Below are 112545 nucleotides of genomic sequence, written 5' to 3'. Positions count from 1 at the left end.
TCGTCGTGGGCACGTTGCTGCCCATCAACATGGGGGCGCTGGCCTACGTCGCCGCGTGGTTCGTCGGCATGTACGCCCTCGGCATGGACGAGAAGGAGATCCTCGCCGGCGTCAGCGGCGACCTGATCCTCACGCTCGTCGGGGTGACGTACCTGTTCGCGATCGCGCGCAACAACGGCACCGTCGACCTCATCGTCAGGTCGGCCGTCAAGGCGGTGGGCGGCCGGGTCGCGCTGATCCCCTGGGTGATGTTCGCGGTCACCGCGGTGCTGACCGCGATCGGCGCCGCAAGTCCCGCGGCCTGCGCGATCATCGGCCCGATCGCGCTGGGCTTCGCCGGGCGCTACAAGATCAACCCACTGATGATGGGCATGTTCGTGGTGCACGGCGCCCAGGGCGGCGGGTTCTCGCCGATCAGCATCTACGGCGTCATCACCAACTCGGTGATGGAGGACGCCGGCCTCCCGGTCGGCGAGGTGACGCTCTTCGTCTCGAGCCTCGTGGTGAACATCGTCATGGCCGGCATCCTGTTCGTCCTGTTCGGCGGCCGCGAGCTGATGAAGCAGCGGCTCGACCCCGACGACGACCCGTTCGGCCACGACGTCGACCACGCCGGCGGCGTCAGCGTCGGTGCCCGCGGCACCGGCGAGAGCACCACGGGCACCACCCAGGCGGTCGGCGTCAAGCGCGACCAGGTGCTGACCCTGGTGGCTTTCGTCGCCGTCGCCGTCGTCGCGCTCGCCTTCGAGAAGAACATCGGCTTCACCGCGATCACCGCCGCGGTCATCCTGGCCATGCTCAAGCCGAACGAGCACCGCGACGCCATCAAGCAGGTCGCCTGGCCGACCGTGCTCCTGGTCGCCGGCGTCTCGACGTACGCCGCGATCCTCATCAAGGCCGGCAGCGACGTCTACGTCGGCGACTGGGCCGCGGGGCTCGGCGTGGCCGTCATCGGCGCGCTGGTGCTCTGCTACGTCGGCGGCGTGGTCTCGGCGTTCGCGTCCTCGACCGCGCTGCTGCCGGTGATCATCCCGATCGCGGTGCCGCTGGTGGCCGAGGGCGGCGTCAACGCGGTGCTCTTCGTCGCCGCGCTGGCGATCTCGTCGACCATCGTCGACGTCAGCCCGTTCAGCACCAACGGTGCGCTGATGCTGGCCAACCGCCCGCCCAGCATCGACGAGCGCGTCTACTACAAGCAGATCCTCACCTACAGCGTGGTCGTCGTCCTGGTCGGACCGCTGCTCGTGTGGGCCGCCCTCGTGCTACCGGGCTGGTGAGGGACGTGAAGGATGCCCCTGTGACCGGACCGCTGGACGGCGTGCTCGTCGTCGACCTCTCCCGCGCGCTCGCCGGCCCCCACGCCACCCAGATGCTGGGCGACCAGGGCGCCCGCGTCATCAAGGTGGAGGCGCCGGGCCACGGCGACGACACCCGCGGGTGGGGGCCGCCGTTCGTGGGTCCCGAGGGCGACGTGTCGACGTACTTCCTGTCGACCAACCGCAACAAGGAGTCGATCACCCTCGACCTGAAGGACGACGCCGACAAGGACGTCCTGCTGCGCCTCGTCGACCGGGCCGACGTGCTGGTGGAGAACTTCCGCACCGGCGTGCTCGAGCGGCTGGGCCTGGGCATCGCGTCGCTGACCGAGCGCAACCCGCGCCTGGTGGTGCTGTCGATCACCGGCTTCGGCCACGACGGCCCCGAGGGCGGCCGGGCCGGCTACGACCAGATCGCCCAGGGCGAGGCGGGCCTGATGTCGCTCACCGGCTCGGGGCCCGACGACCCGCAGCGGGTGGGCGTGCCCATCGCCGACCTGCTCTCCGGCATGTACGGCGCCTACGGCGTCCTCGCCGCGCTGCACGAGCGCGAGCGCACCGGCGTCGGCCGGGTCGTCCGCACGTCGCTCCTCGCCGCCACCGTCGGGGTCCACGCCTTCCAGGGCACCCGCTGGACGGTGGCCGGCCAGGTCGGCCGGGCGCAGGGCAACCACCATCCGTCGATCGCGCCGTACGGCCTGTTCCGCTGCCGCGACGGCGCCGTGCAGATCGCGCTCGGCAGCGAGGGCCTGTGGAAGCGGTTCTGCGCCGGCTTCGGGCTCGACCCCGACGCCGAGGGCCTCGCCACCAACCCCGAGCGGGTGGCCGCGCGAGAGCGGGTCATCGAGCTGGTCGAGGGCGTCTTCGCCGACCAGGACGCCGAGCCGCTGCTGGCCCGGTTGGCCGAGGTCGGCGTGCCGGCGGGCAAGGTGCGCACCCTCGACGAGGTCTACGAGTGGGACCAGACGCGGAGCCAGGGCCTGCTCGTCGACGTCGAGCACCCGGTGCTCGGGCCCGTGACGCTGCCCGGCCCGCCGCTGCGGTTCTTCGACGGCGACGGCACCGAGGTCACCCGCCGCGACCACCTCGCGCCGCCCGCCCTCGACCAGCACGGCGCGTCCGTGCGTGCGTGGCTCGACTCGTGACGGCCCGTCGCTGGTCGGCCGCCGAGCTGGTCGAGCTGGTGCTCGACGAGGGCACCTTCGAGTCGTGGGACGTCCCCCTCGATCTGTCGGGGCACCCCGAGGCCTACCAGGCCGAGCTCCGCGGCGCCGCCGAGAAGGCCGGCACCGACGAGTCGGTCGTCACCGGCTTCGGCGTGGTGCGCGGGCGGCCGGTGGCGTTCGTGATCAACGAGTTCCGCTTCCTCGGCGGCACCATCGGCCGGGCCGCCGCCGACCGCATCGTGGCCGCCGTACGACGTGCCACGGCCGAGGGCCTGCCGCTGCTCGCCACGACCGCGTCGGGCGGCACCCGGATGCAGGAGGGCACGCCCGCCTTCTGGCAGATGGCCGAGATCTCGCGGGCCGTGATGGCCCACCGCGCGGCCGGGCTGCCGTACCTCGTGCACCTGCGCCACCCCACCACCGGCGGCGTCTTCGCCTCGTGGGGCTCCCTCGGCCACGTCACCGTCGCCGAGCCGGGCGCGCTGGTCGGGTTCCTCGGTCCGAAGGTCTTCGAGGCGCTCAACGGCGAGCCCTTCCCCGAGGGCGTGCAGCGGGCGGAGAACCTCCGCGACCACGGGGTCATCGACGCCGTCGTCTCGACCGAGCAGCTGCCCGACCTCATCGACCAGGCGCTCTCGGTGCTCGTCGACCCCGCGACGCCCGGCACGATCGCGGTGCGCGACGTCGACGTGCCCGCCCGCGGCACCTGGGAGTCGGTCGGGCTGACGCGCGAGGACACCCGCGCCGGGGTCCGCGACCTCACCAGGTACGCCGCCTCCACCACGCTCGCGCTCAACGGCACCGAGCACGGCGAGCGCGACAGCTCGGTCATCGTCGCGCTGGCCCGGCTCGACGGCCAGCCGTGCGTGCTGGTCGGTCAGGACCGGCTGCGCCAGACCCCCGACACCCCGCTCGGCCCGGCCGCGCTGCGGCAGGCCCAGCGCGGCATGGCCCTGGCCGAGGAGCTCGGCCTGCCGCTCGTGACCGTCGTCGACACCCCCGGCGCCGAGCTCTCGCAGGCCGCCGAGGAGGGCGCCGTCGCCGGCGAGATCGCCCGCTGCATCGCCACCCTGACCACGCTCACCGTGCCGACGGTGTCGGTGATCCTCGGGCAGGGCTGCGGCGGAGGCGCGCTCGCGCTGCTGCCCGCCCGCCACGTCGTCGCCACCAGCAACGCCTGGCTCAGCCCGCTGCCGCCCGAGGGCGCCTCGGTCATCGTGCACGGCGACGTCACCCACGCCGCCGAGATCGCCGAGGCCCAGGGCGTCGCCGCCCCCGCCCTGCACGCGGCCGGCATCGTCGACACCATCGTCCCCGAGCTCGCCTCCGACGGGCCCGAGGAGCTAGCCCTCGCCGTCGCCGCCGTCGTACGACGCGCCCTCGCCGACCAGGGCGCGTGAGGGCCCGGGCCTGCCGACCCGCGGCGCTGGCCTGACCCGACGAGCGCTTCGTCACGTCGCGACGATGCGGGGTGGTGGGCCCGAGTGGTCTAGGGTGGTGACCACGAGGACCGCCCCGCCGGTCCTGATGCGTGTTGCAGAACGGCACTGCGCCGGTCTCCACGCCGACCGAGACGACTCGGTCTCGCGGGACGTCCCATCCCACCTCCTCGAGAGAACCCCTTTTGTCTTCCTCCTTCGCAGGCCTCGGCCTGCCCACCGACCTGTGCGACCAGCTCGCGCAGGGCGGCATCACCACGCCCACCCCGATCCAGGCCGCGACCATGCCCGACGCGCTGCGCGGCCGTGACGTGCTCGGCCGGGGCCGCACCGGCTCCGGCAAGACGCTGGCCTTCTGCCTGCCCCTCGTGGCCCGGCTGTCGGCGTCGACCACGCGTCGTACGCCGAAGCGGCCGCGCGCCCTGATCCTGGCGCCGACCCGCGAGCTGGTCGCCCAGATCGAGGCGGCCATCGCACCGCTGGCCGAGGCCCGCCACCTCACCACCACGACCGTCTTCGGCGGCGTCGGCCAGGGCCGTCAGGTCGAGGCGCTGCGGCGCGGCGTCGACGTCCTGCTGGCCTGCCCCGGCCGGCTGGAGGACCTCATCGGCCAGGGGCACGTCTCGCTCGCCTCGGTCGAGGTCACCGTGCTCGACGAGGCCGACCACATGGCCGACCTGGGCTTCCTGCCCGCGGTCAAGCGGCTGCTCGACACCACCCCGCGCGGCGGCCAGCGGATGCTGTTCTCCGCCACCCTCGACGCGGGTGTCGACGTGCTGGTCAAGCGCTACCTCGACAAGCCGGCCGTCCACCAGGCCGACTCGGCGCAGTCGCCGGTCGCGTCGATGGACCACCACGTGCTCCACGTGCCGCACGAGCAGCGTCTCGCCGTGCTCACCGACCTCGCCAGCGCCCCCGGTCGCACCGTGGTCTTCACCCGCACCAAGCACGGCGCCAAGAACCTCGCCAAGAAGCTCAACTCCGCCGGCGTGCCCACCGTCGACCTGCACGGCAACCTCGCCCAGAACGCCCGCACCCGCAACATGGCGGCGTTCCACTCCGGCGAGGCCACCACGCTGGTCGCGACCGACATCGCGGCCCGCGGCATCCACGTCGACGACGTGTCGCTCGTGGTGCACGCCGACCCGCCGGCCGAGCACAAGGCCTACCTCCACCGCTCCGGCCGTACGGCGCGCGCCGGCGCCGCCGGCACGGTGGTCACGCTGATGACCGACAGCCAGGTCGGCGACGTGCGCCAGCTGACCCGCGCCGCGGGCATCAGGCCCACCACCACGCGCATCCCCGGCCCCGGCCACGCCGTGCTGCAGCAGCTCGCCCCCGGCGAGCGCGTGCTCTCCGGCGGGCTCGTCGTCGAGAAGCCGGCCCAGCCGACCGGTCGCTCCGGCGGCGCCGGCTCGGCCGGTGGCTCCGGTGGCGGCTCGCGTCGTCGCCGGCGTCCCGCGGGCGGTGGCGGCCAGGGTGGCGGCCAGGGTGGCGGCCAGGCGCGCTCGGGGCAGTCGCGCTCCGGCGGCCAGTCGTCGCGCTCGGGCGGTCAGGGTGGCGGCCAGAAGTCCGGCGGCTCGCGTCGTCGCGCGGGTGGCGGCCAGGGCTCCGGTGCCGGCTCGCACAGCGCCGCGTCGTTCAGCAGCGGCGGCCGTCGCCGCGGCTGACGCACCTCTTCCCCTCGGGGCGGTCGGGAGTGGTCCCGGCCGCCTCGTCGCGCTGTCCGGGGCTTTTCGAACGAAAAGCCCCTCGGGCCCGACGTTTCCGACCGATTCGCTCCTCGGTGCCCGGCGTGTCGGGGGCTTTTCGTTCGAAAAGCCCCCTAGCGCCGCCGGCGGGTCACCACCCGCACCACGAGGGCGGCGGCGACGACGCCGACGACGAGCGACAGCAGGATCCGCAGCCAGGGGCTGACGTCGGTGACCAGTCGCAGGCCGACGTTGACGACGACCGTGGCGCCGACGAGGACGAGCAGGGCGCCGCGCTCGGCGTCGCCGAGGCCGGAGCGGCGCTCAGGCACCGGACCCCTCCCCGAGGTCGGCCGTGAAGCCCCACAGCCGGCCGAGGAAGGCGAGCTCGGCTCGGGTCGCGGCGACGATGTTGGCCGGGTCGCGGAAGCCGTGCCCCTCGCCCGCGAACTCGACCACCTCCACGTCACCGCCGCGCGAGCGGAGCGCCTCGGCGATGGCCGTCGTCTGCGACGGGGGCACGACCCGGTCGTCGAGCCCCTGGAGCAGCAGCAGCGGGGTCGAGATCCGGTCGACGTGCACCAGCGGCGAGCGGGCGTCGTACGTCGCCCGGGCCGCCGGCCACGGCCCGATCAGGCCGTCGAGGTAGCGCGACTCCATCTTGTGGGTCTCCTGCGCGAGCAGCGAGGGGTCGGCGACGCCGAAGTAGCTGATCCCGGCGGTGAAGACGTCGTGGAAGGCGACCGCGGCGTAGACGACGTAGCCCCCGGCCGACCCGCCGAGCACCCCGAGCCGGGCGCCGTCGACCAGGCCCTCGTCGGCCAGGTGCTGCGCCCCGAGCACGACGTCCTCGACGTCGACGACGCCCCACTGGCCGTGCAGCCGCTCGCGGTAGGCGCGGCCGTAGCCCGTCGACCCGCCGTAGTCGACGTCGAGCACGGCGAAGCCGCGCGAGGTCAGCAGTGCGACGCGGGGGCTCGGGACGGAGGTGGTGGCCGACGTGGGGCCGCCGTGCGCGACCACGACGAGCGGTGGGAGCTCACCGTCGGGACCGCTGACCTCGGGGTGCGCGGGGAGGTGCAGGAAGCCGTGGGCCTGCTCGCCGCCGCTGCCCGTCCAGCTGACCGACTGCGCCGGCGCCAGGTACGCCGCGTCGGGCACGACGCCGCGGCGGGCGACCACCTCGGTGGTGCCGTCGGGGCCGACGACGGTGGTCTGCCAGCCGTCGGTGCGGTGGCCGAGCTCGGCGACCAGCCCCTCGCCGTGGGCGTCGAGCCCGGAGGCCGCGACGGCGTCGGGCACGGGCTCGGAGACGGACCCGTCCGCGGGGTCGACGAGCACCACGCCGGCGACGCCGTCGACGGTGCGCACCACGGCGAGCCGGCCGTCGGCGAGGGCGGTCATCGACCGGGTGCGCAGCTGCCACCCGGGCAGGCCGTGCTCCAGCCCGGGGCCGACGACGGCCTCGGGCGTGGCGTCGGACCGGGCCTCGACGACGTGCGGCACCGCCCAGCCCTCGGGGTCGGCGAGGAAGGCGAGCCGGCCGTCGGGCAGCCAGACCGGCTCGCTGGCCGACCCGGCGGGGAGCGTGACCGCCCAGCGCTCGACCAGGTCGCCCGCGGCGTCCAGGCGTCCGAGGTGGACCTGTGCTGCGTCCCACGGCATGCCGGGGTGCGACCACTGCAGCCAGGCGAGGTGGTCGCCGGCGGGGGAGAGCACGGGGTCGGTGACGAAGTCGGGGAGCGTCGGGTCGCCCGCGTCGTCGGCGTCGGGCCGGGGCAGGTCACGCCGGCGCCCCGCCACCACGACCTCGCCCCACGACGGCCACGGCGACGGCTCGAGGGGCAGGCGCACCAGCTCGTTGACCGCCTCGACCGCCAGGTCGCGGTGGTCCTCGCGCACCGCGAAGCACACGCCGCGTCGGGTGTCGACGGCCATCGACGACCACCGCACCGCCGCGTCGTCGACCTCCGGCGTCAGGGCCACCGGCTCGTCGCCGTCGAGGCGCCACAGCCGCTGCGTGACGAAGTCGACGGCGAGAACCACGCCGTCGCGCAGGGCGTGGGCGCCGCCGCCGTACTCGTGGACGCGCGAGCGCACCGACATCCACCCCGGCGACAGGTCGGTGACGCTGCCGTCGGCCTCGCGCCGGCACAGCAGCACGCGGGCGCCGGACTCGGGCCGGGTGGTCAGCCAGTGCACCCGCCCGCCGTCGGACAGCGGTGCCGACGGCGTGCCGGCGCCGGCGACGAGGTCCTCGGGGCCGATCGGGGACGGCCAGGAGCCGTGGGGGAGCGAGCGCATGCGCCCATCCAACCAAGTGGCACCGACGACTACCCTCGGGTCATGGAGGTGCTCACTCCCCGGGAGGTCCCGCTCGGCGGGCTCCGCGCCATGACCGTGCGCCGGACGCTGCCGCAGCGCCAGCGCTCGCTGATCGGCGCCTGGTGCTTCGTCGACCACTACGGCCCCGACGACGTGGCCGACCGCGGCGGCATGGACGTGCCGCCCCACCCGCACACCGGTCTCGCGACGGTCAGCTGGCTGTTCTCCGGCGAGATCGAGCACCGCGACTCCGCGGGCCACCACGCCGTCGTGCGCCCGGGCGAGATGAACCTCATGACCGCCGGCCGCGGCATCTCCCACAGCGAGTACTCCACCGACGCCACCACCACGCTCCACGGCGCCCAGCTCTGGCTGGCGCTTCCCGACGAGGCGCGCCAGGTCGCGCCGGCGTTCGAGCACCACGCCCCCGAGCCCGTCGGCGGGGACGGCTGGGTCGCGCGCGTCTTCCTGGGCTCGCTGCTGGGCTCCGAGTCTCCCGTCCTCACGCACTCGCCGCTGCTCGGCGCCGAGCTGGTGCTCCGGGCCGGCACGACGCTGCGCGTGCCGGTCGAGGCGGCGTACGAGCACGGCGTGCTGCTCGACACGGGCGCGGTGCGCGTCGACGGCAAGCCGCTGGCCGCCGACGAGCTCGGCTTCCTCGAGCCCGGCGCGCGCGAGCTGGAGCTGACGGCCGAGACCGACGCGCGGCTGCTGCTCCTCGGTGGCCCACCCTTCGGCGAGCAGATCGTGATGTGGTGGAACTTCGTCGGCCGCAGCCACGACGAGGTCGTGCGCTACCGCGCCCAGTGGGAGGCCCGGCTCGACGAGGGTGACCGCACCCGCTTCGAGCTGCCCGCCGACGACCCGGGCGAGGCGCTGCACGCGCCGCCGCTGCCGACGACCCGGATGGTCCCACGCGGGCCGTAGGCCCCGGTCTGGGACGGCCCCCGCTCTGTCGGCACGAGGTCCTACGCTCGCCCCGTGACGACTCGCCTCGCTGACCTCGCCCGTGACGGCGTCCTGCTCCTCGACGGCGGCATGGGCACGCTGCTGCAGGAGCGCGGTCTCGAGGACGGCGCCCCGGGCGAGCAGTGGAACCTCGAGCGCCCCGACGCCGTGCGCGACGCCCACACGGCGTACGCCGAGGCCGGGTCGCGGGTGCTGACCACCAACACCTTCGGCGGCACCCGGCCGCGCCTGGAGCTGCACGGGCTCGGCGACCGCGTGGAGGAGGTCAACGAGGCCGCCGCCCGCATCGCGCGCGAGGTGGCCGACGCCCACGACGCCCTCGTCGCGGGCGACCTCGGCCCGACCGGCGAGCTGCTCGAGCCGCTCGGGGCGATGACGCCCGCCGAGGCGCAGGCGCACTTCGCCGAGCAGCTGCGCGGCCTGGTGGCCGGCGGCGTCGACCTGGTGCTGGTCGAGACCATGAGCGACCTCGCGGAGGTCGGGGCCGCGGTCGCCGCGGCGGGCGAGGTGGCGCCCGACCTGCCGGTCGTCGTGACGCTCAGCTTCGACACCAACCTCCGCACGATGATGGGGGTGACCCCCGCGGCCGCCGTCGCCAAGGCGGCCGAGCTCGGGGTCGACGCGGTCGGCGCCAACTGCGGGCGTGGTCCCGCCGAGATGGAGCAGATCGCGGCCGGCCTCGCCGAGGCCCGCCCCGAGGGCCTGCTGCTCGTCGCGCAGTCCAACGCCGGCCTGCCGCAGCTCGTGGGCGACCGCTTCGAGTACGACGCCTCGCCCGCCGACCTCGCCCGTCACGCCGTGGCGCTGCGGGACCTCGGCGTCGACCTTGTCGGTGGCTGCTGCGGCTCGACCCCCGCCCACCTCGCCGCCATGCGCGAGGCGCTCGCCGGATGAGCGACGGCACCCACGTCGGTGACGACGGCGTGCGTCGCTGCCCGTGGGCCGCGGCCCCCGGGATGATGCGCGACTACCACGACACCGAGTGGGGGGTGCCGGTCCGCGACGAGCGGGGCCTGTTCGAGCGGCTGTGCCTCGAGGGGTTCCAGGCCGGCCTGTCGTGGTCGACGGTGCTGACCAAGCGGCCGCGCTTCCGCGAGGTCTTCGCCGACTTCGACGTCGACGCCGTGGCGGCCTACGACGAGAGCGACGTCGAGCGGCTGCTCACCGACCGCGGCATCATCCGCCACCGCGGCAAGATCGAGGCCACCGTCACCAATGCCCGCGCGACCGTCGACCTACGCGCGGCCGAGGGCCTGGTCGACCTGATCGGGTCGTTCGCTCCCGACGACGACCCGGCGCCCGCGACGCCCGCCGAGGTGCCGACGGTGTCGCCCGGCTCGACGGCGTTGTCCGGGGAGCTGCGCCGGCGCGGCTTCCGCTTCGTCGGCCCCACCACGATGCACGCGCTGATGGAGGCCACCGGTCTCGTCGACACCCACCTGGTGGGCTGCTTCCGACGTGGTGTCGCGCGCTAGTCCTCGCGGTCGGTGGGTTCCCAACGTGCGGTGAACTCCGCGAGCGGGAGCGTGTCGAGGTCCTGGCGCACCTCGACCACGAGGCCTGCGGCCTCCTCCTCGTCGAAGTCCTCGAGCCGGAAGAGCTCGACGGAGTGGTCGTCCCTGCGCCGCACGACGACGTCGGCGGCACCCGCGGTCGGGTCGCCCAGCACCGCGCTGACGACGCCGAGCGCGAAGTCACCGGCCCGCCGCAGGGGCCCGCCCTCCCGCACGTCGACGACGGCTTCCCACTCGGCACCCGCGACCTCGCTCATGGGTCGAGGCTAGCGAGGCGGACCGCACCGGGCTCAGTCGCCCAGCGCAGCCTGCTCCTCCCGCGCGGCGGCGGAGGCCGACGAGGTGCGCAGCGTGACGGGCGGCAGCAGGCAGAGCACGAAGAAGGCCAGCAGGAGCACGGCCGACCCGCCGAGCAGCACGGCGCTCATCGAGTCGGAGAAGCCGACCTGGAAGGGGTGGGCGAGGGTGTCGCTCATCCGGCCGATGACCGACGAGTCGTCCTGCACCGAGGCGAAGATGCCGCCGCCGCCGTTGCGCATCGCCTCGAGCACCTGGGCGTCGGTGGCGTTGGCGGGCAGAGCACCCGACCGCACGGCGGCCTGGATGGTGCCGGCGTCGGTGCGGAACGCCTGCTGGATGTTCTCGCCGAGCGTGCCGAACAGCAGCGAGAGGAAGACCGCGACGCCGAGGGTGCCGCCGAGCTGGCGGAAGAAGGTCGCCGAGCTGGTGGCGACCCCGATCTCGGACGGGGGCACGGCGTTCTGGGCGATGATCGTCAGCGGTTGCATGCACTGGCCGAGCCCGAGGCCGAGGAAGACCATCCCGACCGACATCAGCACCAGGCTGGTGTCGGCGCCCACGAAGCTCAGCGCGAACATCGCGACCGCGCCCAGGCCGGATCCCAGGATCGGGAACACCCGGATCCGTCCGGTGCGCGAGGTGACCTGGCCGGTGATGATGCCGGCGAACATCATGCCGCCGACCATCGGCACCATGAGCAGACCCGCCTCGGTGGGGGAGGCGCCGTGCACGATCTGCATGTACTGCGGCAGCACGGTGATGGCCCCGAACATCGCTGCCCCGATCACGAAGCCGCCCGCGATGACGACGACGGCGGCCCGCAGCCGGAAGATGCGCAGCGGGATCAGGGCGTCGTCACCCATGCGTCGCTCGGTCAGCACGAACCCGACGGCGCCGAGCGCGCCCAGGGCGTACGACGACAGCGACTGCGGCGAGCCCCAGCCCCACTCGCGGCCCTGCTCGGCCACGAGCAGCAGCGGGACCACGGCGACGGCAAGGAGCGCCGCGCCCCACCAGTCGATGCGGGCCTCGCGGCGCACGTGGTGCAGGTGCAGGTTGCGCATCACCACGAGCAGCGCGGCGATGCCGATCGGCACGTTGACCAGGAACACCCAGCGCCACCCGGCGATGCCGAGGATGCTGTCGGCGCCCGCGAAGACGCCGCCCGCCACCGGGCCGAGCACGCTGGAGGTGGCGAAGACGGCCATGAAGTAGCCCGTGTACTTGGCGCGCTCCCGCGGGCTGACGATGTCGCCGATGATCGCGAGCACCAGCGTGAACAGGCCGCCGGCGCCGAGGCCCTGCAGCGCGCGCAGCGCGGCCAGGCTGTACATCGAGGTCGCGAAGGAGCAGGCCGCCGAGCCGATGACGAAGATGGTGATGGCGACCATGAACAGCCACTTGCGGCCGTAGAGGTCGCCGAGCTTGCCGTAGATGGGCGTCGTGATCGTCGAGGTGATGAGGTACGCCGTCGTCACCCACGCCTGCGCCGACAACCCGTCGAGGTCGTCGGCGATGGTGCGGATCGAGGTGCCGACGATCGACTGGTCGAGCGCGGCCAGGAACATGCCGAGCAGCAGGCCCGAGAGGATCGTCAGGACCTGCGCGTGCGTGTACTCCCAGGTGGCGGCCGCCCCGGTCGAGCTGTCCGACCGGTGCTCTGGCTGCGTCACGTCACGACGGTAACGGTTGCTGTCGACCACCGATGGGTGATCGACCTCACGTGGACCGGTGCCGACGTGGCCCCGCTACGGTGCGGCACATGCCGCACCACCCGACCCGCGTGCACGCCTTCGGCGACGACGCCCTCGGCCACGACGACGCCGTCGGGCTGGTGGCCCGGCTCCGCGCCGGCACGGTCTCGCGCCGCGAGCTGGTCGAGGCCGCCGTGGCGCGCGTGCAGCGCGTCGACCCCGACCTGCACGCGGTCGCGTGCGAGCGGTACGCCGACGCGGTCGCCGAGGCGCGCAGCGACCACCCCGGCTTCTTCGCCGGGCTGCCCAGCTTCGTCAAGGACAACTCCGACGTCGCCGGGCTGCCCACCCAGCAGGGCTCCCGGGCGTACGCCGCCCGCCCGGCGCGCGCGAACGGCGACGTGGGGCGGGCCTTCGCGACGCTGGGCCTGACGGTGCTCGGCAAGACCCGGCTCTCCGAGTACGGCTTCAGCGCGAGCGCCGAGCAGGCGGGCGAGCCCGCGGTGCGCAGCCCGTGGGACCTGACGCGCACGGCCGGTGCCTCCTCGTCCGGTGCCGCCGCGCTCGTCGCTGCGGGTGCGGTGCCGCTCGCCCACGCCAACGACGGCGGCGGCTCGATCCGGATCCCGGCGGCCGTCAACGGCCTGGTCGGCCTCAAGGCCAGCCGCGGCCGGCTGCCCAGCGACCGCGCCAACCGCGAGATGCCGGTCCGGATCGTGCACGACGGGGTGGTCACGCGCAGCGTGCGCGACACCGCGGCGTACGTCCGGGAGTCCGAGCGCGCCTACCGCGACCTCACCCTGCCGCCGGTCGGGGACGTGACCCGCCCCGGGCGCAAGCGCCAGCGGGTGGCGCTCGCGACCGAGTCGCTCGGCGGGCGCACCGTCGCCCCGGCCGTGCTGGCAGTCGTCCACGACACCGCCCGGCTGCTCGAGGAGCTGGGCCACCGCGTCGAGCCCGTCGCGGCCCCGGCTCCGGAGTCCTTCGTCGACGACTTCCTCGACTACTGGGCCTTCCTCGCTCTCGCCATCACCACCACGGGCCGGCGCCGCTTCGGACCCGACTTCGACCCCTCGCGGCACGACGAGCTCACCCGCGGTCTCGCCGACCGCGCCCGCACCCGGCTGTGGCGGCTGCCGTCGGCCGTCCGGCGGTTGCGGCGGGCACCGCGCCTGAGCGCGGCGTTCTTCGCCGACCACGACCTCGTGCTGTGCCCGACGGTCGCGCTGCCGACCCCCCGGGTCGGGTGGCTCGACCCGACCCAGCCCTACGAGACGGTGGTCGAGCGGCTGCAGGACTGGGTCGCCTTCACCCCGCTGCAGAACGTCACCGGCGACCCGGCGGTCTCGCTGCCGCTCGGCGTCGACGGCGCCGGCCGACCCGTCGGGGTGCAGCTCGCCGGGCCGATGGGCCACGACCGTCGGGTGCTCGAGGTCGCCCTCGAGCTCGAGCAGGCGCGCCCCTTCGCCCGGATCGACGCCTGAGCCGACGCCGCGGCGGGCCTCAGCGGGCCACGAACCCCTCGCCGCGCAGCACCGGCACGACGGTGCTCGCGTCGAGCTCCAGCGCCACCTCGACGTCGGCGCCGTAGCCGCCGTCGGCGAGCTCGCGCGCGCTCGGCGTCCGGTGCAGCCGCGAGCGCAGCTGCGGCACCGCCTCGTGGTACGCCGCCACGGCCGCCAGGGCGTCGGCGTCGGGCCGTCGCCAGGGACCCGAGGTCACGGTGGCGGCGAGGACGGCGTCGGCGCCGAGCAGGTCCTCGAGGGCCGGGCGCAGCGACCCGTCGGGCCACTGCTCGCCGGCCGCGACCACGACGGCCGTGCCGTGCTGCTCGCTGAGCCAGCGGCCGACGGCCGCGGCGTTGCGCAGGCACCCGGCCGCGACCTCGGCGTCCTCGGCGAGCGCCCGGCAGATGGTGGAGCCGTTGGGGGAGGGCAGCACGAGCCGCCGGAGGCCGGACCCGCCCGCGTGGTCGCGCACGGAGACCGGCGACAACGAGGTCTCGCCCGGCTGGGCCTGGCGCCGGGAGCGGGCCAGCGTGGCGCCCTGGCGCAGCGCATAGGCGGCCGAGCCGTCGTACCCGTGGGGGAGCACGGTGACCCCCAGGTCGATGGCCACCGAGAGGGTGGTGCTGAAGCTGAGCACGTCGACGACGACCGCCGAGCGGACGCCGTCGGACACCGCGGCGCGGGCGCCGGAGAGCCCCCAGGCGAGCCTGAGGTCGCTGTCGTCGGTGCTCCTCGGGGCGTCGACCATGTCCCGATCATGGCGGAACGACGGGGGGCCGACCCCGGATTTCAGGGTGGAGGACTGCCGTGTGTATTCTTCTCGACGGCCTTCGGGTCGCGCCCCTTTAGCTCAGTCGGCAGAGCGTCTCCATGGTAAGGAGAAGGTCTACGGTTCGATTCCGTAAAGGGGCTCTGGGCAGGTCGCACGTCGCGACGTCAGCCCGAGGCGGGGTAGCTCAGCTGGTTAGAGCGCACGACTCATAATCGTGAGGTCGCGGGATCGAGCCCCGCCCCCGCTACTGCATTTGTCGAGACCGTCGTACCAAGCAGGGAAGAAGGCACGCACGTGGCCAGCAAGAGCTCAGACGTCCGCCCCAAGATCACCTTGGCGTGCGTGGACTGCAAGGAGCGCAACTACATCACCAAGAAGAACCGGCGCAACAACCCGGACCGCATGGAGATGAAGAAGTTCTGCCCGCGCTGCCGCACCCACACAGCGCACCGCGAGACCCGCTGACACGCTGCTGCTCGACCACGAGCGGTTCCGGCGCCTGCGCTGGGACCGCTCTCGTGCTTCCCGACCCCCCGCGGCATCCTGAGGACCACGATGAGCGTCACCCCGACCCTGGCCGACCTGACCACGCTGCGGCTCGGCGGTCCGGCCGACGAGCTGGTCGTCGCCGAGACCGAGGAGCAGCTCCTCGACGCCGTGAGCGACGCCGACGAGGCCGGCACCCCGGTGCTGGTGGTGGGCGGCGGCAGCAACCTCGTCGTCGGCGACGCCGGGTTCGCCGGCCGCGTGGTCGTGGTGCGCACGCGCGGCCTGCACGTCGAGTCCGACCTGTGCGGCGGGGCGTACGTCGAGGTCGCCGCGGGCGAGCCGTGGGACGACCTCGTCGCCACCGCCGTCGAGCGGGGCTGGATCGGCATCGAGGCCCTCGCCGGCATCCCCGGCACGACCGGTGCCACCCCGATCCAGAACGTCGGCGCCTACGGCCAGGAGGTCAGCCAGACCCTCGCGCGGGTGCGCACCTGGGACCGCGAGCGCCGCACCGTGCGCACCTTCGCCGCCGCCGACTGCGGCTTCGGCTACCGCACCTCGCGGTTCAAGGCCGAGCCCGGCCGCTTCGTGGTGCTGGCCGTGACCTTCCAGCTCGGCGTCGGCGACCTCGGCACGCCCGTCCGGTACGCCGAGCTCGCCCGCACCCTCGGCGTCGAGGTCGGCGGTCGCGCACCGTCCGCGCAGGTGCGCGAGGCCGTGCTGGGGCTGCGCCGGGCCAAGGGCATGGTGCTCGACGCCGACGACCACGACACGTGGAGCACCGGCTCGTTCTTCACCAACCCGATCGTGCCGGTGTCGGCCGTCCCCGACGACGCGCCCGCCTGGCCCGCCGGGGAGGGCGTCGCCAAGACGAGCGCGGCCTGGCTCATCGAGCACGCGGGCTTCGCCAAGGGCCACGGCGAGGACCCCGTCCGCGTCTCCGGTCGCCACACCCTCGCGCTCACCAACCGCGGTGGCGCCACGACTGCCCAGCTGCTCGATCTCGCCCGCGAGGTCCGCGACGGCGTCCACGCCCGCTTCGGCATCACCCTCGAGCCCGAGCCCGTCCTGGTCGGCTGCTCCCTAGCCCCGCCCTTCGTGGCTCGCTCCGCTCGCACCTCAGGGAGCGGGACGCGGCCTGACCCCGGTCCCTGAGGAGCCCGCGAGGGACGAGCGGGCGTCACGAAGGGGCGGACCTGCGCCCGAGGGTCACCCCGCCCCTTCGCGGCTCGCTGTGCTCGCACCTCAGGGAGCTGACCCCGGTCCCTGAGGAGCCCGCGAGGGACGAGCGGGCGTCACGAAGGGGCGGACCTGCGCCCGAGGGTCACCCCGCCCCTTCGTGGCTCGCTGTGCTCGCACCTCAGCGAGCTGACCCCGGTCCCTGAGGAGCCCGCGAGGGACGAGCGGGCGTCACGAAGGGGCGGACCTGCGCCCGAGGGTCACCCCGCCCCTTCGTGGCTCGCCGCGCTCGCACCTCAGGGAGCTGACCCCGGTCCCTGAGGAGCCCGCGAGGGACGAGCGGGCGTCACGAAGGGCGACCCGCACCCGAGGTCGGCGCGCACCTCGCCGGGGCTCGTGCCTCGCTCCGTCAGCGCTCAGACGTTGCCGTAGCCGGAGGTGCCGGCCTCGAAGGTGGCGAAGAAGAGGACGACGAGCACCACCAGCAGGGCGACGAGCAGCGCGAGCAGGATGGTGCCGACGATGCCGAGCACCTGCCCGGCGCGGGCCTGGCTGCGGCCGCCGTAGTGGCCGCCCGAGGCGGCGATCTCGCGCACCGCGCTGCGGCCGACCACCCAGGCGACGGGGGAGAGCAGCAGACCCACGCCGGTGCTCAGCCCCAGCACGATGCCGAGCAGGCCGAGCACCAACGCCAGCGTGGCGCGGGGGTGGTCGACGACCGGTGCGCCGTACGGCACCCACGCCCCGGGGTGCGGCGGGGGCGCCCACGGTGGCGGCTGCTGCGCGTAAGGCTGCGGGCCCCAGCCCTGCGCGGCGTATGGCGCCGGAGGGTAGGCCGGCGGCGGCTGCGGCACGGCCTGGGTGGGGTACGGCGGCGGCTCGGCCGGCTGCGGGGCGGCGGGCCGGGAGTCACCCGGCGCGTCCCACGACTGCGGGCGGGAGCCGGCGGCGTCCCAGCCGCGCGGGGTCTCGGGCTGGTCCCACCCCAGCGGGCGGGTCTCCTCGTCCCCACGGTCGGGCCAGCCGTCGTCACGGCGGTCGCGGTCGTCGCTCATGACGGCATTGTCCCCGGGTCCTGGGCGAGCCACGCGTCGATCTCGGCGAGCCAGGTGCGCTGGTCGGACTCCGGCGCCGCGCTGGCCAGCACCGACGACCGCGCCAGCCCGGCCAGGGCCGCGTCGTCGAGGTCGTGGGCGGCGCGCATCGTGGCGTACTGCGCGGCCAGGCGCGATCCGAAGAGCAGGGGGTCGTCGGCTCCGAGGGCGACGGTGGCCCCGGCCTCGAGCAGCTGCGGCAGCGGCACGGAGTGCAGGTCGGTGTGGACCCCGAGGGCGACGTTGGAGACGGGGCAGACCTCGAGGGCGACGCCGCGCTCGACGACGAGCTCGAGCACCCGGGGGTCCTCGACGCTGCGCACGCCGTGACCGAGCCGCTGGGCGCCCAGCGACTCGACGCAGGCGCGCACCGACTCGGGGCCCAGCAGCTCCCCGCCGTGGGGCACGAGCCGCAGGCCGGCCCGGCCGGCGATGGCGAAGGCTCGCGCGAAGTCCTCGGTCACGCCTCGGCGCTCGTCGTTGGACAGCCCGAAGCCGACGACGCCCTGGTCGGCGTACTGGGTGGCGAGGCGCGCGAGGGTGCGGGCGTCGAGCGGGTGGCGGGTGCGGTTGGCGGCGACGACGACGGCCATGCCGATCCCGACCTCGCGGGAGGCGTCGCGCACCGCGTCGAGCACGAGCTCCAGGAAGGCGCTGATCCCGCCGAACAGCGCCGCGTAGCCGCTCGGGTCGACCTGGATCTCCAGCCAGCGGCCGCCGTCGCGGGCGTCGTCCTCGGCGGCCTCGCGCACCAGGCGGCGTACGTCGTCGGGCGTGCGGAGGACCGCGCGCGCGAGGTCGTAGAGCCGCTGGAACCGGAACCAGCCCTTCTCGTCGGCCGCCGAGAGCCGCGGTGGCCAGTCCTCGACGAGGGCGTCGGGCAGGCGGTGCCCGTCACGCTCGGCGAGCTCGAGCAGCGTGGCGTGCCGCATCGACCCGGTGAAGTGCAGGTGCAGGTGCGCCTTTGGCAGCGTCTCGATCGACCGTCTCGGCACGGGCGCCACGGTGCGGGGGGCCGTCGCGTCCGGGCTCAGGCGGCCTGGTCGAGCAGGCGCTCGGCGGCCGCGAGCAGCAGGCACGTGGCGACGGCGTCGACGGCCGCGGTGACGTCCTCCAGCGGGGGGAAGGTCGGCGCGATCCGGATGTTGCGGTCGCGCGGGTCGTCGGCGTGCGGGAACGCGCAGCCGGCCTGCGTCAGCGCCACCCCGGCCCGCTTGGCGAGGTCGATGACCCGCGTCGCCGTGCCGTCGGGTCCGTCGAGGCTGACGAAGTAGCCGCCCCTCGGCGTGGTCCACTCGGCGACGCCGAGGCCGTCGAGACGCTCGCGCAGCACCCGCTCCACCTCGGCGAACTTCGGCGCGATGACCCGGCGCTGCTCGACCATGTGGGCGCGCACGCCGTCGGCGTCGCCGAACAGCTGCACGTGGCGCAGGTGGTTGAGCTTGTCGGGGCCGATGGCGCCCTGGCCGAGGTGGTGCAGGTACCAGGCGACGGTCTTCTCGGAGCCCGCCAGGAAGCCGACGCCGGCGCCGGCGTAGCTGATCTTGGAGGTCGAGGCGAACAGCACGCCGCGCTCCGGGTTGCCCGCCCGCTCGCACGCGCCGAGGAAGTCGGCGCTCGGGGTCTCCTCGTGGGTCAGGTGGTGCAGCGCGTAGGCGTTGTCCCACAGCACCGTGAAGTCGGGCGCCGCGGTCGGCAGCGCCGCGAGGCGGTCGGCGACGGCCTGGCTCGTGGTCACGCCGGTCGGGTTGGAGTACGTCGGCACCAGCCACATGCCCTTGACGGTCGGGTCGTCGGCGACCAGGGCCTCGACGGCGTCGAGGTCGGGGCCGTCGTCGAGCATCGGCACGGTGACGGCCTCGATGCCGAACCAGTCGAGCAGCGTGAAGTGACGGTCGTAGCCGGGCACGGGGCACACGAAGCGCACCCGCTCCTCCTGGCCCCACGGACGCTCGCTGGTGGGGCCGCCGTGCAGCCACAGGTCGACGAGGACCTCGCGCATCAGCGTCAGGCTGGAGTTGCCCTGGGCGACCAGGCGGGACGGTGCGACGCCCAGCAGCTCGCCGAAGATCGCACGCAGGTCGGCGAGGCCCTGCAGGCCGCCGTAGTTGCGGGTGTCGGTGCCGGCCGAGTCGCGCGCGCCGTCGGGCAGCGACAGCAGCCGGTCGGCGAGGTCGAGCTGGGCGGTCGCCGGCTTGCCACGGGTGAGGTCGAGCGACAGGCCGCGCTGCGTGAGGGCGTCGTACGCCGCCTGCATCTCGTCGCGGAAGGCGGCGAGCCGGTCGGCGGGCAGCTCGGCGAGCGGGGTGGCGGAGGGGGCGCTGTCGTGGGTGTCCTGCGTGGTCACGGCCCCATCGTCGCAAACGCCGGGCCCGTCGCCCCACCGGGCGACCAGGCTGGGACGCACGAGGCGGCTGGTTCGACTTGCACCTGGCGCCCCCGTACACTTCCCGGGTGGTCTCGCGAGGCATGGTTCCGCCATGCCCGCGCAAGACCTGAAGGGCACTAGCTCAACTGGCAGAGCATCGGTCTCCAAAACCGAAGGTTGGGGGTTCAAGTCCCTCGTGCCCTGCGAACCACACCGCGAGCACCACCCAGACGACGAGACGACCGGAGGCGAGCACACGTGACGGAGAAGGCCGTCAGCCCCGACAAGGGGTCTCGGGAGCGCACGAGCCCGATCACGTTCCTGCGCCAGGTGGTCGCCGAGCTCCGCAAGGTCGTGTGGCCCACGCAGCAGCAGCTCGTGACCTACTTCCTGGTCGTCCTGGTCTTCGTGCTGGTGATGATCGCCTACGTGTCCCTGCTCGACGTCGCCTTCGGACGCGCGGTCTTCGCGCTGTTCGACGTCTGACGCACGTCCCGCACCTGGCACCCACGGCCGCAGCGCCGTACACCCCGATCCGAAGGAAGCACCTGATCCCGTGACGCAGCAGTCCGACGAGCAGCCCACCGAGGGCGCCGAGACCGAGCTCGACCGGCCCGAGGCGTTCAGCGACCCCGAGTCCGCGATCACCGACCCCGAGCCCGGCGAGACCATCGAGGCCCCGCCGACCACCGAGGAGCTGACCGCCGTCGAGGAGCTCGGCGAGCTGGGCGACGGCGTCGACGACGCCTCGGACGAGGAGCCCGCCGGCGAGACCCTTGAGGAGTCGGCGGTCGCCGTCGACGCCGGCCCGGTCGACCCGCTCGAGGAGTTCCGCGAGTCGCTGCGCACCAAGGAGGGCGACTGGTTCGTGGTCCACACCTACTCCGGCATGGAGAACCGGGTGAAGGCCAACCTCGAGAACCGCATCACCTCGCTCAACATGGAGCCCTACATCCACGAGGTGATCGTCCCGACCGAGGAGGTCGCGGAGATCAAGAACGGCCAGCGCAAGATGGTCAAGCGCACCGTCCTGCCCGGCTACGTCCTCGTCCGCATGGACCTCACCGACGAGTCGTGGGCCGCCGTGCGCCACACCCCGTCGGTGACCGGCTTCGTCGGCCACAGCCACCAGCCGGTGCCGCTGTCGCTGCAGGAGGTCGAGAACATGCTCGCCCCCGCCATCGCCGCCCAGGCGCAGGCCGCCGCGCCCTCCGAGACCGGCTCCACCTCCGGTGGCGCCGCCCCGGCCACGAGCCGGCCGCAGACCGAGGTCGCCGACTTCGACGTGTCCGACTCCGTCATGGTGGTCGACGGCCCGTTCGCGACCCTCCACGCGACCATCACCGAGATCAACGCCGAGGCGCAGCGCGTCAAGGCCCTGGTCGAGATCTTCGGCCGCGAGACCCCCGTCGAGCTCAGCTTCACGCAGATCCAGCGCGTCTGAGCCCTCACGACTCGACCCGGCACCGCCCGGGGCCCCGAGGAAACACCCATGTGGCAGGGGAGCGATCCCCGTCATGACCACGAGAGAGAGATAGAGAGATGCCTCCCAAGAAGAAGATCGCCGCACTGGTCAAGGTGCAGCTGCAGGCCGGTGCCGCGACGCCGGCCCCGCCGGTCGGTACCGCCCTCGGTCCGCACGGCGTCAACATCATGGACTTCTGCAAGGCCTACAACGCCGAGACCGAGGCCATGCGCGGCAACGTGATTCCCGTCGAGATCACCATCTACGAGGACCGCAGCTTCACCTTCGTCACCAAGACCCCGCCGGCCGCCGAGCTGATCAAGAAGGCCGCCGGCGTGGCCAAGGGTTCCGGCGTGCCGCAGCGCGACAAGGTCGGCAAGCTGACGAGGGACCAGGTGCGCGAGATCGCCACCACCAAGCTGCCCGACCTCAACGCCAACGACATCGAGCAGGCCATGAAGATCGTCGAGGGCACCGCCCGGTCGATGGGCATCACCACCGACTGACCCCCGCGGCCGGTCCCCGGTCGCACCCGTTCCCGTGGCAGAGCCGCGCTGGCTCGACAGACCACATCCCTTCCCAGAGAACCTGAAGGACAGACACATGCAGCGCAGCAAGAGTTACCGCAAGGTGGCCGACACCTTCGACCAGGACGAGCTCCACGCCCCCCTCGCGGCGATCAAGATCGCCAAGGGCGGTACGAGCGCCAAGTTCGACGAGACCGTCGACGTGGCGATGCGTCTGGGCGTCGACCCCCGCAAGGCCGACCAGATGGTCCGCGGCACCGTCAACCTGCCCCACGGCACCGGCAAGACCGCCCGCGTCCTAGTCTTCGCCAACGGCGACAAGGCCGAGGCCGCCCGCGAGGCCGGCGCCGACGAGGTCGGTGGCGACGAGCTGATCGAGAAGGTCAGCGGCGGCTACCTCGACTTCGACGCCGTGGTCGCGACCCCCGACATGATGGGCAAGGTCGGCCGCCTCGGCCGCGTGCTCGGCCCCCGCGGCCTCATGCCGAACCCCAAGACCGGCACCGTCACGCCCGACCCGGGCAAGGCCGTGACCGACATCAAGGGCGGCAAGATCGAGTTCCGCGTCGACCGCCACGCCAACCTGCACTTCATCATCGGCAAGGCGTCGTTCTCCGAGGTCCAGCTCGCCGAGAACTACGCCGCCGCCCTCGAGGAGGTGCTGCGGCTCAAGCCGGCCAGCTCCAAGGGCCGCTACATCAAGAAGGTGACGGTCTCGACCACCATGGGCCCCGGTGTCCAGGTCGACCCCAACCGCACCCGCAACGTCGCGGCCGACGACGAGGCCTGAGCCTCCGAGCCCCACACCGACGGCGGTCGTCCCTCCGGGGAACGGCCGCCGTTCGGCTTTCCCGGCGCCGTGCGTTCGTTTCCTGCCAGGATGTCCCCATGCGTCCACGTCGCCGCCCGTTGCTGCCCGCCCTCGCCGTCGTGGCGAGCCTGACCCTCGTCGCCGGCTGCGGCGGGGGAGGGGGCGACGACGCGTCGGGCTCCGACGCGTCCGGCTCCTCGTCGGAGTCCTCCGAGCCGTCGGGGCCGGAGGAGGCCCCCGCCGAGGAGCTCACCGTCGACGACCTCGGCGAGCGGGTCGCCGCGGCCTTCTCCGACGCAGGCTCCGTCGCCTTCGAGCTCGAGCAGTCGACGCAGGGGCAGGAGTCCAGCGGCACCGGCGAGGCCGACCTCAGCGGTGACGAGCTGTCGTCCACCGTCGACCTCGACACCCCGCAGGGCACCGTGAGCGTCATCGCCACCGACGGCCTGTTCTACCTCAAGATCCCGCAGCTCACCCCCGACGGGAAGTGGCTGGAGGTCGACCCCGAGGCCGACTCCGGGCTCGGTGCTCTCATCGGGCAGCTCGGCGGCAGCGCCGACCCCGCCGCGTCGATCGAGGTGCTCGGGGAAGCGACGAAGGTGACGCCCACCGGCGAGGAGGAGATCGCGGGGGTCGCCACCACCGGCTACCGCGTCACGCTCCCGCGCGAGGCGATCGCCGAGTCGATCGGCGCCGACCCACGCATCACGCAGCTGCTGCCCGAGGAGCTCGACTACGACGTCTGGGTCGACGCCGACGACCTCGTACGACGGGTCGCCTCCACCGTCGAGGTCCAGGGCACCTCGTCGACCACCACGGTCACCTACACCGACTACGGCCAGCCCGTCGACATCGAGGCCCCGCCCGCCGGCCAGGTCACCGACCAGGCCCCCGGCCTCCCGGGCTGACCTCCTGTCGGTCGAGCCCCATCGCCGGTCGAGCCCCCTCGCCGGTCGAGCCCTCTCGCTGGTCGAGCCTGTCGAGACCATTCCGTCGGTCGAGCCTGTCGAGACCATCCCTCGCGCCTCACCGGGTCTCGAGACGGTCGTGGTCAGCCCCTCCTCCGTCGGGTCTGACCTCGACCTCCTCGACCTCCCGCCGCGAACGCGGGTTCGTGCCTCACCCGCTGCGGCGTGAATTTGGCCGTGGGCGGACCAGCCCGTAGCCTTGCTCGCTGTAGCCGAAGACCGCCGGTCGGTCGTGCCCCGCACGATCCGAAGGCCCGCTGACGTGGGCGACCTGCGCAGGTGACACCGAGCCGGACGTCCACGACGTCCCACGCCCTGTGCACCTGCACGGGGCGTTCTGCTTTTCCGGGTCGTGCCGTCGGTCGAGGCTCGGGGCCCGAGCACCCGCTCGGACCCCGCGCACACCTTCGTGCACCGACGTGGAAGGAGACCCATGGCGCGGCCGGACAAGGTAGCCGCCGTCACGGAGATCGTCGACCAGTTCAACGACTCCGCCGGCGCCGTGCTCACCGAGTACCGCGGTCTCACCGTGAAGCAGCTGCAGGACCTGCGGCGCGCCCTCGGGGAGAACGCCAACTACGCCGTGGTCAAGAACACGCTGACCAAGATCGCCGCCGAGCAGGCGGGCGTCGAAGGCTTCGACGACCTCCTCAACGGCCCGACCGCCATCGCCTTCATCTCGGGCGACGTGGTCGAGGCGGCCAAGGGTCTGCGTGACTTTGCCAAGGCCAACCCCGCCCTGATCATCAAGGGCGGCTACATCGACGGCGCCGCGATGGACGCGGCCGAGATCGCCAAGCTGGCCGACCTGGAGTCCCGCGAGGTGCTCCTGGGCAAGCTGGCCGGCGCGATGCTCGCCTCGCTGAGCAACGCCGTCTACCTCCTCAACGCCCCGCTGCAGCAGGTCGCCCGCATGGCGGGCGCCCTCGAGTCGAAGGCGATCGAGGACCCCTCGATCCTCGCGGGTGGGGCCGGCACGCCGGCCGCTCAGGCCGAGACGGACCAGATCGAGACCAGCGCGTCGGACGAGGCCCCCGCGGCCGAGACCGACGCAGCCGACGACGCGCCCGCGTCGGAGGAGCCCGAGGCCGACACCGAGAGCACCCAGGCCTGACATCCCGTACGCCGCCACGCGTGCGGCGTAGCAACTGAAAGGAACGCCACCATGGCGAAGCTCAGCACCGACGAGCTCCTCGACGCCTTCAAGGAGATGACCCTCCTGGAGCTCAGCGAGTTCGTGAAGCAGTTCGAGGACACCTTCGGCGTCACCGCGGCCGCCCCGGTCGCCGTGGCTGCGGCCGCCCCCGCGGGCGGCGGCGGCGCCGCCGAGGAGGCCGCGGAGCAGGACGAGTTCGACGTCGTCCTCACCGCTGCCGGCGACAAGAAGATCAACGTCATCAAGGAGGTGCGCGCGCTCACCAGTCTCGGTCTCAAGGAGGCTAAGGACCTGGTCGAGTCCGCCCCCAAGGCCGTCCTCGTGAAGGTCAACAAGGAGACCGCCGAGAAGGCGAAGGAGTCCCTCGAGGGCGCCGGCGCCTCCGTCGAGCTCAAGTGATCCGGGGGTCGGCGCAGGTCGGCCCCAGCATCACCACCAGCACCGCCCCGGACCGATCCGTCGGTCCGGGGCGGTGCTGCGTCCAGACGCGTGACGCTCGTCACGAGACAGGCTCGCGCCACTGGCCAGGCACGGTGTACAACTGTGCAGCGGTGATCTGTCCGGCTTCGTGAGACGTGTCCGAGATCGTCTGACGTGGCCGTTCATGCTGCCGTAACTTGGTCCCGGCCTACTCGTTGGTAAGCGCAGCCGGGGGGGAGACCGGGTGGCACCACCGTGCGCGAGCAGCGCGCGTGACAACGGGTCGAGACGAGTGACCGAGGGAGGCACGGAGCATGGGCGTCGAGATCGACATCAGGAATCTCACCAAGAGCTTCGGCAAGCAGCTCATCTGGGGCGACGTGACGCTGACGGTTCCCGCCGGCGAGATCTGCGTCATGCTCGGCCCGTCCGGCACCGGCAAGTCGGTGCTGCTCAAGACCATCATCGGGCTGCTCAAGCCCGACCGGGGCGAGGTCATCATCGAGGGCGTCGACATCGCCTCGTGCCCCGAGCGCGAGCTCTACGAGATCCGCAAGCTGTTCGGCGTGCTGTTCCAGGACGGCGCCATGTTCGGGTCGATGAACCTCTACGACAACATCGCCTTCCCGTTGCGCGAGCACACCAAGAAGTCCGAGTCCGAGATCCGCGACATCGTCATGGAGAAGCTCGACCTCACGGGTCTGCTGGGCACCGAGGACAAGCTGCCCGGTGAGATCTCCGGCGGCATGCGCAAGCGCGCCGGTCTCGCCCGCGCGCTGGTCCTCGATCCCGAGATCGTGCTCTTCGACGAGCCCGACTCCGGCCTCGACCCGGTCCGCACGTCGTTCCTCAACCAGCTCATCGTCGACCTCAACGCGCAGATCGACGCGACCTTCCTCATCGTCACCCACGACATCAACACCGCCCGCACGGTGCCCGACAACATCGGCCTGCTCTACCACAAGCACCTGGCGATGTTCGGTCCGCGCGAGATGCTGCTGTCGTCGGAGGAGCCGGTCGTGCGCCAGTTCCTCAACGCCCAGGTCGTCGGCCCCATCGGCATGTCCGAGGAGAAGGACGCCGACGAGCTCGAGGCGGAGAAGGACATGGAGCTGCCCCCGCTGCCACCGATCCCGCTGCAGCTCGAGCCCTCGAACGGTCAGCCCCGCCGCAGCCAGCGGGCACCGGGTGCCTGGTGCGAGGAGAACGGCGTCACGCCGCCCCCGGGCTCCTTCGAGGAGAACATGACCATGACGACGGGGTCCTGATCTCGTGGCCACCCTCACCGCCAGCCGCCTGGTGCAGCCCGTCGGCACCGCAGGCAAGCTGTTCGCCTTCTTCCTCGACGTGGGGCGACAGCTGTTCCGGCGTCCCTTCCAGCTGCGGGAGTTCATCCAGCAGGCGTGGTTCATCGCCTCGGTCACCATCGTGCCGACCGCCCTCGTCGCGATCCCGTTCGGAGCGGTCATCGCGCTCCAGGTCGGCGGTCTGATCAAGCAGTTCGGCGCCCAGTCCTTCACCGGCTCCGCCTCGGTGCTCGCCGTGGTCCAGCAGGCGGCGCCCATCGGCACGGCGCTCCTCATCGCCGGCGCGGGCGGCTCGGCCATCGCGGCCGACCTCGGCGCGCGCAAGATCCGCGAGGAGCTCGACGCGATGATGGTGCTCGGCATCGACCCGATCCAGCGCCTGGTGGTGCCCCGGGTGCTCGCGACGATGCTCGTCGCGGTCTTCCTCAACGGCATGGTCAGCGTCGTCGGGGTGGCCGGCGGCTACGTCTTCAACGTCGGGCTCCAGGGCGGCACGCCGGGTGCCTACCTCGCGAGCTTCACCGCGCTGGCCCAGCTCCCCGACCTGTGGGTCGGCATGATCAAGGCCCTCATCTTCGGCCTGCTCGCCGCGATCGTGGCCTCCTACATGGGCATGAACGCCGGCGGCGGTCCCAAGGGCGTGGGCGACGCGGTCAACCAGTCGGTCGTCATCACCTTCGTCCTGCTGTTCATCGTCAACTTCGTGGTGAGTGCCATCTACCTCCAAGTCGTCCCACCGAAGACAGGGTGAGGTCGATGGCCGACGTCAAGCAGGTCTACCAGCGGCCGATGAAGTCGCTGGACACGATGGGCGAGCAGCTCGCCTTCTACATCCGCGCGCTGATCGCGACGCCGCGCTCGGTCACGCGCTACCCCAAGGAGATCCTGCGGCTGCTCGCCGAGGTCACCCTCGGCACCGGGGCGCTCGCCGTCATCGGCGGAACCGTCGGCGTCATCCTGGCGATGACGTTCTTCACCGGCGCCCAGGTCGGCCTGTCCGGCTACGCCGCGCTCGACCAGATCGGCACCGCACCGTTCGCGGGCTTCGTCTCGGCCTACTTCAACACCCGCGAGATCGCCCCGCTGGTCGCCGGCATCGCACTGGCGGCGACGGTGGGCTGCGGCTTCACCGCCCAGCTCGGCGCCATGCGCATCTCCGAGGAGGTCGACGCCCTCGAGGTCATGGCGATCCCGTCGATGCCGTTCCTGGTGACCACGCGCATCGTGGCCGGTCTCGTCGCGATCGTCCCGCTCTACGTCGTCGGCCTGATGTCGTCGTACGTCGCGACGCGGGTGACGGTGACGACCTTCTACGGCCAGAGTGCCGGCACCTACGACCACTACTTCGACCTGTTCCTGCCACCCGGTGACGTGCTGTGGTCGTTCGGCAAGGTGCTGGTCTTCAGCGTCGTGGTCATCCTCATCCACTGCTACCACGGCTACACCGCCTCGGGAGGTCCCGCCGGCGTCGGCGTGGCCGTGGGCCGCGCGGTGCGCACCTCGATCGTCGCCGTCAACGTCATCGACCTGCTGCTGTCGATGGCCATCTGGGGCTCCGCGACCACGGTCAGGCTGGCGGGATAGCTGATGAACGCACTGCTGAAGCGCCACCGACTCCTCGGTGCCCTCTTCGTGGGGTCACTGGCCCTGGCCGTCTGGCTGGTGGCAGCGATCTTCAACCAGACCTTCTCGAAGTTCGACGACGTCACCCTCGAGGCCGGCACCGCCGGCCTGCAGCTGCCCGAGCGCGCCGACGTCAAGATCCGTGGCGTCATCGTCGGGCAGGTGCAGGACATGCGCGCCGGCGGCTCGGAGGGCGCGATCATCGACCTCGGCATCAGGCCGGACGAGATCGACCAGATCCCCGACAACGTCACCGCGCAGATCGTGCCGAAGACGCTGTTCGGCGAGAAGTTCGTCGACCTCGTCGTCCCGAGCGACCCGAGCCCGAAGCCGCTCGCGGCGGGCCAGACGATCAAGCAGACCGAGATGCCGGTCGAGGTCGAGCGGGTGCTCAACGACCTCTACCCGCTGCTGCGCAGCATCCAGCCCGCCGAGCTCAACTACACGCTGAACGCGCTCGCCACGGCCCTGGAGGGACGCGGCGAGAAGATCGGCGAGAGCATCGAGACCCTCGACGGCTACCTCAGGCGCTTCAACCCCGAGCTGCCCGCACTGATCGACGACCTCGAGCTGCTCGTGACCGTCACCGACACCTACGCCGACGTCTTCCCCGACCTCGCGAGGGTGCTGCGCAACGTCACCCTCACCGGCAACACGCTGGTCGAGAAGGAGCAGACGCTCAACGCCTTCCTGCGCGACCTGACGTCGTTCTCCGACACCACGACCGGGTTCCTGAACGACAACGGCAACAACATCATCCGGCTGGCCAAGCTGAGCGAGCCGACGCTGGCGCTGCTGGCGCAGTACTCCTCGACCTACCCGTGCCTGCTCCGCGGCATCGTCAAGCAGGCGCCGCGGCTGGCCTCGACGTTCCGCGACTTCATCTTCCACATCGACCTCAACGTCATCACCAACAACCTGCAGCCGTACGACGGTGGCGACCGGCAGGTCTTCGGGGCGGCGAACTCCCCGAACTGCGCCGGGCTGCCCAACCCGCCGATCCCCTACCCGCGGTTCCCCAACATCGACGACGGCGTCAACGGGATCGGCAAGGGCGGTCAGCGCACCGCGCCCGGCTTCGGCCGGCCGGTCGCGTCGCCGGCGTCGGCGGCGGCCGACGAGCCCGTCACGGTGGGCGGCGTCTCGCGCTCGAAGATCAGCGTCGGTCCCTCCGGCACCCCCTCGCAGAAGGCCATGTTCAACTCGATCCTCAGCCCGCTGCTCGGCACCCCGGTCGAGGAGATGTCCGACGTCTCCACGCTGCTGTTCGCCCCGGCCTTCGCCGGCACGGAGGTGAGCATGCGATGAACCACCCCACGCTGCTGCTCGCCTCGCCCACACCAGAGCGGGGGCCCCGATGAGCGTCCTCGACAAGAAGACCAGTGCCGACCTGGTCCGCCTCATGGTGTTCATCCTGGTCACCTCGCTCGCCACGGGCGTGCTCGTGATCCTCATCGGCAACTTCACCTTCGCCTCCGCGCGCGACTACAAGGCGGTCTTCAGCGACGCCACCGGCGTCGTGAAGGGCGACGACATCCGCATCGCGGGCGTCAAGGTGGGGTCGGTCAAGGGCGTCGAGATCGTCGACCGCGACCGGGCGCTGATCACCTTCAGCGTCGCCAACTCCTCGGTCGTCACCGAGAGCTCGACGGCCAACATCCGCTACCGCAACCTGGTCGGCCAGCGCTACATCTCGTTGACGCAGGGCGTGGGCAGCCTCGAGCGCCTGCCGCAGGACAGCACCATCCCGCTCGAGCGCACCGAGCCGGCGCTCGACCTGACCGTGCTCTTCAACGGCTTCAAGCCGCTGTTCACGGCGCTGTCGCCGGCCGACATCAACAAGCTGTCGGCCGAGGTCGTCGCGACCTTCCAGGGCGAGGGCGGCACCCTCAACGGCCTGCTGCAGAGCACCGCGTCGCTGACCAACGAGCTCGCCGACCGCGACCGCATCATCGGCGAGGTCATCACCAACCTGAACTCCGTGCTCGGCACGCTCTCGGAGCGCGACGCCCAGCTCAACGGGTTGATCACCGACTTCCGTGACCTGATGAAGGGCCTGGCCGACGACCGGGAGGCGATCCTGGGGTCGCTCGACTCGATCTCCGCGCTGGCCAACGAGACCGCCGACCTCGCCGTCGGCATCCGCGAGCCCCTCGTGGAGGACGTCAAGCAGCTGCGACGCCTCAGCGGCAACCTCGTGGAGGGCCGTGGCGAGATCGACCGCTCGCTGCAGATCCTCCCGATCAAGCTGGAGAAGATCGGCCGCACGGCCGTCAACGGCTCGTTCTTCAACTTCTACCTCTGCCAGTTCAACGCCAACGTGCAGCTCAACGGCAGGAAGCTGACGACGGTGACCTACTCCACGAGCCTGCTCGACGAGGACAGGAGGTGCAACCTGTCATGAGCACCCCGTTCCGCGAGCGCAACCCGGTGGTGATCGGCGCCATCAGCATCGCCGTCATCGCCGCCCTGCTGCTCGCCGCCTTCAACGCGGCCGCGCTGCCGCTCATCGGCGGCGGCGACACCTACAAGGCGGCCTTCTCCGACGCCAGCGGGCTCAAGGCCGGCGACGAGGTCCGCATCGCCGGCGTCCGCGTCGGCCAGGTCGAGAGCATGGAGCTCGACGGCAACCAGGTCGTCGCCGAGCTCCGCGTCGACACCCCGTCGAAGTTCGGCACCGAGACCGAGGCCGACATCCGGGTCAAGACCCTGCTGGGCGACGTCTTCGTCGCGCTCGTGCCGGCGGGGGAGGGCCAGCTCGAGGCCGGCTCCACCATCCCGCGCAGCCGCACCACCTCGGCCTTCGACGTCGTCTCCGCCTTCGAGGGCCTGGCCTCGCGTGCCGAGGCCATCGACACCGACCAGCTGGCCGAGGCCGTCGACACCCTGGCCGAGCTCACCGACGACACGCCGGCGGCGTTCCAGGGCACCCTGCGTGGGCTCTCGCGCCTCTCGCGCACCGTGGCCAGCCGCAACGACGAGATCGGCGAGCTGCTCCGCAACCTCGACACCGTCTCCGGCACCCTGGCCGCCCGCGACGACGACCTCGTCGAGCTGATGCGCAACAGCGACCTCGTGCTGCGGGCCCTGGTGGCGCGCCGCGAGGCCGTCAACACCCTGCTCGTCTCCACCAGCCGGCTCTCGCGCGAGCTGACCGCGCTGGTGCGCGAGTCGCGCGCCGACCTCAAGCCGGCGCTGCGCAACCTCGAGGGCGTCGTCGACGTCCTGCTGAAGAACCAGAACAACCTCGACGAGGCGCTGCGCCTGATGGCGCCGTTCTACCGCGTCTTCACCAACGTCCTTGGCAACGGCCCGTGGTTCGAGGTGGCGATCGAGAACTTCCCCTTCACCACCCCCAAGCTCCCGCTGCCCACGGGAGGGTCGAACTGATGCGCGCGCTGTCCAAGATCAATCCGCTCATCGGCGTGGTCCTCGTGGTCGCGCTGGTCGTCGGTGCCCTCGTGCTGTTCTGGCCGGGGGGCGAGAAGCGCTACCTGACCGCCGACTTCCCCCGCACCGTCTCGCTCTACGAGGGCTCCGACGTGCGCATCCTCGGCGTCGCGGTCGGCACCGTGGAGACCGTGGTGCCGCGCGGCACCGTCGTCCGGGTCGAGATGAGCTACGACGCGAAGTACGACGTCCCGGCCGACGCCAAGGCCGCCATCATCGCGCCGACCATCGTCGGCGACCGCTTCGTGCAGCTGACCCCGGCGTACGACGGCGGCGAGAAGCTGCCCGACGGCGCCACCCTCGGCGTCGAGCAGACCGCGACCCCGCTCGAGCTCGACGAGATCTTCGGCTCGATCAACCAGCTGACGGTCGCGCTCGGCCCCGAGCAGACCAACCGGCCGGTCGAGGGCGGCGTCGGCCCGCTCACCCGGCTGCTCGACTCCACCGCCCGCAACCTCGGCGGCCAGGGGGCCCAGCTCAACCAGACCCTGGAGGACGTCGGCGCGCTCACCAAGACGCTGGCCGACAACAAGGACGAGCTCTTCGGCTCCCTCGAGCAGGTGCAGCAGTTCACGACCACGCTGGCCGAGAACGACGACACCGTGCGTGCCTTCAACGACTCGCTGCAGAGCGGCGCCGCGGTACTCGCCGACGAGCGTCAGGAGCTCGCGCAGGCGCTGCGCGACCTCGGCGTCGCGATGCGTGAGATCCGCACCTTCGTCCAGGAGAACAAGGGCGCCCTGTCGCGCAACATCAAGGGCCTCAACCGGCTCGCCACGACCCTGGTCGACCGCCGAGACGAGCTCGACCAGATCCTGCGCACGGCCCCGGCCGCCCTCAACAACCTGTTCCTCGCCGGCAACACCGACGCCGGCACGCTCGACGTCCGCAACGACTTCGGCCAGCTCGAGACACGACTGCTCGAGAACCCACTTCGCTTTGTCTGCGGCCTCCTCGGCTCAAATGTGCCAGCCGGCACCTGCGACAGGCTCGGCGGTGTGATTGAAACTCTGCAGCAGCAGGGCGGCACCGGTGCGCCGAGCCTCGAGGGCTTGCAGGGCCTGACCGGCCGTGCGGCCGCGCTGCCGGGCAGCAAGCCCGGCACCGTCACCCGGACCCCCGTCGACCGCTCGCTCGGCGGGCTGCTGGAGGTGGCGCCGTGAACGCCCTCGCCCGTGCCCGCAGGGGCGGCGTCAAGGCCGTGGTCGGTGCCGTGGTCGGCGCGCTCGCCCTCACCGGTTGCTCGGTCTACGACGCCCCGCTGCCCGGTGGCCCCGACGCCGGCGACGACCCGATCACCGTGACCGCGCGCTTCCGCGACGTGCTCGACCTGGTGCCGAACTCCACGGTCAAGCTCGACGACGTCAACGTCGGCAAGGTGACCGCGGTGTCGCTCGACGGCTACGTCGCCGAGGTCGAGATGTCGATCCGGCGCGACGCCAAGATCCCGGCGAACACCGCCGCCCAGCTGCGCCAGACCAGTCTCCTGGGCGAGAAGTTCGTCTCGCTCGAGGAGCCGAGCGACCCCAGCAGCGACCTGCTCGCCGACGACGCCGTGATCGGCCTCGACCGCACCGGCCGCAACCCGGAGATCGAGGAGGTCTTCGGTGCGCTCGCCCTGCTGCTCAACGGCGGCGGGGTCGGCCAGCTCAAGAGCATCACCGAGGAGCTCAACCTCGCCCTCGACGGCCGGTCCGGCGACGTCCGCTCGGTGCTGCGGCAGATCAGCACCTTCGTCGGCACCCTCGACGACAACCGCGCCACCATCGTCGCGGCCCTCGAGAACACCAACCGGCTCGCCCGCGAGGCCCGCGCCCAGCAGGGCACCATCGAGAACGCCCTCGACGACGTGCCGGCGGCGCTGCGCTCGCTGAACCGCCAGCGCGACGACCTGGTCCGGCTGCTGCGCTCGCTCGACCGGCTCTCCGGCATCGGCACCCGCGTCATCCGTGAGTCCAAGCAGGCGACCATCAACAGCCTGCGCGACCTCGGTCCGGTGCTGCGCAACCTTGCCGACGCCGGGCAGGACGTGCCCGACTCCATCAACGTGATCCTGACCTACCCCTTCATCGACGAGGCGGTCGGTCGCGACCCGCAGGTCGCGCGCCAGTTCCGCCAAGGCGACTACACCAACCTCTCGGTCGACCTCGACCTCGACCTCGCCGACCTGCCGATCGGACCCATCGAGATCGACAACCCCTTGGCACCGCTGTGCCCGACCGTGGATCAGCTTCTCGACACCACGCGCGCAAACGTGACGCGAGGCGTGGACCGCGCCGTGGCTGCCTTGCCAGACACTCCTCTGATCTCGAAGCGCGAGCAGCAGAGGCTGGCGACTGTGCTAACGCGGCGCATCCTGCGCGACGTTGTCCAGGCTGTGAAAGACAACTGCGAGGTCATTGACGTGACCGACGTGATAGAGCGGGCGGGGGCACTCCTGCCCGATGTCCTGGACCTCCTAGGCATTCTGACACCGCCACAGGTACAAGACCTGCTCGATGGCACCCTCGGTGCCGTCGGCGGCGCCCTGGGCGGCTCCGGCGGCGGCAGCCTCCTCGGCGGCGACGGAGGCGGTGGCCTGCTCGGCGGGCTCACCGGCCGGGCCGCGCCGGCGTACGACGACCCGTTCCAGATCGATCCCTTCGACCTGGGCCGCCGCGGCCTGGACCCGGGGATCGGCACGCTGCTGATGCAAGGGGTGGCGACGACCCGATGATCACCGCGACCACGAAGCGACAGCTGCTGATCTTCCTGATCATCACGCTCGTCGGCGTCACCTACGTCGGGGCGCGCTACGCCCGCCTCGACCGGCTGTTCTACGACTCCACCTACACCGTGACGGCGGCGTTCGCGCAGTCCGGCGGCATCTTCACCGACGCCGAGGTCACCTACCGCGGCGTCCAGGTGGGCCGGGTCGCCGACCTGAAGCTCACCCGCGACGGGGTCGACGTCGAGCTGTCGATCGAGAAGGACCACGACGACATCCCGGCCGACACCCTGGCACTGGTCGGCAACAAGTCGGCGGTCGGCGAGCAGTACGTCGAGCTGCAGCCGCAGCAGGACTCCGGGCCCTACCTCGAGCAGGGCTCGACCATCGACACCGCCGACACCGAGACCCCCATCCAGACGACCAAGCTGCTCACCGACCTGACCAACTTCGTCGGGTCCGTACCGCAGGGCGACCTGCGCACCGTGATCGCCGAGGCGGGTGCGGCCTTCGAGGGCGCCGGTCCCGACATCGGCCAGATCATCGACACCTCGACGGAGTTCATCGACACCGCCGACGCCAACTTCGCCAGCACCGTGCGGCTGATCCGCGACGGCCGCACCGTGCTGCAGACGCAGGTCGACAAGGGCTCGGCGATCCGCAGCTTCTCGCGCGACCTGCGGCTGTTCACCGACACGCTGGCGTCGAGCGACGCCGACCTGCGCCGCGTCATCGACGAGGGCTCGGCGACCGCCGACGAGCTGCGCGTCTTCCTCGAGCGCAACCGGGTCGACCTCGGCCAGCTGATCAACAAGCTGGTCACGACCGGCGAGGTCGTGCGGCAGTACCTGCCGGGCATCCGCCAGCTGATGGTCATCTACCCCTACGTCGTCGCGGGCGGCTACACCGTCGCCAACCCCCAGGGCGGCGGCGTCTACAACGCCAACTTCGGCCTCGTGCTGAGCTCGCTGCAGTCCCCGGTCTGCGAGGCCGGCTACGTGCGTCCGCCGCGCGACCCCCAGGACCGCTCCGAGAAGCCGCTGCCCGAGGACGTCGGCTGCCGCGACGGCTCGAAGAACCCCCGCGGCGCCGAGAAGACGCCGGCCAACCGGGCCGGCACGGCCTTCCGCTCACCGGTGGCGACGTACGATCCCACCAGCGGCGACGTCGTCTGGGCCGACGGCACCGAGCCGCGCATCGCCTACGACGGCGGCGCGGACGCGGTCTTCGGGACCGACGCCTGGAAGTGGTCGCTGCTGCAGCCGGCGTTGCCCAGCAACCAGTAGCCAGGAGTCTCCCCATGCCTGACGTCCACGGCGAGGACCCCCGTCCCGCCGCCGACCGTCCTGCCCGTGCTATCGCGACCGGGTCGGTCGCCCGCGCGGCGACCGCCCTGGTGCTGGCGCTGCTGCTCGTCGTCGGCCTCGTCTCTACCGGCTACCTCGCCTACCGCAAGGCCAACCCGACCGCCGACCCGTTCGACCCGTCGGCGGGGCCCGTGCTGCCCTCCGCCCGCGAGCGGGCCGAGGCCACGACGGTGGCCGAGCAGTTCACGCTGCGCATGGACAACGTCGACGGCAGCAAGTTCGACGAGTACGTCGAGGGTGTCGACGCGCTGCTGACCACGAAGGCCAAGAAGGAGAACAAGGGCACGCTCGAGGCGCTGGAGGACGCCTACCGCACCGCCGAGGTCAAGGGCACCGGCAAGGTCCTCGTCACCGGCGTCTCCGACCTCACCTCCGACAAGGCCACGGTGCTCGTCGCCCACGACGCCGACGTCAGCACCAAGCAGGGCGACATCGAGCACCACTACCGCTGGGCCATCGACCTGGTGAAGGTCGACGGCGACTGGCTGGTCGACGGCTTCACCCCGGTGAGCTGATCGCATGGCCGCCCCGACCTGGTACGACGTCCTCGGCGTCGAGCGCGACGCCTCGGCCGAGGAGGTCCGTGCCGCCTGGCGCGCCGCCACCGACCGCGCCGAGCCCGGCTCCGGTCAGTTCCGCGCGGCCAACGAGGCCGCCGAGACCCTGCTCGAACCTGCCCGTCGAGCGGCGTACGACGCGACGCTCGAGGCCCCGGCGGCGCGGGCGACCCAGCCTGCGGCCACGGTGCTCGACGAGCCGGCAGCCGAGCCGGCAGCCGAGCCGACAGCCGAGCCGGCAGACGAGCCGGCAGCCGAGCCGGCAGACGAGCCGGCACCGACCGACGAGGGGCAGCGCAGCCCGGGCTGGTTCGTGCGGACGCTGGGCCGCACGCCCGTCCTGGGTCTGGTGGCGCTGCTCGTGCTCGTGCTGGCCCTGGCCGGCGCCAGCGTCTGGCTGGGCCGGGAGGTCAGCGCCGAGGCGCGGGTCGCCGACGCCCGAGACCAGGCGACCGTCGCCGCCGAGCAGGCGGCGGAGGCGATCCTGTCCTACGACTACGAGGACCTCGCGACCGACCAGAAGCGTGCCGAGGGCTACCTGACGGGCGACTTCAAGCAGGAGTTCACCAAGAACTTCCGGCTGCTCTCCGAGCAGCCCGACGGCTCCCCGGGCGCTGCCGTGCAGACCAAGGCCACGGTGCAGGCGCAGGCCGTCGGCTCGGGCGTCGTCGACGTCGCCGACGACGGCCGCACCGCGCGGGTGCTGGTGTTCGTCAACCAGACCTCCGAGAAGCAGGACCAGGAGCCGCAGGTCTTCTTGAACCGGGTCTCGATGACGATGCAGGAGCGCGACGGGCGCTGGCTCGTCAGCGACGTCCGCAGCTACTGAGCCCAGGGGCCGAGCCGGACGGCCCGACCCGGGCCGTGGCGTCCTGCTGACCGGGAGGGCGGGGCGGGGGTAGGGTGTCGGCTCCGGACCCCGACCTGGGTGCACCCGGGATTGGCCCTGCCTGGGCGCATGTTGTAACCTGATTCTTTGCGCCCTCCCTCAAATGCTGCTCGCCTTCCCGGTGGCGGGTCCTGTGGTGGGTCCTGTGGCGCACTTCTCCACTTCGTGAGCCTCGGAAGGATCACCACCCTTGGCCGCTTCGCGCCGTAACGCCGCTTCACCCCGTCGCATCTCTTTCGCCAAGATCGCAGAACCCCTCGAGGTCCCGCAGCTGCTCGCGCTGCAGACCGACAGCTTCGACTGGCTCGTCGGCAACGAGCGCTGGGAGCAGCGCGTTTCCGAGCGCCAGGCGAACGGCGAGGACGTCTCCACCAAGTCGGGCCTGCACGAGATCTTCGAGGAGATCTCGCCGATCGAGGACTTCTCGGAGACGATGTCGCTCTCCTTCGAGAACCCCGTCTTCCTCGACCCGAAGTACACCGAGGAGGAGTGCAAGGAGAAGGACTTCACCTACTCCCGCCCCCTCTACGTCTCCGCCGAGTTCACCAACGGCGAGACCGGTGAGATCAAGGGTCAGACCGTCTTCATGGGCGACTTCCCGATGATGACCCGCAAGGGCACCTTCATCATCAACGGCACCGAGCGCGTCGTCGTCTCGCAGCTGGTCCGCTCGCCCGGCGTCTACTTCGAGCGCAGCGCCGACAAGACCTCCGACAAGGACATCTTCACGGCGAAGGTCATCCCTTCTCGCGGTGCGTGGCTCGAGTTCGAGATCGACAAGCGCGACATGGTCGGCGTCCGCCTCGACCGCAAGCGCAAGCAGAACGTCACGGTGCTGCTCAAGGCCCTCGGCTGGACCAACGAGCAGATCCGCGAGGAGTTCGGCCAGTACGAGTCCGTCATGGCGACCCTCGAGAAGGACAACACCGAGACGCAGGATGAGGCGCTGCTCGACATCTACCGCAAGCTCCGCCCGGGAGAGCCCCCGACGCGCGAGGCTGCGCAGACGCTGCTGCAGAACTACTACTTCAACCCCAAGCGCTACGACCTCGCCAAGGTCGGCCGCTACAAGATCAACAAGAAGCTGGCCACCACCGAGGCCTTCGACCAGCAGACGCTGACCGTCGACGACATCGTGGCGACGATCCGCTACATCGTCGAGCTGCACGCCGGCAAGGAGACCCTCGAGCAGGCCGACGGCACGCCCGTGGTCGACGCGCACGGCGAGACCCGCGAGGTCCGTGCCGACGACATCGACCACTTCGGCAACCGCCGCATGCGCACGGTGGGCGAGCTGATCCAGAACCAGCTGCGCACCGGCCTGGCCCGCATGGAGCGGGTGGTCCGCGAGCGGATGACGACCCAGGACGTCGAGGCCATCACGCCGCAGTCGCTGATCAACATCCGTCCGGTCGTCGCGGCGCTGAAGGAGTTCTTCGGCACCTCGCAGCTGAGCCAGTTCATGGACCAGACCAACCCGATCGCCGGTCTGACCCACAAGCGCCGCCTCTCCGCGCTCGGCCCCGGCGGCATCAGCCGTGACCGCGCGCAGATGGACGTCCGCGACGTGCACCCCAGCCACTACGGCCGGATGTGCCCGATCGAGACGCCCGAGGGCCCCAACATCGGTCTGATCGGGTCGCTGGCCTCCTACGGCCGGATCAACCCGTTCGGCTTCGTCGAGACGCCCTACCGCGTCGTCGTCGACGGCCGGGTCACCGACGAGATCCACCACCTCACCGCCGACGAGGAGGAGTCCCGCGTCATCGCGCAGGCCAACGCGCGCCTCGACGAGCAGGGCAACCTGGTCGACGAGCGGGTGCTGGTGCGCACGCGTGGCGGCGAGGCCGTCGACATCCCGCGCGACGAGGTCGAGTTCATGGACGTCTCGCCGCGCCAGATGGTGTCGGTCGCGACCGCGCTGATCCCGTTCCTCGAGCACGACGACGCCAACCGCGCCCTCATGGGGGCCAACATGCAGCGCCAGGCCGTGCCGCTCATCAAGAGCGACGCGCCGCTGGTCGGCACCGGCATGGAGTACCGCGCCGCCGTCGACGCCGGCGACGTGGTGTCCTCCGACGTGGCCGGCGTGGTCAAGTCCGTCTCGGCCGACGAGGTCGTGATCTTCACCGACGAGGGCGGCGACAAGTCCTACCGGCTGCTGAAGTTCACCCGCTCCAACCAGGGCACCTGCATCAACCAGCGTCCGCTGGTGAGCGAGGGTGACCGGGTCGAGGTGGGCACCCCCATTGCCGACGGTCCGTGCACCGACGAGGGCGAGATGGCGCTCGGCACCAACCTGCTCGTGGCGTTCATGCCGTGGCAGGGCCACAACTACGAGGACGCCATCATCCTCAGCCAGCGCCTGGTGCAGGAGGACGTCCTCACCTCGATCCACATCGAGGAGCACGAGGTCGACGCCCGCGACACCAAGCTCGGCCCCGAGGAGATCACCCGGGACATCCCGAACGTCTCCGACGACGTCCTGGCCGACCTCGACGAGCGCGGCATCATCCGCGTCGGCGCCGAGGTCACCACCGGCGACATCCTGGTCGGCAAGGTCACGCCCAAGGGCGAGACCGAGCTGACCCCGGAGGAGCGGCTGCTCCGCGCGATCTTCGGCGAGAAGGCGCGCGAGGTGCGCGACACCTCGATGAAGGTGCCGCACGGCGAGTCCGGCACGGTCATCGGCGTCCGCGAGTTCAACCGCGAGGACGGCGACGAGCTGCCCCCGGGCGTCAACCAGCTGGTGCGCGTCTACGTCGCGCAGAAGCGCAAGATCTCGGTCGGCGACAAGCTCGCCGGGCGCCACGGCAACAAGGGCGTCATCGCCAAGATCCTGCCGATCGAGGACATGCCGTTCATGGAGGACGGCACCCCGGTCGACGTCATCCTCAACCCGCTGGGCGTGCCCCGCCGGATGAACATCGGCCAGATCCTCGAGCTGCACCTGGGCTGGCTGGCCAAGAACGGCTGGGACCTCGACCTCTCCGAGGGCGGCAACGACGAGGACTGGAAGCAGCGCCTCATCAAGATCCACGCCGACAAGGCCGACCCCGACACCAACGTCGCGACGCCCGTCTTCGACGGCGCCCGCGAGGACGAGATCGTGGGTCTGCTCGGCGCCAGCCGTCCCAACCGCGACGGCGTGCGCATGGTGGGCGAGTCCGGCAAGGCCGACCTGTTCGACGGCCGCTCCGGGGAGCCGTTCCCCGACCCGGTGTCGGTGGGCTACATGTACATCCTCAAGCTCCACCACCTGGTCGACGACAAGATCCACGCGCGCTCGACCGGCCCCTACTCGATGATCACCCAGCAGCCGCTCGGCGGTAAGGCCCAGTTCGGTGGCCAGCGCTTCGGTGAGATGGAGGTGTGGGCGATGGAGGCCTACGGCGCGGCGTACGCGCTGCAGGAGCTGCTCACCATCAAGTCCGACGACGTGCCCGGTCGCGTCAAGGTCTACGAGGCCATCGTCAAGGGCGAGAACATCCCCGACTCCGGCATCCCCGAGTCGTTCAAGGTGCTCGTCAAGGAGATGCAGTCGCTCTGCCTCAACGTCGAGGTGCTGTCGCAGGACGGCACCGCGATCGAGATGCGCGACGCGGAGGACGACGTCTTCCGTGCCGCCGAGGAGCTCGGCATCGACCTGTCGCGCCGCGAGCCCAGCTCGGTCGAAGAGGTGTGAGTGCGCGGGCGGTGCGGTCCTCCGGGTCCGCACCGCCCCGCCTGACGCCCCCCACCCCCCTGATCCACCTCTCTTCACAGACACCACGAGGGAAGCAGCCACTGTGCTCGACGTGAATTTCTTCGACCAGCTCAAGATCGGCCTGGCCACCGCGGACGAGATCCGCGCCTGGAGCCACGGCGAGGTCAAGAAGCCGGAGACCATCAACTACCGCACGCTCAAGCCCGAGCGTGACGGCCTCTTCTGCGAGAAGATCTTCGGACCCACCCGCGACTGGGAGTGCTACTGCGGTAAGTACAAGCGGGTCCGCTTCAAGGGCATCATCTGCGAGCGCTGCGGCGTCGAGGTGACCCGTTCCAAGGTGCGCCGCGAGCGCATGGGCCACATCGAGCTGGCCGCCCCGGTCACCCACATCTGGTACTTCAAGGGTGTCCCCAGCCGGCTCGGCTACCTGCTCGACCTGGCGCCGAAGGACCTCGAGAAGGTCATCTACTTCGCCGCCTACATGATCACCTCCGTCGACGACGAGGCGCGCCACCGCGACCTCTCCGACCTCGAGGGCAAGGTCGGGCTGCAGCGCAAGAGCCTCGAGAACCGCCGCGACAACCAGATCGAGGAGCGGGCCAAGAAGCTCGAGACCGACCTGGCGCAGCTCGAGGAGGAGGGCGCCAAGTCCGACGCCAAGCGCAAGGTCAAGGACGGCGCCGAGCGCGAGATGACCGCCATGCGCAAGCGCTCCGACGCCGAGCTCGCCCGCCTCGAGGAGGTCTGGAACACCTTCAAGAACCTGAAGGTCCAGGACCTCATGGGCGACGAGATGCTCTACCGCGAGATGACCGCGTGGTTCGGCAAGTACTTCGAGGGCCACATGGGCGCCACGGCGATCCAGAAGCGCCTCGAGACCTTCGACATCGCCGAGGAGGTCGAGAACCTCCGCGACACCATCGCCAACGGCAAGGGCCAGAAGAAGGTCCGTGCGCTCAAGCGGCTCAAGGTGGTCGACGCCTTCCGCAAGACCGGCAACTCGCCCATGGGCATGGTGCTCGACGCCGTCCCGGTGATCCCGCCGGACCTGCGTCCGATGGTGCAGCTCGACGGTGGCCGCTTCGCGACCTCCGACCTCAACGACCTGTACCGCCGCGTCATCAACCGCAACAACCGCCTCAAGCGGCTGCTCGACCTCGGCGCGCCCGAGATCATCGTCAACAACGAGAAGCGGATGCTGCAGGAGGCCGTCGACTCGCTGTTCGACAACGGCCGCCGCGGGCGTCCCGTCACGGGACCGGGCAACCGGCCCCTGAAGTCGCTGTCCGACATGCTCAAGGGCAAGCAGGGCCGCTTCCGCCAGAACCTCCTCGGCAAGCGCGTCGACTACTCCGGCCGCTCGGTGATCGTGTCGGGACCGCAGCTCAAGCTGCACCAGTGCGGTCTGCCGAAGTACATGGCGATCGAGCTGTTCAAGCCGTTCGTGATGAAGCGCCTGGTCGACCTCTCGCACGCGCAGAACATCAAGTCCGCCAAGCGGATGGTCGAGCGCGCCGTGCGTCCGGAGGTCTGGGACGTGCTCGAGGAGGTCATCGCGGAGCACCCGGTGCTGCTCAACCGCGCACCCACGCTGCACCGCCTCGGCATCCAGGCCTTCGAGCCGCAGCTGATCGAGGGCAAGGCCATCCAGATCCACCCGCTCGTGTGCTCGGCCTTCAACGCCGACTTCGACGGTGACCAGATGGCGGTGCACCTGCCGCTGTCGGCCGAGGCCCAGGCCGAGGCGCGGATCCTGATGCTGTCGACCAACAACATCCTCAAGCCGTCCGACGGTCGCCCGGTGACGATGCCGACCCAGGACATGATCATCGGCATCTTCTTCCTCACCCGTGAGGACGAGGGCGCCGTGGGCGAGGGCCGGTCGTTCTCCTCGGTCGCCGAGGCGATCATGGCGATGGACCGCGGCGAGATCGCGCTGCAGTCGAAGGTGCGCATCCGCATCGACGACGAGGTCCGCGAGACGACGCTCGGCCGTGCGCTCTTCAACGAGACGCTCCCGGCCAACTACGAGTACGTCAACTACGGCGTCGGCAAGCGCGAGCTGGGTCGCATCGTCAACAACCTCGCCGAGCGCTACACCAAGGTCGAGGTGGCCAACTCGCTCGACGCGCTGAAGGAGGCGGGCTTCCGCTACGCCACCATCTCGGGCGTCACGGTCTCCATCGAGGACGTCGTCACCCCGGACTCGAAGGCCGAGATCCTCTCGGGCTACGAGGCCAAGGCGGCCAAGGTGCAGAGCCAGGCCGAGCTGGGCCTGATCACCGACGACGAGCGCCGCCAGGAGCTCATCGAGATCTGGACGCAGGCCTCCAACGAGGTCGCGCGGGCCATGGAGAAGAACTTCTCCCGGCTCAACCCGATCTACATGATGGTCGACTCCGGCGCGTCCGGAAACATGATGCAGATGCGTCAGGTGGCGGCCATGCGTGGTCTGGTGGCCAACCCGAAGGGCGAGATCATCCCGCGCCCGATCAAGGCCAACTTCCGCGAGGGACTGTCGGTGCTGGAGTACTTCATCTCCACCCACGGCGCCCGCAAGGGCCTGGCCGACACCGCGCTGCGCACCGCCGACTCGGGCTACCTGACGCGTCGTCTCGTCGACGTGTCGCAGGACGTCATCATCCGTGAGGACGACTGCGGCACCGAGCGCGGCATGAACAAGGTGATCGGCGTCCGCGGCGAGGACGGCGTGGTCCGCAAGGACGACAACGTCGAGACCTCGGCGTACGCCCGTGCGGCGGCCGTCGACGTGGTGCACCCCGACTCGGGCGACGTCGTCGTCCCGGCGGGTGGCGACCTCGGCGACGCGACCATCGAGGAGCTGGTGCAGGCCGGCATCGAGACGGTCAAGGTGCGCTCCGTGCTCACCTGCGACGCCCGCACCGGCACCTGCGCCAAGTGCTACGGCCGCTCGCTGGCCACCGGCAAGCTCGTCGACATCGGTGAGGCCGTCGGCATCATCGCGGCGCAGTCGATCGGTGAGCCCGGCACGCAGCTGACGATGCGCACCTTCCACACCGGTGGTGTGGCCTCGGCCGACGACATCACGCAGGGCCTGCCCCGCGTGGTCGAGCTCTTCGAGGCCCGCTCGCCCAAGGGCCGCGCCCCCATCTCGGAGGCGGCCGGCCGGGTCGAGATCGAGGACACCGACAAGGCCCGCAAGGTCCTCGTCACCCCCGACGACGGCTCGGACGTGCAGGAGTACCCCGTCAGCAAGCGCTCGCGCCTGCTGGTCGCCGACGGCGACCACATCGGTGTGGGCCAGAAGCTGACCCAGGGCACCCCCGACCCGCAGGACGTGCTCCGCATCCTCGGCGTCCGCAAGGCCCAGGAGCACCTGGTGGCCGAGGTCCAGCAGGTCTACCGCAGCCAGGGCGTGTCGATCCACGACAAGCACATCGAGATCATCGTCCGGCAGATGCTGCGCCGGGTCACGGTGATCGAGTCCGGCGACACCAAGCTGCTCCCGTCCGACCTCGTCGACCGAGTGCGCTACGAGGAGGAGAACCGCCGCGCGGTCTCCGAGGGCCAGACGCCCGCCTCGGGTCGTCCGGTGCTGATGGGCATCACCAAGGCCTCGCTGGCCACGGAGTCGTGGCTCTCGGCGGCCTCCTTCCAGGAGACCACCCGGGTGCTGACCGACGCGGCGATCAACGGCAAGTCCGACTCGCTGATGGGTCTGAAGGAGAACGTCATCATCGGCAAGCTCATCCCGGCCGGCACCGGCCTGGAGCGCTACCGCAACGTGAGGGTCGAGCCCACCGAGGAGGCGCGCGCCGCGGCGTACGCCGTCACGGGCTACGACAACTACGGTGACGACTACTTCGGTCAGGCCGCCCCCACCGTGGCCCTCGACGACTTCGACTTCGGTTCCTACCAGAACTGATCGAGGGCCGTCAGGCCAGCTGAGACCAGACCCCCGTCCGGGACTCCGGGCGGGGGTCTGGCGCGTCCAGGAGGCTCGTGGTCCGCGGACGTAGGGTGCGCCGGTGGACCGCTCGGAGATCACCCGCCACCACGACGACGAGGCGCCGCCGGGACGGACTCCCTGGGTGGGGGTCCACCGCCCCCGCACCGACGTCGAGGTCGTCGACCCCGACCCGGGGTGGCTGAGGACCGCCGAGGCGCTGATGACCCGGGTGCGTGACGCGCTCGGCGTGCGGGTGCTGGGGCTGCAGCACGTCGGCTCCACCGCCGTGCCCGGGCTGCCGGCGAAGCCGGTGGTCGACCTCGACCTCACCGTCGCCGACCCGGCGGCCGAGGCGTCGTACCTGCCCGAGCTGGAGCGGGCCGGTTTCGTGCTGGTGGTGCGCGAGCCGTGGTGGCAGGAGCACCGGTGCCTGGTGCACGAGGCGCCGCGCTGCAACCTGCACGTGTTCGGTCCCGGGGCGGCCGAGCCGGTGCGGCACCGGATCTTCCGCGACTGGCTGCGCGAGCACGCCGAGGAGCGCGAGCGGTACGCCGCTGCCAAGCGCGATGCTGCCGCCGCGGCCCGGGCCGCGGGGGAGCACACGATGCAGTACAACCTCCGCAAGCAGGCCGTCGTGCGCGAGATCTACGACCGCGCCTTCCGAGCGAGGGGACTGCTGTGACGTCTCGGTCGGTCTCTGCGACCCGTGACGCGCCACGGCATCCTCGGTGGTGGGGCGAGGGCCCCTGGTGCGGCAGCACCGCCGTCGAGCTGCTCTCGCACCCGGCCTGCCGGAGGCCCTGAGGTCGGGCCCGCTCCGCAGCGGGCTCCCGGTCGTGGCCCTCGTGCCGCGGTTGGGAGCCCGCTGGGACAATGGGGCGGTGAGCACCCACGCCCTGCCCCGCGAGACCGACGTGCTGGTCGTCGGGTCCGGGCCCGCCGGCGCCGCGGCGGCCGCGTGGCTGGCCGAGGCCGGTCGTGAGGTCGTGCTCGCCGACGCGGCGGTCTTCCCCCGCGACAAGACCTGCGGCGACGGCCTGACGCCCCGCGCGGTCGCCGAGCTCGACCGGCTCGGGCTGGGCGACTGGGTGCGCTCGCACACCGTCAACTGGGGCCTGCGCGCCCACGGCTTCGGGCAGACCCTGCTGCTGCCCTGGCCGGGCGGCACGCTGCCGGCCCACGGCTCCGCCGTGGCCCGCACCGAGCTCGACGACCACGTCCGGTCGCGGGCGGTCAAGGCCGGCGCGCACGGTGCCGACGGCCTCCGCGCGGTCGACGTACGCCGCGACGGCGGTCGGGTGGCTGCCGTGGTGCTCGAGCGTGCGCGCGGCACCGAGGGGGCCGGCGAACGCGTGGAGGTGCGCTGCCAGCAGCTCGTCGTGGCCGACGGGGTGCGCTCGCCGCTCGGCAAGCTGCTCGGCCGCGAGTGGCACCGCGACACCGTCTACGGCGTGGCCGGCCGCAGCTACGTCGACTCGACCGCCTCCGACGATCCCTGGATCTCCAGCCACCTCGAGCTGCGCGACGAGGCGGGCGAGGTGCTGTCGGGCTACGGCTGGATCTTCCCGCTGGGCGACGGCACCGTGAACCTCGGCGTCGGCACCCTGGCCACCGCCGCACGACCCGCCGACGTGGCGATCCGGCCGCTGATGCAGCACTACGCCGACCTGCGCCGCGAGGAGTTCGGGCTCTCGGGGGAGCTGCGGATGCCGACCAGTGCGCTGCTGCCGATGGGGGGTGCGGTCTCGGGCGTCGCCGGGCCCAACTGGGCGCTCATCGGCGACGCGGCCGCCTGCGTCAACCCGCTCAACGGCGAGGGCATCGACTACGGGCTCGAGACCGGGCGTTTGGTGGCCGACGCCATCGTCGCGGGCGACGACCTGGCCCGCGGCTGGCCCGCGCTGCTGCGCGAGCACTACGGCGAGTCGTTCTCCATCGCCCGGCGGCTGGCCGGGCTCGTGACGGTGCCGGGGCTGCTGCCGGCGCTCGGCCCGGTGGGGATGCGCTCGCACTGGATGATGACCCTCGCCCTGCGCTGGATGGGCAACCTCGTGACCGACGCCGACCGTGACGCCGCGGCCCGCGCGTGGCGCTGGGCGGGCCGTCGTTCGGTCTCGCTCGACGCCCGCGCGCCCTTCTCCTGAGCCGCGTGCCCTAACCTCCGACGGTGCGCGACCCGGTCTACCGCCTCGTCAACGGCCTGGGCCGCGCCGCCCTGCGGGCGATGGCCGTCGACGTGCGCTGGACCGGGGCCGAGCACCTGCCCCGCAGCGGGCCGGTGGTACTGGCGGCGACGCACGTGTCGTTCCCCGACTTCGTCTTCGTCGAGCGGGCCGCGGTCACCCGGGGCCGCTACGTGCGCTTCATGACGCGCCACGACGTGTGGCAGGCCCTCGGGGTGTCGTGGTGGATGGACCACATGGGCCACGTGCCCGTCGACCGCCGTGCCCCCGTGCACGCCTACCTGCGTGCGCGGGCGCTGCTGCGGGCCGGGGAGGCGGTGTGCGGATTCCCCGAGGCCGGGGTCTCCTACTCCTACACGGTGCGCCCGCTGATGCCCGGCCTCGTCGCGCTGGCCCGGGAGACCGGGGCGCCCCTGGTGCCGGTGGCGCTGTGGGGCCCGCAGCGGATGTTCAGCGTGGGCGACCCCGCGCCACCGGTCGACTGGACCCGACGTCGCCGCGTCGACGTGGCCCTCGGGGCGCCGATGACCATCGCCCCGACGGACGACGTGGTCGTGCGCACCCGCGAGCTCGGCCACCGGATGACCGACCTGCTCGAGGGCCTGCAGCGGCTCCCGCACCACCGACCCCGGCCGGGGGAGCGGGCGCCGTGGTACCCGGCCCACCTCGGCGGCCACGCGCCGGACCGACGCCGGGCGCTGCGCCTGGACAGGGTGCCGGCGTCGGCGGTCAGGCCGACGTGGGGGCCCGGTCCCGACGTCTACGACGCCGTCGGCTGAGGCTCCCGACCGGGTCGACCAGGTGGTCGAGCCGCTGCGACACCGGGGTCCAGGCGAGCAGCAGGGCGACGCCCACGGCGGTGGCCGTGGTGACGAGCCACGACAGCGGCCACGCGTCCGCCGCCCAGGACTCGTAACCCAGCGCCTCGGCCGAGAGCACCACGAAGCCGTGGTAGAGGTAGACGACCAGGGTCGCGCCGCCCAGCGAGGTGAAGAAGGTGCGCCCGCGCGGCACGACGGCGAAGAACGCGAAGGCGCCGACCAGGCCGCCGATGAGCATGACCACGCGGACGACGAACACGCGTCCGTCGGAGATGTCGACCGACGGGTCGATGTCGCTGTAGCGGCTGCGGTAGTAGAGCCACTCGGTGGCGACGAGGTCGTCGATGACCGGCGCCAGCAGGGCCAGCGTCACCAGCACGGCGGCGCCGTACCAGCGGGCGCGACGGGTGCGGAGGAGCGCCCAGTGACCCTCGTGCAGCTTGAGCCCGAGGGCGAAGAAGGGCAACAGGCCCAGGATGCGGGCGTTGTCGAGGTAGTCGGTGGCGAACAGCCCGGCGGCCAGGCTCACCCCGACCGAGACCACGACCTTGGCGGGCATGCGCTTGAGCACGGGTGTCAGCAGTCGCCAGACGAACAGCGCCGAGAGGTACCACATCGGCCAGTGCGGGCTGAGCCAGACGTTCTCGAACTCGACGTCGAGGAAGGTGCTGCGGAAGAGCACCAGCAGGCCCTCGAAGATCAGGTAGGGCACCACCACCGTCGTCACCAGCTGCCGCAGCCGCGGCAGGGTGTACTCGAAGGACCTGGACAGGTAGCCGGTCACGATGACGAACGCCGGGATGTGCCACAGGTAGAGCGCGTCGTAGACGGCCTTGTCGAACGCGCGGGCCGACGGGCTGCCCGGGTCGTCGGCGAAGAGGGGCAGCAGGGTCCACGCGTGGCCGACGACCACGAGGGTCACCAGGATCATCTTGGCGTTGTCGAACCAGGGGTCGCGCACCTTGGCGGGTGGGGGCGCCGTCGGCAGTGGGCTGGTCTCGCTCACGGCGGAAACCTACCGCTCCGGTGCACTTCGAGACCTCCCCTATCGTGGGGGGACGTGGGTGACGATCAGCACGCAGCAGCAGGTCAGGCACGGCCTCAACAGCGCCAGCGGGTCGCGGCGTACGCCGTCGTCGTGCGGGCCGGCGAGGTGCTGCTGTCGCGGTTGGCGCCGTACCTCAGCGAGAGCGAGCTGTGGACCCTGCCGGGCGGCGGCCTCGACTTCGGCGAGCACCCCGCCGACGCGGTGGTCCGCGAGGTGCGCGAGGAGACCGGCCTCGACTGCACGGTCGGGGCGCCCCGCTGGATCGGCTCGGCGCGCCGGGTCGTCGACCGCGAGGCGCAGCCGACCGACCTGCACTCCGTGCGCCTGGTGTACGACGCCTGGGTCGCCGCCGACGCGCCGGAGCCCCGGGTCGTCGAGGTCGACGGCTCGACGGTCGACGCGCGCTGGTGGCCGGTGGCCGACGTGGCGGCGGGTGTGGTGCCGACGGTGCCGATGGTGCGCGAGGCGCTGGCCGGGTGGCAGCCGACCCGTCGCCAGCGGCTCGCCGTCAAGGCGCTGGTGCTGCGGGGCGACGAGGTGCTGCTGGTGCGCAACTCGGTGCACGGACCTCGGCCGGGCCGCTGGTCGCTGCCGGGCGGCGGGATCGAGCACGGCGAGAGCCCGCTCGAAGCGCTCCACCGCGAGCTGACCGAGGAGACCGGGCTGACCGGGGAGGTCGAGCGGCTGCTCGGCACCCTCGACGAGCACTTCACGGGCACGGCGCCCGACGGCCGCGAGGAGGACTTCCACGGCGTCGACCTCGTCTACGCGGTCGCGGTCGGCCCGGGGGAGCCTCGTGTCGCCGCTGACGACCTGACCTCCGACGCCGTCGCCTGGCACCCGCTCCTCGCCGCCGTCGACGGCACCCTCGAGGTGACCCCCCTGGTGCCAGCGGCGGTGGCGCTGCTGCCGCGCTGAGGAGTTGTCCACAGATCGCGACCGGGCGCGGGCGTGTCGGTCGCGGCCGACGTAGGTTCACCTCCATGAGCAGTGCCGAGGTCGAGCGACGCGTCCGACGGGTGGAGAACGACGTCGAGTCGATCTACGACGTGTTCGCCCAGATCCAGATCGTCACCACCCGCCACGACTCCCGGCTCCGGGAGGTGCAGGCGCACCTGGTCGCGCACGACGACCGGCTCGCCGCCCTCGAGGGTCGCCTGGAGGGTGTCGAGGGTCGCCTGGAGGGTGTCGAGGGTCGCCTGGAGGGTGTCGAGGGTCGACTCGAGGGTGTCGAGGGTCGCCTGGAGGGTGTCGAGGGTCGACTGACGACGATCCAGGGCCAGCTCGGCACCGTGGTGTCCCTGCTGCGCGGGGAGCGCTGAGCGGGCCGACGTAGATTGGCCTCATGCACGAGTCGGTGTTCACCTACGGCGCTCCCCAGCTGAAGTTCGGCGAGGGTGCCAGCGACGAGATCGGCCACGACCTCGGTCAGCTGGGCGTCAGGCGGGTGCTGGTGATCACCGACCCGGGCGTCGGGGCCACGGGCCACCCGCAGCGCGTCGCCGACCAGATGGCCCAGTTCGGCATCGAGGCGGTCGTCTACGACCAGGCCCGCGCCGAGCCCACCGACGCGAGCCTGCGCCACGCCGTCGACCACGCCCGGTCGACGGGCCCGTGGGACGCCTTCGTCGCAGTGGGCGGCGGCTCGGCCATCGACACCGCCAAGGCCGTCGACCTGCTCTGCACCAACGACGGCGAGCTGCTCGACTACGTCAACGCGCCCGTGGGCGGCGGCCGGGCCCCGGCGAACCCGCTCGCCCCGCTCGTGGCGGTGCCGACCACGACCGGCACGGGCTCGGAGTCGACCACGGTGTGCGTGCTCGACGTGGTCGAGCAGCGCGTCAAGAGCGGCATCTCCCACCCCCGGCTGCGACCGCTGATGGCCGTGGTCGACCCGGTGCTGACCCGGTCGCAGCCCGCCGGGGTGACCGCCGCGTCCGGCATGGACATCCTGTGCCACGCCCTCGAGAGCTACACCGCGCGACCCTTCTCGGCGTACGACAAGAAGCAGCCGGAGCAGCGGGTGCCCTACTGCGGCGCCAACCCGATCTCCGACATGTGGTCCGAGCGGGCGATGGCGCTGCTGGCCACGTCGTTCCGCCGGGCGGTGCACCACGGCGACGACGCTCAGGCGCGTCACGACATGGCGCTCGCCTCGACCTTCGCCGGGCTCGGCTTCGGCAACGCCGGCGTGCACGTCCCGCACGCCAACGCCTACCCGATCGCGGGCCAGGTGGAGTCGTTCCGACCCGACGGCTACGACGCCGACCACGCGATGGTGCCGCACGGCATGGCGGTCTCGCTGACCGCGCCCGAGGCCTTCCGCTGGAGCTTCGAGGCCTCGCCCGAGCGGCACCTGCGCGCCGCGGAGCTGCTCGAGCCCGGCCACGGCGGCGACGGCCCCGACGCCCTGCCCGCCGTGCTCGCCCGGCTGATGAAGGACATCGGCATCCCCTCCGGCCTCGCCGAGGTCGGCTACGACGCCTCGCACGTCGACGACCTCGTCGCCGGCACCATGAAGCAGCAGCGCCTGCTCGCCACCGCCCCGCGCGAGGTGACCGAGGAGGACGTCTCCGCCATCCTGACCCGCTCGATGGAGCTGTGGTGACCCAGACCCTCACCGACGCCGGCACCGGCGTCGCCGACGTCGGTGCTGCCCTGCGCCGGGCCGGCGTCACCGACGTCGACGACAGCACGCTGACGCGCTCGCTGTACGCCGCGGACGCCTCGCTCTACCGGATCGAGCCGCGGGTCGTGGTGCGTCCGCGCGACGCCGACGAGATCGCCGCGACGCTGGCCGTCGCGCGCGAGACCGGCACTCCGCTGACGATGCGCGGCGCCGGCACCTCGATCGCCGGCAACGCCGTCGGCCGCGGGATCGTGCTCGACACCCGCCGCCACCTCCACCGCGTGCTCGGGATCGACACCGACGCCCACGTCGCGCACGTCGAGCCCGGCGCCGTCCACGCGACCCTGCAGCGGCAGGCGACCCCGCTGGGGCTGCGCTTCGGGCCCGACCCCTCGACCCACAGCCGCTGCACCGTCGGCGGCATGATCGGCAACAACGCCTGCGGCTCCCGCGCGCTCGGCTACGGCCGCACGGTCGACAACGTGGTGTCGCTGCGCGTGCTGCTCGCCGACGGCACCGTCGTCGACACCGCGCTCGACGGCCACCACGAGACCGCCCAGGTCGCGCGGCTGCGCGCGCTGGTCGACGAGCACCTCGGTGTCGTCCGCACCGAGTTCGGGCGCTTCGGCCGGCAGGTCTCCGGCTACTCCTTCGAGCACCTGCTGCCCGAGCGGGGCCGCCGCTTCGACCGCTTCCTCACCGGCACCGAGGGCACCCTCGGCGTCGTGCTCGACGCCCACGTGCGGCTCGTCGAGGACGCCCCGCACCGCGCGCTCGCCGTGCTGGCGTACGCCGACATGGCCGATGCCGCTGACGCGGTGCCGGCCCTGCTCGAGCACGACCTGGTCGCCTGCGAGGGTCTCGGCAAACGCATCGTCGACCTGGTGCCCGGCGCGCCCGAGCTCCCCGTCGGCGGGGGCTGGCTCTTCGCCGAGGTGACGGGCGACAGCGTCGCCGAGGTGCAGGCGAAGGCCGAGGCCGTCGCGCGCACCGCGGGCGTGCCGCACCAGGTCGTCACCGACGCCCGGCAGCAGGGCGCGCTGTGGCGCATCCGCGAGGACGGCGCCGGCCTCGGCGCCCGCTCGCTGTCGCGCCCCGCGCACGCCGGCTGGGAGGACGCCGCCGTCCCGCCCGAGAAGCTCGGCCCCTACCTGCGCGACTTCGACGCCCTGCTGCGCGAGCACCGGCTCGACGGGGTGCCCTACGGCCACTTCGGCGACGGCTGCGTGCACGTGCGCATCGACTTCGAGCTGGAGGACCCCCGCGGTCGGGCCGGTTACCGCTCGTTCGTCGAGGCGGCCGCCGACCTCGTCGCCGGCTACGGCGGCTCGATGTCGGGCGAGCACGGCGACGGCCGGGCGCGCAGCGAGCTGCTGCCGCGCATGTACGGCCCCCAGGCACTGGCGCTGATGGAGCAGGCCAAGCGGGTGCTCGACCCCGAGGGCCTGCTCAACCCCGGCGTGCTGGTCGACCCGGCCCCCTTCGACACCGACCTGCGCCTGGCCGGCCTCCCGGCCACACCGGTCCTCCGGCCGACGCTGCGGCTGGCCGACGACGGCGGCTCCTTCGCGGCCGCGACCCACCGGTGCACCGGCGTGGGGCGGTGCGTGGCCGACACGACCCCGGCGGGCGGCGTGATGTGCCCGTCGTACCAGGCCACCCGGGAGGAGAAGGACTCCACCCGCGGTCGGGCCCACGTGCTGCAGGACGTCGCGGCGGGCGTGCTGTCGGTGCACGACGACGCCGTCACCGACGCCCTCGACCTGTGCCTGTCGTGCAAGGGCTGCGCGCGCGACTGTCCCACCGGCGTCGACCTGGCGACGTACAAGTCGGAGGTGCTGCACCAGAAGTACCGTCGCCGGCTCCGGCCGCGCTCCCACTACGCCCTCGGCCAGCTGCCGCGGTGGGCCCGCCTGACGCCCCCGCGCCTCGCCAACGCCGCGCTGCGGCTGGGCCCGGTGGCCCGCCTGGCCAAGGCCGCTGCCGGCGTCGACCAACGCCGCTCGCTGCCGCGCTTCGAGGAGCGTCCGCTGCGCACGCGCGGGGCCACGTCCCCGCCGCCGACCGAGGTCGACGTGTGGGTCTGGGCCGACTCCTTCACCGACCGCTTCTCCGCCGACACCGGTCGCGCCGCGCTCGCGCTGCTCGAGCAGGCTGGGCTGCGCGCCGCGGTGATCCAGGAGCCCGCGTGCTGCGGCCTGACCTGGGTCACCACCGGCCAGCTCGACGCCGCGCGGCGCATCCTGACCAGCACCGTCGCGACCCTGCACCCCTACGTCGCCAGCGGCACGCCGGTCGTCGGCCTCGAGCCCAGCTGCCTCGCCGCGCTGCGCGAGGACGCCGCCCAGCTCGTCGACGACCCGCGGGTGGGCGAGGTGGCCGCGGGCGTGCGCTCGCTGGCCGAGGTGCTCGCCGGTCAGGTGCGCAGCGGCGCCTGGACGCCGCCCGACCTCACCGGCACCGAGGTGGTCGCCCAGCCGCACTGCCACCAGCACGCTGTGGTGGGTTGGGAGACCGACGCCGCGCTGCTGGCCAGCACCGGTGCGAGCGTCACGCGGGTCAGCGGCTGCTGCGGCCTCGCCGGCAACTTCGGTGTCGAGCAGGGCCACTACGAGGTCTCCGTCGCGGTCGCCGAGACCCACCTGCTGCCCGCGCTGCGCGACGCGGGCCCCGACGCGGTCGTGCTCGCCGACGGCTTCTCGTGCCGCACCCAGCTCGACGACCTCGAGGGCCGCCGCGCGCTGCACCTCGCCGAGCTGCTGCTGCGCGACGCATGAGCGAGCGCTTCGACAGGTTCAGCGTCGTCCCGGCGGCGTACGTCGCCCTGCTCCGGCCGGGTGCCGACGGTGGTGAGGAGGTGCTGCTCCAGCTGCGGCAGGGCACCGGCTTCATGGACGGCCGCTGGGCCTGCGGCGCCGCCGGGCACGTCGAGGCGGGGGAGTCGGTGCTCGACGCCGCCGCCCGCGAGGCCCGCGAGGAGCTGGGCATCGAGGTGCTCGACCTTGAGCCGCTGACCTCGCTGCACCGCACCGGGGGCAACGGCCGTGCGGTCGACGAGCGGGTCGACTGGTTCTTCGCCTGCCGTCGGTGGACGGGCGAGCCCCGCCTGGTCGAGAGGGCCAAGGCCGCCGACCTGCGCTGGTGGCCCCTCGACGCGCTTCCCGACCTGGTCGTGCCCCACGAGGGCGCCGTGCTCCGTGCCCACGCCGCCGGCACGCTCACCACGATCGGCAGCTTCGGCTTCGACCCCGCGGAGGCGGCCGCCCAGGCCGCTGCCGCCGGCGGCTGAGTCCCGCTCCGATCGCCGTGCGCCCGCGTCCGGGCGCCGGCGGCCTCGGCGCCGTGCTGGGTTTTGCGTGGGTCGGACGGCCCGCGTACGCTGGGGGATCGTGCCTGGTCGTCCAGGCCGTTTCGCGTGCCCGCCACACGGCGCCGTCCGTCCGGGCCCTCGATCTCGCACCACCGCAACGACGCACGACCCGCGCGCCCGGCAGAGTGCCGGCGCTGAGAGCCGAAAAGAAAGGGAACCACTCGGTGCCCACGATCAACCAGCTGGTCCGCAAGGGCCGCGAGGACAAGGTGTCGAAGAACAAGACGCCTGCCCTCAAGGGTTCGCCCCAGCGACGCGGTGTCTGCACCCGCGTCTACACCACCACCCCGAAGAAGCCGAACTCTGCCCTCCGCAAGGTCGCCCGCGTGCGCCTGTCGAGCGGCATCGAGGTCACCGCTTACATCCCGGGCGTGGGCCACAACCTCCAGGAGCACTCGATGGTGCTCGTGCGCGGCGGCCGGGTGAAGGACCTCCCCGGCGTCCGCTACAAGATCATCCGCGGCTCGCTCGACACCCAGGGTGTCAAGAACCGCAAGCAGGCCCGCAGCCGCTACGGCGCGAAGAAGGAGAAGAGCTGACATGCCTCGCAAGGGCCCCGCTCCCAAGCGCCCGATCGACGTCGACCCCGTCTACGGCTCGCAGCTCGTCTCCCAGCTGGTGAGCAAGATCCTGCAGGACGGCAAGAAGCAGGTCGCGCAGCGCATCGTCTACAACGCCCTCGAGGGCACCCGCGAGAAGACCGGCACCGACCCGGTCATCACGCTCAAGCGCGCGCTCGACAACGTCAAGCCCGCCATCGAGGTCAAGTCCCGCCGCGTCGGCGGTGCGACCTACCAGGTGCCGATCGAGGTCAAGCCCGGCCGCAGCACCACGCTGGCGCTCCGCTGGCTGGTCAGCTACTCGCAGGCCCGCCGCGAGAAGACCATGACCGAGCGCCTCATGAACGAGATCCTCGACGCCTCCAACGGCCTCGGTGCCGCGGTGAAGAAGCGCGAGGACACCCACAAGATGGCCGAGTCCAACCGGGCCTTCGCGCACTACCGCTGGTGACCTGACGGGTACGCCGCCCGCCCCGTGCGAGCGGCGTACCCGCCCCCACCAGCACCTTCCAACCACCAGCTCTACCGAGGGGATCGAAGCCAACCGTGGCCGTCGACATCACCACCGACCTCAACAAGGTCCGCAACATCGGCATCATGGCGCACATCGACGCCGGCAAGACCACCACCACCGAGCGGATCCTCTTCTACACCGGCATCAGCTACAAGATCGGTGAGGTCCACGACGGCGCGGCCGTCATGGACTGGATGGAGCAGGAGCAGGAGCGCGGCATCACCATCACCTCCGCCGCGACCACCTGCTGGTGGAAGGACCACCAGATCAACATCATCGACACCCCCGGGCACGTCGACTTCACCGCCGAGGTCGAGCGCTCGCTGCGCGTCCTCGACGGCGCCGTCGCGGTGTTCGACGGCGTCGCGGGCGTGGAGCCGCAGACCATGACGGTCTGGCGCCAGGCCAACAAGTACTCCGTGCCGCGGATGTGCTTCGTCAACAAGCTCGACCGCACCGGCGCCGACTTCTTCCGCTGCGTCGACATGATGGTCGAGCGCCTCAACAGCACCCCGCTGGTGCTGCAGCTGCCCATCGGTGCCGAGTCCGACTTCCTCGGTGTCGTCGACCTGGTCGGCATGCGCGCGCTCACCTGGCGCGGCGAGACCAAGATGGGCGAGGACTACGACGTCGAGGAGATCCCCGCGGAGCTGGCCGACCAGGCTGCCGAGTACCGCGAGAGGTTCCTCGAGACGCTCGCCGAGGCCGACGACGCCGTCATGGAGAAGTACCTCGAGGGCGAGGACCTCTCGGTCGAGGAGCTCGAGGCCGCGATCCGTCGCGCCACGCTCGCCGACAAGGTCAACCCCGTCCTGTGTGGCACCGCCTTCAAGAACAAGGGCGTGCAGCCGCTGCTCGACGCGGTCGTCAAGTACCTGCCCTCGCCGCTCGACATCGACGGCATCCAGGGCCACTCGGTCAAGGACGAGGACGAGGTCATCGTCCGTCAGCCCAGCGACGACGAGCCGTTCTCCGGCCTGGCCTACAAGATCGCCACCGACCCGCACCTCGGCAAGCTGATCTACGTGCGCGTCTACTCGGGCAAGCTCGAGGCGGGCTCGTCGGTGCTCAACTCGGTCAACGGCCGCAAGGAGCGGATCGGCAAGGTCTACCAGATGCACGCCAACAAGCGTGAGGAGATCGCGTCGGTCGGCGCCGGCCAGATCGTGGCCGTCATGGGCCTCAAGGAGACCAAGACCGGTCACACCCTGTGCGACCAAGCCCACCCGGTGATCCTCGAGTCGATGACCTTCCCGGCCCCGGTGATCGAGGTCGCCATCGAGCCCAAGACCAAGGGTGACCAGGAGAAGCTCGGCACCGCGATCCAGCGCCTCTCCGACGAGGACCCGACCTTCACGGTCAAGGCCGACGAGGAGACCGGGCAGACGATCATCGCCGGCATGGGCGAGCTCCACCTGGAGATCCTCGTCGACCGGATGCGTCGCGAGTTCCGCGTCGAGGCCACCGTCGGCAAGCCGCAGGTCGCCTACCGCGAGACCATCCGCCGCAAGGTGGAGAAGCACGGCTACACCCACAAGAAGCAGACCGGTGGGTCCGGCCAGTTCGCGAAGGTCCTCATCGACCTCGAGCCCAACGTCGACCCCGAGACCGGTCTCGGCGCCGGCTACGAGTTCGTCAACAACGTCACCGGCGGTCGCGTGCCGAAGGAGTACATCCCCTCGGTCGACCAGGGTGGCCAGGAGGCCATGGAGTTCGGCGTGCTCGCCGGCTACCCCATGGTCGACGTGAAGTTCACGCTCCAGGACGGCGCCTACCACGACGTCGACTCCTCCGAGCTGGCCTTCAAGATCGCCGGCAACCAGGCCTTCAAGGAGGCCGCCCGCATGGCCAAGCCGGTCCTGCTGGAGCCGATGTTCGCCGTCGAGGTCGTCACCCCCGAGAACTTCATGGGTGACGTCATCGGTGACATCAACTCCCGCCGCGGTCAGGTGCGGTCGATGTCGGAGCGCAGCGGCGACCGGGTGGTCGACGCCCTCGTCCCGCTGTCGGAGATGTTCGGGTACGTTGGGGACCTGCGGTCGAAGACCTCTGGTCAGGCGTCGTACTCGATGGAGTTCGACTCGTACGCCGAGGTTCCCCAGAACGTCGCCGACGAGATCGTCAAGAAGGTCCGCGGCGAGTGACGTCCCGGGCCCTCGGCCCAGCAGCACCCGCAACACCACCGAGTCCCACCAGCTAGATCCAGAGAACAACAACAGGAGGAGCCCCCGTGGCTAAGGCGAAGTTCGAGCGGACCAAGCCGCACGTCAACATCGGCACGATCGGTCACATCGACCACGGCAAGACGACGTTGACCGCAGCGATCTCGAAGGTCCTGCACGACAAGCACCCCGACCTCAACGAGGCGTCGCCGTTCGACTCGATCGACAAGGCCCCCGAGGAGCGTCAGCGCGGCATCACGATCTCGATCGCGCACATCGAGTACCAGACCGAGCAGCGTCACTACGCGCACGTCGACTGCCCCGGTCACGCCGACTACATCAAGAACATGATCACCGGTGCGGCGCAGATGGACGGCGCCATCCTCGTGGTCGCCGCCACCGACGGCCCGATGCCGCAGACCCGTGAGCACGTGCTGCTCGCCCGCCAGGTCGGCGTGCCCGCCCTGGTCGTCGCGCTCAACAAGTGCGACATGGTCGACGACGAGGAGCTCATCGAGCTCGTCGAGATGGAGGTGCGCGAGCTCCTCTCCGAGTACGAGTTCCCCGGTGACGACGTGCCCGTCGTCCAGGTCGCGGCCTTCCCGGCGCTCAACGGCGACGAGAAGTGGGCCAACTCCATCGGCGAGCTGATGGACGCGGTCGACTCCTACATCCCGCAGCCCGAGCGCGACACCGACAAGCCCTTCCTCATGCCGGTCGAGGACGTCTTCACCATCACCGGTCGCGGCACGGTCATCACCGGCCGCATCGAGCGCGGTGTCGTGAAGGTCAACGAGGAGGTCGAGATCATCGGCATCCGCCCCGGCTCCATGAAGAGCACGGTCACCGGTGTCGAGATGTTCCGCAAGCTCCTCGACGAGGGCCAGGCCGGCGAGAACGTGGGACTGCTCCTGCGCGGCACCAAGCGCGAGGACGTCGAGCGCGGCATGGTCGTGATCAAGCCCGGCACGACCACCCCGCACACCAACTTCGAGGCCTCGGTCTACATCCTCTCGAAGGAGGAGGGCGGCCGTCACACGCCGTTCTTCAACAACTACCGTCCGCAGTTCTACTTCCGGACCACCGACGTGACCGGCGTCGTGACCCTGCCCGAGGGTCGCGAGATGGTCATGCCCGGCGACAACACCGACATGACGGTCGAGCTGATCCAGCCGATCGCCATGGAGGACGGCCTCCGCTTCGCGATCCGCGAGGGTGGCCGCACGGTCGGCGCCGGCCGCGTCACCAAGATCACCAAGTGATCTAGCGCTTCACCACCGAAGGCCCCCGAACCTCACGGTCCGGGGGCCTTCGCCTTTCCCGAGCGGGCCTTCTCGGGGCGCACCACTGTCAGGATCGGGTCGCTCCGATGGCCGGGTCGCGACCCGAACCTGACATCGAGGCGCTGATTACCCGGTCAGGCGGGTAATCAGGCAGCCGTCGTCAGGATCGGGTCGCCGAGCAGTCGCCCCGACGACCCGATCCTGACGACGACGGCCAGGTCAGATCGTCACGACGACCTTGCCGCGGACGTGGCCGTCGGCGGAGAGGCGGTGGGCGTCGGCGATGTCGTCGAGGGAGTACGTCGCGGCGACGTCGACGCGCAGCGAGCCGGCGTCGGCCAGCGCAGCGAGCTCGTCGAGGTGGGCGCGCTCGGGCCGCACGAAGACGTAGTGGCCGCCGAGGCCGAGCACCGTCTCGGCGTCGACCACCGAGGCCACCCGCGAGGAGTCGCGCACCTGCTGGGCGGCGTCGGCCAGCGCCTCGCCGCCGACGTAGTCGACGACCGCGTCGACCGGGCCGTCGAGCTGGGCGCTGATCGGGCCGTCGTGGTAGTCGAGCACCGTGGTCGCGCCGAGCGAGCGGAGGTGGTCGTGGTTGCCGGCGGACGCCGTCGCCACCACCTCGGCGCCGCGTGCCACGGCGATCTGCACCGCGAACTGCCCGACGCCGCCGGCCGCGTTGTGCACCAGCAGGCGGTCGCCGCTGCCGACGCCGAGGGCCTCGACGACCGACTGGTACGCCGTCAGCCCGGCGAGCGGGACGGCGGCCGCCTCCTCGAACGACAACGAGGCGGGCTTGCGGGTCAGCGTGCGCTCCGGTGCGGGCACGAGCTCGGCGGAGGTGCCGGCGGCGACGTCGTCGCGCCGTACGTAGCCGTAGACCTCGTCACCCACCTGCAGGCCCGTGCGGACGGCCGGGCCGACCTGCTCCACCACGCCGGAGAGGTCCCAGCCGGGCACTATCGGAAGGTGGTGGGGGAAGGCCCCCTGCAGGTAGCCCTCGCGGATCTTCCAGTCGACCGGGTTGACGCTCGTCGCCCGCGCGCGCACCAGCACGACGTCGGGGCCGACGGGCGGGTCGTCGACCTCGCGGACCTCGAGCACCTCGGGTCCGCCGAAGCGGTCGTAGACGGCTGCACGCACGGGGGGTCCTCCTCAGGACGGGCGGATGTGCTGACCCCCTCGCCGTACCCGGACGCCGTCGGGGGGTTCAGGTCGTCGGTGGTCGCGTCTAGCGTCGCCCCATGACGCTGACGATGGGCATGGTCACGATCGACACCCGCGACGCCGAGCGGCTCGGCACCTGGTGGGCCGAGCAGCTGGGCACGGAGATGGCGCAGAACCACGACGGCTGGTTCGTCGTGGTGCCGGCGCCGCCGGTGCTGATGGCGTTCCAGAAGGTGGAGGACCCGACGCCGGGCAAGAACAAGATCCACCTCGACCTCTCGGCGCCCGACCTCGACGCCGAGGTCGACCGCCTCGTCGCCGCGGGAGCCGTGCTCGTCGGGCGTCGGGGTGACGAGAGCTTCGCGTGGGCGACCCTGGCCGACCCCGACGGCAACGAGTTCGACGTCGCCGGTCAGGCCGAGGCCGCTGCGTCCTACTAGCACCCGGGGCGGGGCCGGGGCGGGCACCTTGGCAGGATGCTCCGGTGCCCGAGCCGTCCCGCGTCCCGTTGCCACCGGCGCGCCCGCACCACCGCTTCACCGACGACGGCCGCCGGATGCGCGAGGTGCTGACCTACTCGCGCCGCGGCAGCCGGTTCACCCCGACGCAGCAGGAGGCGTGGGACGCCCACGCCGCCGACTGGGTGGTGCCCGACGAGGCCGTCGACCAGCCGAGCTTCGACTGGGACGAGGTCTTCGGCCGGTCGGCGCCGCGCGTGGTCGAGATCGGGTCCGGGGTCGGGGAGGCGACCGCGGTCCTGGCGGCGGCGCGGCCCGAGGTCGACGTCGTGGCGCTCGAGGTCTGGCGGCCCGGGGTGGCGGCGACGCTGGGCGAGCTGGCCGCGGCCGGTGCCGACAACGTACGGCTGCTCTCGGTCGACGCCGTGTGGTGCCTCGAGCACCTCTTCGCCCCGGGGTCGGTGAGCGAGCTCTGGACGTTCTTCCCCGACCCGTGGCCCAAGAAGCGCCACCACAAGCGGCGCCTGGTCACGCGCGAGTTCGCCGCGCTGGTCGGCTCGCGGCTGGTGCCTGGCGGCAGCTGGCGGCTGGCCACCGACTGGGCCGAGTACGCCGAGCAGATGCGGGCGGTGCTCGACGCCGAGCCCGCCCTCGAGGGTGGGGCGGTGCCCCGGTGGGACGAGCGCCCGGTCACCAAGTTCGAGCGCAAGGGCGTCACCGCGGGTCGCGGCATCACCGACCTGCGCTACCGCCGCGTCACGGCCTGAGCCTCAGCCCGGCGTCGGCGAGGGCGTGCTCGACCCGCAGCCGCTCGATCTCCCGGTCGACCCCACCGGGGGGCAGCTGCAGCAGGCTGGTCGGCACCTCCAGGGCCGTCGACGCGACGACGAGGTGCTCGTCGTACGCCAGCACCACGCCGCGCTGCTTGGCCATGCGGGTGCCCGGCACGGGCGTGTGCACGGCGGGGTAGAGCCGGCGCAGGTCGGCGGCGACGTCCTGCAGCGGCCGCCCGATCGGTACGACGGTCGTGCCCCGGCGCCGCGGGACCCGGCGCAGCAGCGCGCGTGCCAGCCCGTCACCGTGCAGGAGCACCGCCCACACGGCGACAGGGGCGAGGGTCAGGGCCAGCCACGCCACGATGCCGGCCAGGACGGAGGCGTCCACCTGCCCACGCTAGGTCTGCGCGCGGGCTCCGACAAGGCGTGGCGTCCGCGACGCGGTCAGCGACGCCCGGCGAGACGACGGCGCTGGGCGGCCTCGCGGTGCAGCCGCTCCTCGTCGCGTCGCCGGCGCTCGGCCGCGACGGCGGCGAGCACGGCGAGCGGCGGGGCGCCGGCGGGCGGCGGGGGAGCGACGTGGCGCGAGACCTCGGCGAGGGTGGCGCGCACCAGCCGCTCGTGGGCCTCGGGGCTGAACGCCGTGGTGCGCGCGAGCAGCTGGCGCAGCCTGAGCTGCAGGCCGACGGGCAGCGGTGCGAGGTCGGCGCCGCGGGCCCACGCCTCCAGGGGCGGCGGCATCGGCACCGGCGGGGGCAGCTGCAGGCGGAAGCGGTCGCGCACGACGTAGGTGCCGGCGACCATGTCGCCGAGCCGCTTGCCCCGGCGCGACGCCAGGGCGGCCAGCACCGCCGGCACGCCCACGAGCAGCCAGACCTCGACGACACCGACGAGGTGGCGGACCAGGACGTGGTGGAAGGAGACGGGGCCGGCGTCGTCGCGCACGGAGCGCAGCCCGACCGCGAGCTTGCCGAGACTGCGCCCCCCGGTGACGGTCTCGACGACCGAGGGGCCGACCAGCAGCACGAGCACGACGGCGACCACGCCGAAGGCCGCGGCGAGGGCGTCGTCGGGGGCCAACCGGGTGGCCAGCACCGAGAGCACGGTCAGCAGCACGGCCTGCACGGCGACGTCGACCAGCCCCGAGACGACCCGCAGCCCGATCGAGGCCGGCGGCACCTCGAGGGCGACGGCCTCGCCGGTGACCTGCTGGTCCTGGGTGGTGTCGTCGAAGGCCTCCGACACCGAGCCCCAGGTGGTGGCGGGTCCGGGCGTCGGGGGGCTCACGCGCCCAGCCTAGGTCTGCGACCCCGCCCCGCGGGTCGGGTCGCGCACCTACGCTGGACCCGTGGACCTCGACGCCTTCGTGCAGCTGCACCGCGCCGAGTGGGAGCGCCTCGACCGGCTCTCGCGTCGCCGTCCTGCCACGGGCGCGGAGGCCGACGAGCTGGTCGCCCTCTACCAGGAGGTCGCCACCCACCTGTCCGTGGTGCGCTCCTCCGCCCCCGACCCCCAGGTCGTCGCCTACCTCAGCGGCGTGCTGTCGCACGCCCGGCACCGCGTCGTCGGCACCCGGGTGGCGGGGTGGGCCGGCGTGGCCGACTTCCTGGTGCGCCGCTTCCCGGCGGCGCTCTACCGCACCCGGCGCTGGTGGATGACGACCATGCTCGTGAGCTACGCCGTCACCGCGCTGATGACGTGGTGGCTGCTGCAGAACCCCCAGGTCGAGCAGACGCTGATGGACCCCGCCCAGGTGCGCCAGCTCGTCGAGAGCGACTTCGAGAGCTACTACTCCGAGTCGGCCGCCTCGAGCTTCTCGGCGCAGGTGTGGACCAACAACGCCTGGGTCGCGGCGCTCTGCATCGCGCTCGGGGTGCTGGGGGTGCCGGTGCTCTGGGTGCTGTGGCAGAACCTGCTCAACCTCGCCGTCGTGGCGTCGCTGATGCTGCGCTACGACCGCGGCGAGGTGTTCTTCGGTCTCATCACCCCCCACGGGCTGCTCGAGCTGACGGCCGTGTTCGTGGCCGCGGGGGTGGGCCTGCGGCTGTTCTGGTCGTGGGTGGCCCCCGGCGGCACGACGCGGCTGGAGTCGCTCTCGCGCGAGGGGCGCGCCGCCGGCGGCATCGCCGTCGGCCTGGTCCTCGTGCTGCTCGTCAGCGGGGTCATCGAGGGCTTCGTGACGCCGTCGCCGCTGCCGACCTGGGCCCGCGTCGGCATCGGCGTCGCCGCCGAGCTGCTCTTCCTGGCCTACGTGTGGGGCCCGGGGCGCCGCGCGGTGCGGGCCGGCCACAGCGGCGACGCCGACGCCGCGCTCCTCGCCGACCGGGTCGCCACGGCAGGCTGAGCCGTCACAACCGCCCGGTCGCCTTGAGCTCGAGGTAGTGGTCGGCCAGGCGCACCGGAAGGTCGTCGGCGTCGGCGTCGACCACGTGCACGCCCAGGGCCTCCAGCAGCTGCGAGGTACGCCGCCGGGCGGCCGACGCCTGCTCGGCGGCCGCGGCGGCGTACGTCTCGACGGCGTCGGCCCGGCGGCGGGCGGCCCGGTCGAGCTCGGGGTCGCGCACCGAGGCCAGCACCACGCGGTGCCGCGCCGTCAGCGTCCCGAGCAGCGGCAGCAGCCCCGACTCGACGGCGGACGGCTCGAGGGGCGTCAGCAGCACCACCAGGGCTCGCTGCCGGCTGACGGCGTCGAGCGCGGCGACCATCCGGCGCCAGTCGGTCTCGACGAGCTCGGGCTGGAGCCCCGCCATCACCTCCTGCACCTCCCCGACGACGTCGCGGCGGTGGCCGCCGAGCAGCCGCGCCCGGACCTCGAGGTCACCGGCGACGAAGCCGACCCGGTCGCCGGCACGACCCGCGAGGGTGGTGAGCAGCAGGGCGGCGTCCATGGCCGCGTCGAGGCGCGGCACGTCGTCGACGCGGCCGGCCGCGGTGCGGCCCGTGTCGAGGAGCAGGACGACCCGACGGTCGCGCTCGGGCTGCCAGGTGCGCACCACGACCGACCGGCTGCGGGCGCTCGCCCGCCAGTCGACGCTGCGGACGTCGTCACCGAGCACGTACTCGCGCAGCGAGTCGAACTCCGTGCCCTGCCCCCGCACCCGTACGGCGCTGCGGCCGTCGAGCTCGCGCAGCCGCGCCAGCCGGCTCGGCAGGTGCCGCAGCGAGGGGAACGCGGGCAGCGCGCGCAGCGCACCCGGCACGTGGCGCGAGCCCTGCCGCGCGCCCAGCCCGAGCGGCCCGACGAGCCGCACCGTCACCCGGACCGCTCCGAGGTCGCCGCGTCGCACGGGCCGCAGGTCGGTCGTCAGGCGCTGCGTGGCCCCCGCGGGCACCGACAGCCGGTGCCGGTTGCCGGTCGCGCCGGCCGACGGCTGCCACGCGTCGCGCAGCACGCCGCGCACCCGGCGACGACCCGACGAGGTCACGCACAGCGTCGTGGTCGTCGGCTCCTGCACGCGCACCCGGGCCACCGGTTCGCGCTCGAGGCCCAGCGCGGAGGGGCGCGGCGCCAGGAGCACGTCGACGGCCGTCAGCACCCCGACCGCGAGCGCCCAGACCACGACGGTCCAGCCGGAGGGCACGACGACCACCGCCGCCACCCCGAGGAGCAGCAGCACCGGCACCCGCCAGGTCAGCGCCACGGCGGCCGCCTCAGCGGGGCACCGTGACGGAGGCGACCGCGGTGTCGAGCACCTGCGAGACCGCGACGCCGTCGAGCTCGGCCTCCGGGCGCAGCGTCAGGCGGTGGGCCAGCGTGGCGTGGGCCAGGGCCTTGACGTCGTCGGGGGTGACGTAGTCGCGGCCGCTCAGCCACGCCCACGCCCGGCTGGTGCGCAGCAGCGCCGTCGCGCCGCGCGGGCTCGCCCCGAGGGCCAGCGAGGGCGAGGCGCGGGTCGCCCGGGCGAGGTCGACGACGTACGCCGCGACCTCGTCGGAGACCCGCACCTGCGCGGCCGCGGCGACCCCGGCCGCGACGTGCGCCGGGCCGGCCACGGCGGTCACGCCCGCCGCGGCGACGTCGCGCGGGTCGAAGCCGTCGGCGTGCCGACGCACGATCGCGACCTCGTCGTCGCGCGGCGGCAGCGGCAGGTGCAGCTTGAGCAGGAACCGGTCGAGCTGGGCCTCGGGCAGCGGGTAGGTGCCCTCCTGCTCGACCGGGTTCTGGGTGGCCGCGACCAGGAAGGGCGTGGGCAGCGCGCGGCTGACCCCGTCGACGGACACCCGGCCCTCCTCCATGGCCTCGAGCAGCGCCGACTGGGTCTTGGGGGGCGTGCGGTTGATCTCGTCGGCGAGCAGCAGCTGGGTGAAGACCGGCCCCTCGCGGAAGCGCAGCTGGCCCGCCTGGCCACCCTCGATGACCAGGGAGCCGGTGATGTCACCGGGCATCAGGTCGGGGGTGAACTGCACCCGCTTGGTGTCGACGGCGAGGGCCGCGGCGAGCGAGCGCACCAGCAGCGTCTTGGCGACGCCCGGCACGCCCTCCATCAGCACGTGCCCGCGCGACAGCAGCGCCACGAGCAGGCCGGAGACCGCCGCGTCCTGGCCGACGACGGCCTTGCCGACCTCGTGCCGCACGGCGAGCAGCGCCCTGCGGGCGTCGTCCGCCGAGACGGTCGGGTCGGGACCAGGGGTGGGGTGGGGGTCGGTCATCGCTGGTGCACCTCGTCCTCCAGGGCGGTCAGGCGCCGGCCGAGGTCGGCCAGCTCGGGGTCGCGGGTCGGTGGTGGGTCGGCGGCGAGCAGCCCGACGACCACGGTGGCGTCGCGGCCGGTACGCCGCGCGACGGCGTCGGCGACCACCTCCGGCGCGGCGTCGGGGGCCAGCCGGAGCCGACGGGCCAGGCGGGCGCGGGTGGCCTCGCGGAGCACCCGCGCCGCGTGGCCCCGGTCGGCGGCGCGGTGGTAGAGGCGGCCACGGGCGTGCGTGGACTCGGCGGCCCGCACCACGACCGGGAGCGGCTCGACGACCACCGGCCCGAGCCGACGCCCGCGCCACAGCACCGCGGCGAGCGCGGACAGGGCGAGCAGCCACAGCGCCGGCAGCAGCCAGTCGGGCAGCAGCGAGCCGAGACCGACGGTCTCGTCGGGGGCGCTGTCGGCGGTGTCGGGCAGGTACCAGACGAGCCGGTCGGTGGCGCCCAGCAGCCGCAGCGCCAGGGCGGCCGCGTCGGCGTCGGTCACCGTGCCGTTGGCGAGCACCTCGGGCGCGGCGAGCAGCCGGAGCGGCACCCCGTCGGCGTCGAGCGCCAGCAGGGCCCCGCCGAAGCACGACGTGGTGCCCTCGGCCGCGATGTCCTCGCCGTCGTCGAGCGCGACGCGCAGGCCCGCGGCCGCCGGCAGGTCGCAGCCCGCCTCGACGGTGCCGGCGTCGCGGGAGGGCGCCTGCACCCCGAGCGGCTCGCCGGGACCGCTGCCGGCGAGCGCGGCACCGTCACCGACGACCACCAGCGCCTCGGCGGTGGACGCGTGGTCCTCGAGCGCGGCCGTGGTGCTGGGGGAGAGGCTGCCCGGGTCGGTGACGACGACCGTGGCCCCGTCGACCCCCGTCGCCAGCAGCGCCTCCTGGTCGCGCACCACGGTGACCCCGACGCCCTGGCGCTCGAGCACGCGGGCCACGGCCTCGGCCCCCTCGGGACCCGGGTTGCGCGGGTCGAGGGGGAGGTCGGTGCGGCCGTCCTGGCCCAGCGAGACGAGCACGAGCACGCCGGCACCCAGCGCGACGGCGAGACCCACCACCAGCCGGCGGCATCGACCGGTCGTCGCCGGCGCCGTGGTCGTGCTCACGACGGGACCGCAGGCAGTGCCTCGCCGCTGGCCGCCCGGGCCGGGGCGGAGCGGCGTACGAGCTCCTCCACGCGCAGTGCGTCGGTGGCGACGACGGCGTCGGCGCGTCGGTCGCCGTACCGGGTCTCCTCGAAGGCCACGCGCAGCCGCTGCAGGTCGTCGGCGTGCGACGGGAACCGCGACGCCGCCACCGCGGTCGTCTCGAGCACGGTGAGCCCGACGGCGTCGCGCAGCAGGTCGCGCTCCACGAGACCCGCGGTCAGGGCCCGCACCGCCTCGAGCACCGCCTCGTCGTGGCGACCGGCCGCGAGCGCGGCCTCGGCGTCGCGGCGGTGCTGCTCGGCACTGCGGCGACGCTGCTCGAACACGGCGGCCACCGCCCGCTCGCGTCCGCCGTCGCGCCGCAGCCGGCTCAGCGCGAGGCCGAGCAGCGCGACGAGCACGACCACGACGACCAGGGCGGCCACCACGCCGAGGACGCCGCTGCCCGAGGTCGCCTCGCCGAGGGAGTCGAGCAGGTCGGTGAGCCACCGCTGGAACCGCTCCACCAGCGACTCCTGGTAGCGCGACCGCGACAGCTCGCGCAGGAGCAGCTCGCGGGCGCGGTCGGGGTCGACGTCGTCGAGCGCGGGCAGGAGCGGGGCGACGATCAGGGTCACCCCTGCCGGTCGCCGAGGGCACCCTCGAGCAGGGCGAGGTCGAGGCCCTCCTTGCGGAAGCGCTGGTCGACGTACTGCAGCGTCGTCACGCCGGCGACGAACGGGCCGACGATCGCCGTCGTCAGCAGGGTCGAGACGTTCTGCGACAGCAGGAACACCGCCGGGCCCCAGCTGCTCTCCACGAAGACCATCGCGACCCCGCCGCCGACGGCGAGCGGCACGGCGACGACCTGCGCCACGACACCGGCGGCGAGCTGGCCCAGCACCGAGATGCCGAGCAGCCGCCAGAACTGGCCCCGGCTCAGCTGCCCCGCCCGTCGCAGCGCCGCGCCGACGCCGAGGTCCTCGAGCACCAGCGCCGGCGTCGCGAGCAGCAGGTAGCGGGTGTAGACGAGCACCAGCGGCAGCAGGCCCACCAGGCCGAGACCGACACCGCCGACCAGGGCGGCGACCTCGCCCCCGCCGGCCGCCAGCGCCAGGAGAACGCCCACCACCGCGAAACCACCCACCACGAACACCGTGAGGAGCAGGGACACGAGCACCAGCCCGAGCAGCGCCGGCAGCCGACCGCGCGTGCGCGCCCACGCCTCGCCGGCGCGCATGGGGCGACCGACGACGGCGGACGCGACGACCCGCGTCATCAGCCCGGTGATCACCAGGCTGGCGAGCAGGTTGAACAGCACGCCGCTATAGCTGGCGAAGGTGAACAGCGGCCCGCCGCCGCCCTCCAGCAGCGCGTCGGAGGTACCGCCGAGGTCGAGCACGCCCCAGAGCAGCGAGCCGAGCACCGGCAGTGCCATGAAGGCCGCGCTCACGGCGAGCGCGAGGGCGATCGTGGTGCGCGGGTTGCGGCGGATCGTCTGCAGGGCGCCCCCGAACAGGTCACCGAGCGTCAGCTGGCGCAGCGGGACCACGCCGGGCTGCGCGATCGGGGGTCGCCACGGCCCGGGCCGACCGGGGTGTGCGTAGCCGCGGCCCGGGGGCGGGGCGCCGTACGACGGCGGCGCGGCGCCGTAGCCGGGCGGCGGGGGCGGGGCGCCGTACGACGGGCCCGGCGGCGAGGTCGGTGACGGGCCCGGCGGCGGGGGAGCACCCGTGGGTCCGGGCGGTGGGTAGCCTGCGTCGGGCTGCTCGCTCATGGTCGTCCCCCGGGTGCAACGCGCGGTGCTGGTCCGACGCGCCGGCCCCGGCTCGCCGGGGCCAATCCTGCCAGGCACGGGAGCAGTCGCCCGCGGATTTGCAGGGCCACGGGGCGTCTGACAAGATGGTCCGGTTGCTCCGGCGGGGTCGCCGGGGTGCGGACATTGACTGCAGAACAGGCTCTCCTGGGCCCGCCCCCTTCCACGGGGCGGGGCGCACTCCGTGTCCGTGCCGCACCAGGAGACCCTCGTCGGTCCGGGCCAGGCCCGGACCCTGCGCCAGACCGACACCCACGACCACGGCACTGCCGCACGTCCCCTGGACATCGCGACACGCCCGACCTCGGGGGTCGGACGAAGCAGACGCAACGCCGCGCCGGGCTCGCCGAGCCGGGGTGCGCCAGACCAAGCGATCGAGAAGCGAAGGACGTTGTTTGATGGCGGGACAGAAGATCCGCATCAGGCTCAAGGCCTATGACCACGAGGTGATCGACACCTCGGCGCGGAAGATCGTCGACACCGTGACCCGGACCGGCGCCCAGGTGGCCGGCCCCGTCCCGCTGCCGACGGAGAAGAACGTCTACTGCGTCATCCGCTCGCCGCACAAGTACAAGGACTCCCGCGAGCACTTCGAGATGCGCACGCACAAGCGCCTCATCGACATCATCGACCCGACGCCGAAGACCGTCGACTCGCTCATGCGGCTCGACCTCCCGGCCGGTGTCGACATCGAGATCAAGCTCTGAGGCCGGAGAGGGACGACAGGCACATGAGCACGGAACGCAACATCAAGGGCCTCCTCGGCACCAAGGTGGGCATGACCCAGGCGTGGGACGAGAACAACCGGCTGGTCCCCCTCACGGTCGTCGCGGCGGGCACCAACGTCGTGACCCAGGTCCGCACCGGTGACAAGGACGGCTACCAGGCCATCCAGGTCGGCTTCGGCGAGATCGACGGCCGCAAGGTCACCAAGCCGCAGGCGGGCCACTTCACGAAGGCCGGGGTCACCCCGCGTCGCCACGTCGTGGAGATCCGCACCTCCGACGCCGCCACCTACGAGGTCGGCCAGGAGCTCAGCCCCGAGGTGTTCGAGGTCGGCCAGCAGGTCGACGTCACCGGCACCAGCAAGGGCAAGGGCTTCGCCGGCACCATGAAGCGCCACGGCTTCGCCGGCGTGGGCGCCTCGCACGGTGCGCACCGCAACCACCGCAAGCCCGGTTCGATCGGCGCCTGCGCGACCCCGGGCCGCGTGTTCCGCGGCACCCGGATGTCGGGCCGGATGGGCACCGACACCGTCACCACCCAGAACGTCACCGTCCACGCGGTCGACGCCGACAAGGGCCTGCTGCTGCTCAAGGGCGCCGTCCCCGGCCCCAAGGGCGGCCTCGTGGTCGTCCGCTCGGCCGTGAAGCAGATCGAGGAGGCCGGAGCATGAGCGCCAGCACCGTCGACGTCGATCTCCCCGCCGAGATCTTCGACGCCCCGACCAACGTCCCGCTGATCCACCAGGTCGTGGTGGCCCAGCAGGCCGCGGCGCGTCAGGGCACCCACGCCACCAAGACCCGCGGCAACGTCCGCGGCGGTGGCAAGAAGCCCTACCGCCAGAAGGGCACCGGTCGCGCCCGTCAGGGCTCGACCCGTGCGCCGCAGTTCGCCGGTGGTGGCACCGTGCACGGCCCGCAGCCGCGCAGCTACGACCAGCGCACCCCCAAGAAGATGAAGGCCGCCGCCCTGCGTGGCGCGCTGAGCGACCGCGCCCGCGCGGGCCGCATCCACGTCGTCGACTCGCTGGTCACCGGTGACGTCCCCTCGACGAAGTCCGCCGTCGTGGCGCTGCGCGAGCTCTCGGGCCGCCGCCGCCAGCTGGTGGTGCTCGAGCGTGACGACACCCTGACCTGGCTGTCGCTGCGCAACGTGGGCTCGGTCCACCTGCTCGCCGTCGACCAGCTCAACACCTACGACGTGCTGGTCTCCGACGACGTGGTCTTTACCAAGGGCGCCTACGACGCGTTCGTCGGCGGCACCACCAAGGAGGACGCCAAGTGAGCACCCTGCACAAGGACCCCCGCGACGTCCTGATCGCGCCGGTCGTGAGCGAGAAGAGCTACGGCCTGCTCGACGCGAACAAGTACACCTTCCTGGTGCGCCCCGACGCGAACAAGACCGAGATCAAGGTCGCGGTCGAGAAGATCTTCGGCGTCAAGGTCACCGCGGTGAACACCCTCAACCGGCCGGGCAAGACCCGCCGCACGCGGGTGGGCCTGGGCAAGCGCAAGGACACCAAGCGCGCGATCGTCAGCCTCCGCGAGGGCGACCGCATCGACATCTTCGGCCCGGTCTCCTGACCGCGCCGTAGCAGAGGACTGAAGAGATGGCTATCCGCAAGTACAAGCCGACCACCCCGGGCCGCCGGGGCTCGTCGGTCGCCGACTTCGTCGAGGTGACCCGCTCCACGCCGGAGAAGTCGCTGGTCAAGCCGCTGCCCAAGAAGGGTGGCCGCAACAACCAGGGCCGCATCACCACCCGGCACCAGGGCGGCGGTCACAAGCGCGCCTACCGCGTCGTCGACTTCCGTCGCTACGACAAGGACGGCGTGCCGGCCAAGGTCGCGCACATCGAGTACGACCCCAACCGCACCGCTCGCCTGGCGCTGCTGCACTACGCCGACGGCGAGAAGCGCTACGTCATCGCGCCGGTGGGCGTCGTGCAGGGCACCGCGCTGGAGTCCGGCCCGACCGCCGACATCAAGCCCGGCAACAACCTGCCGCTGCGCAACATCCCCGTCGGCACGACGGTGCACTGCGTGGAGCTGCGGCCCGGCGGCGGCGCCAAGATCGCCCGCTCGGCCGGCAACTCCGCCCAGCTCGTCGCCAAGGAGGGCTCGCGGGCTCAGCTGCGACTGCCCTCCGGCGAGATGCGCTACGTCGACGTGCGCTGCCGCGCCACCGTCGGCGCGGTCGGCAACGCCGAGCAGTCCAACATCAACTGGGGCAAGGCCGGCCGCATGCGGTGGAAGGGCAAGCGCCCGACCGTCCGCGGTGTCGTCATGAACCCCGTCGACCACCCGCACGGCGGTGGCGAGGGCAAGACCTCCGGTGGTCGCCACCCGGTCAGCCCGTGGGGCAAGCCCGAGGGTCGCACGCGCAGGCGCAAGGCCTCCGACGCCCTCATCGTCCGTCGTCGCCGCACCGGCAAGAAGCGTTGAGCAGGAGATAGGTAGATGCCTCGCAGCCTCAAGAAGGGCCCGTTCGTCGACGGCCACCTCGAGAAGAAGGTGGACGCGCAGAACGAGGCCGGCACCCACAACGTCATCAAGACGTGGTCGCGCCGCTCGATGATCCTCCCGTCGATGATCGGCCACACCTTGGCCGTGCACGACGGCCGCAAGCACGTGCCGGTGTTCGTCACCGACGCGATGGTGGGTCACAAGCTGGGCGAGTTCGCCCCCACCCGCACCTACCGCGGCCACGTCAAGGACGACCGGAAGAGCCGTCGCCGCTGACGCGGCGCGCACCGAGGAGAGAAGTCAGAACATGAGCGTAGGAGAGCGTAGGCGCACCAGCGCCCGCCGCGACTCGCTGCTCGGCGACCGTCCGGGCGCGTTCGCGAGTGCCCGCTTCGTGCGGATCACCCCGCTGAAGGCCCGTCGCGTGGTCGACCTCGTCCGTGGCCTGCCCGTCGACGACGCGCTGGCGCTGCTGCAGTTCGCGCCGCAGGCCGCCAGCGAGACCGTCTACAAGGTGCTCGAGAGCGCCGTGGCCAACGCCGAGACGACCGAGGACCTCGACCGCGGCCAGCTGGTCGTCAGCCGGGCCATGGTCGACGAGGGCCCGACGATGAAGCGGTGGCGTCCGCGGGCGCAGGGCCGGGCCACCCGGATCAACAAGCGCACCAGCCACATCACGCTTGTCGTCGAGCCGCGTGACGAGACCAGCACGAAGGGACAGAAGGCCTGATGGGTCAGAAGATCAACCCGAACGGGTTCCGTCTGGGCGTCTCCACCGACCACAAGAGCCGGTGGTACGCCGACAAGCTCTACAAGAGCTACGTCGGCGAGGACGTCGCCATCCGTCGCCTGCTGTCCAAGGGCATGGAGCGCGCCGGCATCGCCAAGGTCGAGATCGAGCGCACCCGTGACCGGGTCCGCGTCGACATCCACACCGCGCGTCCGGGCATCGTCATCGGTCGCCGCGGCGCCGAGGCCGACCGTCTGCGCGGCGAGCTCGAGAAGCTCACCGGCAAGCAGGTCCAGCTCAACATCCTCGAGGTCAAGAGCCCCGAGGTCGACGCCCAGCTCGTCGCGCAGGGCGTGGCCGAGCAGCTCGCGGGCCGCGTGCAGTTCCGACGTGCGATGAAGAAGGCGATGCAGACCGCGTCGCGCTCGGGCGCCAAGGGCATCCGGATCCAGTGCTCGGGCCGCCTCAACGGCGCCGAGATGTCCCGCTCGGAGTTCTACCGCGAGGGCCGCGTGCCCCTGCACACGCTGCGCGCCGACATCGACTACGGCTTCTACGAGGCCAAGACCACCTTCGGTCGCATCGGCGTGAAGGTCTGGATCTACAAGGGCGAGGTCGCCGGCACCCGTGCCGAGCGCGAGGCCCAGGCCGCCGCCCGTGCCGGTGCCCCCGGCCGTGGTCGCGGTGGTCGGGGCGACCGTCCCACCCGTGGCTCCCGTGGGGAGCGTCCGTCGCGCAGCGACCGCACCGAGGCCCCCACGGCCGAGGGCGCTGCGCCGGCCGAGGCCGCGGCCTCGGCCCCGAGCACCACTCAGGAGGGCTGAGCCCATGCTGATGCCCCGCAGGGTCAAGCACCGCAAGCAGCACCACCCCAAGCGTGGTGGCGCCGCCAAGGGCGGCACCCGCCTCGCCTTCGGCGACTTCGGCATCCAGGCGATCGAGGGTCACTACGTGACCAACCGGCAGATCGAGTCGGCCCGTATCGCCATGACCCGTCACATCAAGCGTGGCGGCAAGGTGTGGATCAACATCTACCCCGACCGCCCGCTGACCAAGAAGCCCGCCGAGACCCGCATGGGTTCCGGCAAGGGCTCGCCCGAGTGGTGGGTCGCCAACGTCAAGCCCGGACGCGTGATGTTCGAGCTCTCCGGTGTCCCGGAGGACGTGGCCCGCGAGGCGATGCGCCGCGCGATCCACAAGCTGCCCATGAAGTGCCGGTTCATCACCCGGGAAGCAGGTGAGTTCTGATGGCGACCGCCCACGACCTCGACGAGCTGAACGCCGTCGACCTCGAGGTGAAGCTGCGCGAGGCCAAGGAGGAGCTGTTCAACCTCCGGTTCCAGGCCGCCACCGGGCAGCTGGAGAGCCACGGCCGCCTGCGCGCGGTCAAGAAGGACATCGCCCGCATCTACACCGTGGTGCGCGAGCGCGAGCTCGGCATCCGTTCCACCCCCGAGACTGCGACTGAGAAGGACGGTGCTGCATGAGCAACGACGCAGCCGCTCCCGCCGAGCGCACGGCACGCAAGGTCCGCGAGGGCCTCGTGGTCAGCGACAAGATGGACAAGACCGTGGTGGTCTCGGTCGAGGACCGCGTCAAGCACGCGCTCTACGGCAAGGTCCTGCGCCGCTCGGTGAAGCTGAAGGCCCACGACGAGGCCAACTCCTGCGGCACCGGTGACCGGGTGCTGATCATGGAGACCCGCCCGCTCAGCGCGACCAAGCGCTGGCGCGTGGTCGAGATCCTCGAGAAGGCGAAGTGACCTCGGGCCCGGGTGACCGGGCCCGACCCCAGACGAGTTCCCCAAGGCTCCGCCCGACCGGGCGGAGAACCGGGGCGACAAGGAGACAGAAGAAGCCATGATCCAGCAGGAGTCGCGACTCAAGGTCGCCGACAACACCGGTGCCAAGGAGATCTTGTGCATCCGCGTGCTCGGCGGTTCGGGTCGGCGCTACGCCGGCATCGGCGACACCATCGTCGCCACCGTCAAGGACGCGATCCCGGGCGGCAACGTCAAGAAGGGCGACGTCGTCAAGGCGGTCGTCGTGCGCACCGCCAAGGAGCGCCGTCGTCCCGACGGGTCCTACATCCGTTTCGACGAGAACGCCGCGGTGATCCTCAAGAACGACGGCGAGCCGCGCGGCACGCGCATCTTCGGCCCCGTCGGCCGCGAGCTGCGCGAGAAGCGCTTCATGAGGATCGTCTCGCTGGCGCCGGAGGTGCTCTGAACATGAGCGTGAAGATCAAGAAGGGCGACACCGTCAAGGTGATCGCCGGCAAGGACAAGGGCGCCGAGGGCAAGGTCATCGAGGTGCTGCGCCACGAGCAGCGCGTCGTGGTCGAGGGCGTCAACCGCGTCAAGAAGCACACCAAGGTGCTCAACCAGGGTGGCGGGTCGACCGGCGGCATCGTGACCGCCGAGGCCCCCATCCACGTGTCCAACGTGATGCTGGTCGAGGGTGACGGGGTCACCCGCCTCGGCTCGAAGCGCGTGGACGCCGAGAAGCGGCGCTCCGACGGCTCGACGTACGCCGTCCAGCGCAGCGTCCGCATCTCCCGCAAGTCCGGAGACGAGGTCTGAGGATGACTGACACCACCACCGAGACGGCCACCGAGCCCGAGATCTCGGCCCGCACCACCCCGCGGATGAAGACGAAGTACCGCGAGGAGGTCCTGCCGGCGCTGCGCGAGCAGTTCCAGCACGCCAACGTGATGCAGGTGCCCGGCCTGACGAAGATCGTGGTCAACATGGGCGTGGGCGAGGCCGCTCGCGACTCCAAGCTGATCGAGGGCGCCGTGCGCGACCTCACCGCGATCACCGGCCAGAAGCCGCAGGTGACCAAGGCCCGCAAGTCCATCGCGCAGTTCAAGCTGCGCGAGGGCATGCCGATCGGCGCGCACGTCACGCTGCGCGGCGACCGGATGTGGGAGTTCCTCGACCGCCTCCTGGCGCTCGCGCTGCCCCGCATCCGCGACTTCCGCGGCCTGTCCGACCGCCATTTCGACGGTCGCGGCAACTACACCTTCGGTCTCACCGAGCAGGTCATGTTCCACGAGATCGACCAGGACAAGATCGACCGCTCGCGCGGCATGGACATCACCGTGGTCACCTCGGCGACCAACGACGACGAGGGCCGCGCGCTGCTGAAGCTGCTCGGCTTCCCGTTCAAGGAAGGGAACTGACATGGCGAAGACCGGACTCAAGGTCAAGGCCGCCCGCAAGCCCAAGTTCGCGGTGCGCGGCTACACCCGTTGCCAGCGCTGCGGCCGCCCCAAGGCCGTCTACCGCAAGTTCGGCCTGTGCCGGATCTGCCTGCGCGAGATGGCGCACCGCGGTGAGCTGCCCGGCGTGACCAAGTCGAGCTGGTAACAGCACCCCTCCGGCACCTGTTCTCCCAGGACCACGACGTCGAAGGTCCGCCCGGCGGAAACCCCGACGAGAAGGAACACCACCACCATGACGATGACTGACCCGATCGCAGACATGCTGACCCGTCTGCGCAACGCCAACCAGGCCTACCACGACTCCGTGACGATGCCGTACTCCAAGCTCAAGCAGGGTGTGGCCGAGCTCCTCCAGCAGGAGGGCTACATCGCCGGCTTCGAGGTGACCGACCGTGAGGGCGTCGTGGGCAAGACCCTCGAGATCACCCTCAAGTACGGCCGCAACCGGGAGCGCTCGCTGGCCGGCGTGCGCCGCATCAGCAAGCCCGGTCTGCGTGTCTACGCCAAGCACACCGGCCTGCCGAAGGTCCTCGGCGGCCTCGGCGTGGCCATCATCTCCACGAGCCAGGGCCTGCTGACGGACCGTCAGGCCAACAGCAAGGGCGTCGGCGGCGAAGTCCTCGCCTACGTCTGGTGACGAGGACCGGAAAGCAGAGGTAGAAGCACATGTCGCGCATCGGCAAGCTCCCCGTCCCCGTCCCGGCGGGCGTGGACGTCCAGCTCCAGGCCGGGACCGTCACGGTCAAGGGCCCCAAGGGCACCCTGAGCCACGAGGTCGCCAGCCCCATCACCGTCGAGCAGGTCGACGGTGCGCTCGAGGTCAGGCGCCCCGACGACCACCGGGAGAACCGGGCCCTGCACGGGCTCACCCGCTCCCTGATCAACAACATGGTCGTCGGCGTGACCGACGGCTACGAGAAGAAGCTCGAGATCGTGGGCGTCGGCTACCGCGTGCTGGCCAAGGGCCCGACGCAGCTGGAGTTCCAGCTCGGCTACTCCCACCCCATCACCGTCAACGCCCCCGACGGCATCACCTTCGCCGTCGAGGCGCCCACGCGCTTCGGCGTGCAGGGCATCGACAAGCAGCTCGTCGGCGAGGTCGCCGCCAACATCCGCAAGCTGCGCAAGCCCGAGCCCTACAAGGGCAAGGGCGTGCGGTACGCCGGCGAGCAGATCCGCCGCAAGGTCGGAAAGGCAGGAAAGTAAGTCATGGCCATCTCGCTGCGTGCAGGCAAGCACACCGCGGCCCGTCAGGCGTCGCGCTCGCGTCGTCAGATCCGTGGTCGCAAGAAGATCAGCGGCACCGCCGAGCGTCCTCGTCTCGTCGTGACCCGGTCCTCGCGCCACATCACCGTCCAGGTCGTCGACGACCTGGTCGGGCGCACCCTGGCCTCGGCGTCCTCCATGGAAGCCGACCTGCGCTCGCTCGAGGGCGACAAGACCGCCAAGGCCCGTCGGGTCGGCGAGCTGGTGGCCGAGCGCGCCACCTCCGCCGGCGTGCAGGGCGTGGTCTTCGACCGCGCCGGCAACAAGTACCACGGTCGCGTCGCGGCCGTCGCCGACGGTGCCCGCCAGGGCGGCCTGACCTTCTGATCGCACCGACCCCAGAAACGAAGAGGTAGAGACTCATGAGCGGACCCCAGCGCGGTCAGCGCGCCGGTGGAGAGCGCCGTGGCGGTCGGGACGGTCGCCGAGGCGACGGTGCCGACAAGAGCCAGTACATCGAGCGCGTCGTGGCCATCAACCGCGTCGCCAAGGTCGTCAAGGGTGGTCGTCGCTTCAGCTTCACCGCCCTGGTGATCGTCGGCGACGGTGACGGCCTGGTCGGCGTCGGCTACGGCAAGGCGAAGGAGGTGCCGGCCGCCATCCAGAAGGGTGTGGAGGAGGCCAAGAAGCACTTCTTCCGCGTGCCCCGCATCCAGGGCACCATCCCGCACCCCGTGCAGGGCGAGAAGGCCGCGGGCGTCGTCCTGCTGCGTCCCGCCTCGCCCGGTACCGGTGTCATCGCCGGTGGTCCGGTGCGTGCGGTGCTCGAGTGCGCCGGCATCCACGACGTGCTGAGCAAGTCGCTCGGCTCGTCCAACCAGATCAACATCGTCCACGCGACCGTCGAGGCGCTGCGCTCCCTCGAGGAGCCGGAGGCCGTCGCGTCCCGCCGCGGCCTGCCCGTGGAGGACGTCGCCCCGGCGGCGCTGCTCAAGGCCCGGGCCGAGGTGCCCGAGGGCGTGAGCCAGGAGGTGGCCTCCTGATGGCGCACCTCAAGGTCGAGCAGAAGAAGTCCAGCATCGGCTGCAAGCAGAACCAGCGCGAGACCCTGCGGTCGCTGGGTCTCAAGCGGATCGGTGACGTGGTCGTCAAGGAGGACCGGCCCGAGTTCCGCGGCATGGTCCACACCGTCCGTCACCTCGTGACGGTCACCGAAGTAGAGGGCGAGGTCTGAGATGACGCTCAAGGTCCACCACCTGCGTCCGGCTCCGGGCGCCAAGACCGCCAAGACCCGCGTGGGTCGCGGTGAGGCGTCGAAGGGCAAGACCGCCGGTCGCGGCACCAAGGGCACCAAGGCCCGCTACCAGGTCCCCGCGGCGTTCGAGGGCGGCCAGATGCCGATCCACATGCGCCTGCCGAAGCTCAAGGGCTTCAAGAACCCCTTCAAGGTGCAGTACCAGGTCGTCAACCTCGACCGCATCGCGGCGCTGTTCCCCGAGGGCGGCGAGGTCACCACGGCCGCGCTCGTCGAGCGTGGCGCGGTCCGCAAGGGCCAGCCGGTCAAGGTCCTCGGCGAGGGCGAGATCTCGGTGGCGGTCCAGGTGACCGCCGAGAAGTTCTCCGCCTCGGCGAAGGACAAGATCGCGGCCGCCGGCGGCTCGGCCACCGAGGCCTGAGCAGCCCCAGCACCACCGCTCAACAGGGCAGGTCGACCCAGCAGGCTCACCCGAGCCCGGGTCACCTGCCCTGTTAGGCTTCCACGGATCTTCGACCTGGTCCCCGTCTCGGGGCCTGTCCTGACTTGAGAGGGCCACGTTGCTAGGCGCATTCGTCAACGCGTTCCGCACGCCGGACCTGCGCAAGAAGCTGCTGTTCGTGCTGTTCGTCGTGGCCGTCTTCCGGCTGGGCTCGCAGGTCCCGGCGCCCGGCGTCGACGTCGGCAACGTGCAGGCCTGCTTCAACTCGATCCAGGACGGCAGCGTCTACGGGTTGATCAACCTGTTCTCCGGCGGCGCGCTGCTCCAGCTGACCATCTTCGCGCTCGGCGTCATGCCCTACATCACCGCCAGCATCATCCTGCAGCTGCTCGTCGTGGTCATCCCGCGGCTCGAGGCGCTGAAGAAGGAGGGCCAGGCCGGCCAGGCGAAGATCACGCAGTACACCCGCTACCTGACGCTGGCCCTCGCCGTGCTGCAGGCGACCGGCATCGTGGCACTGGCCCGGGCCGGCAACCTGCTCCCCAACTGCCCCGAGCAGCTCGTGGTCAACGACAGCATCTGGACGGCCGTGATCATGGTCGTCACGATGACCGCCGGCACGGCGATCATCATGTGGTTCGGCGAGCTGATCACCGAGAAGGGGATCGGCAACGGCATGTCGATCCTGATCCTCACCCAGGTCATCGCGACCTTCCCCTCGTCGCTGTGGGCGATCCAGACGGCGCGCGGTCCCTACGTCTTCGGCACCGTGATCCTCATCGGCCTCGTCGTCATGGCGGCGGTCGTCTTCATCGAGCAGGCACAGCGCCGGATCCCGGTGCAGTACGCCCGCCGCATGGTCGGTCGCAAGATGTTCGGCGGCTCCTCGACCTACGTGCCGCTCAAAGTCAACCAGGCCGGCATCATCCCGGTCATCTTCGCCTCGTCGCTGCTCTACCTGCCGACGATGGCGGTGCAGTTCAACGAGAACGCCGAGAACCAGTCGGCGTGGGTGCGATGGATCGCGACGTACTTCGTGCGCGGCGACCACCCGCTCTACATGATCGCCTACTTCCTGCTGATCATCTTCTTCACGTACTTCTACGTCGCGATCAACTTCAACCCCCAAGAGGTCGCCGACAACATGAAGAAGTACGGCGGCTTCATCCCCGGGATCCGGGCGGGGAAGCCCACGGAGGACTACCTCTCCTACGTGCTGTCCCGGATCACCTTCCCGGGCGCCCTCTACCTGGGCCTGATCTCGCTCATCCCGCTGGTCGCGCTCATCCTGGTCAACGCCAACCAGAACTTCCCGTTCGGTGGCACCTCGCTGCTCATCATGGTCGGTGTCGCGCTCGACACCGTGAAGCAGATCGAGAGCCAGCTCCAGCAGCGCAACTACGAAGGATTCCTGCGGTAATGCGACTGATCTTCATGGGCCCGCCGGGTGCCGGGAAGGGCACCCAGGCCCAGCGGGTGGCCGCGCGCTTCGGCATCCCGGCCATCTCCACCGGCGACATCTTCCGCGCCAACGTCGGCCAGGGCACCGAGCTCGGCAAGAAGGCGCAGGAGTACATGGACGCCGGCGAGTACGTGCCCGACGAGGTCACGAACCTCATGGTGCGCGACCGCATCGACGAGCCCGACGCGGAGCCCGGCTTCCTGCTCGACGGCTACCCGCGCACGCTCGCCCAGGTCCAGGAGCTCGACGGGATGATCCAGCACACCGGGCACACGCTCGACGCCGCCGTGGTGCTCACCGTCGACGACGAGGAGCTGGTGATCCGGCTGCTCGCCCGCGCGCAGAGCGACGGGCGCTCCGACGACACCGAGGACGTCATCCGGCGGCGCCAGGAGGTCTACGCCGAGCAGACCGCGCCGCTCATCGACGTCTACCGCGAGCGCGGGGTGCTGCTCGAGGTCGACGGCATGGGCGAGGTCGACGACGTCACCGCGCGCATCTTCGCCGCCCTCGAGGGCATCTCCCAGAGCTGAGCGCACCCGTGGGCTGGCGTGACCGGGGGATCCAGGTCAAGACCCCCGAGCAGATCGCGCTGATGCGGCGTGCCGGTCTGCTCGTGGGGCGGACCCTCGAGGTCGTGCGCGACGCGGTGCGTGCCGGCGTGACGCTGCGCCAGCTGGACACCCTGGCCGAGCAGCACATCCGCGACCACGGCGGCACGCCGTCGTTCCTCGGCTACGGCGAGCCGCCGTTCCCGGCCTCGATCTGCGCGTCGGTCAACGACGCCGTCGTGCACGGCATCCCCGGTGACCGCGCTCTCGTCGACGGCGACGTGGTGTCCATCGACTGCGGCGCGATCGTCGACGGCTGGCACGGCGACGCGGCCACCACCATCGCGGTGGGGGAGGTCGCCCCGGAGGTGCGCGAGCTGATGCGGGTCACCGAGGAGTCGCTGTGGGCCGGCATCGCCGCCGCCCGCCTGGGCGGCCGGGTCGGCGACATCTCCCACGCCGTCGAGCAGCACGTGCGCTCGCAACCGCATCCGTCCGGTGGCAGCTGGGGGATCCTGCAGGACTTCACCGGGCACGGGATCGGCACCGAGATGCACCAGCCGCCCGACGTCCCCAACGCCGGTCGTGCGGGTCGCGGCCCGCGGATCGAGCGCGGGCTGGCCCTCGCGATCGAGCCGATGGTCACCCTCGGCAGCCCGCGGCCCGTGCTCGACGACGACGAGTGGACCGTGCTCAGCGCCGACGGCAGCCACGCCGCGCACTACGAGCACACGATGACCGTCACCCCCGACGGCACCTGGGTCCTGACCGCGCTCGACGGCGGACGGTCGCGGCTCGAGGCGCTCGGCGTGCCCTACGGGGGCGACTGAGCACGTGCGCCCCTTCCTGCTGGTCTCGATCCGGGCGGAGCGCGAGGCGGCGGACGACGAGCTCGACACGTTCTTCCGGTTCACCGGTCTGGGCGAGCGCGACCTGCGGCCCGTCAACGTCCACGCCGACGACCTCCCCGAGGTCGAGCTCGACGGCTGGTCGGGCGTCGTGCTCGGCGGCGGCCCCTGGAACGCCGGTGACCCCGACGACGCCAAGTCACCCGAGCAGCGGCGCGCAGAGGGCCAGCTCTCGACGCTGCTCGACGAGGTGGTCGCACGTGACTTCCCGTTCCTCGGCTGCTGCTACGGCGTGGGCATGCTCGGGCGGCACCAGGGCGGCACGCTCGACCGCGAGCACCCCGAGCCGGTCGGCCCGATGTCGGTGACGCTGACCGAGGAGGGGCTCGCCGACCCGCTGCTCGCCGGGCTGCCGCGCGACTTCGCGGCGTACGGCGGTCACAAGGAGGCGGTCCGCACGCTGCCGCCCGGTGCCGTCGTGCTGGCGACCTCCGAGGCGTGCCCGGTGCAGGCGTTCCGGGTGGGGCAGAACGCCTACGCCACCCAGTTCCACCCCGAGCTCGACACCACCGGCGTGTGCACCCGCATCGAGGTCTACAAGAACGCCGGCTACTTCCCGCCCGGCGAGGCCGAGTCGCTCAAGGCCTGGAGCCGCAGCGTCACCGTCGAGCACCCGATGACGATCCTCGGCAACTTCGTGACGCGCTACGCCCGCTGACGGCCCGGCCCCTTCACCCGCCGAAGGCCGTGCGAGCGCGGGTGCGGACCTCGGCCATCGCCTCCGCGGCGATCCGGGGCGTCGGACCGTAGGCGGTCACCGCGAAGCGGAACGGGGCGGCGTGGTGCACGGAGGCCCGGAACAGGCCGGGCTTGTCGCGCCATGGCACGACCGGGTAGACGCTGAGGTCGTCGCGGGTCGTCGGCGGGCGCCCGCCGTTGACCTCCCGGTAGTGGGCCGCCATCTCGGCCCAGTCGGTGTACTCGCTGTAGGTCACGTTGGCGACACCACCGGCGACCGGGAGCTCGCACAGCAGCACGGTGGTCTTGTCGGCCCGGGGCACACCGTCGGGCCGACAGTTCTGGCTCTCGGCGACCGAGGGGAAGACCCACCGCAACCCCGCCTCGCCCGTCGGCACCGGGCACTGCCCGGGCCGAGCCGACGAGTTGTCCCAGCAGGTGACGGCCTGCTCGCTCCCGGTCCCGGATGACGCAGTCGTGCTTCCTGCTCCGTCCGGTGCCGTCGCGGACTCCGTGACCGGTCGTGGCGACGAGCTCGCTGCCGCGGCTCCCGGTGACGGGGTCGGTCGGGTCCGTGCCGCCTCGTCGGCGCCCCCGGGCCCGAGCAGCGCCCAGGCGCCGGCCGCGACCACGAGCAGCGCGGCGACCACCGCCGCGCCGACCAGGCGGGACCGGCCACCAGGAGGGGCTGTGGCCACGACGCGCGCCGTGGGGAGCGTCCGCTCCGGAGCGGGGGTCGGCCGGTCGACCCGCGTGACCGCCAGGGTCTCCTGGCTGCCCGCCCTGCGTCGGGTGGGCGCGGGATCGGTCGGCGGCCGCGGCGCGAGGTCGGCCGCCGCCGTCTCGAGGGCACGCGCCAGCAGCGCCGCGGAGCCGAACCGGTCGGCCGGTGACTTGGCCATCGTGCGCCCCAGGAGGCGGTCGACGGCGGGTCCCTCGGGGCCGGCGCCCGGCTGGTCGGACCAGGTCGGCAGGGGAGCGTCGACGTGCTGCCGGGCGACGTGGAAGTTGCTCCCGGTGTAGGGGGCCTCACCCGCCAACATAGCCCAGAGCAAGCAGCCGACGGAGTAGACGTCGCTCGCTGCGGACGCACCCTCGCCGAGGCAGCACTCCGGAGCGAGGTAGCCGTAGGTCCCGAAGACGACGCCGGTCGTGGTCAGCTCGGAGTCGCGCGGCCGCGCCACCCCGAAGTCGCACAGGTAGACGTGCGCGCGACCCCCGAGGTCGCGGACCAGGACGTTGCTGGGCTTGACGTCGCGGTGCAGCACCCCCGCGCCGTGGGCGTCCTCGAGCGCACGGGCCACCTGGGCCGCGACCAGCAGGGCCCGCTGGGGTGCGAGGGGACCCTGCTCGCGGAGCACCGCCCCGAGGTCGCCGCCGGGCACGAGCTGGGTCGCGAGGAAGAGGCACCCGTCGACCTCGCCCGCGTCGACGATCTGCGTGATGTGGGGGCTGTCGAGCGAGGCGAGGACCTCAGCCTCCCGCGTGAACCGCTGGCGGAAACCGGTGTCGTCGCTGTGCTGGAGGGGGACCACCTTGAGGGCGACGTCGCGACCGACCCCGAGCTGGGTCGCCCGGAAGACGACGCCCATGCCCCCCTGGCCGAGCAGGGCGGTGATCCGGAACCGTCCGAAGTCCTCACCGATGCGAGGGAACGTCGACACAGAGCCTCCAGGGACAGATGAGTGCGGTTCGTCCATCCTCGTCGGAGATCGCCCGGCTGGCCCCCATCCGTCCGGCCCGGAGGCCCCCTGGTCTGGTCCGGCCGTGCACCCGCGCGGATTAGGGTTTGCGCACGCCGTTCGCCTACACTCGACTCTTGGCCCAACGTGGGCCTGTCTCGTGGTGCCTCGCGGCTGCCCGGACCACCCTCTCCCCGACGCCCTGGGCGTCGTACGGCGGGGCCGTGTCCCGGGGATCTTGGGTGCCGGGCAGGTGGCCTCACGAGGTCCACCAGGACGCCGGTGCAGCCGGTCGACCTGGGCGGTTCCCGGGCCGACGGCAGACGATGACACCAGCGAGCAGAGATTGCGGAGGACATGCCGAAGAAGGAAGGCGTGATCGAGATGGAGGGCTCCGTCGTGGAGGCCCTCCCCAACGCGATGTTCCGTGTGGAGCTCTCCAACGGACACAAGGTGCTCGCCCACATCAGCGGCAAGATGCGCCAGCACTACATCCGGATCCTCCCCGAGGACCGCGTGGTGGTGGAGCTCTCGCCGTACGACCTCAGCCGGGGTCGGATCGTCTACCGCTACAAGTAACCGCCGCAACCAGGAAGGGCTGACATGAAGGTCAACCCGAGCGTCAAGCCGATCTGTGACAAGTGCAAGGTGATCCGTCGCCACGGCCGCGTCATGGTGATCTGCGAGAACCCCCGCCACAAGCAGCGCCAGGGCTGAGGGTCTCGACGAGCTCGACCACCGAGCTCGACAACTGAACACGACAACCACGTGATCGCTAGCCGGCCCCAGGGCTGGTGAAGCCACCTCCGGAACGGATGGCCGGAGCCCGGGTCCTCGACCTGGGACGCGACACGACGACACCGCCGTGAACCGGAAGGAACCGCCAGAACCATGGCACGCCTCGTTGGAGTCGACCTGCCGCGCGACAAGCGCGTCGAGGTCGCTCTCACCTACATCTACGGCATCGGCCGTACCCGCGCCCAGCAGGTTCTCGCCGCGACCGGGGTCGACCCGAACGCGCGAGTGCACACCCTGGGCGACGACGAGCTCGTCAAGCTCCGCGACGAGATCGAGGCCAACTTCAAGATCGAGGGTGACCTCCGTCGCGAGGTCCAGGCCGACATCCGCCGCAAGATCGAGATCGGCAGCTACCAGGGCCGCCGTCACCGCATGGGCCTGCCCGTGCGCGGTCAGCGCACCAAGACCAACGCGCGCACGCGCAAGGGTCCCAAGCGCACCGTCGCCGGCAAGAAGAAGGCCAAGTAGTCCACCGGGCTACCAGGCCCCCCACTCGTAGCTGACCAGCTAGTCAAGGAGCAACCGCATGCCTCCCAAGAGCCGCAGCGCGGCCGGCGCCAAGAAGGTGCGCCGCAAGGAGAAGAAGAACGTCGCCCAGGGCGAGGCCCACATCAAGAGCACGTTCAACAACACCATCGTCACGATCACCGACCCGACCGGTGCGGTGATCTCGTGGGCCTCTGCCGGCACCGTCGGCTTCAAGGGCTCGCGCAAGTCCACCCCGTTCGCCGCCCAGATGGCCGCCGAGGCCGCGGGCCGCCGTGCGATGGACCACGGGATGAAGAAGATCGACGTCTTCGTCAAGGGCCCGGGCTCGGGCCGCGAGACGGCGATCCGTTCGCTGGGTGCCATCGGCCTCGAGGTCGGCACCATCCAGGACGTCACCCCGACCCCGCACAACGGCTGCCGCCCGCCCAAGCGCCGGCGCGTCTGACCAGCGACCACCAGAACAGGAGACTTGCACCATGGCCCGTTACACCGGCCCCATGTCGAAGAAGTCGCGCCGTCTCGGTGTCGACCTCGTCGGTGAGGACAAGGCGTTCGAGAAGCGCCCGTACGCCCCCGGCCAGCACGGCCGGACCCGGATCAAGGAGTCCGAGTACCGCAACCAGCTGCAGGAGAAGCAGAAGGCCCGCTTCACCTACGGCGTGATGGAGAAGCAGTTCCACAACTACTACGTGGAGGCTGCCCGCCGCTCCGGCAAGACCGGCGACAACCTGCTCCAGCTGCTCGAGTGCCGCCTGGACAACGTCGTCTACCGCGCCGGCTTCGCCCGCACCCGCCGCCACGCCCGCCAGCTGGTCGTGCACGGCCACTTCCGGGTCAACGGCCTCAAGGTCGACATCCCGTCGTACCAGGTCGACGCGCACGACATCATCGACGTGCGTGAGAAGAGCCTCGAGATGACCCCGTTCATCGTGGCTCGCGAGACCCACGGCGAGCGCATCGTCCCGGCCTGGCTCGAGGCGATCCCCTCCCGCATGCGCATCCTGGTCCACTCGCTGCCCGTCCGCGCGCAGATCGAGCTCCCGGTCCAGGAGCAGCTCATCGTCGAGTACTACTCCAAGAAGTGACGTGGCGGGGGCCCTCGGGCCCCCGGCCGTCGCCCTCCACCCCCACTCCGAGGAGCCTGCTCCTCAGCGGTTCGAGCCCCTCATATAGCGGTCGGGCTCGGAAAGGAAACACACAGTGCTCATCGCCCAGCGCCCCACCCTGTCCGAGGAGTCGGCCGGCGAGTTCCGCTCGCGGTTCGTCATCGAGCCCCTCGAGCCCGGCTTCGGCTACACCCTCGGCAACTCCCTGCGCCGCACCCTGCTGTCCTCGATCCCCGGTGCCTCCGTGACCAGCATCAAGATCGACGGTGCGCTGCACGAGTTCTCCACGATCGAGGGCGTCAAGCAGGACGCCACCGAGATCATCCTCAACCTCAAGGCCCTCGTCGTCTCGAGCGAGCACGACGAGCCCGTCGCCATGGTGCTCCGCAAGTCGGGCGCCGGTGAGGTCACCGCCGCCGACATCGAGTGCCCCGCCGGCGTCGAGGTGCACAACCCCGACCTGCGCATCGCCACCCTCAACGACAAGGGCTCCATCGAGATGGAGCTCATCGTCGAGCGCGGCCGCGGCTACGTCTCCGCCCAGCAGAACAAGGGCAACGACAACGAGATCGGCCGCCTCCCGGTCGACTCGATCTACAGCCCCGTGCTGAAGGTGACCTACAAGGTCGAGGCCACGCGAGTCGAGCAGCGCACCGACTTCGACAAGCTGGTCATCGACGTCGAGACCAAGCCGTCGATCACCCCGCGCGACGCGATCGCCTCGGCCGGCAAGACCCTGGTGGAGCTCTTCGGCCTGGCCCGCGAGCTCAACACCGAGGCCGAGGGCATCGACATCGGCCCGTCGCCCGTCGACGAGCAGCTCGCTCAGGACCTGGCGCTGCCGGTCGAGGACCTCAACCTCACCGTCCGCTCCTACAACTGCCTCAAGCGCGAGGGCATCCACACCGTGGGCGAGCTCATCTCGCGCTCGGAGCAGGACCTCCTCGACATCCGCAACTTCGGCGCCAAGTCGATCGACGAGGTCAAGGCCAAGCTGGTCGAGATGGGCCTGTCGCTCAAGGACAGCGCGCCCGGCTTCGACCCGGCGACCGCCCTGGCGGCGTACGACGACGACGACAGCTACGTCGAGGACGAGCAGTACTGATCACCGGTCGCACCGACCACCCCGTCTACTCCGGTACCTGACACGGCCGGGGAGAATCGAGAGAAGCCATGCCCACGCCCAAGAAGGGTGCCCGTCTGGGCGCCGGTCCCGCCCACCAGCGCCTGATGGTGGCCGGCCTCGCGACCCAGCTGTTCGAGCACGGTCGGATCACCACCACCGAGGCCAAGGCGCGCGTGCTGCGCCCGGTCGCGGAGAAGCTGATCACCAAGGCCAAGAAGGCCGAACTCGGCACCGTCGAGAGCCTGCACCAGCGTCGTGAGGTCCTCAAGACCATCCGCGACAAGTCGGTGGTGCACGCGCTGTTCGAGGAGATCGCGCCCCGCTTCGCCGAGCGGCCGGGTGGCTACACCCGCATCACCAAGGTCGGTCCGCGCAAGGGCGACAACGCCCCCATGGCGGTCATCGAGCTCGTGACCGAGGACTACGCGCCGACCGCCCGGGCGACCAAGCCCGCCGCGGCCGCTGCCCCGGCGCCCGCCGCCGAGGAGAGCGTGACCGAGGAGATTGCGACCGAGGAGACGGCTGCCGACACGGCGGCCGAGACCCCGGCCGAGGTCGAGGCGGAGCAGGCTGCCGTTGAGGCCGAGGAGGCTGCGGAGGAGGCCCGCGAGGCCGCCGCCAAGGCGGAGGAGGCCGCGGAGAAGGCCGACGAGGCCGCCGAGAAGGCCGAGGCCGAGGACGACACCAAGGCCTGAGGCTCCAGCGCGTCCCGACGAGGCCCGTCACCACACCGTGGTGGCGGGCCTCGTGGCGTCCTCAAGCGGTCTCTCGACCTGCCGCGAGGCGCGGGAGTCGTCAGGTCGCCGTCAGACCAGCCACGTGGGCGTGCACCAGCGGCACCACGCTCGCGCCCTCGCCCGAGGCGGCGGCGACCCGCTTCATCGACCCCGCGCGCACGTCGCCCGCCGCGAAGACCCCCGGCACCGAGGTGGCCAGGGCGGCCGGCGGCAGCCCGCCCGACCAGTACGACGCCGGCACGTCGCGGCCGGTGAGCACGAACCCGTGCTCGTCGAGGCACACGTCGTCGGGCAGCCACTCGCAGTGCGGCTCGGCCCCCAGCAGCAGGAACAACCCGGCGGCGTCGTGACGCCGCACCTCGCCGGTCTCGAGGTCGCGCACGTCGACCCAGCGCAGTCGCTCGTCGCCACCGCCGTCGACGACCTGCGAGCACGGCTGCACGCGCACGCCGGGGTCCAGGTCAGCTCGCGCACGAGGTAGTCGGACATCGTCTCCTCGAGCCCGCGCCTGCGCACCAGCACCGTGACCGAGCGCGCGAACCGCGCCAGGTGCAGGGCCGCCTGGCCGGCCGAGTTGCCGCCCCCGACCACGAAGACGTCCTGCCCGGCGCACTCGTGCGCCGCCGTCACGGCCGCGCCGTAGTGCACCCCGAGGCCGACGAGGTCCTCGACGCCCGGCACCCCCAGTCGGCGGTAGGCGACCCCGGTGGCGACCACGACCGCACGGGCGCGGACGCTGCCGCCCGGCGTGCGGACCTCGTGGGTGCCGGTGTCGTCGCAGCCGAGTGCCTCGACGGACCAGCCGGTGAAGAAGCGGGTGCCGAAGCGCATCGCCTGGCCGCGGGCGCGCTGGGCCAGCCGCATGCCGGACACGCCCCGGGGGAAGCCCAGGTAGTTGCGGATCATCGAGCTCGTGCCGGCCTGGCCGCCCACTGCTCCCGACTCGAGCACCACCGTCGAGAGGCCCTCCGACGAGCCGTAGACCGCCGCAGCCAGGCCTGCAGGCCCGGAGCCGACCACCACGAGGTCGATGACGGCGTCGACGTCGAGCTGGTCCGGCGCGCCGTAGACCGACGCCGCGACGTCCTGCACGGAGGTGACGGCCACCGGTTCGCGCTGCAGCGCCTGCACCAGCGGTAGCGCCGGCGCGGCGCCGGTCGCGCGGTGGGCCTCGACCAGCGCCCGGCCCGCCTCGCTGTCCGGCGTGACCACCGCCGCCGGCATGCCCATCTGGTGGCAGAAGTCGCGGATCGCGACGGTGAGCGCGTCGAGGCCGGCCGAGACGACCTGGATCGGGGCCACCTCGGTGGGCAGTCGGTGCGAGCCCCACTCCGAGAGCATCTCGGTCAGCACGGCGTGGAACTCCTCATCGCGGACGCCGCGCGGCATCAGCACGTGGGCGTCGAGCTTGCCCGCAGCCAGGCCGCTCCGCAGCAGCTCCGCGCGGTGGCGGAAGACCGAGACGTGGGAGGTCACGACGCGACGGGCGGTGCGGGACGTGGCGCGCCAGTCGTGGAAGGCGCGGAGCACGTGGGCGTCGGGCAGGTCGGGCTCGCTGACCAGCAGCGCCACCTGCTCGGGGTCGTCGAGCCCGCGCAGCAGCGCGAGCGTCTCGTCGCTGCTGCGCGTCCACCGGACGTCGTACTCGTGGGCGTAGCGGGCCAGCGGCACCGCCAGGTCGTCGGCGTGGTCGGGCGCGCAGACCACGATCAACGGAGAGGTCATGCGCCCATCATCAGGCGCGCTCACCCCTCGAGGAAGGTCCGCAGCACCGCGGCCCCGGCCCGCAGCCGCCGCGCGCGGTCGGGAGCACCGCCTCGGCACCGTCGATCACGCCGAGGGTCGCCCGCAGCACGCGCAGCCGGTCGCGGGCGCGCATGGCCGATGGGTCGGCTTCGGCCAGCCGCTCGCGGAGGGGGCGGGTCGGCTCCACGGCCGGACGGTAGCCCGCGCGGTGCCCTGCTCCCCAGCCGTTCTCGGGTCCTCCGCCGGCGATAGGTTGGCGCGGTGCGGCTGCGCCTCGACCTCGCCTACGACGGCTCCGACTTCCACGGCTGGGCCCGCCAGCCCGGCCTGCGCACGGTGCAGGGCGAGCTCGAGCGGGCGCTCGACACCGTGCTGCGGACCTCGGGCACCGAGCTGACGGTCGCCGGCCGCACCGACACCGGCGTGCACGCCCGCGGGCAGGTCTGCCACGTCGACCTCGACGACGACCGTCTCGAGGCGGCCGCCACCCGGCGCGAGCAGGGTGTCGAGGCCCTGCGGCGGCGGCTCGACGGAGTGCTCGATCCCGACGTGCGGGTGCACCGGGTGCAGGTGGCGCCGGAGGGGTTCGACGCGAGGTTCTCCGCGCTCTGGCGACGCTACGCCTACCGGGTCGCCGACCGCCCCGAGGCCGTCGACCCGTTGGCGCGGCAGCACGTGCTGGTCTGGCCGCGACCGCTCGACCTCGACGCGCTACGGGAGGCGTCGACGCTGCTCCTGGGCGAGCACGACTTCGCGGCGTTCTGCAAGCGGCGCGAGGGCGCGACCACGGTGCGCTGCCTGCTCGAGCTCGGCTGGTCGCGCCGCGCCGACGGCCTGCTGGAGGCCACCGTGCGGGCCGACGCCTTCTGCCACAGCATGGTGCGCTCGCTGGTCGGCTGCCTGCTCACCGTCGGGGAGGGCCGGCGGCCCGTGGCGTGGGCGGGGGAGGTGCTGCGGGCTGCCGTGCGCGACCCCGCCGTCACCGTTGTCGCGCCCCACGGCCTGGTGCTCGAGCACGTCGCCTACCCCGCCGCCGAGGAGCTGGCGGCCCGCGCCCGTGAGACCCGGGCCGTGCGCGTCAGGCCCGACGCCTCGACCTCGTAGCGACTGGTCCGGGCCCCGCCCGCGGCGAAGAAGCGACGCCGCAGCGCCCCCTCCACCTCGACGACGTCACCGGGTCGGAGCCGGCCCGCGGTGCGCTGGGTGCGGCGGGTCCAGCACGCCACGTCGATCACGTCGACCCGCCGGCCGGTGTCGTCGGGGCGGCGGGGACGGTCGACGACGAGGCGGAGGGTGACGAGGCGGTCGCCGCTCGGCAGCTCGCGGCTCTCGGGCTCGACCGAGACGCGGCCACGCAGCCGCACCTCGTTGAGCGGGGCGGTCTGCGGGTCGTCGGCGGGAGGGGCGTCGGTGGTGTCGGGCATGGCGGTAGTGCACGCCGCCGCACGGACACCCGTGAGGTGGCCGGGCCGAGGTGTGGAAAGGTGAGCCGCCGACGGGCCTGTGGACGCGAACCGGTCCGACGTCCCCGCGGGAGGAGCAGGTTGGTGGCCGAGCACTACTACAGCGCCGACCCGTCGGCGCCGTTCCGGAGGCTGCCGCTCCGCGCCGACGTGTGGGGCCACTGGCTCGAGCTGACCACCGGCTCCGGCGTCTTCGCCCAGGGTCGGCTCGACACTGGCACGGGCGTGCTGCTGCGCGAGGTCGGCCCGCCGACCGAGGCGCGCGAGGTGCTCGACCTCGGCTGCGGCTACGGCGTCATCGGCCTCGCCGTCGCGGTCGCCGTCCCGGAGGTGCGGGTCACCGCGGTCGACGTCAACGAGCGCGCGCTGCTGCTCACCCGCGAGAACGCCGCCACCCTCGGCGTCGCCGACCGGGTCGAGGCCGGCACGCCCGACACGGTCGACCCCGACCGCACCTTCGACGAGATCTGGTCGAACCCCCCGATCCGCATCGGCAAGGAGGCGCTGCACGCCCTGCTGCTGCAGTGGCTCCCGCGGCTGCGGCCCGGCGGCCGGGCGCTGCTCGTGGTCGGCAAGAACCTCGGCTCCGACCCGCTCGCGCGGTGGCTGGCCGAGCAGGGCTGGCCGACGGAGAAGCTCGCCAGCGCCAAGGGGTTCCGGGTGCTGGAGGCCCGCGCCCCCGAGGCCTAGTCTGCCCGCACCAGCCGGAGCGGGCAGGTGCGGTGGGCATCACCGGGTCGCGCGAGTCGGCGCAGCGCGACGTCCTCGGGTGCGGGTCTCGAGGCCCTCGCCCGGGGGCTCGGGCACCTCGACCACCCCTGCCCTCTGCGGGATCCCGTGCGCGAGCTGCGCCGGCCGCCCTGGGTGGTCGAGGTGCGAGGGCGCCGTCAGCTCTGGGGTGGTCGAGGTGCGAAGAGCGCCGACCTGGGTGGTCGAGGAGCGAGGAGCGCAAGCGACGAGCCTCGAGACCCACCAAGGCGCCTACCACCCTGGGCCGCTGCCCGTCCACATGGTGTCGATCACCTGTTCGATTGTCAGTGCCAAGCGGTAGACTCCAGTCATGAAGACCGCGCCTCTCGACACCGCCGACACGGCACACGTCGACGTGCGGGCAGCGATCATCGACGAGCTCCAGACCGCCCGCACCGAGGAGCACGCCGCCTGCGCGAAGCAGATCTGGATGGCGGTGCAGTGGGCGCTGGCCCACCCGGCCGAGGTCGATGCCGACGGCGTCGTGGCTGACTACGCGGGCTGGGGCGAGCCGGGCCTGCTCGCCACCGACGAGTCCAGGGCGCTTGTCCCGATCGCCGGCCCGGGTGCGCCGCTGGTGCACCCGCTCGCGCCGCTCGAGCTCGGTGCGGCGCTCGACCGGTCCCAGGACCACGCCCGCCAGCTCCTCGGCGACGCCCTCGAGCTCGCCTTCCGGCTCCCCCGGCTGTGGGCGCTGACCCAGGAGGGACGGGTGCCGGTGTGGCTGGCACGTCAGATCAGCCGGGAGACCCACGACCTGACCTACGACGCCGCGCTGCACGCCGACCGGCTCGTCACCGCCGTCCCGCAGAAGATCGCCGCCGTCGACGCCGCCCGGCTGATCCACGAGGCCCGGCTGACCGCCGACCCCGACCGCGCCGTCGCGGACGAGGAAGCCGCCGCCACCCGGCGCGGCGTGTGGCTGCGCCGCGACCACCGCGCCCCCGGGGTGGTCGACGTGAACATGACCCTCGACGCCGACGACGCCGATCTCCTCGACGCCACCGTCTCCCGGATCGCCGCCGACCTCAGGGACCTCGGCGACACCAGCAACCGCGACATCCGACGCGCGACCGCCGTGGGGATCCTGGCCGACCCGCAGCACGCTCTCGACCTGATGTCGGGCCGCACCACCAACCGTGACCCCGGTGCACCCGCCGACGTCGACCTCGTCGTGCACCTCACTCCCACTGACCTCGACACTGAGCACGGCACCTACGTTGAGGAGAGCCGCGGCGCGGTCTCCGCCCAGCAGCTCGCCGCGTGGGTCCGCCGCCGCGCCGCTCACGGCGGCCGCGTGCGGGTCAGGGAGGTGATGGCCGGGGGGTCTCGAGACGGTTGCTGCGCAAACTCCTCGACCACCAGGACGACGGACGCAACCTCTTCGACCACCGGGGACGGCGTACGGGCCTGGCTCGCCCGACAAGCCATCGACGCACCCGTCATCGCACTCCGGCCCATCGACCTCGGCGGCGACCCCGCCGTCGACTGTCACGACCCGCCACCGCTCATGCATGATCAGGTCGTCCTCCGCGACGCCCACTGCGTCTTCCCCGGCTGCCGCCGAGACTCACGACGCTGCGACCTCGACCACATCGACCCCTACGTCCCACCGGGCCCCGACGATGACAGCGGCGGACCACCCGGCCAGACCAGGCCGGCCAACCTTGCCCCGCTGTGCCGGCGCCACCACAACGCCAAGACCCACCACGACTGGACCTACCGGCGAGACCCCCACGGCAGCTACACCTGGACCAGCCCCACCGGACACACCTACGTCGTCATCCCCCGCAGCCGAGCACCACTCAGCCGCTGAGGCCCGCTGACCCGGCCACCCACCCGGTGGCCGGGCTACCGGCGCGCCCAGCGCCGCCCCTTCGAGGCTCGCTCCGCTCGCACCTCAGGGAGCGGGCAGTGGGCCCGTCTGCACCTCGCCCCCTTTCGAGGCTGGCTGCGCTCGCGCCTGAGGAGGCGGGGAGCCGGCGCGCCCGGCGCCGCCCCTCCGAGGCTGGCTGCGCTCGCGCCTGAGGAGGCGGGGAGCCGGCGCGCCCGGCGCCGCCCCTCCGAGGCTCGCTGCGCTCGCACCTCAGGGAGCGGGGGGCTCGCTGCGCTCGCCCCTCAGGGAGCGGGGGGCTCGCTCCGCTCGCACCTCAGGGAGCGGGCAGCGGGCCTGTCTGTACCTCGCCCCCTTTGAGGCTCGCTCCGCTCGCACCTCAGGGAGCGGGGGGCTCGCTGCGCTCGCCCCTCAGGGAGCGGCTTGCTCGCTCCGCTCGCACCTCAGGGAGCGGAGGGGGCTGCGGTCGCACCCCCCTCAGGAGAAGAAGCGGCTGCGGAGGTCGATGACGCAGAGCACCACGAAGAACACGGCGCACAGGCCCATCAGGCCGTTGGACAGCCAGCGGTTGCGCCACTCGGCCGGGGTGCGGTCGGTGTTGAGCAGCCACAGCAGCGTGATCGCGAGGAACGGCATGAAGAAGGCGCCGAGCACGGTGTAGGCGACGATCAGCCAGACCGGCTGGCCGAGGAACAGCATGATCATCGGCGGGAAGGTCAGCCACAGGACGTAGGCCTTGTACCAGGTGCCGCCGGCGCGACGGGAAGGGCCGTCCTCGGCGAGGCGACGGGTGTGACCGACGAAGTCGGCGAACATCAGGCTCACGCCGTTCCACACGCCGACCAGCGACGACATCGCAGCGGCCCAGAAGCCGACGAGGAAGACGGTGCCCGCCACCTCGCCGTACCGGTCCTGCAGCACCTCGGCGAGGTCGAGCAGCCCGCGGTCGCCCTCGGCGACGGCGATCTGGGCGGAGAAGAGCAGCTCGGCGCCGACGACCAGCGTGGCGACGACGAAGAGCCCGGTGACGAAGTAGGCGACGCCGTTGTCGAGGCGCATCACCCGCATGAACTGCGGTGTGCTCCACCCCTTCTCCCGCAGCCAGTAGCCGTACGCCGCCAGCGTGATGGTGCCGCCGACACCGCCGGCGACGCTGATGGCCGGGACGACCGAGTCGGGCGGCAGCGTCGGGGCCAGGCCGCCCAGGACGTCGAGCAGGTTGGGCAGGGTGAGCGCCGCGGCGCCCACCATGGTGACGAACATCAGCAGCACGAGGGCGCCGAGCGTCTTCTCGAAGAGCTCGTAACGGCCCGACCACACCAGCGCGAGGCCGATCAGACCCGACACGACGCCCCACAGCGCGACCGGGCCGGGCAGGAGCGAGGCCAGCGCCAGCCCGGTGCCGGCCATGGCGGCGGCGCCGTACACGAAGCCCCAGACGACGATGTAGGGGGCGAAGTACCAGGTGGTCCACCGGCCGAGGCTCGACCAGCCCTCGTAGATGGTGCGTCCGGTGGCCAGGCTGAAGCGCCCGGCACCCTCGACGAGCACCACCTTGAGCACGCAGCCGAGCACCACCGCCCACAGCAGGGCGTAGCCGAAGCGCGAGCCCGCGATGAGGGTCGCCACCAGGTCGGCGGCGCCGACGCCGGTGGCCGCGACCACCAGCCCGGGGCCGATCAGCTTCCACCGGGTCGCCGGTGCTTGCTCCGTGTCGCTCCGAGACATCCCGACACGATAGGGGTTCAGCGGCCGGGGTCCGAGGGGTCGTACGACGCCAGGTCGGCGAGGACGGTGTCGCGCAGGGGCGCGACCGCCTCGGTGTGGCCGAGGGCGGCCAGGTCGGCGTGGATGCCGGCAACCGCTCGCTGCAGGACCTCGAGGTCGGTGCCGGAGAGGTCGCCGCGGTAGCGCAGCAGCAGGAACCCGGTGGCGTAGATCAGCAGCAACCCGTCGACGTCGCCGCGCTCGGCGTCGGCGAAGAAGGACTCGACGCTGCCCCAGGGCAGCAGCGACTCGATCGTCGCGTCCGGGGCGATCGTGCGCCCGGCCTGCTCGACGTCGTGGAGCAGGTCGGATCCCTGGTCGCTGCCGAAGGGTGCGCAGTCGTCGGCGACGTCGTCGTACAGCGGGTCGGTGAAGTGGGCGGTGTAGCGGGGGTCGCGGGGAGGTCCGGGCATGCGTGCTCCTGCGGGTGGTCAGACGAAGGCGCTGATGCCGGTCTCGGCGCGGCCGATGATCAGCTTCTGGACCTGGCTGGTGCCTTCGTAGAGGGTCATGACGCGGGCGTCGCGGAGGTACTTCTGCGGCGGGTAGTCGTCGAGGTAGCCGGCGCCGCCGTGCACCTGGGTGGCGAGGTTGGCGGCGCGCACGGCCGCCTCGCTGGCGAACAGCTTGGCCTTCGACGCCGCGGTGCCGAAGGGCTCGCCGCGGTCGCAGAGGTCGGCGGCGAGCCACACCAGGAGCCGCGCGGCGTCGGCGTCGAGCGAGATGTCGGCGATCATGTCCTGCACCAGCTGGAAGCCGGCGACGGGGCGGCCGAACTGGGTGCGGTTCGTGGCGAAGTCGACCGAGCACTCCAGGCAGCCCTGCACGATGCCGACGCAGCTGGCGGCGACGGCGATCCGGCCCTTGTCGAGCGAGCTCATCGCGATCCGGAAGCCGCGGTCGACCTCGCCGAGCACGGCGCTCGACGGCACCCGGACGCCGTCGAGGAAGAGCTCGGCGGTGGCCTGGCCGCGCAGGCCGAGCTTGCCGGTGATCTCGCGGGCCTCGAAGCCGGGGGAGTCGGTGGGGACGAGGAACGCGGTGATGCCACGTGGGCCGTTGTCGGAGGTGCGGGCGAAGACGAGCGCGACGTCAGCCCAGGTGCCGTTGGTGATGTAGAGCTTCTGGCCGTCGAGGACCCAGTCGTCGCCGTCGCGGCGGGCGCGCGAGGTCAGGTTGCCCGCGTCCGAGCCGACGTCGGGCTCGGTCAGGCCGAAGCAGCCGAGCGCCTCGGCGGCGGCGAGGCGCGGGAGCCACTCCTGCTTCTGCGCCTCGGTGCCGAAGCCGAGGATCGACTTGCCGACCAGGCCGCTGGAGACCGAGACGATGCCGCGCAGCGCGGAGTCGGCGCGGCCGAGCTCCTCCATCGCGAGGGCGTACGTCACGTAGTCGCCGCCGACGCCGCCGTACTCCTCGGGGATCGTCAGGCCGAAGAAGCCGAGCTCGGCCATCTTGGGCAGGATCTCGAGGTCGACCGACTCGCGGCGGTCCCACTCGGCGCGGTGCGGCACCGCCTCGGCGTCGAGGAAGGCGCGCGCCGCCTGCCGGAACGACTGCTGCTCGTCGGTGAGGGAGAGGTCCACCCCGCCACTGTGGCACGCGCCTGCACTAGCGTCCGGCGGGTGACGTCGATCTTCAGGTGGACCGCGGTCGATCCCGCTCCCGGGGAGCCGGTCGCCCCCCACGAGCGCCTGTCGTGGGGCCGTACGGCGGGCCTCGGCGCCCAGCACGTGGTGGCGATGTTCGGGGCGACCTTCGTCTTCCCGCTGCTCATGGGGCTCGACCCCAACCTCGCCATCATGTTCTCCGGCCTCTGCACGATCCTGTTCCTGCTGGTGTGCTCCAACCGGGTGCCGAGCTACCTCGGCACGTCGGCGTCGTTCGTGGGCGGTGTCGCCGCGATCCGGGGCCAGGGCGGCGACTCGGCCGACGTCACCGGGGCGATCCTCGTCGCCGGGCTCGTGCTGCTGGCGGTGGGCGTGCTGGTCCACCTCGGTGGCTCCGGGCTGCTGACGCGGGTGCTGCCGCCGGCGGTGACCGGCGCCGTGGTCATGCTGATCGGCTTCAACCTCGCGCCGGTGGTGGCGCAGACCTACTGGCCGCAGGACCAGTGGGTCGCGCTGGCGACCGCGACCTTCCTGGTCGCGGCCGCGGTGCTGCTGCCCGGCTTCTGGTCGCGCATCGCGGTCTTCCTCGCGCTCGTCGTCGGCTACGTGCTGTCGTGGCTGCTCGACGTCGTCGCGGGGCCGATCACCTCGGTGGTCCCGGGCCAGAACCTCGACGCGGCCGGGGTGCCGCAGGCGTTCGCCCACGACCGGGTCTCCTGGGCGGCGGTCGGCGACGCCGGGTGGTTCGGCCTGCCGAGCGGCACCCTGGCCGACGGCGTCGCCGTCGTGCACGGCCCGAGCTTCTCGCTGACCTTCGTGCTGCTGGTGCTGCCCGGCGTCATCGCGCTGATCGCCGAGAACGCCGGCCACGTCAAGGCCGTCGCCGAGATGACCGGCCAGGACCTCGACCCCTACATGGGCCGGGCACTGGGTGCCGACGGCGCCGCGACCGCGCTCGCGAGCCTCTTCGGCGGCTCCCCGACCACGACGTACGCCGAGAACATCGGCGTCATGAGCGCCACGAAGGTCTACTCGACCGCGGCCTACTACGCCGCGGCGGCGTTCGCGATCCTGCTCGGGCTCTGCCCCAAGTTCGGCGCGGTCGTCAACGCCACCCCCGGTGGCGTGCTCGGCGGGGTGACCGTCGTGCTCTACGGGATGATCGGGCTGGTCGGCGCCAAGATCTGGGTCGACAACCGGGTCGACTTCGCCGACCCGGTCAACCTCGTCGGCCTGGCGGCGGGCCTGATCATCGGGGTCGGCAACGTGACGCTGGTGGTGACCGACGACTTCGAGCTCACCGGCATCGCCTTCGGCACCATCGTCGTCATCGCCTACTACCACCTCGTCGCGCGCGGCCGGACGCGTCGCCGCGAGCCCGCGACACCGTGACGGTCACCGTCACGTCGACCGCGCGCGAGCAGGCGGCCGCCGTACGACGCCGCGAGGTGTCGGCGCGCGAGCTGCTCGACCTGCACCTCGAGCGGATCGCGGAGCGCAACCCCGACCTCAACGCCATCGTGTCCCTGGACGAGGAGCGTGCCCGTGCCGGCGCGGCGGCCGCCGACGAGGCGCTGGCCGGCGGCCAGGAGGTCGGGCCGCTGCACGGCCTGCCCTTCGCCTTCAAGGACACCCACGACGTCGCGGGCTGGCGCACCACCTACGGCTCGCCGCTGCTCGCCGACCACGTGCCCGAGCGCGACGAGCTGGTCGTGGAGCGGGTCCGGGCCGCCGGCGTCGTCGTGCTCGGCCGCACCAACGTGCCGGAGTTCGCCGCCGGCTCGCACACGTTCAACGCGGTCTTCGGCACCACGCGCAACCCCGTCGACCCGTCCCGCTCGGCGGGCGGCTCCTCGGGGGGCGCCGCCTGCGCGCTCGCGGCGGGGATGGTGCCGCTGGCCGACGGCTCCGACATGGGCGGCTCCCTGCGCAACCCGGCGTCGTTCTGCGGCGTGGTCGGCCTGCGGCCCTCGCTCGGCCGGGTCCCGACGTGGCCCAGCGACAACCAGTGGGAGGCCACGGCCACGAGTGGTCCGCTCGCGCGCACCGTCGACGACCTGGCGCTGCTGCTGTCGGTCATGGCCGGGCCGGACCGCCGGGCGCCCCTGGCGCTGGGCGACCCCGGCGCTGCCTTCGCGCCGCCCGACGGCGGGTCGCTGGCCGGCACCCTGCGCGGCCTGCGGGTCGGGTTGTCGCCCGACCTCGGCGGCGCGTTCGCCGTCGACGACGAGGTGGCCGACGTCGTGCGGTCGGCGGCCCCGGTCCTCGAGGCGGCCGGTGCCCGGGTCGACGACGACGTGCCGGCGCTGCCCGAGGCCGAGGACACCTTCCGCGTGCTCCGGGCCTGGTCGTTCCAGGCCCGCCTCGGGACCCTGCTGGCGGAGCACCCGGACGCGTTCAGGGCCTCGCTGGCCGACAACATCCGGGCGGGGGAGCAGCTGACCGGCGCCGACGTGGCCCGGGCCTACGCCGGCCGCACCGCGCTCGGCGAGCGGATGCGGCAGTGGTTCGACGACCACGACCTGCTCGTGCTCCCCGTCTCGCCGGTCGCGCCGTTCCCGGCGGAGCAGGAGTACCCCCGCACGGTCGGCGGGCAGGTCACCGGCTCGTACCTCGACTGGATGCGCTCGGCCTACCTCGTCACCGTGACCGGCTGCCCGGCGCTGTCGCTGCCCTTCGGGCGCACCGCCGACGGCCTGCCGGTCGGGCTGCAGCTCGTCGCCGCGCACGGTCGCGACCGGTTCCTGCTGGAGGTGGCGGCCGCGCTCGAGGCGCTGGTGGTCGGCACCTGAGCGCTCCCGCCGGGAAACCGAGGTGCGCCGGGTGGTGGTCCCGGGGGAGGATCACGCCCCGTGGGTCACGTGGAGGTCGCCGGGGTGCGCTACGACCTGCCCGACGGGCGGGTGCTGCTCGACGACGTGTCGTTCCGGGTCGGCGAGGGCCACAAGGTCGCCCTCGTCGGCGCCAACGGCGCGGGCAAGACGACGCTGCTGCGGCTCGTCGCAGGTGACCTGCAGCCGCACGAGGGCGCCATCACCCGCTCCGGCGGGCTCGGCGTGATGCGCCAGCACGTCGCGGCCGGGCTCGAGGGCGAGCCGACGGTGCGCGACCTGCTGCTGTCGGTCGCGCCGCCGCGCGTGAGGGCGGCGTACGCCGACGTCGACCGGCTCGAGCTGCGCCTGATGGACGTCGACGACGAGCCCACCCAGATGGCGTACGCCGCCGCGCTCGGCGAGCTCGCCGACGCGGGGGGCTACGAGCTCGAGGTGCTGTGGGACGAGTGCTGCACCAGCGCGCTGGGCATCGGGTTCGACAAGGCGAAGTACCGCGACCTCGCCAACCTGTCCGGCGGCGAGCAGAAGCGGCTGGTGCTGGAGTCGCTGCTGGCGGGGCCCGACCAGGTGCTGCTGCTCGACGAGCCCGACAACTACCTCGACGTCCCCGGGAAGCGCTGGCTCGAGGACCGGCTCAACGCCTCGCCCAAGACCGTGCTCTACGTCAGCCACGACCGCGAGCTGCTCGACCGCACCGCGACGCGCGTGGTCACCGTCGAGCTGGGCGCGGCCGGGGGCACGTCGTGGACGCACCCGGGCGGGTTCGCCTCCTACCACCAGGCGCGCCGCGACCGCTTCGCGCGCTTCGAGGAGCTCACCCGCCGGTGGGAGGAGGAGCACCTCAAGCTCCGCACCCTCGTGACGACGCTGAAGCAGAAGGCGACCTTCAACGACGGCATGGCCTCGCGCTACCGCGCCGCCCAGACCCGGCTGCGCATGTTCGAGGACGCCGGGCCGCCGCAGGGCCAGCCGCGCGAGCAGCAGGTGGTGATGCGCCTGCGGGGCGGTCGCACCGGCAAGCGCGCGGTGGTGTGCGAGCGGCTCGGGCTGACCGGGCTGATGAGGCCCTTCGACCTCGAGGTCTGGTACGGCGAGCGGGTCGCCGTGCTCGGCTCCAACGGCTCGGGCAAGAGCCACCTGCTCAGGCTGCTCGCCGCCGGGGGCACCGATCCCGAGCGCGAGCACCTGCCGGTCGGCGAGGCCGTCGTCGAGCCGGTGCGCCACACCGGGCGCGCACGCCTGGGGGCACGGGTGCGGCCGGGCTGGTTCGTGCAGACCCACGCCCACCCCGAGCTGCGGGGCCGGACCCTGCTCGACGTGCTGCACCGCGGCGACGCCCACCGCGACGGCCTGCCGCGCGAGCCGGCGAGCCGCGCGCTCGACCGCTACGAGCTCGCCCACGCGGCGGAGCAGACCTTCGACTCGCTCTCGGGCGGCCAGCAGGCGCGCTTCCAGGTGCTGCTGCTCGAGCTGTCAGGGGCGACGCTGCTCCTGCTCGACGAGCCCACCGACAACCTCGACGTGCAGTCGGCCGAGGCGCTCGAGGAGGGGCTGGAAGCCTTCGAGGGCACGGTGCTCGCGGTGACCCACGACCGCTGGTTCGCCCGCGGCTTCGACCGCTTTCTCGTGCTCGGCGCGGACGGCTCCGTCCACGAGTCCGACGAGCCGGTGTGGGACGAGGGCCGGGTGCAGCGGGCCCGCTGAGCACGCCTAGCGTGGCGCTCGTGGTGCGAGCAGCCGAACGGGTCCCGGCGCCGCTGCTCGTGCTCGGCGGCGTCTTCTCCGTCCAGCTCGGCGGGGCGCTGGCGGTCACGCTCATCCCCGAGGTCGGGGCCGGGGGAGCGGTGCTGCTGCGGCTGCTCTTCGCCGCCGTCGTCATCGTCGCGCTGTGCCGCCCGCGGCTGCGCGGTCACTCCCGACGGGCGTGGGGCACCGCGGTGCTCTTCGGGCTCGCGCTCGGGCTGATGAACTGGAGCTTCTACTCCTCCTTGGTCCACCTGCCGCTCGGGGTCGCCGTCACGGTGGAGTTCCTCGGGCCGCTGCTGCTCGCGGCTGCGCTCAGTCGCACGGCTCGCGACCTCCTCGCCGTCGCCGCGGCCGCGGCCGGGGTGGTGCTCGTGTCCGAGGCGCTGACGGTGCCGCTGTCGGAGCTGTCGTGGGTGGGGCTGCTCCTCGCTGCTACCGCCGGCGCCTTCTGGGCGGCGTACGTCGTGCTGAGCGGCCGGACCGGGCAGGAGTTCCCCGGCCTCGACGGCCTGGCGATCGCGATGGTGGTGGCGACCGTGGTCGTGCTGCCCGCCGGCCTGCCCGGCGTCGGCGACTGGACCTGGCAGCACGTCGCCACCGGCTTCGGCCTCGCCGTGCTGTCGTCGCTGCTGCCCTACTCCCTCGAGCTGCTCGCGCTGCGACGCCTGACCGCCTCGGTCTTCGGCATCCTGCTCAGCCTCGAGCCCGCGGTCGCCGCCGTGGCCGGGCTGCTCGTGCTCGGCCAGGTGCTGCACCCGCTGCAGGTGGTCGGACTGGGGCTGGTCGTGCTGGCCAGCGCGCTCGTGCTCGGCGCGCGTCGCGGCGCCGCTGCCCCCGACGAGCCTGGGGCCCTCGCTCCGGGCTGACCGCGCGGGAACCGCGGTGCTTCCCGAGCCGTTGTGCGCTGTGTCACAGTTCGCCCACGCCGAGCACCACGCCGAGCCCGCAGCAGCCGGCCGAGACCCAGGAGAGCGCCGATGACGACGCCCACGACCCACCACCTGCCGTCCCAGGCCGGCCCCGCAGACGGGGCGCCGGAGCCACGCTTCCTCGACGACCGGCTCGCCCACTGGGCGCGCACCACGCCCGACGCCGAGGCGATGACCTACCTCGGGCGCACCTGGACCTGGGCCGAGATGGACGACCGCGTACGCCGCCTCGCCGGCGCGCTGCGCTCGATGGGCGTCGGGCGCGGCGACGTCGTGGCCTTCCTCGACAAGAACCACCCGGCCTGCGTCGAGCTCACCTTCGCCGCGGCGTCGCTCGGCGCCGCCAACGCGATCGTCAACTTCCGCCTCGCCGGCGACGAGATCGACTACGCGGTCAACGACTCCGGCGCCAAGGTCCTCCTGGTCGGCAGCGAGCTGCTGCCGGCGATCTCCGAGATCCGCGACCGGCTGGTGCACGTCGAGGAGGTCATCGAGCTCACCCCCGAGGGCGGGCAGGGCGACCAGTACGAGGCGCTGCTGGCCCGCGCGACGCCGGTCGGCCGCGACCCCGAGGTCGAGCCCGGCGACACCTGCCTGGTGATGTACTCCTCCGGCACCACCGGCCGTCCCAAGGGCGTCATGCTGAGCCAGGCCAACCTGCTCGCGCACACCCTCGCCGCCCACGACGGGTGGGGCTTCGAGCCGGGCGACAAGAACATGGTCTCGATGCCGCTGTTCCACGTCGGCGGCTCGTCGTACGTGCAGTTCGGCGTCCACGACGGCATCCCGAGCGTCATGACCCGAGACCCCGACGGCGCCTCGCTGGCCGGCGCGATCATGCAGGGCGCCAACCGCACCTTCCTGGTGCCCGCGGTGCTGGCCCAGGTGCTGCAGTCGGGCGAGCAGGCCATCGCGGTCTTCGGCCGGCTCAAGACCTACTGCTACGGCGCTGCCCCGATGCCGCTGCCGCTGCTGCGCGCGGCGATCGAGGCGTGGCCCGACACCGACTTCATCCAGGTCTACGGCCTGACGGAGGTCTGTGGTGTCGCCACCCACCTCATGCCCGAGGAGCACCGCGACCCCGACCACCCCGAGCGGCTGGTCAGCGCCGGCAAGGCGCTGCCCGGCGTCGAGGTCCGCGTCGTCGACCCGGCCACCGAGGAGGACGTCGCCGTGGGTGAGCACGGCGAGCTGTGGCTGCGCACGCCCCAGCTGATGCAGGGCTACCTCGGCAAGCCCGACGCCACCGCCGACGTCATCACCGACGACGGGTGGTTCCGCACCGGCGACCTCGGCAAGGTCGACGCCGACGGCTACGTCTACGTCGAGGACCGGCTCAAGGACATGATCATCTCGGGCGGGGAGAACATCTACAGCCCCGAGGTCGAGCGGGTCCTCGCCGAGCACCCGGCCGTCATGGAGGTCGCCATCATCGGCGTGCCCGACGACCGCTGGGGCGAGACCGTCAAGGCGGTCGTCTCGCTGCACCCCGGGGCCGAGGCGACCGAGCAGGAGATCATCGACCACTGCCGCGCCCACCTGGCCCGCTACAAGTGCCCGGGCTCCGTCGAGTTCCTCGAGGCGTTGCCCCGCAACCCCACGGGCAAGATCCTCAAGCGCGACCTGCGCGCGCCGTACTGGGACGGGCGTGAGCGCCAGGTCTAGGGGCCTGACGCACGAACGGCCCCCGGCGATCGCCGGGGGCCGTTCGATGCGTGAGCTGGGGCTCAGGCCCAGCGCTCCGACGCGGGGGTGAAGTCGAGGCCCCGGTCGCCGGTGTAGATCTGCTTGGGGCGCGCGATGCGCTGGTCGCCGTCCTGCACGAGCTCGAGCCACTGCGCGAGCCAGCCCGGCGTACGGCCGATGGCGAAGAGCACCGTGAACATCTCGGGCGGGAACTGGAAGGCCTCGTAGATCAGGCCGGAGTAGAAGTCGACGTTGGGGTAGAGCTTGCGCTTGACGAAGTACTCGTCCTCGAGCGCGATCTTCTCCAGCTCCTGGGCGATCTCGAGCAGCGGGTTGACGCCGGTGACCTCGAAGACGTCGTCGCAGGCCTTCTTGATGATCTTGGCGCGCGGGTCGTAGTTCTTGTAGACCCGGTGGCCGAAGCCCATCAGCCGCTCGTTGCCGTCCTTCACGCCCTTGATGAAGTCGGGGACGTTCTCCTTCGAGCCGATGCGGCGCAGCATGCGGAGCACCGCCTCGTTGGCGCCGCCGTGCAGCGGGCCGTAGAGCGCGCCGATGCCGGCGGCGACCGAGGAGTAGGGGTCGACCTGCGAGGAGCCGACCGAGCGCACCGCGTTGGTCGAGCAGTTCTGCTCGTGGTCGGCGTGCAGGATGAAGAGCACGTCGAGCGCCTTGACGAGCCGCTCGTCGGCGACGTACTTCTGCTCGCTCATCTTGAACAGCATCGCGAGGAAGTTCTCGGTGTAGGAGAGCTCGTTGTCGGGGTAGACGTAGGGCTTGCCCTGCGCGTGGCGAAAGGCCCAGGCGCCGAGCGTCGGCATCTTGGCGATCATGCGCACGATCTGCATGTGGCGGTTGTCGGCGTCGGAGATGTTGTTGGACTCCGGGTAGAACGTCGACAGCGCGCCGACCGAGGCCATGAGCATGCCCATGGGGTGGGCGTCGTAGCGGAAGCCCTGCATGAAGGTCTTGATGTTCTCGTGCAGGAAGGTGTGGTGGGTGATGTCGTGCACCCACTGGTCGTGCTGGTCCTTGGTCGGCAGCTCGCCGTGGATCAGCAGGTAGGCGACCTCGAGGAACGACGACTTCTCGGCCAGCTGCTCGATGGGGTATCCGCGGTACTCGAGGATGCCCTTCTCGCCGTCGATGAAGGTCACCGAGCTGCGGCACGAGGCCGTGTTGACGAAGCCCGGGTCGTACGTCGACAGGCCGGGGGCGTCGTCGGAGGTCTTGATCTTGCCGAGGTCGGCGGCGCGGATCGCACCGTCGGTGATCTCGATGTCGTACTCCTGGCCGGTCCGGTTGTCGCGGACGGTCAAGGTGTTCTGGCCGGTGTCGCTCACGTCGGCTCCTCCGCAGTGCGGTTCGGGGTGGGGGCGGCCCTGGTGGTCGCTGCCCCGTCGGTCCGTGGCGGAAGGGGGCACACGTCACCCCGGCTCCCTGGGCCTCAACCTAGTGGGGGTGGCACGTGCGCGACCACCCGGTCCCGCAGGTGAGAGGCTCGGCGGCATGGTGCCCCGGCCGGACGCCGGGAAACCAGCACCCGCGATTTGGCCCCTCAGTGCCGCCCGCCGTACCCTGGAGCGTCGCGCCTCCTGCCGCGTCCGCCCGCATCCCGGGCGGGTCGCAGTTCCGGGGAGGCTGCCTCCCGAGCAGCAGCTCGTCAGGCACGCCCCGGGCAGTGTTCGTCAGAAGGCGCGGTGACACCGCCGGCCCGGGTCCCCGGGTCGGTCCCGACGAACAAGTGAGGGACTCCTGTGCGCACGTACAGCCCCAAGCCCGGCGACATCACTCGCGAGTGGCACGTCATCGACGCCACCGACGTCCGCATGGGCAAGCTCGCCGTCCAGGTCGCGAACCTGCTGCGCGGCAAGCACAAGCCGATCTTCGCCCCGCACGTCGACACCGGCGACTTCGTGATCGTCGTCAACGCCTCCCAGGTGTCGCTCTCGGGCACCAAGGCCACCACGAAGATGTCCTACCGGCACTCCGGCTTCCCGGGTGGTCTGACCGCCACCCCGGTCGGCGAGCTGCTGGAGAAGGACGCCCGCAAGGCCATCGAGAAGGCGGTGTGGGGCATGCTCCCCAAGAACCGTCTCGGTCGTCAGATGCTCAAGAAGCTGAAGGTCTACTCCGGCCCCGAGCACCCGCACACCGCCCAGAAGGCCAAGCCCTTCGAGATCTCGCAGATCTCCCAGTAAGCGTTCTTCCCCAGACTTCCAAGGACTTTTGACGTGGCTGACAGCACCGACACCCAGGACACCGAGACCTACGAGACCAACGAGCAGGGTCTCGCCTACACCTCCGAGAGCGCGCCCGGCGCCGACGCCCCGGAGCGCCCCGCCACCATCGCCCCCGCCGCGGCCACCGGCCGCCGCAAGGAGGCCGTGGCCCGCGTCCGCATCGTCCCCGGCTCCGGCCAGTGGACGGTCAACGGCCGCACCCTCGAGAGCTACTTCCCCAACAAGCTGCACCAGCAGGTCGTCAACGAGCCCTTCGTGACCGCGCAGCTCGAGGGTCGCTTCGACGTCATCGCCCGCATCCACGGCGGCGGCATCACCGGCCAGGCCGGCGCGCTGCGCCTCGGCGTGGCCCGCTCGCTCAACGCCGTCGACGAGGAGGCGAACCGTCCGGCGCTGAAGAAGGCCGGTCTGCTCACCCGTGACGCCCGTGTCATCGAGCGCAAGAAGGCGGGTCTGAAGAAGGCCCGCAAGGCGCCGCAGTTCAGCAAGCGCTGACCCGCGCTCGGGGAACCGACTCGTGTCGCGTCGCATCTTCGGCACCGACGGGGTCCGGGGGCTCGCCAACGGCGAGCTGACCGCGCAGCTCGCCCTCGACCTGGGGGTGGCGGCGGCCCGGGTGCTCGTCGATCACGGAGACTTCGACCGCGCACGGCCGCTGGCCGTGATCGGTCGTGACACGCGCATCTCGGGTCAGTTCCTCGAGCACGCCGTCGTCGCCGGCCTCTCCTCGGCCGGCGTCGACGTGGTGCGCCTGCGCGTGCTCCCCACGCCGGGCGTGGCCTACTTCACCGACGCCCTCGGTGCCGACGTCGGCGTCGTCGTCAGCGCCTCGCACAACGCGATGCCCGACAACGGCATCAAGTTCCTCGCCCGTGGCGGCGTCAAGCTCGACGACGACCTCGAGCGCGAGATCGAGTCGATCCTGCACACCGACTGGGAGCGCCCCACCGGCGCCTCCGTCGGCCGGGTCACGCCCCACCAGGGCACCGTGGAGCGGTACGCCGCCCACCTCACCGCCACGACCAGCACGCCGCTCACCGGCCTCAAGGTCGTGCTCGACTGCGCGCACGGCGCCGCGTCCGAGGTCGGCCCGCTCGCGCTCCGGCAGGCCGGCGCGGAGGTCGTCGCGATCTGTGCCGAGCCCGACGGGCTCAACATCAACGAGGGCTGCGGCTCCACGCACCTCGAGGTGCTGCAGAAGGCCGTCGTCGAGCACGGCGCCGACGCCGGCTTCGCGCTCGACGGCGACGCCGACCGCTGCCTGGCGGTCGACCGCGAGGGCCAGGTCGTCGACGGCGACCAGATCATGGCGGTCCTCGCCCTGGCGCTCCGCGACGCCGGCACGCTGCATCGCGACACCGTCGTGGCCACCGTGATGAGCAACCTCGGCTTCGTGCTGGCGATGCGCGAGGCCGGCGTGCACGTCGCCCAGACGGCCGTCGGTGACCGCTACGTGCTCGAGGAGATGCGCCGCCACGGCTACACCCTCGGCGGCGAGCAGTCGGGCCACGTCATCATGAGCCGCCACGCCACCACCGGCGACGGCCTGCTCACCGCGCTCCAGGTGCTCGACCGGATGGCCTCGACCGGCCGCAGCCTCGCCGAGCTGGCCTCGGTCGTCACGCGGCTCCCGCAGGTGCTCGTCAACGTCCCCGGCGTCGACAGGTCCCGGGCCGGCTCCGACCCCGTCCTCGCCGACGCGGTCAAGGCGGTCGAGGCCGAGCTCGGCGAGACCGGCCGGGTGCTGCTGCGCCCGTCGGGCACCGAGCCGCTCGTGCGCGTCATGGTCGAGGCCGCCACGGCCGACCAGGCCACCGCTGTCGCCGACCGGCTCGCCGTCGTGGTGCGCGAGCAGCTCGCGCTCTGACCCTCGCGCCTCAGCGGTGGTGCTGCACCACGTTGAGCACGTTGCCGTCCGGGGCGCGCACGAAGAAGCGCCGTACGCCCCAGGGCTCGGTCGTGACGGGATGGACGATCTCGTAGCCGCGCGCGACTGCACCGGCGTACGCCTCCTCGAGGTCGTCGACGACCACGGTCGCCACGGAGTCCTCCGGTGCTGACGCGTCACCGCTGACCAGCTGCACGCTGACCCCGGTCTCGGGCGAGGTGCACCGGGCCACCCAGCCGAGGTCGAACTCGACGTCGGACAGGCCGAGGTAGTCGGTCCAGAACTCCTTGGCGCCCTCGACGTCGGGCACGGCGAGGTTGGTGAAGATCCCACGGGTCTGCATGCCCCCAGCATGCGCTCGCACGCAGGGACTTCGCGATGCCGCAGGCCTAGGAGCCGGGCTCCAGGCCGCGGTGCTCCGCCCACCGGGTGGCCGCGCGGTCGGCCGCCGCCTCGACCAGGGCGTGCAGCTCGGGGCGCTCGGGCACCGGGAACGACACGTACGCGCCGCGCCCACCCGCCGTCGGACGGCCGTACGCCTTGGCCGCGAGACGTCCGTCGGGCAGCATCCGTACCGTCACCGACTGCAGCGTGAACTCCTCGCCGCGGCGCTCGTCGGTCCAGCGCAGGTGCTCGGGCACGGTCACGTTGACCGCGAGCGCGGTCACCTCGACGGCGTCGTCCATCACAGGACCGTAGCCAGGGGAGGGCTTCACCGCGACGGGTACCAGCAGTCCATGAGCGACGACGTGCGTGACCTCGACGACCAGCAGGCCGTGGTGGACCTGGCCGGCCGCCTCGCCGAGTCCCTGCCGCCCTTCACCTGGACCGTCGGCCCCGACACCGACGGCGTCACCAGCCTCCTGGTCGCTCCCGCCGACGAGGCGGAAGCCCGCGCCTTCTTCGCCGAGCGCCCCCTCGCGGTCGACGGCGACCGGGTGCTCGAGGTCTCGACCCGCCCCGCCGCAGGCTGACCCCGCTGGCGGAGCAGCGCTCGGCCCACTGCAGGGCGGCGGGGTCCGTCGACTCACCGGTCGGGCGGCCTGAGCACGGCGAAGGGGTCGGTGACGGTGAGGGTGCGGTCGCGGAAGCGGTACTCGCTCGCGGGCCGGCCCCCGGCGCGAGAGTGCGACCGGGTGCGGCCGGTGGGCTCGATCATCTGCCGCCGCGTGAGCACGCGGGTCAGGTTGGTGGCGGTGACGTCGTAACCGAGCGCGGCGACCACGAGCGAGCGCAGCTCGGCGATGGTGAAGGTCTCGGGCGCGAGCGCGAAGGCGATGTTGGTGTAGGAGAGCTTGGCGCGCAGCCGCTCCACGGCCGCCGAGACGAAGTCGGCGTGGTCGAGCGCGAGGGCCGGCAGGTCGTCGACGACCTGCCAGGCGGTGTCGGGCGGCAGGGGAGGATCGACGTCGGCGGGCACGAGCCCGAGGTACGCCGTCGCGAGCACCCGCTCGCGGGGGTCGCGGTCGACCTTGCTGTGGGTGGCCAGCTGCTCGCGCCAGGCGAGCGCCTCGACGTGCACCTTCTCGGCGAGGTGCTCCGTCAGCGCCTCCCGCAGCCGCTGGTCACGTCGTACGCCGCCCCCCGGCAGCGCCCAGCGCCCCTCGTCGGGCGCCTGGGCGCGCTGCCACAGCAGCACGCAGAGGCGGCCGCCGCGCACCGCCAGCACGACGGCGAGGACCTCGTGGGGGTAGGCGGGGACGTGGGGCACGGGGTCGACGCTATCCTGGCGGCAGTGGTTTTCGCCCATTAGGCGAAAACCAAAGCCGAGGAGAGGCCCTCATGACCGCCACCACGCTGACCTGGCAGGACGAGGTGCGCGAGCTGGCGCGGGCACGCGACGCCGTCGTGCTGGCGCACAACTACGCGTTGCCCGAGATCCAGGACGTGGCCGACCACGTGGGCGACTCCCTGACGCTCTCGCGGGTCGCCGCCCAGACCGACGCGAGCACGATCGTCTTCTGCGGCGTGCACTTCATGGCCGAGACGGCCAAGATCCTCAGCCCCGACAAGACGGTGCTGATCCCGACGGCCGAGGCCGGGTGCTCCCTCGCCGACACCATCACCGCCGAGCAGCTGCGGGCGTGGAAGGCCGAGCACCCCGGCGCCGTGGTCGTCTCCTACGTCAACACCACCGCCGCGGTGAAGGCCGAGACCGACGTCTGCTGCACGAGCTCCAACGCCGTCGAGGTGGTGCGGTCGATCCCCGACGACGTGCCGGTGCTGTTCGGGCCCGACCAGTTCCTCGGCGCCCACGTGCGGCGGGTGACGGGTCGCGACAACCTCCACGTCTGGCTGGGGGAGTGCCACGTGCACGCCGGCATCCGACCCGACGACGTACGCCGCCAGGTCGCCGCCCACCCCGAGGCCGAGCTGCTCGTGCACCCCGAGTGCGGGTGCGCGACCTCGACGCTGTGGCTCACCGAGCAGGGCGACCTGCCGGCCGACCGCACCAGGATCCTCTCCACGGGCGGCATGGTCGACGCCGCGCGCACCACGACGGCCAGCACCGTGCTCGTCGCCACCGAGGTCGGCATGCTGCACCAGCTGCGACGCGCCAACCCGGGCGTCGACTTCCGCGCGATGAACGAGAAGGCGTCGTGCCGCTACATGAAGATGTCGACGCCCGAGCTGCTGGTCCGGGCGCTGCGCGAGGGGCGCGACGAGGTCGACGTCCCCGTCGACGTCGCGGCACGGGCGCGGCTCGCGGTCGAGCGGATGGTGGCGATCGGGACTCCCGGGGGCGGGGAGTGACCGAGGTCGACGTCGTCGTCGTGGGCGGTGGCGTGGCCGGGCTCTCGGTCGCGGCCGCCCTCGCGGGCCGGCGGCGCGTGCTCGTGGTCAGCCAGGGCCCCGGCAGCACGCGGTGGGCCCAGGGTGGGATCGCGGCCGCGGTCGGCCCGGGCGACACCCCCGAGCAGCACGCGGCCGACACCCTCGAGGCGGGTGCCGGTGCCTGCGACCCCGAGGCCGTCGCGCGCCTGACCGAGGGCGGTCCGGCGGCGATCGTCGCACTCGTGGCTGCCGGGGCGCGACTCGACCACCACGACGGCGTCCCCGCCCTGGGGCGTGAGGGCGGCCACCGCCGCCGGCGCGTGCTCCACGCCTCGGGCGACGCGACCGGGGCCGAGGTCGCGCGGGCCCTCGAGGAGCACGCGCGGCGGCTCG

The 112545-nt window shown here is 72.3% G+C and carries 117 protein-coding genes, 3 tRNA genes and 2 pseudogenes (1 of these 122 only partly in view); 94 read left to right on the top strand and 28 right to left on the bottom strand.

What is annotated here, in order from left to right; genetic code table 11:
* From ACYU8I_RS02140 to ACYU8I_RS02125, 4 genes are all read left to right on the top strand, one after another.
* Window positions 1-1277, top strand: the 3' portion of a protein-coding gene (locus ACYU8I_RS02140) for an SLC13 family permease (protein ID WP_460836919.1). Its footprint begins 43 nt before the window's first position; only the last 1277 of its 1320 coding nucleotides appear in the window; its start codon lies beyond the left edge, outside the window; its stop codon occupies window positions 1275-1277.
* Window positions 1278-1297: 20 nt separating this feature from the next.
* Window positions 1298-2461 carry a CaiB/BaiF CoA transferase family protein gene (locus ACYU8I_RS02135; protein ID WP_460836917.1) on the top strand — a complete coding sequence of 388 codons (1164 nt, stop codon included), beginning with the start codon at window positions 1298-1300 and terminating at the stop codon, window positions 2459-2461.
* The gene (locus tag ACYU8I_RS02130) at window positions 2446-3882 is read left to right on the top strand and encodes a carboxyl transferase domain-containing protein (protein ID WP_460836915.1); all 1437 of its coding nucleotides are present in this window, start codon (window positions 2446-2448) and stop codon (window positions 3880-3882) included. Before ACYU8I_RS02135 ends, ACYU8I_RS02130 begins: the two co-directional genes overlap by 16 nt.
* A gap of 224 nt (window positions 3883-4106) precedes the next feature.
* Window positions 4107-5591 carry a DEAD/DEAH box helicase gene (locus ACYU8I_RS02125; RefSeq protein WP_460836911.1) on the top strand — a complete coding sequence of 495 codons (1485 nt, stop codon included), beginning with the start codon at window positions 4107-4109 and terminating at the stop codon, window positions 5589-5591.
* Window positions 5592-5746: 155 nt separating this feature from the next.
* Here ACYU8I_RS02125 and ACYU8I_RS02120 read toward each other — a convergent pair whose 3' ends face one another.
* On the bottom strand, window positions 5747-5944 hold the full coding sequence (locus ACYU8I_RS02120; RefSeq protein WP_460836909.1) for a hypothetical protein: 198 nt from the start codon (window positions 5942-5944) through the stop codon (window positions 5747-5749).
* On the bottom strand, window positions 5937-7916 hold the full coding sequence (locus tag ACYU8I_RS02115; protein WP_460836907.1) for an alpha/beta hydrolase family protein: 1980 nt from the start codon (window positions 7914-7916) through the stop codon (window positions 5937-5939). Before ACYU8I_RS02115 ends, ACYU8I_RS02120 begins: the two co-directional genes overlap by 8 nt.
* Window positions 7917-7958: 42 nt before the next feature.
* On the opposite strand from ACYU8I_RS02115, the gene ACYU8I_RS02110 reads away from it, so the two are divergent.
* From ACYU8I_RS02110 to ACYU8I_RS02100, 3 genes are read left to right on the top strand one after another with little or no spacing between them, the layout of a single operon-like run.
* Complete coding sequence (locus ACYU8I_RS02110; RefSeq protein ID WP_460836903.1) at window positions 7959-8864, top strand: pirin family protein; 906 nt, start codon at window positions 7959-7961, stop codon at window positions 8862-8864.
* 54 nt (window positions 8865-8918) lie between these two features.
* On the top strand, window positions 8919-9800 hold the full coding sequence (locus tag ACYU8I_RS02105) for a homocysteine S-methyltransferase family protein (RefSeq protein WP_460836901.1): 882 nt from the start codon (window positions 8919-8921) through the stop codon (window positions 9798-9800).
* Complete coding sequence (locus tag ACYU8I_RS02100) at window positions 9797-10381, top strand: DNA-3-methyladenine glycosylase I (RefSeq protein ID WP_460836898.1); 585 nt, start codon at window positions 9797-9799, stop codon at window positions 10379-10381. Before ACYU8I_RS02105 ends, ACYU8I_RS02100 begins: the two co-directional genes overlap by 4 nt.
* Here the strand turns inward: ACYU8I_RS02100 and ACYU8I_RS02095 are convergent.
* Both ACYU8I_RS02095 and ACYU8I_RS02090 read right to left on the bottom strand, forming a co-directional pair.
* Entirely contained in the window at window positions 10378-10677 is a 300-nt protein-coding gene (locus ACYU8I_RS02095; protein WP_460836895.1) for a hypothetical protein, read from the bottom strand. The genes ACYU8I_RS02100 and ACYU8I_RS02095 overlap by 4 nt on opposite strands.
* Before the next feature lie 33 nt (window positions 10678-10710).
* The gene (locus ACYU8I_RS02090; RefSeq protein ID WP_460836891.1) at window positions 10711-12393 is read right to left on the bottom strand and encodes an MDR family MFS transporter; all 1683 of its coding nucleotides are present in this window, start codon (window positions 12391-12393) and stop codon (window positions 10711-10713) included.
* A gap of 89 nt (window positions 12394-12482) precedes the next feature.
* Here ACYU8I_RS02090 and ACYU8I_RS02085 point away from each other — a divergent pair, with 89 nt between their 5' ends.
* Complete coding sequence (locus ACYU8I_RS02085) at window positions 12483-13898, top strand: amidase (RefSeq protein ID WP_460836887.1); 1416 nt, start codon at window positions 12483-12485, stop codon at window positions 13896-13898.
* Between the two features lie 19 nt (window positions 13899-13917).
* Here the strand turns inward: ACYU8I_RS02085 and ACYU8I_RS02080 are convergent, their stop codons facing one another.
* The gene (locus tag ACYU8I_RS02080) at window positions 13918-14670 is read right to left on the bottom strand and encodes a 2-phosphosulfolactate phosphatase (protein ID WP_460836883.1); all 753 of its coding nucleotides are present in this window, start codon (window positions 14668-14670) and stop codon (window positions 13918-13920) included.
* Window positions 14671-14761: 91 nt separating this feature from the next.
* Here ACYU8I_RS02080 and ACYU8I_RS02075 point away from each other — a divergent pair.
* From ACYU8I_RS02075 to ACYU8I_RS02060, 4 genes and pseudogenes are all read left to right on the top strand, one after another.
* Window positions 14762-14834 (top strand) — tRNA-Thr (locus ACYU8I_RS02075).
* Between the two features lie 33 nt (window positions 14835-14867).
* Window positions 14868-14941: transfer RNA gene (locus ACYU8I_RS02070), tRNA-Met, on the top strand.
* Window positions 14942-14988: 47 nt separating this feature from the next.
* Complete coding sequence (gene rpmG, locus ACYU8I_RS02065) at window positions 14989-15159, top strand: 50S ribosomal protein L33 (protein WP_084596576.1); 171 nt, start codon at window positions 14989-14991, stop codon at window positions 15157-15159.
* A 90-nt stretch (window positions 15160-15249) separates the two neighbouring features.
* Window positions 15250-16269, top strand: a pseudogene (locus ACYU8I_RS02060) (UDP-N-acetylmuramate dehydrogenase); the annotation flags it as partial.
* A gap of 509 nt (window positions 16270-16778) precedes the next feature.
* Here the strand turns inward: ACYU8I_RS02060 and ACYU8I_RS02055 are convergent.
* Genes ACYU8I_RS02055 through ACYU8I_RS02045 form a run of 3 tightly spaced genes read right to left on the bottom strand, consistent with a single transcriptional unit; the run spans window position 16779 to window position 19803 of the window.
* The gene (locus ACYU8I_RS02055; RefSeq protein ID WP_460836878.1) at window positions 16779-17417 is read right to left on the bottom strand and encodes a hypothetical protein; all 639 of its coding nucleotides are present in this window, start codon (window positions 17415-17417) and stop codon (window positions 16779-16781) included.
* Window positions 17414-18451: an adenosine deaminase gene (locus tag ACYU8I_RS02050; protein WP_460836874.1), complete on the bottom strand. Its 1038-nt coding sequence runs from the start codon at window positions 18449-18451 to the stop codon at window positions 17414-17416. The genes ACYU8I_RS02055 and ACYU8I_RS02050 overlap by 4 nt, the downstream gene beginning before the upstream one ends.
* Window positions 18452-18486: 35 nt before the next feature.
* Entirely contained in the window at window positions 18487-19803 is a 1317-nt protein-coding gene (locus tag ACYU8I_RS02045; protein WP_460836872.1) for a PLP-dependent aminotransferase family protein, read from the bottom strand.
* 152 nt (window positions 19804-19955) lie between these two features.
* Here ACYU8I_RS02045 and ACYU8I_RS02040 point away from each other — a divergent pair.
* The 24 genes from ACYU8I_RS02040 to ACYU8I_RS01925 all read left to right on the top strand — a co-directional run bounded on the left by ACYU8I_RS02040 (window position 19956) and on the right by ACYU8I_RS01925 (window position 47673).
* Window positions 19956-20028: transfer RNA gene (locus tag ACYU8I_RS02040), tRNA-Trp, on the top strand.
* A gap of 54 nt (window positions 20029-20082) precedes the next feature.
* Entirely contained in the window at window positions 20083-20310 is a 228-nt protein-coding gene (gene secE, locus ACYU8I_RS02035; protein ID WP_460836870.1) for a preprotein translocase subunit SecE, read from the top strand.
* A gap of 70 nt (window positions 20311-20380) precedes the next feature.
* The gene (gene nusG, locus ACYU8I_RS02030) at window positions 20381-21268 is read left to right on the top strand and encodes a transcription termination/antitermination protein NusG (protein ID WP_460836869.1); all 888 of its coding nucleotides are present in this window, start codon (window positions 20381-20383) and stop codon (window positions 21266-21268) included.
* Window positions 21269-21366: 98 nt separating this feature from the next.
* A complete protein-coding gene (rplK, locus tag ACYU8I_RS02025; RefSeq protein ID WP_460836868.1) occupies window positions 21367-21795 on the top strand; it encodes a 50S ribosomal protein L11 in 429 nt (142 codons plus the stop codon).
* A gap of 97 nt (window positions 21796-21892) precedes the next feature.
* Window positions 21893-22606 carry a 50S ribosomal protein L1 gene (gene rplA / locus ACYU8I_RS02020; protein ID WP_460836865.1) on the top strand — a complete coding sequence of 238 codons (714 nt, stop codon included), beginning with the start codon at window positions 21893-21895 and terminating at the stop codon, window positions 22604-22606.
* Window positions 22607-22704: 98 nt separating this feature from the next.
* Window positions 22705-23535, top strand: a complete 831-nt coding sequence (locus ACYU8I_RS02015; protein WP_460836863.1) for an LppX_LprAFG lipoprotein — start codon at window positions 22705-22707, stop codon at window positions 23533-23535.
* A 493-nt stretch (window positions 23536-24028) separates the two neighbouring features.
* Window positions 24029-24709 (top strand): 50S ribosomal protein L10, encoded by a 681-nt coding sequence (gene rplJ, locus ACYU8I_RS02010; protein WP_460836862.1) that lies wholly within the window; start codon window positions 24029-24031, stop codon window positions 24707-24709.
* 51 nt (window positions 24710-24760) lie between these two features.
* Entirely contained in the window at window positions 24761-25150 is a 390-nt protein-coding gene (gene rplL, locus ACYU8I_RS02005; RefSeq protein WP_460836860.1) for a 50S ribosomal protein L7/L12, read from the top strand.
* Between the two features lie 335 nt (window positions 25151-25485).
* Window positions 25486-26439, top strand: coding sequence for an ABC transporter ATP-binding protein (locus tag ACYU8I_RS02000; RefSeq protein ID WP_460836856.1), 954 nt, complete (start codon window positions 25486-25488; stop codon window positions 26437-26439).
* A gap of 4 nt (window positions 26440-26443) precedes the next feature.
* Window positions 26444-27229 (top strand): MlaE family ABC transporter permease, encoded by a 786-nt coding sequence (locus ACYU8I_RS01995; protein ID WP_460836854.1) that lies wholly within the window; start codon window positions 26444-26446, stop codon window positions 27227-27229.
* A 5-nt stretch (window positions 27230-27234) separates the two neighbouring features.
* Window positions 27235-28062 (top strand): MlaE family ABC transporter permease, encoded by an 828-nt coding sequence (locus ACYU8I_RS01990; RefSeq protein ID WP_460836851.1) that lies wholly within the window; start codon window positions 27235-27237, stop codon window positions 28060-28062.
* Window positions 28063-28065: 3 nt separating this feature from the next.
* On the top strand, window positions 28066-29409 hold the full coding sequence (locus ACYU8I_RS01985; RefSeq protein WP_460836850.1) for an MCE family protein: 1344 nt from the start codon (window positions 28066-28068) through the stop codon (window positions 29407-29409).
* A gap of 49 nt (window positions 29410-29458) precedes the next feature.
* Window positions 29459-30505 carry an MCE family protein gene (locus ACYU8I_RS01980; RefSeq protein ID WP_460836848.1) on the top strand — a complete coding sequence of 349 codons (1047 nt, stop codon included), beginning with the start codon at window positions 29459-29461 and terminating at the stop codon, window positions 30503-30505.
* On the top strand, window positions 30502-31491 hold the full coding sequence (locus ACYU8I_RS01975) for an MCE family protein (protein ID WP_460836845.1): 990 nt from the start codon (window positions 30502-30504) through the stop codon (window positions 31489-31491). Before ACYU8I_RS01980 ends, ACYU8I_RS01975 begins: the two co-directional genes overlap by 4 nt.
* On the top strand, window positions 31491-32714 hold the full coding sequence (locus tag ACYU8I_RS01970) for an MCE family protein (RefSeq protein ID WP_460836842.1): 1224 nt from the start codon (window positions 31491-31493) through the stop codon (window positions 32712-32714). Before ACYU8I_RS01975 ends, ACYU8I_RS01970 begins: the two co-directional genes overlap by 1 nt.
* The gene (locus ACYU8I_RS01965; protein WP_460836840.1) at window positions 32711-34267 is read left to right on the top strand and encodes an MCE family protein; all 1557 of its coding nucleotides are present in this window, start codon (window positions 32711-32713) and stop codon (window positions 34265-34267) included. The genes ACYU8I_RS01970 and ACYU8I_RS01965 overlap by 4 nt, the downstream gene beginning before the upstream one ends.
* Window positions 34264-35544 carry an MlaD family protein gene (locus tag ACYU8I_RS01960; RefSeq protein WP_460836837.1) on the top strand — a complete coding sequence of 427 codons (1281 nt, stop codon included), beginning with the start codon at window positions 34264-34266 and terminating at the stop codon, window positions 35542-35544. Before ACYU8I_RS01965 ends, ACYU8I_RS01960 begins: the two co-directional genes overlap by 4 nt.
* Before the next feature lie 14 nt (window positions 35545-35558).
* Window positions 35559-36140 (top strand): hypothetical protein, encoded by a 582-nt coding sequence (locus tag ACYU8I_RS01955; protein WP_460836835.1) that lies wholly within the window; start codon window positions 35559-35561, stop codon window positions 36138-36140.
* Between the two features lie 4 nt (window positions 36141-36144).
* Window positions 36145-37011 carry a DnaJ domain-containing protein gene (locus ACYU8I_RS01950; protein WP_460836833.1) on the top strand — a complete coding sequence of 289 codons (867 nt, stop codon included), beginning with the start codon at window positions 36145-36147 and terminating at the stop codon, window positions 37009-37011.
* Between the two features lie 250 nt (window positions 37012-37261).
* Window positions 37262-40756 carry a DNA-directed RNA polymerase subunit beta gene (gene rpoB / locus ACYU8I_RS01945; RefSeq protein WP_460836831.1) on the top strand — a complete coding sequence of 1165 codons (3495 nt, stop codon included), beginning with the start codon at window positions 37262-37264 and terminating at the stop codon, window positions 40754-40756.
* A 103-nt stretch (window positions 40757-40859) separates the two neighbouring features.
* A complete protein-coding gene (locus ACYU8I_RS01940; protein ID WP_460836828.1) occupies window positions 40860-44687 on the top strand; it encodes a DNA-directed RNA polymerase subunit beta' in 3828 nt (1275 codons plus the stop codon).
* A gap of 103 nt (window positions 44688-44790) precedes the next feature.
* Complete coding sequence (locus tag ACYU8I_RS01935; protein WP_460836826.1) at window positions 44791-45393, top strand: GrpB family protein; 603 nt, start codon at window positions 44791-44793, stop codon at window positions 45391-45393.
* A 199-nt stretch (window positions 45394-45592) separates the two neighbouring features.
* Complete coding sequence (locus ACYU8I_RS01930; protein WP_460836824.1) at window positions 45593-46855, top strand: geranylgeranyl reductase family protein; 1263 nt, start codon at window positions 45593-45595, stop codon at window positions 46853-46855.
* Window positions 46856-46878: 23 nt separating this feature from the next.
* A complete protein-coding gene (locus ACYU8I_RS01925; protein ID WP_460836822.1) occupies window positions 46879-47673 on the top strand; it encodes a lysophospholipid acyltransferase family protein in 795 nt (264 codons plus the stop codon).
* Here ACYU8I_RS01925 and ACYU8I_RS01920 read toward each other — a convergent pair.
* Entirely contained in the window at window positions 47624-48721 is a 1098-nt protein-coding gene (locus tag ACYU8I_RS01920; RefSeq protein ID WP_460836820.1) for an acyltransferase family protein, read from the bottom strand. The two genes, ACYU8I_RS01925 and ACYU8I_RS01920, sit on opposite strands and share 50 nt — an antisense overlap.
* 54 nt (window positions 48722-48775) lie before the next feature.
* Between ACYU8I_RS01920 and ACYU8I_RS01915 the strand changes: the two genes are divergently transcribed.
* The 9 genes from ACYU8I_RS01915 to tuf all read left to right on the top strand — a co-directional run bounded on the left by ACYU8I_RS01915 (window position 48776) and on the right by tuf (window position 59260).
* Window positions 48776-49681, top strand: a complete 906-nt coding sequence (locus tag ACYU8I_RS01915; RefSeq protein ID WP_460836817.1) for an NUDIX hydrolase — start codon at window positions 48776-48778, stop codon at window positions 49679-49681.
* A 65-nt stretch (window positions 49682-49746) separates the two neighbouring features.
* Window positions 49747-50085, top strand: a complete 339-nt coding sequence (locus ACYU8I_RS01910) for a hypothetical protein (RefSeq protein ID WP_460836813.1) — start codon at window positions 49747-49749, stop codon at window positions 50083-50085.
* 23 nt (window positions 50086-50108) lie between these two features.
* Window positions 50109-51371 (top strand): hydroxyacid-oxoacid transhydrogenase, encoded by a 1263-nt coding sequence (locus ACYU8I_RS01905; RefSeq protein WP_460836811.1) that lies wholly within the window; start codon window positions 50109-50111, stop codon window positions 51369-51371.
* The gene (locus tag ACYU8I_RS01900) at window positions 51368-54169 is read left to right on the top strand and encodes an FAD-binding and (Fe-S)-binding domain-containing protein (RefSeq protein WP_460836809.1); all 2802 of its coding nucleotides are present in this window, start codon (window positions 51368-51370) and stop codon (window positions 54167-54169) included. Before ACYU8I_RS01905 ends, ACYU8I_RS01900 begins: the two co-directional genes overlap by 4 nt.
* The gene (locus ACYU8I_RS01895; RefSeq protein WP_460836807.1) at window positions 54166-54681 is read left to right on the top strand and encodes an NUDIX domain-containing protein; all 516 of its coding nucleotides are present in this window, start codon (window positions 54166-54168) and stop codon (window positions 54679-54681) included. Before ACYU8I_RS01900 ends, ACYU8I_RS01895 begins: the two co-directional genes overlap by 4 nt.
* A 245-nt stretch (window positions 54682-54926) precedes the next feature.
* Window positions 54927-55301 carry a 30S ribosomal protein S12 gene (rpsL, locus tag ACYU8I_RS01890; protein ID WP_460836804.1) on the top strand — a complete coding sequence of 125 codons (375 nt, stop codon included), beginning with the start codon at window positions 54927-54929 and terminating at the stop codon, window positions 55299-55301.
* Window position 55302: 1 nt separating this feature from the next.
* Window positions 55303-55773, top strand: a complete 471-nt coding sequence (gene rpsG, locus ACYU8I_RS01885) for a 30S ribosomal protein S7 (protein WP_460836801.1) — start codon at window positions 55303-55305, stop codon at window positions 55771-55773.
* A 146-nt stretch (window positions 55774-55919) separates the two neighbouring features.
* Window positions 55920-57980: an elongation factor G gene (gene fusA / locus ACYU8I_RS01880; protein ID WP_460837219.1), complete on the top strand. Its 2061-nt coding sequence runs from the start codon at window positions 55920-55922 to the stop codon at window positions 57978-57980.
* A gap of 86 nt (window positions 57981-58066) precedes the next feature.
* Complete coding sequence (tuf, locus tag ACYU8I_RS01875; protein WP_460836797.1) at window positions 58067-59260, top strand: elongation factor Tu; 1194 nt, start codon at window positions 58067-58069, stop codon at window positions 59258-59260.
* A 240-nt stretch (window positions 59261-59500) separates the two neighbouring features.
* On the opposite strand, the gene ACYU8I_RS01870 is transcribed toward tuf, so the two are convergent.
* Window positions 59501-60424, bottom strand: a complete 924-nt coding sequence (locus tag ACYU8I_RS01870; protein WP_460836793.1) for an NADP-dependent oxidoreductase — start codon at window positions 60422-60424, stop codon at window positions 59501-59503.
* Between the two features lie 101 nt (window positions 60425-60525).
* Here ACYU8I_RS01870 and ACYU8I_RS01865 point away from each other — a divergent pair, with 101 nt between their 5' ends.
* Together ACYU8I_RS01865 and trmB are read left to right on the top strand one after the other, a co-directional pair.
* A complete protein-coding gene (locus ACYU8I_RS01865) occupies window positions 60526-60888 on the top strand; it encodes a VOC family protein (protein ID WP_460836789.1) in 363 nt (120 codons plus the stop codon).
* A 44-nt stretch (window positions 60889-60932) separates the two neighbouring features.
* Entirely contained in the window at window positions 60933-61673 is a 741-nt protein-coding gene (gene trmB, locus ACYU8I_RS01860) for a tRNA (guanosine(46)-N7)-methyltransferase TrmB (RefSeq protein ID WP_460836787.1), read from the top strand.
* Here trmB and ACYU8I_RS01855 read toward each other — a convergent pair.
* On the bottom strand, window positions 61663-62070 hold the full coding sequence (locus ACYU8I_RS01855) for a hypothetical protein (RefSeq protein ID WP_460836784.1): 408 nt from the start codon (window positions 62068-62070) through the stop codon (window positions 61663-61665). The two genes, trmB and ACYU8I_RS01855, sit on opposite strands and share 11 nt — an antisense overlap.
* Window positions 62071-62126: 56 nt before the next feature.
* Window positions 62127-62969, bottom strand: a complete 843-nt coding sequence (locus ACYU8I_RS01850; protein WP_460836781.1) for an RDD family protein — start codon at window positions 62967-62969, stop codon at window positions 62127-62129.
* Between the two features lie 61 nt (window positions 62970-63030).
* Between ACYU8I_RS01850 and ACYU8I_RS01845 the strand changes: the two genes are divergently transcribed.
* Window positions 63031-64026 carry a stage II sporulation protein M gene (locus ACYU8I_RS01845; RefSeq protein ID WP_460836780.1) on the top strand — a complete coding sequence of 332 codons (996 nt, stop codon included), beginning with the start codon at window positions 63031-63033 and terminating at the stop codon, window positions 64024-64026.
* 4 nt (window positions 64027-64030) lie between these two features.
* On the opposite strand, the gene ACYU8I_RS01840 is transcribed toward ACYU8I_RS01845, so the two are convergent.
* The 5 genes from ACYU8I_RS01840 to ACYU8I_RS01820 are packed head-to-tail and all read right to left on the bottom strand — an operon-like array spanning window position 64031 to window position 69263.
* Entirely contained in the window at window positions 64031-65323 is a 1293-nt protein-coding gene (locus tag ACYU8I_RS01840) for a DUF58 domain-containing protein (RefSeq protein WP_460836777.1), read from the bottom strand.
* A 10-nt stretch (window positions 65324-65333) separates the two neighbouring features.
* Window positions 65334-66332 carry an AAA family ATPase gene (locus tag ACYU8I_RS01835; RefSeq protein WP_460836775.1) on the bottom strand — a complete coding sequence of 333 codons (999 nt, stop codon included), beginning with the start codon at window positions 66330-66332 and terminating at the stop codon, window positions 65334-65336.
* Window positions 66329-67465: a DUF4350 domain-containing protein gene (locus ACYU8I_RS01830; RefSeq protein ID WP_460836773.1), complete on the bottom strand. Its 1137-nt coding sequence runs from the start codon at window positions 67463-67465 to the stop codon at window positions 66329-66331. Before ACYU8I_RS01830 ends, ACYU8I_RS01835 begins: the two co-directional genes overlap by 4 nt.
* Window positions 67462-68124: a DUF4129 domain-containing protein gene (locus ACYU8I_RS01825; protein ID WP_460836771.1), complete on the bottom strand. Its 663-nt coding sequence runs from the start codon at window positions 68122-68124 to the stop codon at window positions 67462-67464. Before ACYU8I_RS01825 ends, ACYU8I_RS01830 begins: the two co-directional genes overlap by 4 nt.
* A complete protein-coding gene (locus ACYU8I_RS01820) occupies window positions 68121-69263 on the bottom strand; it encodes a hypothetical protein (protein WP_460836770.1) in 1143 nt (380 codons plus the stop codon). Before ACYU8I_RS01820 ends, ACYU8I_RS01825 begins: the two co-directional genes overlap by 4 nt.
* Before the next feature lie 437 nt (window positions 69264-69700).
* Between ACYU8I_RS01820 and rpsJ the strand changes: the two genes are divergently transcribed.
* The 25 genes and pseudogenes from rpsJ to ACYU8I_RS01695 all read left to right on the top strand — a co-directional run bounded on the left by rpsJ (window position 69701) and on the right by ACYU8I_RS01695 (window position 82926).
* On the top strand, window positions 69701-70009 hold the full coding sequence (rpsJ, locus tag ACYU8I_RS01815) for a 30S ribosomal protein S10 (RefSeq protein WP_026877498.1): 309 nt from the start codon (window positions 69701-69703) through the stop codon (window positions 70007-70009).
* A gap of 23 nt (window positions 70010-70032) precedes the next feature.
* Window positions 70033-70698 carry a 50S ribosomal protein L3 gene (gene rplC, locus ACYU8I_RS01810; protein WP_460836767.1) on the top strand — a complete coding sequence of 222 codons (666 nt, stop codon included), beginning with the start codon at window positions 70033-70035 and terminating at the stop codon, window positions 70696-70698.
* Window positions 70695-71282, top strand: a pseudogene (rplD, locus tag ACYU8I_RS01805) (50S ribosomal protein L4); the annotation flags it as partial. The gene rplC and the pseudogene rplD, both read left to right, overlap by 4 nt.
* A 23-nt stretch (window positions 71283-71305) precedes the next feature.
* Window positions 71306-71608, top strand: a complete 303-nt coding sequence (gene rplW / locus ACYU8I_RS01800) for a 50S ribosomal protein L23 (RefSeq protein ID WP_460836762.1) — start codon at window positions 71306-71308, stop codon at window positions 71606-71608.
* 26 nt (window positions 71609-71634) lie between these two features.
* Window positions 71635-72468: a 50S ribosomal protein L2 gene (gene rplB / locus ACYU8I_RS01795; protein ID WP_460836759.1), complete on the top strand. Its 834-nt coding sequence runs from the start codon at window positions 71635-71637 to the stop codon at window positions 72466-72468.
* A gap of 15 nt (window positions 72469-72483) precedes the next feature.
* Window positions 72484-72765 (top strand): 30S ribosomal protein S19, encoded by a 282-nt coding sequence (gene rpsS / locus ACYU8I_RS01790; RefSeq protein WP_460836756.1) that lies wholly within the window; start codon window positions 72484-72486, stop codon window positions 72763-72765.
* Between the two features lie 31 nt (window positions 72766-72796).
* Entirely contained in the window at window positions 72797-73219 is a 423-nt protein-coding gene (gene rplV / locus ACYU8I_RS01785; protein WP_460836753.1) for a 50S ribosomal protein L22, read from the top strand.
* A complete protein-coding gene (gene rpsC / locus ACYU8I_RS01780; protein ID WP_460836750.1) occupies window positions 73219-74043 on the top strand; it encodes a 30S ribosomal protein S3 in 825 nt (274 codons plus the stop codon). The genes rplV and rpsC overlap by 1 nt, the downstream gene beginning before the upstream one ends.
* Window positions 74044-74047: 4 nt before the next feature.
* Window positions 74048-74467: a 50S ribosomal protein L16 gene (rplP, locus tag ACYU8I_RS01775; protein ID WP_460836747.1), complete on the top strand. Its 420-nt coding sequence runs from the start codon at window positions 74048-74050 to the stop codon at window positions 74465-74467.
* Complete coding sequence (rpmC, locus tag ACYU8I_RS01770; RefSeq protein WP_460836742.1) at window positions 74467-74706, top strand: 50S ribosomal protein L29; 240 nt, start codon at window positions 74467-74469, stop codon at window positions 74704-74706. The genes rplP and rpmC overlap by 1 nt, the downstream gene beginning before the upstream one ends.
* Window positions 74703-74981: a 30S ribosomal protein S17 gene (gene rpsQ / locus ACYU8I_RS01765; RefSeq protein ID WP_460836737.1), complete on the top strand. Its 279-nt coding sequence runs from the start codon at window positions 74703-74705 to the stop codon at window positions 74979-74981. The genes rpmC and rpsQ overlap by 4 nt, the downstream gene beginning before the upstream one ends.
* A 97-nt stretch (window positions 74982-75078) precedes the next feature.
* Window positions 75079-75447: a 50S ribosomal protein L14 gene (gene rplN, locus ACYU8I_RS01760; protein WP_460836734.1), complete on the top strand. Its 369-nt coding sequence runs from the start codon at window positions 75079-75081 to the stop codon at window positions 75445-75447.
* A gap of 2 nt (window positions 75448-75449) precedes the next feature.
* Window positions 75450-75800, top strand: coding sequence for a 50S ribosomal protein L24 (rplX, locus tag ACYU8I_RS01755; protein WP_460836729.1), 351 nt, complete (start codon window positions 75450-75452; stop codon window positions 75798-75800).
* 2 nt (window positions 75801-75802) lie between these two features.
* Window positions 75803-76402, top strand: coding sequence for a 50S ribosomal protein L5 (rplE, locus tag ACYU8I_RS01750; RefSeq protein ID WP_460836727.1), 600 nt, complete (start codon window positions 75803-75805; stop codon window positions 76400-76402).
* A gap of 1 nt (window position 76403) precedes the next feature.
* Complete coding sequence (locus ACYU8I_RS01745; RefSeq protein WP_091729424.1) at window positions 76404-76589, top strand: type Z 30S ribosomal protein S14; 186 nt, start codon at window positions 76404-76406, stop codon at window positions 76587-76589.
* Between the two features lie 87 nt (window positions 76590-76676).
* On the top strand, window positions 76677-77081 hold the full coding sequence (gene rpsH / locus ACYU8I_RS01740; RefSeq protein ID WP_460836723.1) for a 30S ribosomal protein S8: 405 nt from the start codon (window positions 76677-76679) through the stop codon (window positions 77079-77081).
* Window positions 77082-77110: 29 nt separating this feature from the next.
* Entirely contained in the window at window positions 77111-77650 is a 540-nt protein-coding gene (gene rplF, locus ACYU8I_RS01735) for a 50S ribosomal protein L6 (protein ID WP_460836719.1), read from the top strand.
* Between the two features lie 3 nt (window positions 77651-77653).
* Window positions 77654-78037: a 50S ribosomal protein L18 gene (gene rplR, locus ACYU8I_RS01730; protein WP_460836714.1), complete on the top strand. Its 384-nt coding sequence runs from the start codon at window positions 77654-77656 to the stop codon at window positions 78035-78037.
* A gap of 35 nt (window positions 78038-78072) precedes the next feature.
* Window positions 78073-78693: a 30S ribosomal protein S5 gene (rpsE, locus tag ACYU8I_RS01725; protein ID WP_460836709.1), complete on the top strand. Its 621-nt coding sequence runs from the start codon at window positions 78073-78075 to the stop codon at window positions 78691-78693.
* A complete protein-coding gene (rpmD, locus tag ACYU8I_RS01720) occupies window positions 78693-78884 on the top strand; it encodes a 50S ribosomal protein L30 (RefSeq protein ID WP_460836706.1) in 192 nt (63 codons plus the stop codon). The genes rpsE and rpmD overlap by 1 nt, the downstream gene beginning before the upstream one ends.
* Before the next feature lies 1 nt (window position 78885).
* Window positions 78886-79326: a 50S ribosomal protein L15 gene (gene rplO, locus ACYU8I_RS01715; protein ID WP_460836703.1), complete on the top strand. Its 441-nt coding sequence runs from the start codon at window positions 78886-78888 to the stop codon at window positions 79324-79326.
* Window positions 79327-79465: 139 nt separating this feature from the next.
* A complete protein-coding gene (secY, locus tag ACYU8I_RS01710; protein WP_460836698.1) occupies window positions 79466-80767 on the top strand; it encodes a preprotein translocase subunit SecY in 1302 nt (433 codons plus the stop codon).
* Window positions 80767-81342 (top strand): adenylate kinase, encoded by a 576-nt coding sequence (locus ACYU8I_RS01705; protein ID WP_460836693.1) that lies wholly within the window; start codon window positions 80767-80769, stop codon window positions 81340-81342. The genes secY and ACYU8I_RS01705 overlap by 1 nt, the downstream gene beginning before the upstream one ends.
* Before the next feature lie 8 nt (window positions 81343-81350).
* On the top strand, window positions 81351-82190 hold the full coding sequence (gene map / locus ACYU8I_RS01700; RefSeq protein WP_460836687.1) for a type I methionyl aminopeptidase: 840 nt from the start codon (window positions 81351-81353) through the stop codon (window positions 82188-82190).
* A 4-nt stretch (window positions 82191-82194) separates the two neighbouring features.
* Window positions 82195-82926, top strand: a complete 732-nt coding sequence (locus tag ACYU8I_RS01695; protein WP_460836684.1) for a glutamine amidotransferase — start codon at window positions 82195-82197, stop codon at window positions 82924-82926.
* 13 nt (window positions 82927-82939) lie between these two features.
* Here ACYU8I_RS01695 and ACYU8I_RS01690 read toward each other — a convergent pair whose 3' ends face one another.
* Entirely contained in the window at window positions 82940-84610 is a 1671-nt protein-coding gene (locus ACYU8I_RS01690; protein WP_460836680.1) for a serine/threonine-protein kinase, read from the bottom strand.
* Between the two features lie 375 nt (window positions 84611-84985).
* Here ACYU8I_RS01690 and infA point away from each other — a divergent pair, with 375 nt between their 5' ends.
* From infA to rplQ, 7 genes are all read left to right on the top strand, one after another.
* Complete coding sequence (infA, locus tag ACYU8I_RS01685) at window positions 84986-85207, top strand: translation initiation factor IF-1 (protein ID WP_030483009.1); 222 nt, start codon at window positions 84986-84988, stop codon at window positions 85205-85207.
* 24 nt (window positions 85208-85231) lie between these two features.
* Window positions 85232-85345, top strand: coding sequence for a 50S ribosomal protein L36 (gene rpmJ, locus ACYU8I_RS01680; protein ID WP_004008316.1), 114 nt, complete (start codon window positions 85232-85234; stop codon window positions 85343-85345).
* A 174-nt stretch (window positions 85346-85519) separates the two neighbouring features.
* A complete protein-coding gene (gene rpsM, locus ACYU8I_RS01675) occupies window positions 85520-85894 on the top strand; it encodes a 30S ribosomal protein S13 (RefSeq protein WP_460836675.1) in 375 nt (124 codons plus the stop codon).
* A 58-nt stretch (window positions 85895-85952) separates the two neighbouring features.
* Complete coding sequence (gene rpsK / locus ACYU8I_RS01670) at window positions 85953-86360, top strand: 30S ribosomal protein S11 (protein WP_030483007.1); 408 nt, start codon at window positions 85953-85955, stop codon at window positions 86358-86360.
* 31 nt (window positions 86361-86391) lie between these two features.
* On the top strand, window positions 86392-87000 hold the full coding sequence (rpsD, locus tag ACYU8I_RS01665; protein ID WP_460836671.1) for a 30S ribosomal protein S4: 609 nt from the start codon (window positions 86392-86394) through the stop codon (window positions 86998-87000).
* 115 nt (window positions 87001-87115) lie between these two features.
* Window positions 87116-88126, top strand: a complete 1011-nt coding sequence (locus tag ACYU8I_RS01660) for a DNA-directed RNA polymerase subunit alpha (protein ID WP_460836669.1) — start codon at window positions 87116-87118, stop codon at window positions 88124-88126.
* Window positions 88127-88194: 68 nt separating this feature from the next.
* The gene (gene rplQ, locus ACYU8I_RS01655) at window positions 88195-88842 is read left to right on the top strand and encodes a 50S ribosomal protein L17 (RefSeq protein WP_460836666.1); all 648 of its coding nucleotides are present in this window, start codon (window positions 88195-88197) and stop codon (window positions 88840-88842) included.
* A gap of 183 nt (window positions 88843-89025) precedes the next feature.
* Here the strand turns inward: rplQ and ACYU8I_RS01650 are convergent, their stop codons facing one another.
* Window positions 89026-90609 (bottom strand): NAD(P)/FAD-dependent oxidoreductase, encoded by a 1584-nt coding sequence (locus tag ACYU8I_RS01650; RefSeq protein WP_460836663.1) that lies wholly within the window; start codon window positions 90607-90609, stop codon window positions 89026-89028.
* A 10-nt stretch (window positions 90610-90619) separates the two neighbouring features.
* Window positions 90620-90817 carry a hypothetical protein gene (locus ACYU8I_RS01645; RefSeq protein ID WP_460836660.1) on the bottom strand — a complete coding sequence of 66 codons (198 nt, stop codon included), beginning with the start codon at window positions 90815-90817 and terminating at the stop codon, window positions 90620-90622.
* A gap of 74 nt (window positions 90818-90891) precedes the next feature.
* On the opposite strand from ACYU8I_RS01645, the gene truA reads away from it, so the two are divergent.
* A complete protein-coding gene (gene truA / locus ACYU8I_RS01640; protein WP_460836654.1) occupies window positions 90892-91734 on the top strand; it encodes a tRNA pseudouridine(38-40) synthase TruA in 843 nt (280 codons plus the stop codon).
* Here the strand turns inward: truA and ACYU8I_RS01635 are convergent.
* Window positions 91653-92054 (bottom strand): single-stranded DNA-binding protein, encoded by a 402-nt coding sequence (locus ACYU8I_RS01635; RefSeq protein WP_460836649.1) that lies wholly within the window; start codon window positions 92052-92054, stop codon window positions 91653-91655. The genes truA and ACYU8I_RS01635 overlap by 82 nt on opposite strands.
* Before the next feature lie 123 nt (window positions 92055-92177).
* Here ACYU8I_RS01635 and ACYU8I_RS01630 point away from each other — a divergent pair, with 123 nt between their 5' ends.
* Entirely contained in the window at window positions 92178-92783 is a 606-nt protein-coding gene (locus ACYU8I_RS01630; protein ID WP_460836645.1) for a class I SAM-dependent methyltransferase, read from the top strand.
* Window positions 92784-93153: 370 nt separating this feature from the next.
* Window positions 93154-94659, top strand: a complete 1506-nt coding sequence (locus tag ACYU8I_RS01625) for an HNH endonuclease signature motif containing protein (RefSeq protein ID WP_460836642.1) — start codon at window positions 93154-93156, stop codon at window positions 94657-94659.
* Window positions 94660-95154: 495 nt separating this feature from the next.
* Here the strand turns inward: ACYU8I_RS01625 and ACYU8I_RS01620 are convergent, their stop codons facing one another.
* From ACYU8I_RS01620 to ACYU8I_RS01610, 3 genes are read right to left on the bottom strand one after another with little or no spacing between them, the layout of a single operon-like run.
* A complete protein-coding gene (locus tag ACYU8I_RS01620; RefSeq protein WP_460836638.1) occupies window positions 95155-96405 on the bottom strand; it encodes an Nramp family divalent metal transporter in 1251 nt (416 codons plus the stop codon).
* Between the two features lie 17 nt (window positions 96406-96422).
* On the bottom strand, window positions 96423-96857 hold the full coding sequence (locus ACYU8I_RS01615; RefSeq protein ID WP_460836633.1) for a hypothetical protein: 435 nt from the start codon (window positions 96855-96857) through the stop codon (window positions 96423-96425).
* Window positions 96858-96875: 18 nt separating this feature from the next.
* Window positions 96876-98027 carry an acyl-CoA dehydrogenase family protein gene (locus ACYU8I_RS01610; protein WP_460836629.1) on the bottom strand — a complete coding sequence of 384 codons (1152 nt, stop codon included), beginning with the start codon at window positions 98025-98027 and terminating at the stop codon, window positions 96876-96878.
* Window positions 98028-98075: 48 nt separating this feature from the next.
* On the opposite strand from ACYU8I_RS01610, the gene ACYU8I_RS01605 reads away from it, so the two are divergent.
* The 5 genes from ACYU8I_RS01605 to ACYU8I_RS01585 all read left to right on the top strand — a co-directional run bounded on the left by ACYU8I_RS01605 (window position 98076) and on the right by ACYU8I_RS01585 (window position 105225).
* The gene (locus ACYU8I_RS01605; RefSeq protein ID WP_460837217.1) at window positions 98076-99443 is read left to right on the top strand and encodes a uracil-xanthine permease family protein; all 1368 of its coding nucleotides are present in this window, start codon (window positions 98076-98078) and stop codon (window positions 99441-99443) included.
* On the top strand, window positions 99440-100843 hold the full coding sequence (locus tag ACYU8I_RS01600) for an amidase (protein WP_460836626.1): 1404 nt from the start codon (window positions 99440-99442) through the stop codon (window positions 100841-100843). Before ACYU8I_RS01605 ends, ACYU8I_RS01600 begins: the two co-directional genes overlap by 4 nt.
* A gap of 60 nt (window positions 100844-100903) precedes the next feature.
* Window positions 100904-102589: an ABC-F family ATP-binding cassette domain-containing protein gene (locus ACYU8I_RS01595; RefSeq protein ID WP_460836624.1), complete on the top strand. Its 1686-nt coding sequence runs from the start codon at window positions 100904-100906 to the stop codon at window positions 102587-102589.
* A gap of 20 nt (window positions 102590-102609) precedes the next feature.
* Window positions 102610-103497 carry an EamA family transporter gene (locus ACYU8I_RS01590; RefSeq protein WP_460836622.1) on the top strand — a complete coding sequence of 296 codons (888 nt, stop codon included), beginning with the start codon at window positions 102610-102612 and terminating at the stop codon, window positions 103495-103497.
* A gap of 111 nt (window positions 103498-103608) precedes the next feature.
* Complete coding sequence (locus ACYU8I_RS01585; protein WP_460836619.1) at window positions 103609-105225, top strand: long-chain-fatty-acid--CoA ligase; 1617 nt, start codon at window positions 103609-103611, stop codon at window positions 105223-105225.
* A 62-nt stretch (window positions 105226-105287) separates the two neighbouring features.
* Here ACYU8I_RS01585 and ACYU8I_RS01580 read toward each other — a convergent pair whose 3' ends face one another.
* Complete coding sequence (locus ACYU8I_RS01580; protein WP_460836616.1) at window positions 105288-106589, bottom strand: citrate synthase; 1302 nt, start codon at window positions 106587-106589, stop codon at window positions 105288-105290.
* A 414-nt stretch (window positions 106590-107003) separates the two neighbouring features.
* Here ACYU8I_RS01580 and rplM point away from each other — a divergent pair, with 414 nt between their 5' ends.
* Genes rplM through glmM form a run of 3 tightly spaced genes read left to right on the top strand, consistent with a single transcriptional unit; the run spans window position 107004 to window position 109356 of the window.
* Window positions 107004-107447, top strand: coding sequence for a 50S ribosomal protein L13 (gene rplM, locus ACYU8I_RS01575; RefSeq protein ID WP_460836615.1), 444 nt, complete (start codon window positions 107004-107006; stop codon window positions 107445-107447).
* Between the two features lie 33 nt (window positions 107448-107480).
* Window positions 107481-107984: a 30S ribosomal protein S9 gene (gene rpsI, locus ACYU8I_RS01570; protein WP_460836613.1), complete on the top strand. Its 504-nt coding sequence runs from the start codon at window positions 107481-107483 to the stop codon at window positions 107982-107984.
* Window positions 107985-108006: 22 nt separating this feature from the next.
* Window positions 108007-109356 (top strand): phosphoglucosamine mutase, encoded by a 1350-nt coding sequence (gene glmM / locus ACYU8I_RS01565; RefSeq protein ID WP_460836612.1) that lies wholly within the window; start codon window positions 108007-108009, stop codon window positions 109354-109356.
* A gap of 10 nt (window positions 109357-109366) precedes the next feature.
* Here glmM and ACYU8I_RS01560 read toward each other — a convergent pair whose 3' ends face one another.
* Together ACYU8I_RS01560 and ACYU8I_RS01555 are read right to left on the bottom strand one after the other, a co-directional pair.
* Window positions 109367-109720, bottom strand: coding sequence for a VOC family protein (locus ACYU8I_RS01560; RefSeq protein ID WP_460836609.1), 354 nt, complete (start codon window positions 109718-109720; stop codon window positions 109367-109369).
* A 46-nt stretch (window positions 109721-109766) separates the two neighbouring features.
* Window positions 109767-110063, bottom strand: a complete 297-nt coding sequence (locus ACYU8I_RS01555; protein ID WP_460836608.1) for a hypothetical protein — start codon at window positions 110061-110063, stop codon at window positions 109767-109769.
* Between the two features lie 51 nt (window positions 110064-110114).
* Here ACYU8I_RS01555 and ACYU8I_RS01550 point away from each other — a divergent pair, with 51 nt between their 5' ends.
* The gene (locus ACYU8I_RS01550; protein WP_460836606.1) at window positions 110115-110351 is read left to right on the top strand and encodes a hypothetical protein; all 237 of its coding nucleotides are present in this window, start codon (window positions 110115-110117) and stop codon (window positions 110349-110351) included.
* Window positions 110352-110404: 53 nt separating this feature from the next.
* On the opposite strand, the gene ACYU8I_RS01545 is transcribed toward ACYU8I_RS01550, so the two are convergent.
* Window positions 110405-111088 carry an NUDIX hydrolase gene (locus ACYU8I_RS01545; RefSeq protein ID WP_460836604.1) on the bottom strand — a complete coding sequence of 228 codons (684 nt, stop codon included), beginning with the start codon at window positions 111086-111088 and terminating at the stop codon, window positions 110405-110407.
* Between the two features lie 71 nt (window positions 111089-111159).
* On the opposite strand from ACYU8I_RS01545, the gene nadA reads away from it, so the two are divergent.
* Together nadA and ACYU8I_RS01535 are read left to right on the top strand one after the other, a co-directional pair.
* Complete coding sequence (gene nadA, locus ACYU8I_RS01540; protein ID WP_460836603.1) at window positions 111160-112131, top strand: quinolinate synthase NadA; 972 nt, start codon at window positions 111160-111162, stop codon at window positions 112129-112131.
* On the top strand, window positions 112128-112545 hold a 418-nt coding region (locus ACYU8I_RS01535; protein ID WP_460836601.1), incomplete at its 3' end, for an FAD-dependent oxidoreductase. The genes nadA and ACYU8I_RS01535, both read left to right, overlap by 4 nt.

Source organism: Nocardioides marmoraquaticus (genome assembly GCF_054777915.1).
The sequence above is the reverse complement of the archived record's forward strand: the minus strand, read 5'-3'. Positions and strand labels throughout refer to the sequence as shown.

Bases quoted from the DNA above. Each gene is read 5' to 3' on its own strand.
- ACYU8I_RS02115 (WP_460836907.1), bottom strand. From the start codon at position 7,916: ATGCGCTCGCTCCCCCACGGCTCCTGGCCGTCCCCGATCGGCCCCGAG.
- ACYU8I_RS02110 (WP_460836903.1), top strand. From the start codon at position 7,959: ATGGAGGTGCTCACTCCCCGGGAGGTCCCGCTCGGCGGGCTCCGCGCC.
- ACYU8I_RS02100 (WP_460836898.1), top strand. From the start codon at position 9,797: ATGAGCGACGGCACCCACGTCGGTGACGACGGCGTGCGTCGCTGCCCG.
- ACYU8I_RS02095 (WP_460836895.1), bottom strand. From the start codon at position 10,677: ATGAGCGAGGTCGCGGGTGCCGAGTGGGAAGCCGTCGTCGACGTGCGG.
- ACYU8I_RS02085 (WP_460836887.1), top strand. From the start codon at position 12,483: ATGCCGCACCACCCGACCCGCGTGCACGCCTTCGGCGACGACGCCCTC.
- ACYU8I_RS02080 (WP_460836883.1), bottom strand. From the start codon at position 14,670: ATGGTCGACGCCCCGAGGAGCACCGACGACAGCGACCTCAGGCTCGCC.
- ACYU8I_RS02055 (WP_460836878.1), bottom strand. From the start codon at position 17,417: ATGAGCGACGACCGCGACCGCCGTGACGACGGCTGGCCCGACCGTGGG.
- rplK (WP_460836868.1), top strand. From the start codon at position 21,367: ATGCCTCCCAAGAAGAAGATCGCCGCACTGGTCAAGGTGCAGCTGCAG.
- rplA (WP_460836865.1), top strand. From the start codon at position 21,893: ATGCAGCGCAGCAAGAGTTACCGCAAGGTGGCCGACACCTTCGACCAG.
- ACYU8I_RS02015 (WP_460836863.1), top strand. From the start codon at position 22,705: ATGCGTCCACGTCGCCGCCCGTTGCTGCCCGCCCTCGCCGTCGTGGCG.
- rplJ (WP_460836862.1), top strand. From the start codon at position 24,029: ATGGCGCGGCCGGACAAGGTAGCCGCCGTCACGGAGATCGTCGACCAG.
- rplL (WP_460836860.1), top strand. From the start codon at position 24,761: ATGGCGAAGCTCAGCACCGACGAGCTCCTCGACGCCTTCAAGGAGATG.
- ACYU8I_RS02000 (WP_460836856.1), top strand. From the start codon at position 25,486: ATGGGCGTCGAGATCGACATCAGGAATCTCACCAAGAGCTTCGGCAAG.
- ACYU8I_RS01990 (WP_460836851.1), top strand. From the start codon at position 27,235: ATGGCCGACGTCAAGCAGGTCTACCAGCGGCCGATGAAGTCGCTGGAC.
- ACYU8I_RS01985 (WP_460836850.1), top strand. From the start codon at position 28,066: ATGAACGCACTGCTGAAGCGCCACCGACTCCTCGGTGCCCTCTTCGTG.
- ACYU8I_RS01980 (WP_460836848.1), top strand. From the start codon at position 29,459: ATGAGCGTCCTCGACAAGAAGACCAGTGCCGACCTGGTCCGCCTCATG.
- ACYU8I_RS01975 (WP_460836845.1), top strand. From the start codon at position 30,502: ATGAGCACCCCGTTCCGCGAGCGCAACCCGGTGGTGATCGGCGCCATC.
- ACYU8I_RS01970 (WP_460836842.1), top strand. From the start codon at position 31,491: ATGCGCGCGCTGTCCAAGATCAATCCGCTCATCGGCGTGGTCCTCGTG.
- ACYU8I_RS01960 (WP_460836837.1), top strand. From the start codon at position 34,264: ATGATCACCGCGACCACGAAGCGACAGCTGCTGATCTTCCTGATCATC.
- ACYU8I_RS01955 (WP_460836835.1), top strand. From the start codon at position 35,559: ATGCCTGACGTCCACGGCGAGGACCCCCGTCCCGCCGCCGACCGTCCT.
- ACYU8I_RS01950 (WP_460836833.1), top strand. From the start codon at position 36,145: ATGGCCGCCCCGACCTGGTACGACGTCCTCGGCGTCGAGCGCGACGCC.
- ACYU8I_RS01910 (WP_460836813.1), top strand. From the start codon at position 49,747: ATGAGCAGTGCCGAGGTCGAGCGACGCGTCCGACGGGTGGAGAACGAC.
- ACYU8I_RS01905 (WP_460836811.1), top strand. From the start codon at position 50,109: ATGCACGAGTCGGTGTTCACCTACGGCGCTCCCCAGCTGAAGTTCGGC.
- ACYU8I_RS01895 (WP_460836807.1), top strand. From the start codon at position 54,166: ATGAGCGAGCGCTTCGACAGGTTCAGCGTCGTCCCGGCGGCGTACGTC.
- rpsG (WP_460836801.1), top strand. From the start codon at position 55,303: ATGCCTCGCAAGGGCCCCGCTCCCAAGCGCCCGATCGACGTCGACCCC.
- fusA (WP_460837219.1), top strand. From the start codon at position 55,920: ATGGCGCACATCGACGCCGGCAAGACCACCACCACCGAGCGGATCCTC.
- ACYU8I_RS01865 (WP_460836789.1), top strand. From the start codon at position 60,526: ATGACGCTGACGATGGGCATGGTCACGATCGACACCCGCGACGCCGAG.
- ACYU8I_RS01835 (WP_460836775.1), bottom strand. From the start codon at position 66,332: ATGACCGACCCCCACCCCACCCCTGGTCCCGACCCGACCGTCTCGGCG.
- ACYU8I_RS01820 (WP_460836770.1), bottom strand. From the start codon at position 69,263: ATGAGCGAGCAGCCCGACGCAGGCTACCCACCGCCCGGACCCACGGGT.
- rpsJ (WP_026877498.1), top strand. From the start codon at position 69,701: ATGGCGGGACAGAAGATCCGCATCAGGCTCAAGGCCTATGACCACGAG.
- rplC (WP_460836767.1), top strand. From the start codon at position 70,033: ATGAGCACGGAACGCAACATCAAGGGCCTCCTCGGCACCAAGGTGGGC.
- rplB (WP_460836759.1), top strand. From the start codon at position 71,635: ATGGCTATCCGCAAGTACAAGCCGACCACCCCGGGCCGCCGGGGCTCG.
- rpsS (WP_460836756.1), top strand. From the start codon at position 72,484: ATGCCTCGCAGCCTCAAGAAGGGCCCGTTCGTCGACGGCCACCTCGAG.
- rplV (WP_460836753.1), top strand. From the start codon at position 72,797: ATGAGCGTAGGAGAGCGTAGGCGCACCAGCGCCCGCCGCGACTCGCTG.
- rpsC (WP_460836750.1), top strand. From the start codon at position 73,219: ATGGGTCAGAAGATCAACCCGAACGGGTTCCGTCTGGGCGTCTCCACC.
- rplP (WP_460836747.1), top strand. From the start codon at position 74,048: ATGCTGATGCCCCGCAGGGTCAAGCACCGCAAGCAGCACCACCCCAAG.
- rpmC (WP_460836742.1), top strand. From the start codon at position 74,467: ATGGCGACCGCCCACGACCTCGACGAGCTGAACGCCGTCGACCTCGAG.
- rpsQ (WP_460836737.1), top strand. From the start codon at position 74,703: ATGAGCAACGACGCAGCCGCTCCCGCCGAGCGCACGGCACGCAAGGTC.
- rplN (WP_460836734.1), top strand. From the start codon at position 75,079: ATGATCCAGCAGGAGTCGCGACTCAAGGTCGCCGACAACACCGGTGCC.
- rplX (WP_460836729.1), top strand. From the start codon at position 75,450: ATGAGCGTGAAGATCAAGAAGGGCGACACCGTCAAGGTGATCGCCGGC.
- rplE (WP_460836727.1), top strand. From the start codon at position 75,803: ATGACTGACACCACCACCGAGACGGCCACCGAGCCCGAGATCTCGGCC.
- ACYU8I_RS01745 (WP_091729424.1), top strand. From the start codon at position 76,404: ATGGCGAAGACCGGACTCAAGGTCAAGGCCGCCCGCAAGCCCAAGTTC.
- rpsH (WP_460836723.1), top strand. From the start codon at position 76,677: ATGACGATGACTGACCCGATCGCAGACATGCTGACCCGTCTGCGCAAC.
- rplF (WP_460836719.1), top strand. From the start codon at position 77,111: ATGTCGCGCATCGGCAAGCTCCCCGTCCCCGTCCCGGCGGGCGTGGAC.
- rplR (WP_460836714.1), top strand. From the start codon at position 77,654: ATGGCCATCTCGCTGCGTGCAGGCAAGCACACCGCGGCCCGTCAGGCG.
- rpsE (WP_460836709.1), top strand. From the start codon at position 78,073: ATGAGCGGACCCCAGCGCGGTCAGCGCGCCGGTGGAGAGCGCCGTGGC.
- rpmD (WP_460836706.1), top strand. From the start codon at position 78,693: ATGGCGCACCTCAAGGTCGAGCAGAAGAAGTCCAGCATCGGCTGCAAG.
- rplO (WP_460836703.1), top strand. From the start codon at position 78,886: ATGACGCTCAAGGTCCACCACCTGCGTCCGGCTCCGGGCGCCAAGACC.
- ACYU8I_RS01705 (WP_460836693.1), top strand. From the start codon at position 80,767: ATGCGACTGATCTTCATGGGCCCGCCGGGTGCCGGGAAGGGCACCCAG.
- infA (WP_030483009.1), top strand. From the start codon at position 84,986: ATGCCGAAGAAGGAAGGCGTGATCGAGATGGAGGGCTCCGTCGTGGAG.
- rpmJ (WP_004008316.1), top strand. From the start codon at position 85,232: ATGAAGGTCAACCCGAGCGTCAAGCCGATCTGTGACAAGTGCAAGGTG.
- rpsM (WP_460836675.1), top strand. From the start codon at position 85,520: ATGGCACGCCTCGTTGGAGTCGACCTGCCGCGCGACAAGCGCGTCGAG.
- rpsK (WP_030483007.1), top strand. From the start codon at position 85,953: ATGCCTCCCAAGAGCCGCAGCGCGGCCGGCGCCAAGAAGGTGCGCCGC.
- rpsD (WP_460836671.1), top strand. From the start codon at position 86,392: ATGGCCCGTTACACCGGCCCCATGTCGAAGAAGTCGCGCCGTCTCGGT.
- rplQ (WP_460836666.1), top strand. From the start codon at position 88,195: ATGCCCACGCCCAAGAAGGGTGCCCGTCTGGGCGCCGGTCCCGCCCAC.
- ACYU8I_RS01650 (WP_460836663.1), bottom strand. From the start codon at position 90,609: ATGACCTCTCCGTTGATCGTGGTCTGCGCGCCCGACCACGCCGACGAC.
- ACYU8I_RS01635 (WP_460836649.1), bottom strand. From the start codon at position 92,054: ATGCCCGACACCACCGACGCCCCTCCCGCCGACGACCCGCAGACCGCC.
- ACYU8I_RS01625 (WP_460836642.1), top strand. From the start codon at position 93,154: ATGAAGACCGCGCCTCTCGACACCGCCGACACGGCACACGTCGACGTG.
- ACYU8I_RS01620 (WP_460836638.1), bottom strand. From the start codon at position 96,405: ATGTCTCGGAGCGACACGGAGCAAGCACCGGCGACCCGGTGGAAGCTG.
- ACYU8I_RS01615 (WP_460836633.1), bottom strand. From the start codon at position 96,857: ATGCCCGGACCTCCCCGCGACCCCCGCTACACCGCCCACTTCACCGAC.
- ACYU8I_RS01585 (WP_460836619.1), top strand. From the start codon at position 103,609: ATGACGACGCCCACGACCCACCACCTGCCGTCCCAGGCCGGCCCCGCA.
- ACYU8I_RS01560 (WP_460836609.1), bottom strand. From the start codon at position 109,720: ATGCAGACCCGTGGGATCTTCACCAACCTCGCCGTGCCCGACGTCGAG.
- ACYU8I_RS01555 (WP_460836608.1), bottom strand. From the start codon at position 110,063: ATGGACGACGCCGTCGAGGTGACCGCGCTCGCGGTCAACGTGACCGTG.
- ACYU8I_RS01550 (WP_460836606.1), top strand. From the start codon at position 110,115: ATGAGCGACGACGTGCGTGACCTCGACGACCAGCAGGCCGTGGTGGAC.
- nadA (WP_460836603.1), top strand. From the start codon at position 111,160: ATGACCGCCACCACGCTGACCTGGCAGGACGAGGTGCGCGAGCTGGCG.